This is a genomic window from Paractinoplanes bogorensis (assembly GCF_018829635.1).
GTDB lineage: Bacteria > Actinomycetota > Actinomycetes > Mycobacteriales > Micromonosporaceae > Actinoplanes > Actinoplanes bogorensis.
In genome coordinates this window covers 1-114,127 of sequence record NZ_JAHKKG010000013.1, presented here as the reverse complement: position 1 = coordinate 114,127, position 114,127 = coordinate 1, and the positions used below count along the sequence as shown (strand labels likewise).

Sequence of the window (114,127 nt, the reverse complement as noted above, 5' to 3'; positions counted from 1 at the left end):
TCGGTTCGGAGAATCGCCGCTGGATGTCGTCGGCGACCTGTCCGGCGATGACCGCGCCCGCGCCGGGCAGCAGGATCGCGAACTCGTCACCACCGAGCCGGGCCACAACGTCCGTAACGCGCACCGCCTCGCGCAAACGCGCGGCAACGCTCACCAGAAGCGCATCGCCGGCCGCATGGCCCATGGTGTCGTTGACGGTCTTGAAGTCGTCCAGATCGATCAGCAGGACGGCCACGTCCGTATCCGAGTCGAGCGCGCCCGCGAGCAGGGTGGTGAAACGCGTCCGGTTGGCCAGGCCGGTCAGTCCGTCGGTCGACGCCTGCACGCGCATCTGCGCCTCGTGCCCGCGCACCTCGTCGAGGGCGATGTCGAGCCGGCCGATCAGCTGCATGTTGTCGTGGAAGGCGACCAGCTGCCGCCCGGCGACCAGGCAACTGATCACCACGACGCCGATCGCCGCGCCCCACAGTTGCGACGACACGTCGGCCGGAAGCATGGCGAAGAAGATGATCAGCGTGAGGGCGATCATCCCGTACGGGAGAAGGCTGTAACCCCGTCGGCGGCCGGTGCCGTAGACGTGACCACTGGTCTGCACGATCCGCTGGATCCACGGCCCCATGGCGATGAGGAGGGAAGGCAGCAGGCGCGCGACGAACACGTACGGCTGGGAAGCCTGTTGGAAGTCGCCCGGCAGGAACGTGATGACGCCTTGCAGGCCGGCCGCCGCCACCATCGGCCACGCGGCGATCCGGGCCATCGGCGGCGCCTTGATCAGGGCGACCTTGGTGGCCGAGAACGCGGAGACGACCAGCAGGGCCGACGTCAGGCCGGCCGTGACCCGGTCGGTGCCGGCGCCACCGAGCGGGTTGACCGCGAAGCACCACGCGGCCACCGCGCCGCCGACCAGGACCGTCGTCGCGTCGAGCCAGAACACCGACTTCTCGCGCCGGGTGGTCAGACCCTGCGGGAAGATCAGGCAGGCGATCACGTTGCTGCTCATACCGACCACGAAGAGCACGGTCTGCGCGGTGCCACCGTTGAACGAGGGGGCGCCCGGAGCCACCAGGCTGGTGATCGCCTGGATCGTGTCGCCGGTCGTGAAGCACGCCCCGGCGAAGGTGATCATGGCCCAGAAGCGGCGGAAGTGGCGCGGCGAGATCTGCCGGAGACGCCACGCGCCGAGCGTCAGGGCGGCGTCCAGCGGCACCTGGAACGCCCAGAAGACCTGCACCTGGTGGACCGGATCGCCGTCGAGGACGAAGAAGAGGACACACCCGAGCAGGGTGGCCGCAGCCAGCATGCGTAGTGCCGTGTCACGCCACAGCAGGGTCGTCTTCACCGGTCCACCGTCCTCAGCTGATTGCGAGGACACGATCGGCCGGACGGCGGCGGATCCGAGAGTTATCGGGGCGCGGCCTTCGGCATGAACTTCTTCTCGCCCGTCTCGGCCATCGAGTGCAGCATCCCCGCGGTGACCGGGATGAGCCGGGCCAGGCCGGGCTGACCGTTACGGCGGGCGAGTTCGGGCCCGAGCCGGGTCATCAGCCGGGTGAGCGCGGGCAGCGGCCGGACGAACAGGGTGATCTCGCGGATCAGGCCGTCGTCGGCGAGCCGCAGCCGCTGCGCCTCGAACAGCCGGGTGTCACCGATCCGGGCCTCGTAGAAGAGCGCCACCGTACGGCCTTCGGCGACCTGATCGGTGTAGGTGATGTCCTCGATCACGCCCAGGGCGACGTCGAGGAGTGTCCGGATGCGCTCGCGCCCGTCGAACGTGAACTGCTCGGTGATCGGGGAGATCAGACGAACATCTTCGCTCAACGTGGCGACCGCCGCGGCCGCGTCCCGGGACTCACCCGCGGCGCGCCAGGCGGAAACGCTTCGATAGTCGTCCATCTCGTCAGGATGGCATTCCGCCGCCACCCCCGTACGGACGAAACTTGCGGTATGGTCCGGAACTTACGAGCTTCGGTGGGAAAGCAGGTCTCGGTGCGCAACATCCAGAATCCGGTGCTGCCGGGGTTCCATCCCGATCCGTCGATCCTGCGGGTGGGCGGTGACTACTACATCGCCACCTCGACGTTCGAGTGGTTCCCGGGCGTACGCGTGCACCACTCGACCGACCTGGTCGACTGGACGCCGCTCGGCGGCGCGCTCAACGAGAAGCGGCTGCTCGACCTCACCGGCACCGGCGACTCCAACGGCGTGTGGGCACCCAGCCTCAGCTACGCCCACGGCGAGTTCCACCTGCTCTACTCCGACGTCGCCACCTTCGCCGGCGGCTACTGGGACCCACAGAACTTCCTGGTCACCGGCCCCACGCCGACCGGGCCGTGGTCCGACCCGGTGGTGCTGCACGGCCGCGGCTTCGACGCGTCGCTCTTCCACGACGACGACGGCACCACCTGGATGCTGTCGATGGTGGCCGACTGGCGTCCCGGCCGGAACCGCTTCGCCGGCATCTCGATCCAGCAGTACGACCGGTCGGCCCGCGCCCTGGTCGGCCCGGAACAGATGATCTTCACCGGTACGTCGGCCGCGGTGACCGAGGCACCCAACCTGTACCGCAAGGACGGCTGGTACTACCTGGTCACCGCCGAGGGCGGCACGAGCTGGGCCCACCAGGTCACCGTGGCGCGCTCGTCGCACCTGCTCGGCCCCTACCTGGCCGACCCGGCCGGTCCGCTGCTCACATCGGCCGGTCACCCCAAGCTCACCCTGCAGAAGGCCGGGCACGGCAGCCTGGTCGAGACGCCGGGCGGCCAGTGGTACCTCGCGCACCTGGTCGGCCGGCCGTACTCGCCGCTGGGCCGGTGCGTGCTCGGGCGCGAGTCGGCGATCCAGGAGGTGACCTGGACGGCCGACGGCTGGCCGCGCATCGCCGAGGGCATCCCCGCGGAAACGGTCGCGGCGCCCCGCGACTCCGCGGTCGGCTCGGAAACGCCGGCGCCGTCCTCCGAGCAGGTCGAGGACGACGACTTCGACGGTGACAGGCTCGGGGTGAACTGGTCGACGCTGCGACGCCCGGCCACCCTCGACTGGGTGTCCCTCACCGAGCGGCCGTCCCACCTGCGGATCCACGGCGGGTTCTCGCCGATGGGCCGGCACCGTCCCAGCCTGGTGGCCCGCCGCGTGGTCGCCCAGGACTGCACGTTCGAGGCGACGATGGAGTTCAAGCCCCGCAACTACCGGCAGCTGGCCGGAATCACCGCCTACTACAACACCCGCAACTGGTACTACCTGCACGTCACCGCCGACGACGACGGCACACCCGTGCTCGATCTGCTGGCCTGCGACAACGGCCGGGTCGCGGTGGTCCCCGGCGTCCGCGTGCCGGTCCCCTCCCCCGGCCCGGTCCGGCTCCGCCTGCGGTTCGAGGGTCCATCACTGACTTTCGCGTACGCCTTCCCCGGCGCCCCTTGGCAGCCGGCCGGCCCGGTGCTCGACGCCACCACGCTCTCCGACGAGTACGCCGCGCACGAGATCGACGGGGAGCCGGCCGCCTGGGGCTTCACCGGCGCGTTCACCGGCCTCTGGGTGCAGGACCTGGGCCGCGAGGGCGCCTACGCCGACTTCGACCGGGCCTCTTACCGCGCCGCGCCGGAGCAATAGGCCGGCATCACGACGCGCGCGCTCGGGCGAGGAGCGTCAGCGCCGGGCCGCCGTCAGGTGGGGATGGTGAACGTCTGAAGCTGATGGACGCCCGGCCCCAGCGGCACGACGACGCCGCGCACGTTGCGCTCGTCAAGCCACGCGACCCGGACCAGCACCGGAGGCTTCTTGATGTCGAAGGTCGTCACGTGGCGGTCGGCCAGCACCCGACCGTCCTCGGTGCTGAGCACCGCCGCCCACACGTCGCCGGGTTTCTTCTCGTACGTCACCGCGACCCGCCCGGTCGACGGCGACAACCGCAGCCCGGTCGTCGCCCGGCAGCCCAGCGCGGTCAGCGACAGCGTCCTGAGACCCTGCGGCGGGTCGATGTCGTTCAGTTCCGGCCGGCACGACGCGGACGTGCGGGCCAGCACCAGCGTGTCGCCCACGACGTCGGCCGCGTCGAGGGCGGCCGACGGGTCGTCGCCGGGCAGGTCGAGCATCGCCGACGACATGACCAGCCGTTCCAGACCGTTGGTCAGATCGAACCCGGCCAGGCCCTGCGGACGCCACAGGTAGGCCGTCGTCGCGTTGGCCGCGACCAGGGTGACCCGTTCGCCCGGCCGCTTGATGTCGCGCTGCACCGCCTCGCCGGCCGGATCGTCGACGGTCAAGGTCGTGCGCGGGACGTCGCCGAGGACGACGACCCGCCCGTCCGACAGGCCCGTCACGGAGTCGTAGCCGTTGCCGGGCACCGGGAGCGGGACGAGCCCGCCGTCGGGCCGCATCTCGCCGATCGACAGCGCGCCCAGCTCGATCGGCTCGGCGCCGGGCCGGGTGCCCAGGTACTGCCCGTTCGCGCCGGCGAGCAGCAGCCGCTGGGCCGGGCCGGTCGGCGTGCTCACCACCGCGGGCTCGAGCGGCCGGGTCGCCTGCGCGTGCTGCCGGACCACGATGCCGGCGCCGACCAGTCCGATCGCCGCGAGCGTGGCGCCGATCGCCGTCGCGCCCCGGCGGCGGTTGCGGCGGCGGCGCGCCCGCCGGTAGACCTCGCCGACCTCCCACCCGTACCGGGTGGTGCTCTCGCCGGCGGTGCGCACGGCCCGTTCGACCTCGCGGGGGATCTGGTGGCTCACGACGCGGTCTCCTCGGTGCTCAGCTCGACGCGGAGGGCGGCCAGACCGCGGGCGAGCCGGCTTTTGACCGTCCCCTCGCTCAGTCCCAGGGCCTCGGCCGTCTCGGCGGTGGTCAGATCGAGAAGGATGCGGCAGGTGATCACGGCCCGCTGCGGCAACGGCAGCCCGGCCAGCGCGAGCAGGGTGCCGTCGGGGGTCGCGTCGGACGCCGGATGGTCGTCGCCGCCGACCGGTGCCGTCTCGCGGCGATGCTTGCGCCACCAGGAGGTCGCCCAGTTGAGCCCGACCCGGAAGACCCAGCCGGCCGGATTGTCGAGCTGGCCGACGGTCCGCCATTTCGCGTACGCCCGGGCCATCGCCTCGTCGACCGCCTCGCGGGCGAGCTCATCGCGCCGCAGGGTCACGGCGAGCGCGCGATAGACCCGGTCGGCATTGACCCGGTAGAACGCCTCGAACCCGTCCGCCTCGGCACGTGAGAGACGGACGGGCGGGGAGGACGTCGTCGGAACCACCATGCCCGATACACGCGGCTGCACCCCGGGAGGTTCCCAGAGGCGGCCGGATTTCTAAAGTCGCGGGTAGGCGTCCAGCGGCGGCTTCGAGTCGCCGTCGCGCGGACCGACGGGGGTGAAGTAGGAAACCGGCGGCTCCCCGTCGATGATCTCGGTCATCCGCCGTACGGTGGGATCGCCCTCATCCGCCACGTAGTCGTGCTCGCGGGTCTGGTCACGCCCGTCCCGGATGTCCATCGCGCGCAGGATCGGGGTGGCCGCCGCGGCGACCAGCAGGTTGACGGCCAGCGCGACGATCCCGACATAGATGGCCGCCTGTGTCGCGAAGCCGAGGTGGCTGAGCGGCCAGGCCGACCCGCCGAAATGCTCGCGTATCACCGTGCGGCCGTCGGCGCCGCCCAGCTTCGGCACCTGCCACAGCATGAAGATCCCGAGCACCAGTCCCGCGCCGATGCCGAACCCGAGCGCCCACCGGTGGAACCAGTTGCTGTAGAGCCCGAGCGCGACCGCGGGCAGCGTCTGCATGATCAGCACGCCGCCGATGAGCTGCAGGTCGATGGCGAACTGCGTGTTCAGCAGCAGAAGGATCAGCAGAGCGCCGAATTTCACGGTGAGGGAGACCGATTTGCTGACGTACGTCTCCTCGCGCGCGGAGGCCTGCGGCCGGATGTAGACGCGGTAGATGTCGCGGGTGAACAGGTTGGCCGCGGCGATCGACATGATCGCGGCCGGCACCATCGCGCCCACCCCGATCGCCGCGAACGCCAGCCCCGCGCTCCAGGCCGGCGCGTTCTCGTTGAACCATTGCGGCACCACCGTGTTCGCGTTGCCGCCGACCGGCTGCGTGCCGTCGTAGAGGGCGGCGAACCCGACCAGCATCAGGACGCCGAGGGTGAGCGTGTAGAGCGGCAGGACGGCCAGATTGCGCCGCAGCGTGCCCCGGTTGCGCGAGGCGAGCACCCCGGTGAGCGTGTGCGGATAGAGGAACAGGGCGACCGCCGACCCGAGCGCGAGCGTCACGTAGTTCAGCTGGCTCTGCACGGGCAGGAGAAGACCGTCGTCCGTACGCGGTGTGGCCGTGTAACGGTTCTCGGCGATCCGGAAGATGGTCTCCCACTGCCCGGGGGTCATCGCCACGATCATGAGCACCGCGAGTACGGACCAGAGGATCAGCGCGTCCTTGACGATCGACACCAGCGCCGGCCCGCGCAGCCCGGAGTTGAACGTGTAGAGCGCGAGCACCACGAACGCGACGGTCAGCGGCCAGCCCTTGGGCAGCCCCATGACCTCGAAGACGGCTTCCATACCGATCAACTGCAGGGCGATGTACGGCATGGTGGCGACGATCCCGAGGACGGCGACCGCGGTGCCCAGTCCCCGGGAGCCGAACCGCGCGCGGACGAACTCGGCCGGCGTGACGAACCCGTGCACGTGGCAGACCGACCAGAAACGCGCGAGCACGACGAACAGCATCGGATAGACGATCACCAGGAACGGCACCGGGAAGAACCCGGCCGCGCCCATGCCGTAGACCAGCGTCGGGACGGCGACGAACGTGTACGCCGTGTAGACGTCGCCGCTGAGTAGGAAGAACGTGACCCAGTTGCCGAACGCCCGGCCGCCCAGCCCCCACTCCTCGAGCGTGTGGATGGAGTCGGGCCGGCGCCACCGGGACGCGGCGAAGCCCATCACGGCGACCGCCCCGAACACGACGACGAAGACGGTCAGCTGCGTGCTCATCGGGTCTTCCGGTGCACGAAGGCGATCGTCCCGCTGGCCAGGAACGCGAACGCGAGCTGGCACCAGTAGAAGAACGGCATGCCGAGCAGCGCCGGGTCGACCCGGTTGTAGAGCACCGGCATGAGTGGCAGCACGATCGGGATCAGCAGCAGCCAGTGCCAGCGGCTGCGGTCCTCGCGCTGCTCACCGAACGCGAACCGTCGCGCCCGCCGGTCACGGACGGTGGCCCACTCGCCGCTACGGTGCCGCGCCACCGACCATCCGGCCGCCGGCGGCGGGATCGGCTGATCACGTGGCTCACGGTGCTCACGTGCGGGAACCACCTGGGCCCGGCCCCGGAGAGCCGCCTTCATCCCGCCCTCGGCCGCTGCGGCGCGTATCCGCCGCTCCGGCATGGCCTGCACGTCCGCGCCCGCCCGGGCCGGACCGACCGGGCCCGCCCGATCCGGGATGGCCGAGCCCGCCTCCGCCTCGGCGCGCATGCCCTCGATCCACGCCTCCCGGACGCCGGCCAGGCGGGACGGCCGCGGACCGGCCAGGCGATCCTCGGGTGGATAGGGCGGCTCGCGGTCGGGGCGCCGGGCCCAGGCCGGGAGCGGCGGCGCGTTCACCGGCAGGCTCCCCCACCGGTCGGGCTCGCCCGCACCGGCCTCCGTCCATGATGGAGGAACGGCGTACGGCGGCTCGCCGGAGTCGCGATCGGGGTGGCCGTACGGAGAGTGCGCCATTGCTTGCCTCCGGAGCGTGATCACACGGTCGCTGCGCACCATGACACGTGATCCAGATCACCTACATCGGCCATTCGGCTGAGTAGATCTCTTTCTCTTCAGCCCAGCCGCCGCCACCACAGTGGATCTCCCCCTGTGCTGCTCAAAGCCGATTGACCGCGGCGAGATACGAGCAGATTCGAGCATCCGCCGGCACGGGAGCCGTTTCGCCGGGTCGGCTTGATAATGGGAATCATTTCCAACAAGATGGAGGCATGACCGATACTCGTCCCCGGGTGACCGTCCTCGCGGGCTTCTCGCCGGCCGCCACCGCGGCGGCCGCACGCATCCTGCTGCTCGCCGATCCCGCCCTGGTGCTTCTGAGTCACGACCTTTCCCGCGTACGGGAAGGAATTGTTCGCCGTTCCGTCCGGGATGCCGCACGGATGCTCGAAGACGTGCAGACGCGGCTCGTGCATGGCTGCGTATCGTGCACCTTGCGGGAAGACGTGCTGCCCGCCCTCGTACGGCTGGCCCGGGAGCGACCCGGCCGCGACATCGTGCTGGCCCTCCCGGCCGTCATGGAGCCGGAAGCCCTCGCCGCGGCCTGTGCGGCGTCATCGGCCGTCACCGAGGCGGTCGTCTTCGACTCCTATGTGACCGTGGTCGAGGCGGCCGGCTTCCTCGACGACCTGACCAGCGACGACCGCCTGCGCGATCGCGGGCTGCACTCGTCGGGCCACGACCGGCGCCGAGTGGCCGAGGTGGTCAGCCGGCAGGTCGAATTCGCCGACACGCTGCTCGTCTGGGACCGGCCGGGAAACGACGCGCTCACCACCGGGCGGGTCGACGCGCTGCTGCACCGCCTCGCGCCGTGGGCGGTGCACGTCCGCACCGGTTCCACCCCGTCGGTCGACGTGACCGGGCTCGCCGCCCGCCTGCGCCGCCGCGGCCGCCACGACCCCGGCGTCCCCGGCATCCTGGGACGGGCGCTCGCCGGGTACCCGATCGGCGTGCACGACCCCAACGGCGACTGCGGTGCGAACTCCCTGGTGTTCCGGAGCCGCCGCCCGTTCCACCCGGAACGGCTGTCCGGCGCGCTCGCCCCGCTCGCCGGCGAGACGCTGCGCGGGCGCGGCCAGGCCTGGATCGCCAGCCAGCCCGGCACCGTGATCGGCCTCCAGTCGGCGGGCGGTGGCATCGCGCTCGGCACGCTCGGCCGCTGGCTGGTCTCGACCCCCGAGGAGCGCTGGTACGAGGCGCACGGGCTGCGCCTCCTGGCCGCCGATGTCGACTGGGATCCCTACTACGGCGACCGGCAGACGGTTCTCTCGTTCGTCGGCCTCGACCTGGACGTGCCCGAGCTGACCGGCCTCCTCACCGCCTGCCTGCTCGACGACGAGGAGCTGTCCACCGGCGAGGACGGCTGGCGCGCGATGGCCGATCCGTTCGCGGGCCTGCTCGCGCCGGCCACTCCGGCCATCGATTGATTGCGATGGAGTGCGGCGGGCATTACGGTGTGGTCATCGCGTTCGCCCTCGGGCGGCGCGGTGAACGGCGCGAGTGGGCGCGCTGACATCCTGTCGCGTCCACCTTGAGGTAGGTCATGAAGAGGAAACTCATCGTCCTCGCCACCGCGCTGCTCGCCGCGGCCGCGTCCGTGCTGTTCTTCACCGGTCCGGCGTACGCGGCCACCGGTCTGCACATCGTCGGCCGCAACATCGTCGAGTCCAACGGTTCGACGTTCGTCATGCGCGGCGTCAACCATCCCCACGCCTGGTACGCCAGCCGGACCGGCTCGTTCGCCGACATCAAGGCGGCCGGGGCCAACACCGTACGCGTGGTGCTCAGCGGCGGCCGCTGGGGCACGAACACCGCGGCCGACGTGACGAACGTGATCGCGCTGTGCAAGCAGAACAAGATGATCTGCGTACTGGAGAATCACGACACCACCGGCTACGGCGAGGACGGGGCCGCGTACACGCTCGATCAGGCCGCGAACTACTGGATCGGGCTCAAGAGCGTGCTGGTCGGCCAGGAGGACTACGTCGTCATCAACATCGGCAACGAGCCGATCGGCAACACCAACCCCGGCCAGTGGACGGCGGCGACCGTCGCGGCCATCCAGAAGATGCGGTCGAACGGCTTCGAACACCTGCTGATGGTCGACGCGCCCAACTGGGGCCAGGACTGGACGTACGTGATGCGGGACAACGGCCAGACGATCCTGGACGCCGACTCTCGCCACAACACGGTGCTGTCGATCCACATGTACGCGGTGTTCAACACGGCGAGCTCGATCACCAACTACCTGGACACCTTCCAGACCAAGGGATGGCCGCTGGTCATCGGCGAGTTCGGCTGGCAGTTCGCGTCGGGCGAGGTGGACGACGCGACGATCCTGTCCGAGGCGGCCAGGCGCAACCTGGGCTGGCTCGGCTGGTCGTGGTCGGGCAACACCGACCCGATCCTCGACATGACCACGAACTTCGACGCCACCCAGCTGACCACCTGGGGCCAGCGGATCGTCAACGGCGCGTACGGCCTGAAGGCGACGGCCAAGCAGGCGACGATCTTCGGGACGACCACGACGCCCACCCACCCGACCGACTCGCCGTCGCCTACGCCTTCGACCACCACGCCTCCCCCGCCCAGCGGCGCCTGCACGGCCACGTATGCGGTGACCGGCCAGTGGGGCGGCGGCTTCCAGGCCGACGTCAAGGTGACCGCGGGCAGCAGCGCCATCAAGGGCTGGACGGTCACCTGGACCTACGGCAACGGGCAGACCGTGAGCCAGGCCTGGAACGCCACGGTGACCAGCAGCGGCTCCTCGGTGACGGCCCGCAACGTCAGCTACAACGGCAGCCTGGGCGCCGGCGCCACCACCCAGTTCGGTTTCCTGGGCTCGTGGAACGGGACCAACAGCGTGCCCACGCTCACCTGCGCGGCCGCCTGACCCGTGCGCGGGGCGGGCCGTTCGACACCGAACGGCCCGCCCCGCCGGCCCACCGGTTATGGTCGGCCGGTGACCCGTTCCTGGCCGTGCGACCACTGCGACGCCGCGATGCACGTCACGGTGAGCCAGACCGTGGAGCGCGACCGATTGGCGTGGTCCGTCTCGTCGGCCTGCGCCTCATGCGGCAACGCCGAGGAGCAGTGCGGCCGCGACGACATGCCACCGCAGCTGCGGGAGTTGCTGATCGATCAGGTCGGGCTGGTCATCCTGCAGGCCGACGCGGAGACCAGCCAGCGGTCCAGGACTCGCATGCTGGCCGTGTTCAGAGCGGGCGGTGCGACGATCCACGAGTCGGTCAGCCGGTACCGAGCCCTGACCAACAGCGGCATCGAGGGCACTCCGGCCGAAATGAAGCTGCTGGCCGATCGCCTCACCCGAGCCGGCGCCCTGCTGCGCGGCCCAGAAGCCTCGTGAGCCTCGGCTACGGTCGCGGGGTGCGTTTCTCTCGGGGGCAGGTCGTGGTGCGCAGGTATGTCCGAGGTGGGCGGACCACCTTCGTGAAACCGGCGACCGTCGTAGGCGATGACGACGCGGGACTGCTGTTGTGGATCGCGGAAGGTAGCGAGTGCGCGGGGCTGACCGACGCGGACGGGCGGACGCTCCACGATGTCGCCCTGGACGAGATGCGGGCGCCTGAGCTGGTCCGAAAGCCGTGGCGGGACCGGGACGCGCTCATTCTGATGCCGCCCGGAGCCGGGTACTCGGTCTGGTGGTTCTTCCGGCGGGGAGCGTTCCAGGGTTGGTACGTCAATCTCGAGGCACCCGTGGTGCGGGACGCCGACGGGGTTCACACTACTGATCAGGTGCTCGACGTCGTGGTGGGCCCCGACCGTGGCTGGGCCTGGAAGGACGAGGACGAGTTCGCGGCGCGCATCGGGCACCCGCTTTACTTCGACGCGGCGGCGGCCGCCGCGACCCGGGCCGAGGGCGAACGGGTCATCGCGCTCGCCGAGGTTGGCGCGTTTCCGTTCGACGGCTCCTACACCGGCTTCCGGCCCGATCCGGCTTGGCACCGCCTCACCCTGCCACCCGGAACCGCGACACGGTGAGGCGCTGGGCAACCGCTCCAGACTGAAGCAGGGCCCGGTACTGCAGGCGGCGGGCTGGCGCCACCGTCGTATCGTCGGCCACGATGAGGACCTGCAGCGCCTGCCCGCACATCGGCCGCCGGGCCGCTGTCGGAGCCTGTTCGGAATGCCGCCGGCCCGTCTGTGAGAACCACCTGGTGCTGGCGGTCGAAGTGTCGCGCCTGGACGGTCAGACGCAGTCCGTCACCATGACGTACCACTACACCCGGTTGGCGGAGCTCGACATCAAGCTGGACATCGCGTTGGTCAAGCTGGCCGTGGGTGAGCATGTCGAGGCGTTCGTCGACGGATATGCCCAGGGGCGGAACGTCTGCCGGCCGTGCCGCGACCGTCGCGGCAACGCCGAGGTCGAACGGGCCCGGACCGCCACGGCCGCGGAGACCCGCCGGTGGGCCGACCGCAGCATCGAGCTCGTCACCTGCACCGACGCCGACCGGGTGATGGAGTTGCTCGTGGCCGGAGTCGGTGGCACCCGGGAGCGGTTCGCGAGCGCCTGGGCGGTGTTCGCTCACCGGGCCGGGCCGCCGACGCACGACGTCGTCCAGCTCGGACCGGGCCGGTGGCGCGGTCGCGGACGTCCCCGCGTGGTCGAGCGCACCCCGGTGTGGCTGGTCACCGAGGGCTTCCCGGAGCGGGAAGCCCTCGGCGGCCGAAGCACGGACGAACGCCTCGACGCGCTGCTGGCCGCCGACGGTCGGATCTGGACCGTTCACATGTTCTCCCCCGCCCACTACATCCCGACGTTTGCGCTGGTGCCGCACGGAAAACGGGTCCGATGGAAGAAGCGGGGCGAGCCGCCGTCCTACCGGCCGGTCGACGGCCGGCGGGTGCTGTTCCAGGTCCGCGGGATCGAGTCGGTGGTGACCGCGATGGCGAGGCACGTACTCGACCGGCGTTGAAGTCCACCGGTCAGTAGCCGACGCGGAAGGTGGCGTCCTGCTTGTCGGTGGTGGAGGACGCGCTCGACAGCGGGTCGATGCGCAGGACGTAGTTGGCGTGGCGCAGGTAGCGGTCCGGGAAGTTGTAGGAGCGGAACGACGTCCACGAGGCGTCGGCCAGGCCGGCCGTCTGGGTGAAGGTGGCGTCGGCGCGGAAGGTGGCGGTCCCGTCGTTGGTGGCCAGCACCATCGCGTAGTTCGAGTGGCGCAGGTAGCGGTCGGGATAGTTGACCGAGCGGAACGAGACGCCCGAGGAATCCGCCAGGCCGGGGACCAGGGTCCAGAGCTGGTCCTGGTACGGGTCGAAGGGGTAGACGTCGATCCTCGCCACACTGTTCGCGTGGCGTACGTAGCGATCGGGGAAGTTGTACGACTTGAGCCGGCGCCACGACGGGGTGCCGAACTGGGCCGTCAGGCCGGACAGTTCGGCCGCGGTGATCGGGGTGATCCCGAGGTGCTTGGAGTTGAGCGGCTGGGTGTAGGCGCGGTCGTTCAGCAACGACCAGGATCCGCCGGGTACGTTCGTCGACTGCCAGCAGAAGAAGCGGCCGTTCGGGCTCCACGTGTCGCCCCACATGTGCCAGGTGTTCGCGGTGTTCGACTTGACGATCTGCGGCGCCTCGACGCCCCGGCCCGGACCGATGGCGCTCGTGTAGACACTGAAGCTGCCGGGGTTGAACGACGACGAGCGGGTGCCGAGCAGGGTGCTGTTGGTGTTGTTCTTGTAGTACATGTAGTTGACCCCGCCGACCGTGACGAAGTTGCCGTCGATCGCGTCGTAGCCGGGGTCGAAGAACACCTGGCCGGTCGTCGCCGTGACGAAATCGGTGGTGTAGCTGACCATCAGCACGTTGTGGCCGCCGACGACGGCCGAATAGACCACGGCGTACTGGCTGCGGGCCGGATCCCAGATCGCCTCGGGGGCCCAGGCGTGGGTGGCCAGCGAGTGCACCTTGAGCAGGCGGTAGTTGCGGAACGTACGGAGGTCGGCCGAGTCCCAGACGTGCAGGTACTGGCTCTGGTAGGCCCAGTCGGTGCCGTTCAGGTCGGTCGCCAGTACGACGAACGTGCCGTCCTGCTTGCGGAGGATGAACGGGTCGCGCAGTCCGCCACTCCCCTGCGTCGGGTCGGCCACCGGGTTGTTCTGGTTGAGCGGGGTCCAGTTGAGGCCGTCCGAACTGACCGCCAGATGCAGGTTGTAGCTGGCGGCGGCCATGGTCGGTGACTCGGTGAAGTAGGCCATGGCATAGCCGGTGTACGTGGCGGCCTGCGCGGCGCCGGGACGCAACAGGGCGCCCACGGACGCCGCGCCGGCCGCGGTGAGGAGGGTGCGACGTTTCATGACAGGGGACTCCTAGCGGGGGATGGCGGTGCCGTGGCGGCAACCCGCGCAGGCGACCGCGGACAGGCCGGTCCAGGTGTTCAGGTCGGTGCTCGTCGCGGTGTAGATGCCGCCACCCGTGCTGTAGCGATCGACGTAGATGCGCCAGGTGCCGTCGTCGAGGCGTACGAGGGAAGGCCCTTCATAACCGGACGCCCAGAGCCGGCCGCGGTTGATCCAGCCCGTGGTGAGACTGGCTGTGGTGGTCCAGTGCTCGATGTACTTGCCGGTCTCGTCCTTGGTGAAGGCATGCCAGGTGCTGCCGGACTTCACGACGAAGGTGTCGATGTGATTGGTGCCCAGCCCCCACATCTGCGCCGGACCGCTCCACGAGGTGAGTGCGGTGTTCTGAGCCGTGTAGACGTACGGGCGGAAGCAGTTGGAACACGTTGTCGCGGCGACGCTGGTGATGATGCGGACCGTGCTGCCCTCGACGTAGAACTCGGGGGCCCAGGTGAACCGGGTGTTCGCGATGCCGGACGGGATGCTGGCGATGTTCGTCCAGGTGGTCAGGTTCGTGCTGGTGGCGACGTTGAAGTAGGTGGAGTTGGTGGTCCAGGACTGCACGGTGTACGCGATGTAGTAGCGCCCGTTGTACTTCAGGATGCTCGGATCACGCAGGACACCGGTCGGGCCGTGGAAGTTGGTGTCGGACAGGACGCTGTAACTCGTCCCGCCGTTGGTCGACTGGTACAGCCAGAGCTCTTCGTCGGCCTGGGCGTCGCCCTTGAAGGTGGCGTACACGAGTGTGGTCGCGGCGCTCGCCGGCGCGGGGATCGCCAGCACGGCCACCGCACCCAGGAGCGCGGTCAGCCAGCGGGTCAGCACAGGTTTCATCGCGCTCCTCAGATTGTTATCGTTCACAAGTGCGGTCAGCCCGGTAGGCGAGCGACATACGAACGGGTTGCAGAAAGATTGCGTTAACGTTGCCAGGCTGTCAAGAGGCACGCGAAAGGGGCACGCCGACTCCGGCGTGCCCCAGTGCGAACGGACTCAGACCATCGACGGCTCTTCGTCATCCGGTTCAGGTTCAGGATCCGGTGGCACCTCAGGCGAGGGCTCCGGCGGGAAATCGCTCAGCTGATCACGGACGTACGTGTAAATGACCGAGATCAACGCGGCTACCGGCACCGCCAGGAGGCTGCCGATGATGCCGGCCAGCCCGCCACCCAGCGTCACCGCGAGCAGCACGACCGCCGCGTGCAGCCCCAGCCCGCGGCTCTGGATCATCGGCTGGAAGACGTTCCCCTCGAGCTGCTGCACCACGATGATGATGGCCAGCACGATCAGCGCGTCGACCCAGCCCTGCGTCACCAGCGCGATCAGCACCGCCACGAAGCCGGCGAACAACGCGCCGACGATCGGGATGAACGCGGTGATGAACGTCAGCAGGGCCAGCGGCAGCACCAGCGGCACCCCGACGATCCACAGGCCCAGGCCGATGAAGACCGCGTCGAGCAGGCCGACGAAGGCCTGCGAGCGTACGAACGAACCGAGCGTGTCCCAGCTGCGGGTGGCCACCGCGGGGACGTCGGTCGCGAACCGGCCGGGCAGCTGCCGCGACAGCCAGGGCAGGAAGCGCGGCCCGTCCTTGAGGAAGAAGAACATCAGGAACAGCGCCAGTACGGTCGTCACGACGCCGCTGACCACGGTGTTGAGGCCGGTCAGGGTGTAGTTGACGATGCTGCTGGCCCGGTTCTGGAGCTCGGCCACGGCAGTGTCGAGGTACTTGCTGACGTCGTCGTCGCCGATGTTGAGCGGCGGCCCGGACGCCCATTCGCGCAACTGCTGGATGCCGTTGACCACGCCGTCGGCCAGTTCGCCGGACTGGTTGGCCACGGGAACCACGATCAGCACGACCGCACCCGCCATGAGCACCAGGAACAGCACCGTGACGAGACCGGCGGCCAGGGCCGGCTTCCAGTTCCAGCGGTTGCGCAGGAAACGGGCCACCGGCCAGGTCAGCGTGGTCAGCAGCAGCGCGATGACCAGCGGCCAGATCACCGACCAGGCCTTGCCCATGACCCACAGCGCGACGTACGCCAGCAGCAGCACGACCAGCGTCTGGGCCGAGAACACGGCCGTCGTGCGCAGCGCGGACTTGGTCTTGTCCGCATTCAGGGAGCCAGGCATGTCGATCACCTTAGAGATGACCTGCGATCCGCGCTGCACGACGCTCCGAGCAGCCCGCCTCGGCCTTTTACCGAGGTGAGGCTAACCTAACTCCATGAGCGACTTCGTCCGCCGCCCGACGGCCGCCACGGTGACCGGTGTCCGCGATCTCACCGGCCATCTGCGACGGGTCACCCTGAGCGGCGACCACCTGGACCGGTTCGAATACCTCGCGCCCGACCACCTGGTCCGCATCTTCCTGCCCCGCGACGGCGAACTGCACCTGCCCGAGTCCGAGAAATGGTGGCCCGCGCTGCAGGCCATCCCCGAGCCGCGCCGCCCGCACTGCCGCAACTACACGATCCGCCGCATCGACCACGGCAAACGCGAGCTGGACATCGACTTCGTGCTGCACGGCGACGGCGGACCGGCCTCGGCCTGGGCCAACCGGGTGGCCGTGGGCGACCGAATCGGGGTGCTCAGCGACGGCGCCGACTACGACCCGCCGGCCGACACCACCTGGCAGCTGCTGATCGCCGACGAGACCGGGATGCCCGCCGTCACGTCCGCTTTGGAGGCCCTGCCCGCGGGCATGCCGGCGATCGCGTTCATCGAAGTGGACAACCCAAACGACCATATTCCCGTACGGGTCCCTGACGGCTCGACGCTCACTTGGCTGCACCGTGCCGGTCAACCCGCCGGCACCAGCAAGGTCGTGCTTCACGCGGTGCAGAAACTTCACTTTCCCGAGGGCATCCCGTACGCGTTCATCGCCGGCGAATCGGGCATGGTCACCTCCTTGCGCCGCCACCTGGTACGCACCCGGGGCGTGGACAAGAAGCGCGTGTACTTCTGCGGGTACTGGAAGGCTTCCGGCTCACTGATGTAATAGCCGCATGCCGTACGGGGTCCTGGGGCCGACGCTGGCCGGCCGGTCCCCCGCGACCGGCGGTGTGCGATTGCGCGCTCTGCTTGCGCGTTTACTGCTCGATGCCGGCCGTGCGGTGTCCCTCGACCGCCTGATCGACGACGTCTACGGGGACGACCCGCCGGCCGGTGCGGTCAACGCCGTGCAGTCCAACGTCTCGCGGTTGCGGCGAGAGCTCCCCATCTCGTACGACGGTGCGGGCTACCGCCTCGACGTTCCGCCGGACGAGGTCGACGCTCTCCGTTTCGCCCGTCTCGCCGCGGACGGGCGCGCGGCGTTGCACGCGTCCGACTTCGCCACGGCGTGCGCGAAGTTGAGCGAGGCGCTCAGTCTGTGGCGGGGTGAGGCGCTGGCCGATGTGCGGTCGGCGCCGTTCGCGGCCGCGGCCGCCGACCGCCTCGAACAGGCCCGGCGGCAGGCGGTCGAGGACCGCATCGAGGCCGAGCTGGGACCAGGCGGTCATTCGCCCGCCGGACCAGGCGTCAGCCGGAGCACGGCCGACGCGGTGAGCGAACTGCGCGAGTTGACGGCCGTGGCGCCGCTGCGCGAACGCGCATGGTTGCTCATGATGCGCGCACTTGTGGCGGGTGGCCGGCCGGCCGAAGCGCTCGCCGCCTTCGAGGAGGCGCGGCGTGTGCTGGCCGACCAGATCGGAGCCGACCCGTCCCCTGAGTTGGCCGAGATGCACGCCGCCATCCTGCGCGGCGGCCCGGCGCCCCGGCAGCACACGCCGGATCCGCCGCCGCCCCCGCGCACACCGCGCCTTCCGGCCCAGCTGAGCAGCTTCATCGGGCGCGGCGACGAGCTCGCCCGGATCGCGGCCGCGCTGCGGACCGCACGCCTGGTAACCCTGCTCGGACCGGGCGGTGCGGGCAAGACGCGGTTGTCGTTGGAGGCCGCGGCCCGGTCCACCAGCACCGAGACGTTCCTGGTCGAGCTGGCCGCGACGGGCCCGGCCGACGTGCCGCGGGCGGTCTTCGACGCGCTCGGCTTGCGCGACACAAGTCTGCTCGCCCGAACACCGCCTCCAGCCCCGCCCGGCACGACCCCACCCGGCACAGTCACGCCCGACACGACCCCGCCCGGCACAGTCACGCCCGACACGACCCCGCCCGGCACAGTCACGCCCGACACGACCCCGCCCGGCGCTGTCACGATCAGCGCGGCCACACCAGGCACGATCACGGCCGGCGCGGCCACATCCGGCGAGAGCGCAACCAGCGCGGCCACGACCGGCCCAGCCGCTGGCGGCGCCGCAGCACTCGGCGCGACCGCAGCCGGCCCGGTGGGGCCCGGGGCGTCGGCGGAACGTCGCGGCGACGGGCCGGACACGGTGGAGCGTCTGCTTGCGGCCCTCGACAACCGGGACGTGCTGCTCGTGCTGGACAACTGCGAGCATGTTGTGGAGGCAGCCGCTGTGCTGGCCGGGCGGCTGCTTGCGGGATGCGCGAAGTTGCGCGTTCTGGCCACCAGCCGGGAGCCGCTCGGCGTGACCGGCGAGGTACGGGTGGCGGTGGCCGGGCTGCCGCTCGACGCGGGTGTCCGGCTGTTCGCCGACCGGGCGGCCGAGGTCGGCGCCGGGTTCACGCTCGATGCGCGCACCGAGCCGGACGTGCACGGCATTGTCCGTACGTTGGACGGGTTGCCTCTCGCCCTGGAACTGGCCGCCGCCCGGTTGCCGGTCATGGCCGTCGACGAGCTGGCCCGGCGGATGGTCGACCGGTTCGGGCTGCTGTCGCGGGGCAGCCGCACGGCCGACGAGCGGCATCGCACCTTGCGGGCCGTGGTCGCCTGGAGCTGGGACCTGCTCACCGAACCGGAACGGCGACTGGCCGGGCGGTTCACGGTGTTCCGCGGCTCGGCCGACCTGGACGCGATCGAGCAGATATGCGGCCCCCAAACCAGCAGGCCCCAAACCAGCGGCCCCCAAACCAGCGGCCCACAGACCAGCGGCCCACAGAGCACCGGCATCCTCGATGTGCTCGACGGGCTGGTCGCGAAGTCGCTCATCGAACGGGACGGGTCGCGTTACCGGATGTTGTCGACAATCCGGGCCTTCTGCACCGAGCAGGTCACCGACCGGGACGCCGTCGTGGAGCGCCACGCCGCGTACTTCCTGGCGCTCGCCCGAACCGCTGACGCTCACCTGCGCGGGCCCGGGCAGCTGGTCTGGCTCGACCGGCTGGACGCCGACCGCGACAATCTGCACGCCGCCGTGCGCGACGGATCGGCCGAGCAGGGGCTGCAGCTGGTGTCGGCACTGTCGTTCTACTGGTGGCTGCGCGGCGCCCGCGGTGAGGCGTCGGCGCTGGCGCGCGAGTTGCTCGTCCGGGTCGGGCCGGTGGCGCCGGAGGGGCTGACCGAGGAGTACGTGCTGTGCGCGCTGAACGCCGGGCTGGCCGGGCCGATGGTCGCGGGTGAGCACCCGGCGCACTATCTGGCCGGGCTCGACCGTCCGCCGGCCCAGCCGTTCCTGCTCTATCTGTCGGCGATCGCCGCCGGGCCGCCGGCCGAACTGCAGGATCAGCTGCTCGACATGCAGGATGCGCTCACCGCGCGGCTGCGCGATTCGCCGTGGAGCGAGGCGCTGTCGGGGATCGGCGGCGGGTGGCTGGCGCTGTTCCGCGGGCAGGTCGACCGGGCCACGGCCGAGTTCGAGAAGGCGCTGACCGCGTTCCAGGGCCTGGGCGAGCGGTGGGGCATGATGCTCGCCCAGTCCGGGCGGGCCGAGATGGCGGTGGCGCGGGGCGATCACGCGGCGGCCCGGGGCCCGATGGACGAGGCGCTGCGGCTGGCCGGTGAGCTGGGCTCCCAGGTCGACCTGGCCGACCTGCTGCGCTCGCGCGGCGAGGCCCGCATGCTCAGCGGTGACAACTCCGGCGCGGCGGACGACTTCGCGCGGGCGATGACCTGTGCGGCCACGTGCGGTGCGCCCGAGCTGGTGGCGGCCGCTCGTCTCGGACAGGGCCGGCTGGCCCTGCGCGCCGGTGACCCGGAGACGGCCCGCGAACACTGCCGGGCCGCGCTGGCCGGATGCCCGGCCGACTGGTACGCGGCGGCCGGCATCCGGGTGACCATTCTGCTCGAACTGGGCCGGGTGGCCGAGGCGGCCGGCGACCCGGACGAGGCCGCTCGGTGGTACCGCCAGGTGACCCCCGGCGTGCCCGGCCCCGACGTCGATCGGGCCTTCGACGAGGCCCGGAAGGCGCTGGCCGCCATGGAGATGCGTTAGAACTGAATCATGAAGCTGCCGCCGCTGCCCGACACCCTTCCGCGTGCCATCGAGGCCCGCGGCGTGCGGCACAACACGCTGCGCGATCTCGACGTCGACGTCCCGCTGTGGCGCACGGTGGTCATCGCGGGCGTCTCCGGCTCGGGCAAGACGTCCCTGGCCATGGGCACCCTGTATGCCGAAGGTCTGCACCGTTTCCTCGAGGGGCTGAGCACCTACAGCCGGCGGCGGCTGACCCAGGCCCAGCGCCCCGACGCCGACCGGATCGACCATCTGCCGCCCGCCCTCGCCTTGCGTCAGCGCCCGCCGGTGCCCGGCCCGCGCAGCACCGTGGGCACGATGAGCGAGGTGCTCAACGTGCTGCGGCTGACCATGTCGCGGCTCGGCACCCACCGCTGCCCCAACGGTCACGACGTGCCGCCGTCGATCGCCACCCAGGCCATGGAGATCGGGTGCCCGATCTGCCACGTGCGGTTCGAGGCGCCGGGGGCCGAGTCGTTCGCTTTCAACTCGTACGGGGCCTGCCCGCGCTGCACCGGCATCGGCACCGTGTTCGAGGTCGACCCGGAGACCCTCGTCCCCGATCCCGCGAAGACGATCGAAGAGGGCGCGGTGCTGCCGTGGAACGTGGGCGGCCGGCGGTTGAGCATGTACGCGGCGGGTGAGCTCGGCGTCCGGCTCGACGTCCCGTACGGGAAGCTCTCGAAGAAGGAGAAAGAGCTCGTGATGGCCGGCGAACCGGTCAAGCAGCAGGTGGTGGTGTCGGGCAAGAACGGGCGGCCGGTGCAGCTGAACGTGACCTACGACAACGCCGTGACCGCCGCGACCAAGTCGGAGAACAGCAAGTATCTGACCTCGCACACGTGCCCGGTCTGCCACGGCACCCGGCTGCGTCCCGAGGCTGTCACCTCACGGCTCGGCGGGAGGAACCTGGCCGAGATCAGCGCCCTTGATCTCGAGTCGCTGCAGAGGTGGAGCCAGGAGCTGCCGCCGCTGATGCCGGCCGAGCTGAGCCGCCTGACCACCGGCCTGGTCAAGGAACTGGACGGCGCGATCCGGCCGCTGCTCGATCTCGGCCTCGGCTATCTGGGCCTGGACCGGGCCGGCGCCACCCTGTCGACCGGCGAACGGCAGCGCATCGAGCTCACCTCGACCGTACGGTCGAACACCACCGGCATGCTCTATGTGCTCGACGAGCCGTCGGTCGGCCTGCACCCGAGCAACGTCGAGGGGCTGCGCAAGACGATCGGCGCGCTGGCCGGCAACGGCAATTCGGTGGTCATCGTCGAGCACGATCTCGACGTGATCCGCACCGCCGACTGGATCATCGAGATGGGACCGGGCGCGGGCCGGTCGGGCGGCACGATCATGGCCACCGGCACCCCGGCCACGCTGATGAAGGACCGCAAGTCGATCATCGGACCCTTCCTCGCCGGACAGGTCGCCATCGAGCGGGCGCCCCGGGAAACAGGCGCCACCGCCACGATCACCGTCAAGCAGCTCTACAACCTGCGTGACGTGCACGCGGCCTTCGGGATCAACCGGCTGACCGGGGTGGCCGGCCCGTCCGGTGCGGGCAAGACCGCGCTGGTGCTCGACAGCCTGATCCCGGCCGCCCGCGCGCAACTGGCCGGCGACCCGCTGCCCGCCCACGTGAAGGCGCTCGACCTGGGCCCGCTGCGCTCGGTGGTGGAGATCGACGCGACCCCGATCGGCCTCAACGCGCGCTCGACGCCGGCCACCTATTCCGGAGCGTTCGACGCTATCCGTGCCCATTTCGCGGCCGCGTCCGGGCTCGGGGCCGGCCACTTCTCGTTCAACACCCGGGACGGCCAGTGCCCGACCTGCAAGGGCCTGGGCTCGATCGATCTCGACGTGCAGTACCTGCCCGACATCAACGTGGAATGCCCGCAATGTCACGGGGCGAGATTCAACGACGATTCCCTTTCCGTACGGGTCGACTCGCGCACCATCGCCGACGTGCTCGACCTGACCGTCAGCGAGGCCCTGTCGCTCTACGCCGAGGTGCCGGCCATCGCCCGCCCGCTGCGACCGATGGCCGACGTCGGTCTCGACTACCTGCGCCTGGGCGAGCCGACCCCGTCGCTGTCGGGCGGCGAGTCGCAGCGCCTGCGCATCGCCGCGCGCCTGCGCAGCAGCCAGCGCAACGTGCTCTACGTGCTGGACGAGCCCTCGACCGGACTGCACCCGGTCGACATCCGTACGCTGGCCGGCGTCTTCGACCGTCTGCTGGACGACGGCGCCACGATCGTCGTGATCGACCACGATCTGGACGTCCTGGCCGCGGCCGACCACGTCATCGACATGGGCCCGACCGGCGGCCCCGGCGGCGGCCGCATCGTCGCCCAGGGCACCCCGGCCGAGGTCGCCGCCGACCCGCACAGCGTCACCGGCCCCTACCTGGCCGAGCATCTGGCCCGCCGCCCCTGACCGCGGGCACCACGAGACGACGATGCTGACCGGGTGACGACGTCTCCGGGACTGAGCGCCGACCGGCGCTGGACCGTGCTCGCGGTGTGCGCCCTCAGTCTGGGCCCGCGCTGACCGACGCAGTCTGGGCCCGCGCTGACCGGGGCCGTCAGCGGCTCGTGCGTCAGCGGTCAGCGCCGAGCGGCACCCTCGGCGCATGACTTCTCCTGCCATCGTGGCCGACGGGCTGCGCAAGACCTACCGCGGTAAGGCCGCACTCGACGGGTTCGGGCTGACCGTGGCCACCGGCACCGTCTGCGGGCTGCTCGGCCCCAACGGCGCGGGCAAGACCACCGCCGTCCGCATCCTGGCCACCCTGCTCGACTTCGACGCGGGGCGGGCCGAGGTGGCCGGGGCCGACGTCGCCCGCGAGCCGGGCCTGGTCCGCGAGCGGATCGCCCTCACCGGCCAGTACGCGGCGGTCGACGGCTCGCTCACCGGGCGGCAGAACCTGGTGCTGTTCGGCCGTCTGCACCACCTCGGCCGGCGCGCCGCCCGGGCCCGGGCCGACGAGCTGCTCGACCAGTTCACCCTGACCGAGGCGGCCGACCGCTCGGCGTCCGAATACTCGGGCGGCATGCAGCGCCGGCTCGACCTGGCGGCCAGCCTGATCCGAGCGCCGCGGGTGCTGTTCCTGGACGAGCCGACCACCGGCCTCGATCCGCGCAGCCGCAACCAGGTGTGGGACACCGTCCGCAAGCTGGTCGCCGACGGCACCACCGTGCTGATGACCACGCAGTACCTGGACGAGGCGGACCAGCTCGCCGACCGCATCTCGGTGGTGGACACCGGCCGGGTCGTCGCCGAGGGCACCCCGGACGAGCTCAAGGCCACCATCGGCGCCGACCGGCTCGAGGTCGTGGTGCGCGACGCGGGCCGGCTGGCCGACGCGGCCGCCGTGCTGACCCGGGTCGTCGGGGCCGAGGTCGGCACCGACCCGGACACCCGGCAACTGCGGGCACCGGTGACCGACCGGGTCACCGCGCTGATCGAGGCGGCCCGGGCGCTGCGCGGAGCCGGGATCGCGGTCGACGATCTGGGCGTCCGCCGGCCTACCCTGGACGAGGCGTTCCTGCAGCTCACCGGGCACGGTGCGGCATGACGACGCTCGCCGACGGCTGGGTGATGACCGGCCGCTACCTGCGCCACGTGATCCGCGAACCCGAGCAGATCGTCATCTACTTCTCGCTGCCCGTGATGTTCGTGCTCGTCTTCGGCTACGTGTTCGGCAGCGGCATGGCCGTCGGCGGCGACAGCTACCGCGAGTTCCTGCTGCCCGGTGTCTTCGTGATGACCCAGCTGTACGGGCTGGGCGCCACCGCCACCGCCATCTCGCTGGACATCAGCCGGGGTGTGGTCGACCGGTTCCGATCGATGCCCACGGCCCGGTCGGCGCTCATGGTCGGCCGCAGCACCGCCGACCTGACCCGCGCGCTGCTCGAGATGGCCGTGCTGATCGTGTGCGGCCTGCTGGTCGGCTGGCAGGCGCACCGGGGCTTCGGCCCCGCACTGGCCGCGATCGGCCTGATCCTGCTGCTGCGCCTGGCCCTGACCTGGGTCGGCATGTTCCTGGGCAGCGTCGTGAAGAACCCGGACACGGTCAGCGTGATCGTCTTCCCGCTGGCCTTCCCGCTGACCGCCCTGTCCAACGTGTTCGTGGCTCCCGAGCAGATGCCGGCCTGGCTGGGCGCGATCAGCCAGTGGAACCCGATCTCGGCCACCGTCGCCGCCGCCCGCGAGCTGTTCGGCAACCCCGGCCTCGGCAGCGACGCCTGGCCGGCCGAACACGCGATGCTCCTGGCGGTGGCCTGGCCGCTGCTGCTGATCGCCGTCTTCGCCCCGCTCGCGATCCGCCGCTACCGCCGGATGAGCAGGTGAGCAGGTGCGAACTATTCCGGCGGGCGGCGCATGTCCCAGGCATCGGTTATCAGTTCTCGCAGACGAGAAACGGTCACCTCGGGCAACCGGCACATCACGAAGGGCAACCCGTCGTACGAGGGAATGGTGAAGAAAAGGTCGGGCTCGCCCAGGACGAGGGCCTGTTTCTCGGCCTCGTCGCCGACGTAGAGGACCGCGATGTCGGTGCGGATGACCCGCGGCTTACCCGGCTCACGCTGCGGATACGACCAGACGAAGCCGCGATTGCCGACCCGGAAGTCGAACCCGTCGCTGTCGATCTCGACCGTTCCGGCCAGGGCGAGCGCCAATCGGCGTACGTCGTCGGCGTCGGCCACCGCTATTCCTTCCGCGCGTGTTGAATGCGCGACTGATGCTATGGCACCACGAGGCGGACTCCGGGATCTGTGCGTAGTATGCGTCGGCACAGTTGTAACAGCAGGGGAACCGAGGAGCACGATGCCGCTAACTCCAGCCGACGTCCACAACGTGGCGTTCAAGAAGCCGGCCATCGGCAAGCGCGGGTACGACGAGGAGGATGTCGACGCGTTTCTCGACGAGGTGGAGCAGGAACTGATCCGCCTTCTCGAGGAGAACCGCGCCCTCGCCGACCAGGCCCAGCGCCCCGGCCCGGCCGGACCGGCCGCCTCCGGCCCGGGCAACCGCGCGCTCGAGGCCGAGCTGTCCGACCTGACCGCCCAGCTGGGCCGGCTGCAGGAGGCCCGGGCCCGGGCCGAGCAGAACGCCCGGAGCATGCAGACGCAGCTCGACCGCGCCCGCCGTGAGACCCCGTCGGCCCCGCCGCCGCAGGCCGTCGAGGCCGACTCGCCGGTGCTGATGATGGCCCGCCGCACCGCCGACGACCACATGCGCGACGCGCGGGCCGAGGCCGGCACGCTGATCGAGAACGCCCAGGGCGAGTCCGACAAGATCACCAGCGACGCGCAGCTGACCGCGAGCACGATCGAGAGCGACGCGCGCCGCAAGCACACCGAGTCGATGAACGGCCTGGTCGACAAGCGCAACTCGCTGCTCGACGAGATCGACAAGCTGGGCCGGCTGGCGCAGACCTATCAGCAGGCCCTGGGCGACCACGTCCAGCGTCAGCTGCAGGAACTCGACAGCGCGTCGGGCCGCGAGCTCGACTGACGGACCGCCGCCCCCGGGTATTCTGACCGGCCATGAAGACGGTGAGCCGCCGGCTCGCGCTGTGGCGCTCGGATCTCGAGGGCGGCGTGTGCGCGGCCCCCGAAGAGGGGGCCTCGGAAACCCGGGTACGGGTCGTGATCGAGCACCGCGGCGAGCGCACGGAGTTCGAGAGCGATCTGCAGCAGGACGTGGAGTGGCAGTTCGGCGGGCTGACCTGGCCGGCCGACCTGCCGCCGGGCACGTTCGTCACCGTCAGCTGGCATCCGCCGCACGGCGAGGCCACGATCCGCACCGAGCCGCTCGAGGAGCCGCTGAGGGTCGACGGGGTCGAGTATTTCTGCGCGTACGACCCCAAGGTCGTCACCCGCGACTCCCGGCCCGACAAATCGAACCGTTCGCAGGTGCTGCACGCCGTCCGCAAGCTGGGCCGGGTCTTCGACGACGGCAGTGCCGTGCTGACCGAGGAACTGCTGGCCAAGCGGTCCGGGCTGGGCCGTGGGCAGAAGGGCGCGTTCCTGCTCAAGAACGCGATCGACCAGCTGATCCGCGAGGGGTTCCTGACCCGGGTCACCGGCAGCGTCGACTCGGCCGGCCACCCGTCCTATCCGCCGGCCGACCGGCAGGCCGAGGCCGACATGGTGTTCTACGCGCCGATGGTCGAGCCGATCCCGGTCGAGTCGCACCGCGGCGAGCACTGGGTCACCGGTTTCATGCGCAAGCTGCCGCGTGGCGCCCAGCCGACCCAGAAGCAGCTCGACCTCTATCACCGGGCCCGCCAGTTCTCCGACATCGGCCCGTTGAAGCCCGGCTACACCTTCGTCCAGAAGCACCACCGCAACGGCTAGCCGATGATCACGGTCTGCAGTTCGGTGAACGCCTCCATCGGGTGGGCGCCGCCGACCCGGCCCAGGCCGCTGTCCGAGCCGGAGCGCCCGCCGAACGGCAGGTGACTCTCCCAGTAGTTGGTCGACTCGTTGACGTTGACCCACCCGGTGCGCACCGAGTCGGCGAACTCGAGCCCCGCCCGCAGATCCTCCGTGTAGATCGCGGCCAGCAGCCCGTACGGGGAAAGGTTGGTCATCTCGATCGCCTCGGCCAGTGAGCCGATGCCGACGATGGGCGCGACCGGGCCGAACGTCTCCTCGGTGGCGACCATCGAGTCGGCCGGCACCCCGTCGAGCACGGTCGGCGCCCAGTAGAGATCGGTCGGCCGTGTCGTGTCGCGCGCGCCGCCGGTCAGCAGCGTCGCCCCGCGGGCCAGGGCGTCGGCCACGTGGGCGTCCATCTTGGCCGCGACCCCGGCGTTGTTGAGCGGCCCCATCGTGGTGGTGTCGTCGAGGGGATCACCGAGCCGGATCTTTTCCCGTACGGCCGAAGTGAGCCGGGCCGCGAACTCCGCGCGGACGTCGTGGTGCACGAGCAGCCGCTCCCCGGCCGTGCAACTCTGCCCGGCGCAGAGGAAGCAGGCGGCCAGCGCCCCCTCGACCGCGCGATCCAGGTCGGCGTCGGCCAGCACCACGAGCGGACCGTTGCCGCCCATCTCGAGCAGCGTCGCCTTGCCCGCGGCGGCGCTCGCGACCAGCCGGCCGGTGGCGGTCGAGCCGATGAAGGCGACCGCGTCGATGCCCGGGTTGCGGGCGATCTCGTCGCCGACGACCGGCCCGGGACCGGTGACCAGGTTGAGCACGCCCGGCGGCAGGTCGGCGTCGGCGATGCAGCGGGCCAGCGCGACCGCGGCGACCGAAGTGGACGGAGCCGGAGTCCACACCACTGTGTTGCCCGAGGCCAGCGCGGGGGCGATCAGCTCGGCCGGCATGGTGTAGGGCCAGTTCCACGGGGTGATCACGCCGACCACGCCACGCGGGCGCCGGATCAGCAGCGCCCGCTTTCCCGGTGAGAACGAGTTGGGCAGCCCGCCGCTCAGGCGCTTGCCGTCCTCGGCGGCCATCCGCCAGTACGTGACCAGCTCGTCCACCTCGTCGTAGGCCTCGGCCCGCAGCGGCTTGCCCTGATCGAGGGTGAGCGTGCGGGCCAGCTCGTCACGGCGCGACTCGATCACGTCGGCCACCCGGTGCATCAGTGCGGCCCGCTCGAACGCGGTCCGACGCGCCCAGCCCGGAGCGGCCTGGCGCGCGATCGTGATGGCGGACCGGGCGTCGTCCCGATCCGCTTCCGGTACGCCGCCCAGTTCCTCCCCCGTGGCCGGGCTGGTCGCCATGGTGGTCCGGTGGGAACGCGCGGGCACCCAGGCGCCGCCGACGAACATCAAGTGGTCCACGCGGCCAGGCTATCGGCGGTCATCACACGGTGATAGGTGCGAACTGGGCTGTGTCGCGGGCCACGCGGCGACGTACGGTACTTCGACAGCCTTCGATCCGGAGCCGCAGCCCCGCGTTCCGGGCCGAACGACCCCCCGAAAGGAGTCGGCGTGCGTATCCGCATCGTCGTCGCTTCGCTTGCCGCCGCCCTCACCGGCGCCGTCGCCATCCCCTCGGCCGCGTCCGCCGCGGTCGGCGACCCGACGCCCAACATCATCGGTGGCGGCACGGTCTCGTCCGCGCCGTGGGCCGCCGCCGTCCTCAGCAACGGCAGCTTCACCTGCTCGGGCACGATCATCTCGGCCAACTACGTGCTGACCGCGCGGCACTGCATCTCGGGCACCATGTCGGTGCGGGTGGGCAGCGTCAACCGCACCTCGGGCGGCACGACCCGCGCCGTGAGCAGCACGTCGACCCGCTACGACCTGGCCCTGATGCGGCTCGCGTCGCCGATCACCACGTCCTACATGCCGCTGTCGAGCGCGTACCCGCCGGTCGGCTCGACCAACTCGATCTACGGCTGGGGCATGACCTGCTACAGCGGCTGCAGCGCCTCGACGACGCTGAAGACCGCCACCGTGCAGGTCACCTCGACCAACCAGACCGACGCGTACGGCGGTCGCGCGATCGGCAGCACCCGGATCAACGGCAACGCGTGGCGCGGCGACTCGGGCGGCCCGCAGGTCTACAACGGAGCCCAGGTCGGCGTGGCCTCCACGGCCGACGGCACGGCTCGCCAGTACTACGGCAGCGTCGCCTACAACCGCTCCTGGATCACGTCGGTCGCCGGCATCTGACGGTCGTTCATGCAGAGGGCGGCGTGCCGGTCGGCGCGCCGCCCTTCCGCACGACCAGGTAGCCCTGCGGCGTCCGCTCCTCCCCCTCGGGCGGCCGGTGCCCGTGGAAGACCACGGCGAACCCGGCCGCCGTGAAGCGTTCCTCCATCTCGGCGGCCGACAGCCAATACGCGTCGAACTCGACGCCGACCGTGCGCCCGCCCCGCCAGAGGCTGCCGTCGCCGTTCTTGTAGGCGGTCACCAGATAGCCGCCGGGCCGCACGACCCGCGCCAGCTCGGCGAACGCCGTCTCGCGCGAGGAGGGCGGCAGGAAGATCAGCGAGTACCAGCAGACGACCCCGGCCAGCGACCCGTCGGCGAACGGAAGATCGCGCAGGTCGGCCACCTCGTACGGGAAACCGGGGTTGTCCCGGCGTGCCACCTCGACCATGCCCGGCGAGAGGTCGACCCCGCGCGGCCGCACCCCGCGGCCGGCCAGGTAGGGCTCGAGCCGTCCCGTGCCGCAGCCGACGTCGGCCACCTCGGTGCCGAGGCCCGCGGCCAGAGTCAGTTCGCAGAAGAGGTCGAGGACGGCCCGCTCGATCGGCATGCTCTCCAGCAGCCCGGCCAGGTGCTCGGCGTAGAAGGGGGCGAGCACGTCGTGTGCGTCCCGCAATTCGTCGGTCTGTGCATCCACGCCCGGCACCTTAGCGAGGGGGTTTGTGGACAGCGGGTACTACAGTGCCGACGACGCAAAAGCGACATAAATCACCGACAATGGCCGGAAGCAGCGTTCAGCCATTTCTCAGCGAGGGGTGGGCACCATTCCCGGGAATGGTCGCGCAGGATGAGTGTGGAATGAGAAAGCCCCCGAAAACGGGCACTGGACTGGGCGCGGGTTCGATCTCTGTCGAACAATGAGGGCAGCGCGCGACGCGAGCATCCCACTACCCTGCGTACGGAAATGGGGCCTTTTGAATCCCCAACGTTGTCGGGAGGTTACTGCTCGTTCAGCGGGGTTGACTATTGGATCGTGACCATATATCTGTTCTGACGGCGTTGAGCCCGGCGCGGGCGGTCTCCATACTTTCTTCGGCGGCCTAACGCCCGTGTCACACGAGGGAGCCATTACATATGTCGGCAGGGACCGCCACGCGAGGCGATCGTGACTCACGCCGGGGCAATACCTATGGCGGTGGCGGAAACGGCGTGAAGGGCAAGAAGACGTCGAAGCGCCACAAAGCGCCGATGTGGGCCAAGGTGCTCACTTCCTTCGGCGCGATCCTGGCCCTGGTCGGTGTGGGCGGCATCGTGGCCGTGAAATACTTCCTCAACCAGCTCACCTCGAACATCCAGACCACGTCGAGCGTGCTCGACAACGACGGGCTGGGCAGCAAGACGGTCGCGGCGGGCAAGCTGCCCGCGGGCGCGATGAACATCCTGATGCTGGGGCTGGACACCCGCACCGGCTGGAGCGAGGACGACGCCCGCTCCGACACCATCCTGATCCTGCACATCACCGCCTCGCACGACCAGGCGTACATGATCTCGATCCCGCGCGACACGGTCACGAAGATCCCGGCCGACGACGAGATGGGCTTCCGGGGCACCACCGACAAGATCAACTCGGCCTACTTCTTCGGGGCGCAGGGCGGCCGGGGCTGGCAGGGCGGCGCCAAGCTGTCGACCAAGGCCGTGCACGAGCTGACCGGCATCGAGTTCGACGGCGTCACGGTGATCGACTTCAACGGCTTCAAGGGCATCCTCGAGGCGATGGGCGGCGTACGCCTCTGCGTCGACAAGCGGATGTGGTCGAGCCACTACGTGGTCAACAACGGCAAGGTGGAGTACGCGCACGGCGCCGACCCGAAGTCGCCGCCGCGCAACGCGCTCTGGTTCGAGAAGGGCTGCCGCGACATGCAGCCGTGGGAGGCGCTCGAGTTCTCCCGCCTGCGCCACTCGACCAACGGCGACTACGACCGCCAGCGCCACCAGCAGCAGCTGCTGCGCGCGATGGCCAAGAAGGCCAGCAGCGCCGGCATCATGGGCAACCCGACCAAGGTCTCCAAGATCCTCTCGGCGGCCGGCAAGTCGCTCAAGATGGACACCCACAACGTGCCGGTGGAGAACTTCATCTTCGGCCTCAAGGGCCTGGCCGCGGGTGACCTGATCCCGATCAAGACCAACGGCGGCACCTTCGCCCAGGGCGAGAACGGCGGCGAGGGCATCACCAAGGACACCCGCGACCTGTTCGAGGCGACCAGCGCCGACCGGCTGCCGGAGTTCCTGGGCCGTCACCCCGAGATGCTGATCAGTGACGGAACCGCCACCAGCTAGTCCCCACGGCATTACCGAGCGCCCCGGAAACAGTTCCGGGGCGCTTCGCGTACGAAGGAATCCGTCGTTGCTGTACGCGATGACGGATAATTACGCACCGAGATCATGTCGTAACAATTCGGGGGTACGGTCCCCACCCATGATTCGGCGGAGTTGCCTGGCCACGCTGTGTATAACAACGGTGGTCGCGGTTTCGGGCTGCGGCTCGGACAGTAACAACGAGATGGTTTTCGGTGGCGACCCGGTTACGCTGTGTGTGCGCCTGCCCGAGGAAACCTCCATGGTGGTCAGTGAAGTCGTGCGCGCGCCCGCCGGCGCCGACCTCAAGGTCCAGAAGATCGGGCTGGTCGGCGCCCAGAACGTGTCGGCCAAGGACGCCTTCATCGTGCCGCTCGGCAGTGGCCGCAGCCCGATGGGCAACACCCCCTATCCCCCGGCGGCCAACATGACCTGGGAAGCGCGGGTGCCGGCGGTCAACGCCACGATCAAGGCCGGCGAGGACGCCAACCTGCTGCTGGTGGTCAGCCGCAGCGGCGCCCTCGACGGCTCGGCCACCGGCATGCGGCTCGACTGGGCCGGCGGCTCCAAGACCAACACCACGTCGTACCAGTTCCGCTCGGTCTGCGGCGGCGCATAAAGGCCAGGCGTCGCAGATCAGCGCAGCGCGGGCAGCACCTTGGCGCCGAATGTCTCGATGAACGGCGTCAGGTCCTGCCCCACGTGATGCAGATAGATGCGGTCGAACCCGAGAGCGGCGTATCCGCGCAGCTTCTCGGTGTGCTCCTCGAGGTCGGCCGAGATGTTCACGACCTGACCGACCTGGTCGACCGTGACGTTCTCGCTCACCACGTCGAAGTGCTCGACCGTCTCGAGGTCCCAGCACACCGGCGGCGCGAAGATGTTGCTGCGCCACTGGTCGTGGGCGATCGCCTCGGCCTCGTGCATGGTCGGCGCCCAGCTCAGGTGCACCTGCAGGCAGATCGGGCCGCGCCCGCCGGCGTCCCGGTAGGCCGTGATCATCGAGCGCAGGTGCTCCTCGGGCGCGTTCACCGTCACCAGGCCGTCGGCCCAGCCGGCGCACCAGGCCGCGGTCTTCGTGCTGACCGCGGCGCCGATCAGCAGCGGGGGCGACGACGGCCGGGTCCACAGCCGGGCCCGGTCCACCTTGACCAGTCCGTCGCGGGTGACCTCCTGGCCGGCCAGCAGGTCGCGGATGACGCCGACGCTCTCCAGCAGGCGGGCCTCGCGGACCTCCTTGCGCGGCCACGGCTCGCCGGTGATGTGCTCGTTGCTGTATTCGCCGCTGCCCAGCGCGGCCCAGAACCGGCCCGGATACATCGCGCCGAGCGTGCCGATGGCCTGCGCGACGATCGCCGGGTGATAGCGCTGGCCGGGGGCGTTCACGACACCGAACGAGAGATTCGTGGCCTGCAGCGCGGCGCCGAGCCAGGACCAGGCGAACGCCGACTCACCCTGCCGGCTGCTCCACGGCGAGAAGTGGTCGGAGCACATCGCCGCGTCGAAGCCGGCGCGTTCCGCGGCGACGACGGCGGCGAGCAACTCGGCGGGCGGGATCTGCTCGTGCGAGGCGTGGATTCCGTACTCCGTCATGGACTCCACCTACCCAGTGCGTACGGAGTCCATCCGGGCAGACATTCAAATTTCCCTTTCCGCCTGACCCCGGAGAGCAATTGATCGTGTACGTTTCGCCGAGCGCATTCGCACCGCGTCACTCAAGGAGCACACCATGCGCCGGACCCTGGCCGCCGCCCTCGCCGTGATTCTGCTGGCCGGCACGGCCGCCTGCAACGATGACAAAGACCGGGCGGACGCCGGCGCGAACCTCACGAAGATCAACGTCGGGGTCATCCCGATCATCGACGTCGCGCCGATCTATCTGGGTAAGAACAAGGGATTCTTCGCCAGCCGGGGCATCGACCTCACGCTGTCGCCCGAGCAGGGCGGCGCGCCCATCGTCGAGGGTGTCCTCGGTGGCAAATATCAGTTCGGGTTCAGCAACGTGACCTCGTTGCTGGCCGCGCAGGCCGGTGGGGCGCCGCTCAAGGCGGTGGCGAGCGGAGTCGCCTCGAACGGGCGGACCGGGCGTGACTTCTCGGCGATCGTGGTGCCCGACGGCAGCCCGATCCGGTCGGCGAGCCAGCTGGGCGGCAAGCGGATCGCCGTCAACATCCTGAAGAGCCTGGGCGACACAACCGTCCGGCAGTCGGTGCGCCGGGCCGGCGGCAACCCGAAGAACCTGCAGTTCAAGCCGATGGCGTTCCCCGAGATGCCGGGCGCGCTGCAGAGCGGACAGGTGGACGCGGCCTGGGTGGTCGAGCCGACGCTGAGCGCCGTGCTGACCCAGGGCGGCCAGATCCTCGCGTCGAACTTCGTGGACACCGCGCCCAACCTGACCGTGGCGCTCTACTTCACCAGCCAGGGCACGATCACGGCCAAGTCCGATCTGGTCACCGCGTTCACCGAGGCGATCAAGGAGTCGCTGCGCTATGCGGCCGCGCACCCCGAGGAGGTGCGCGACGTGGTGGGCACCTACACCCAGATCACCGACACCGTGCGGATCGCGATGATCCTGCCGAGCTGGCCCGAAGACATCAACCGCCCGTCCATCGAGCGGGTGGCCCAGCTGGGCCAGCGGGACGGCATCTTCAAGAAGCCACCGGTGCTCGACCAGTTGCTGCCATAAGGCCAGTTATGAAACAGGCCTTACGTCAGGGGCCGGTCCTGGGCGGCTCGCCGAACGCCTCGCGGTAGGCGGTCGCGAACCGTCTCGGCCGGACGAAACCCCAGCGGCGGGCGACCCCGGCGACCGTCGTGCCGTCACCGGGCCGGGCCGCCCGGAGCTGGGCCCGGGCCTGCTGCAACCGGACCCGGCGCAGGTAGCCCGACGGCGTGGTGTCGGCGTAGCGGCGGAAGGCCTCCTGAAGGGTCCGGGAGTCTACTCCCGAGGCGGCGGCGATCTCCGACACGGTCAGGGGCCGGCCCGCCTCGGCCTCGATGAACGCCGTGGCCCGGCGGACCACGGCCGGCCCGGCCGACCCGGCCACGGGCATGCGCGAGGCAGTCATCGTCGTGTTGGGGAAAGCGCGCAGCAGCGCGGCCATGGCCAGGCGCAGCAGTTGCTCGGCCAGCACGGGTGGGATGTCCCGGTCGGGGTCGTTGAGGTGGTCGACCAGGAACGCGACCGTGGCCGCCCAGCTGTCGTTGAGCGCCTGGTTGCGCGGCACCCAGGACAGGAAGCGCAGGTCGACCGGGGCCAGGCCGGTGATCTCCTCGGCCAGCCCGGCCAGCCCGGCGAACGGCAGCCGCACGAGGGACTTCGCCGGCTCGACGTTGTCGAAGACGAGCGTGGTGCCGAGCGGGTAGAGGAACCCGTCGCCGGGGCCCTGGGTGTGTTCCTGGGAGCCGCCCTGGAACATGCCGTGCCCGTGCAGCCACACCCCGGCGATCAGCTGGGGTCGCGGGGTCATGGTGGAGCCGTAGCGGACCCCGTGGGCGGCGACGACGTCGGTACCCCAGTCGGCCAGGTGGGCCGAGCGTACCGAGAAGCCGACGGACGGCCGGTCGGTGATCGTGATGCGGGGCCGGTGGTCGGCGATCCGCATGATCGCGTCGACGGCGACGTCCTGGTCTCGGGTCCGCAGCTCGGTGCGGACGGGCCGGTCGGGCTTCACAGATCCCTCCTCTCCGACACGATGTGTTTCACCGGTCAGAGCACACCTCAAACGATTGCATAAGGCGTTTCACCGTTCGTCAAGGCCCGCCCGGGTGGTTCGTTCATGATGGGATCGTGCGGTTCCGATGGCTGGGCGCGGTCGCGCTGGTCGCCGTCGTGCTGCTGGCGGTGATCGGGTGGCGGGTCTTCCGAGGTGATCCGGCCGACGACGGGCCGCGTCCCGACCAGGCCCGACCGGGCCCGATCCTGCTCGTCCCCGGTTACGGCGGCAGCCGGACGGGCCTGAGCCGGCTGGCTCAGCGCCTCACCGCCGAGGGCCGGACGGCAACCGTTCTCACCCTTCCCGGTGACGGCACCGGCGCCCTCGAAGAACAGGCCGTGACGCTCGACACAGCGGTCACCGACGCTCTGAACGCGGGCGCGCCGAGCGTCGACGTGATCGGATATTCGGCCGGCGGCGTCGTCACCCGGCTCTGGGTCGAGAACCACCACGGCGCCGAGAAGGCCCGCCGGGTCGTCTCGCTCGGCTCGCCCCTGCACGGCACCCGGCTGGCCGGGCTGGGCGCCGCGTTCGCCCGCGGCTCGTGCCCGGTCGCCTGCCAGGAACTCGCCCCGGACAGCGATCTGCTCGACGGCATCGACGGCGCGCTGCCCGCCGGTCTGCCCTGGCTGTCGATCTGGACCACTCTCGACGAGACCGTCCAGCCACCCGACTCGGCCCGGCTCGACGGCGCGGTCAACCTGCCGTTGCAGGACCTCTGCCCGGCCGCGCGTACCGGGCACGGCGAGCTGCCGACCGACCCGTACGTGACCGCGCTGGTCCTCGATGCCCTGAGCGCGGACACCCTGATCCAGCCGTCGGCCTGCCCTAGGGTGTGAACCCGGTCCGCACGTCGGCACCGGCCGACAGGAGCAACTGCAGGAGCAGCCGCGCCTTGTACGGGTGCAGCTCCCCGGCCGGGATCAGCCCCCGCCCGACGAGATCGCGCTCCGAGCCCGGGAACCCGTACGTCTCCACGCCCACCCATCCGGCGCCGGTCCGCGAGGCCAGCACCACCGGCATCCGCCCCGCGAGCGCCCCGAGCGGTTCGACCCACCCGGCCGGCACATGTCCCACGCCGAAGCCCGCCACAACCAGACCATCAAGGCTTTCCCCGTACGCCCGCAGCAGTCCCCCGTCGTCCCCCAGTGTCGCCACACACAGGCCGACCCGTGCGAGCGCCCCGGACGGCACCGGCACCCGGCGACGGCCCGAAGGCCGGTTGACGATCCGCACCCGCCCCTCGGCGACGTACCCGAGCGGCCCGCCGTCCGGCGACACGAACGCCCCGGTGCTCATCGAGTGGGTCTTGGCCACCCGGGCCGCGGCGTGGATCTCGTCGGCCAGCACCACGACGCAGCCCAGCCCACGGCTCGCCGGCGAGGACGCCACCCGGACGGCGGCCAGGAGGTTCGCCGGTCCGTCGGCGCCCGGCAGCATCGGGTTGCGCATCGCGCCGGTCACGACGATCGGCTGGTCGCCGTCGTGGAGCAGGTCGAGCACGTACGCGGTCTCCTCGATCGTGTCCGTGCCCTGGGTGACCACCGCTCCCACCGCCCCTGCGGCGAACTCCGAGGCGAGCCGGGCGCGCAACTTGAGCAGGTCGCCGAGGTCGAGGTGCGCACCCGGCACGTTCCGGATGTTCGCCACCCGCAGGGGCAGCGACCCGAGGGCGGGCACGGCGGCCACGAGATCCTCCGCGCTCAGGGCGGGCGCCACTCCCCCGTCCGGCGTGGTGGTCATCGCGATGGTGCCGCCGAGCCCGGCGACGAGAACGTGGGTCACCACCCGATCATGTACCAGGCGGCGCTCTCGCCGGGCACGGTGTCCGCGGTCGCGTACGGGTCGCTGGCCAGCAGCAGTTCGGCCGGGTCGACCCGGACCGGGGTGTTGTTCAGGTTGACCACGCAGCGGAAGGCCGGTCCGCGGCGGAAGGCGAGCACCCCCTCGGGCGCGGGCAGCCAGGTCAGCGAGGCGGTGGCGAGGGCCGGGATCTGGTGCCGCAGGGACAGGGCGGCCCGGTGCAGGTTCAGGGTCGAGCCGGGGTCGGCGGTCTGGCGTTCGACGGTCAGGGACTTCCAGTCGGACGGCTGGGGCAGCCACGACTCGTGGCCGGGGCCGAAACCCAGCGACGGCGCCGAGCCCGACCAGGGCAGGGGCACCCGGCAGCCGTCGCGGCCCCGTTCGGCCCCGCCGGTGCGGTAGAAGACCGGGTCCCGGCGTACGCGATCGGGAAGGTCCTCGACCTCGGGCAGGCCCAGTTCGTCGCCCTGGTAGAGGTAGGCACCGCCGGGCAGGGCGAGCATCATCAGGGCGGCCGCCCGGGCCCGCCGCACGCCCAGCGGACCGCCGCCGTAGCGGGTCACGTGGCGGACCTCGTCGTGGTTGGACAGCACCCAGGTGGGCGGGGCGCCGACCGTCTCGAGCGCGCCGATACTGTCGTCGATCGCGGTGCGCAGGGCGGTCGCGTCCCACGGCGCCTTGAGCAACGCGAAGTTGAAGGCCGTGTGCAGCTCGTCCGGCCGCAGATAGAGCGCGAGCCGCTGGACGCTCTGCACGACGATCTCGCCGACGAACATCCGGTCGCCCGGATAGTCGTCGAGCACCCGGCGCCAGCCCCGGTAGACGTCGTGCACCTCGTCGACGTCCCAGTGCGGGTGGGCGGCGCCGGGCCGGGTCAGATGCTCGCCCAGGTCGGGCATCTGCGGGTCCTTGGCCAGGCCGTGCGCGACGTCGATGCGGAAGCCGTCGACCCCGCGGTCGAGCCAGAACCGCAGGATCGAGTGGAACTCGGCGCGCACCTCGTCCGAGGTCCAGTCCAGGTCGGGCTGCTCGGGCGCGAACAGGTGCAGATACCACTGGCCGTCCGGCGCCCGGGTCCACGCCCGGCCGCCGAAGTTGCTGGTCCAGTTGTTGGGCGGCTGGTCGCCGGCCGGGCCGCGGCCGTCCCGGAACAGGTAGCGGCGACGGGCCGCGCTGCCCGGCCCGTCGGCCAGCGCGGCCCGGAACCACGGGTGCTCGTCCGAGGTGTGGTTGGGCACCAGGTCGATGACGATCCGCAGCCCGAGCGCGTGGGCGTCACGGATCAGCGCGTCGGCGTCGGCGATGGTGCCGAACCGGGGGTCGACGTCGCGGTGGTCGGCCACGTCGTATCCGTTGTCGGCCTGCGGCGACGGATAGAACGGGTTGAGCCAGACCGCGTCGACCCCCAGATCACGCAGGTAGGGCAGGCGGGACCGGACGCCGGGGAGGTCTCCGATCCCGTCGCCGTCCGCGTCGGCGAAACTCCAGACGTACACCTGGTAGAACACCGCGCGGCGCCACCACTGCGTACGGCTCATGGGGTGACCGGGTCGGACGACGTGTCCATCCGCTCGCGCAGCTCCTCCTCCTCGAGGGTGGCCAGGTCGGCCGCGGCCGCCTCGTCCCGGGTCAGGTTGGTTCCGGTCCGCGGGTCGAACAGGTGCATGCGGGTGGTGTCGGCCCAGAACTCGCCCTCGTGGTTCTCGCGCAGCCGGCTCATGGCGTCGATCGACACGATCAGCTGGGTGCGCAGCGCCTCGCTGTCGAGCTCGGCGGCCAGGTCGGCCAGCTGCTTGGTGACCTCCGCGTTGGCCTCGAACGGGATGTACGCGTACTGGGAGTCGCCCAGCCACTCGGTGACGTCGACCTTGGCCCGGAACTTGGCGCCCCGCTCCCGCTTCGCCGCGTCCAGCATCCGGGCGTCCTCGAAGTGCTCGGGCCGGATGCCGGCGATCAGCAGCTGCCCGTCGGTGACCTTGTCGGCCGCGATGGCGGGCAGGTCGACCTCGAGGAAGGGCAGCTTGAGCCGGTTGCCCGAGACCACGGCGGGCAGGAAGTTCATCGGCGGGGAACCGATGAACCCGGCCACGAACATGTTGACCGGCTGCTCGTACAGCTCGCGCGGCGAGGCCACCTGCTGCAGCAGACCGCGGCGCAGCACGGCCACCCGGTCGCCCAGGGTCATCGCCTCGGTCTGGTCGTGCGTGACGTAGACCGTGGTGGTGCCCATCCGCCGCTGCATGCGCGAGATCTCGGTGCGCATCTGGCCGCGGAGCTTGGCGTCCAGGTTGGACAGCGGCTCGTCGAACAGGAACGCGTTGACCTGACGGACGATGGCCCGGCCCATGGCCACCCGCTGGCGCTGACCGCCGGACAGGTTGGCCGGTTTGCGGTCGAGGTGCTCGTTGAGCTCGAGCATGTCGGCCGCCTCCTTGACCCGGCGGCGGATCTCGTCCTCGGTGACCTTCTTGTTCAGCCGCAACGGGAACGCGATGTTCTCGAACACGGTGAGGTGCGGATAGAGGGCGTAGTTCTGGAACACCATGGACAGGTTCCGGTCGCGCGGCGCCTTCTCGTTGACCCGGTCCCCGCCGATCACCATGTCGCCCGAGGTGATGTCCTCGAGCCCGACGATCATGCGGAGCAGGGTCGACTTGCCGCAGCCGGAGGGCCCGACCAGGATCATGAACTCGCCGTCGGCGATGCTCAGGCTGATGTCGTTGACCGCCTTGAAGCCGTCGCCGTACTCCTTGACGATGTTGCGCATCTCGATGGCTGCCACGGAAACGTCCTTTCAGCCCTTGACGGCGCCGTTGGTGAGACCGGCGACGATCTTGCGTTGGAAGAGCAGCACGAGGACGACCACCGGGATGGTGACGACCACGGCGGCGGCCGCGATCGGCGCGGTCGGCTGCGAGAACTGCGAGGCGCCCTGGAAGAACGCGAGCGCGGCGGGCACCGGACGGGCCGCCTCGCTCGAGGTGAGCGTGATGCCGAAGACGAAGTCGTTCCACACCGCGAAGAAGGTGAGGATGGCCGCGGTGAAGACACCCGGGGTGGCCAGCGGGACGATGACCCGGCGGAACGCCTGCCAGGCGGTCGCCCCGTCGACCTGGGCGGCCTGCTCCATCTCCCACGGGATCTCGCGGAAGAACGCGGCCAGCACGTAGACCGCCAGCGGCAGCGAGTAGGACAGGTACGGGATGATCAGGCCCAGCCAGGTGTCGTAGAGCCCGATGTTGCGCCACAGGTCGAACAGCGGCGTCGCGATCGCGATGACCGGGAAGACCGTGATCGCCAGGGCCACCCCGAGCACCAGCCGCTTGCCCGGGAACTCCAGGCGCGAGATGGCGTACGCGGCCAGGGTGGCCAGGATGACCGAGATGGTGGTGGCGATCAGCGACATGCCCACCGAGTTGCGCAGGGCCGTGGTGAACAGGTCGGAGGCGAACACCGTCTTGTAGTTCTCCCAGCTCCACGTGGTCGGGAAGAACTGGTTGTTGGTGATGTCGTCGCCCTCCTTGAAGGAGAGCGAGATGATCCAGATGACCGGGATGATGGCGTAGGCGATGATCAGGATCGCCCCGGCGATCCAGAACGCCTGCGTACGGCGGCTGACCTTCACTTCTTGACCCCCCTCTGCTGCGACAGGTCGGTCTTGAAGACCTTCACGAACATCACCGCGATCAGGACGACGAGGATGGCCAGGATGACGCTGACCGCCGAGCCCAGGCCGACCATGACCCGGCTGATCGTCTGGCGGTAGGCCAGGAACGACAGGGTCTCGGTGCTCTGCGCGCCGGCCGTCATGATGAAGACGCTGTCGAAGATGCGGAACGCGTCGAGCGTGCGGAACAGCAGGGCCACCATGATGGCGGCCTTCATGTTGGGCAGGATGACCCGCTTGACGCGCTGCCAGGCGGTGGCCCCGTCGACCTTGGCCGCCTCCAGGTAGTCGTCCGGGATCTGGGCCAGACCGGCCAGCAGCAGCAGCGACATGAACGGCGTGGTCTTCCAGATCTCCGCGACGCAGACCGTGAACAGGGCGGACCAGGTGCCGCCGAACCAGTCGAAGTCGCCCAGCCCGAACAGCCCGTTCACGAAGCCGTAGGTGTTGCTGAAGGCATAGGCCCAGGCGTACGAGGAGACGACCGTGATGATCCCGTACGGGACCAGGATCGCCACCCGCAAGGCCGTGCGCAGATAGAGCGCGCGGTGCATGACCATGGCCAGCGCGAAGCCGAGCACCAGCTCGACCGACACGGTGACCACGGTGATGATCACCGTGACGCCGAACTGCTTCCAGAACAGCCCGTCGGTCAGGATCGTGACGTAGTTGCCGAGGAAGACGAAGCTGCGCCCGGACGGATCGGTCAGCCGGAAGTCGAACAGGGACAGCCAGATGGCGTTGAGGATCGGATAGCCGGTGACCGCCACCATGGCGATGAACGCCGGGCCGGCCAGCATCCAGCCGAGGTTGCGTTCCTTACGCGTACGGTCGGTCAGCCGCACCCGGCGCGCCGAGCGGGTCTCCTTGGGCGGACGGGGAGGCGCGGCGGAAGTGGTGGTACTCATGGCCGCTCCCTAGATCAGTTTCTTGTTGGACAGGACGTCCTCGAGAAGCTGGTTGGCCTCCCGGGGGGTGGAGTCGGGCGACAGCGCGTCCGGCGGGTGGAACGCGGTCTGGATCGAACCCGTGACGTCGCCGTAGTAGGGGCTCACCGGGCGGGGCGTCGCCGCGTCCAGGCCGGTGCGGATCTCGTCGGCCATCGGGAACTTCTCGCGGATCTCGGGGTCGTCGAAGACCGACTTGAGGGCGGCCGGGTTACCCGCCTTGATCATGAATTCCTTCTGGCTCTGCTCCGACACGAGACACCGGATCGCCTGCACGGCGAGGTCCTTCTTGCGGCTGTAGGAGCTGATCGACAGGCCGAGACCGCCGGACGGGGCCGCGCTCTCGGTGCCGGCGTCGACTCGCGGATAGGCGGCCCAGCCGACGTCGTCCTTGAAGTTGGCCGGGAGTGAGCCCTCCTCGATGGCCGAGTCCATGGCGGCCCAGACGTACGGCCAGTTGACCATGAACCCGCCGTTGGCGGCCTGGAACGCGGCCCGGGAGTCCTCCTCGCCGGCCGTGCTGAAGCCGGCCGGGGCGGCCGGCGAGACCGCGAGTTCGTGCATGATGCGCGCGGCGTTCTGACCGGCCGGGCTGTTGATCCCGCCCTTGACCTCGTTGGCCGGCAGGTTCTCGGAGCCCGGCTGCAGGATCGAGCCGCCGCCGGACGCGATGAGCGCGTTGACCCAGACCATCAGGCTCTCGTTGCGCCGGCCCTGTGCGGCCAGGGTGACCCCGGCCTGGGTGGCGCCCTTGATCAGCTGGTCCCAGGTGACCGGGCCCTTCGACGGGTCGACGCCCGCCTTGGCCAGCACCGACTTGCGGTACCAGAGCAGCTGGGTGTTGCCGTAGAGCGGGGCCGAGTAGAGGGTGTCGCGGAAGGTGGACTGCTTGAGCGGGCCGTCGAGCACGCCGGTCGAGAACTCGGTCCGCTCGGCCGCGGTGAACGGCCGCAGGAACTTGGCGTTGGCGAACTCGGCCATGAACGGCGGGTCCACGCTCACGATGTCCATCGAGCGATCCTCGGCGGCGAGCCGCCGCAGCAGCTGCTCGCGCCCGCCGGCCGCGGTGTTGGGCAGCCGCTGGATGTTGAAGGCGAAGGCGCCGCCCGACTCGGACGCGCAGCGGGTGGCCACGTCCTCCTGGGCGGCATCGGCGATGTAGTAGGTGAGGGTGGTGGATCCGCCGTCGCCCCCACCGCATCCGGACAGGACGGAGGCGAACAGGACGAGAGCGGAGCCTGCCGCCCACTTCTTCTTGAGCACGGTCGGTCGTCCCTTCTGCAGTGAAGGTCGCTTGGAACCGCTTGCAGATCTCACCCTCATTGTGATGTGCGTCATATGTCAAGAGTCACTATGTGCACGCACTGCGTGATCGGAAACGTTTCCAGTCGGGGTTAAGCTGATCGCTGTGCCGCCTCAGACGAGGATCAACATGGCCGATGTCGCACGCCGCGCCGGTGTGTCGATGGCGACCGCCTCCCGCGCGCTCAGCAACCACCCGCACGTCGCCGCCGAGACCCGGCGGCGCGTGCTGGCCGCCGCCGAGCAACTGTCCTATGTGATCTCACCCGAGGCGTCCCGGCTGGCCGGGGGCACGACCGGCCGGGTCGCGGTGGTCGTTCCGCACCTGTCCCGCTGGTTCTTCGCGACCCTGCTCGACGGGCTCGAGTCGGTGCTGCGCGAGGCCGATCTCGACGTGCTGCTCTACCACGTGGGCGACGCCGACGACCGCCGCGACTTCTTCCACCGGCTGCCGGCCCGGCGCAAGGTCGACGCCGTCGTCGTGCTCGGCATGCCCGTGGCCGACGGCGAACGGGAGCGCCTGGAATCGATGGGCGTGCACATCGTGGCGGCCGGCGGCCAGGTCGAGAATTATCCGTACGTCTCGATCGACGACGGCGAGGCCGGCCGCCAGGCGGTCGACCACCTGCTGCTGCTCAAACACCGGCGGATCGGCATGATCGCCGCGGTCGACCCGACCGAGCCCGGCTGGCCGGCCAACCCCGGCCGCAGCCGGGCCTACCACGAGGCCCTCGCCGCGGCGGGCCTGCCGGCCGACCCGGGCCTGGTCGTCACCGTGCCGTGGGGCGGGCTCAGCGGCGCCGACGCGATGGCCCGGCTGCTGAGCCTGCGCGAGCCGCCGACGGCCGTCTACGCCCACTCCGACGAGGTGGCGTTCGGGGCGATCCACACGCTGCGCCGGGCCGGGCTGCGCATCCCCGGCGACATGTCGGTGGTGGGCATCGACGACCACCCGATGGCCGAGCTGGCCGACCTGACCACGGTGGCCCAGCCCGTACGGGAGCAGGGCACCGCCGCCGGCCGGCTGCTGCTGTCGCTGCTCTCCGGGGCCGAGACGGGCGGCGGGCTGACCGTGCCGACCCGGCTGGTCGTACGCGGCTCGACCGCTCCCCCACGCCGCTGAGACCGGCTCGCGCAGCTGAGAATCATGCGTTACTGCAGCTCCTGGGCATCTGCCGCGTTGTCGCATGCCTACCCTGGCGCCTAGCATCGGGCCATGTCCGACCACCAGCACCACCACCATTGGCCGACCCCGCATTCCCACGACAGCGCCGACAAGGTGGACTCCGCGCTGGAGTCGTCCCGGGAGGGTCTGCGGGCGCTCTGGATCTCGCTCGTCGCGCTCGGCGTCACGGCGGCTCTGCAGGCCGTGGTCGTGGCGCTCTCGGGATCGGTGGCGCTGCTCGGTGACACGTTGCACAACGTGGCCGACGCGCTGACCGCCGTGCCGCTGGGAATCGCGTTCGTGCTCGGACGGCGGGCGGCCACCCGGGCCTACACCTACGGTTTCGGCCGGGCCGAGGATCTGGCCGGCGTGGTCATCGTGCTGGTCATCCTGGGCTCGGCGGTGCTGGCCGGATGGACCGCGGTCGACCGCCTGCTGCACCCGCGCGAGATGACACACCTGCCCTGGGTGCTGGCCGCCGGCGTGATCGGTTTCGCCGGCAACGAACTGGTGGCCCGCTACCGCATCACGGTCGGGCGCCGCATCGGCTCGGCCGCGCTTGTCGCCGACGGATTGCACGCGCGCACCGACGGCTTCACCTCACTCGCCGTGGTACTCGCCGCAGCCGGCGCCTGGGCCGGATGGAGCTGGGCCGATCCCGTGGTCGGCCTGGCCATCACCGCCGCGATCGCCTTCGTGCTCAAGGACGCCGCGCGCGAGGTCTACCACCGCCTGATGGACCGCGTCGACCCAGCGCTGGTCGACCAGGCCGAGTGCGAGCTGCGCACCGTGCCGGGCGTCCGGGACGTCACCGGTGTCCGGCTGCGCTGGGTCGGGCACCGCCTGCAGGCCGAGGCCGGCATCGTGGTCGACGAGAAACTCACCGTCGTCGCCGCGCACGAGATCACGGCCGATGCTGAGCATCGCCTGAAGCACCGCGTGCCCCGCCTGACCACGGTGACCATGCACGTCGATCCGGCCACGCCGGGCCGGCACCTCAACGCGACGCCAGTGTCCTAGCAGACCCGGTCGCCCGGCGCGACCCCGAAACACCGGCTGGACGGACCGTCCGGAAAGACGTTCAGACGGAAGATCGTAGCCACGCCGGGGCATCTCACAAGTCGGGAGAGGCAGGAGTTGAATGTGTTTCTTCATTGAGTAGTCTGCACGCCGTCGTCTTGTGATGAGGAGCGCGCACAACCATGGTTTCCAACCTTCTTGACCTTTCCGCGAACCCGGCCACGAAGGAGGCCATCGTCAAGGACGCCCAGGCGCTGGTCGAGTCGGAGCTCGCCAACAAGTCGGGCCTCTCGGCCGGTGCGGTGAAGCTTGCCTACAAGGCGATCACCTCGTTCGCCCCGGGTTACTACACCGAGACCCTGAACATCCTGGTGCCCTCGATGCTCGAGGCGCTGCAGCCGTTCTGGGGCGACTTCCAGACGGCCGGTGGCGGCTCGTTCGGCGACTACCTGGTCAAGCGCCAGGACGAGGTCACCCCGGCCCTGCTGAAGGTCACCGACGACATGGCCCACTCCTCGGAGAAGGCCGTCGTCGTCAAGGCCTACAACACCGTCCGCGGTGGCGCGTCGAAGCACATCGAGGCCGCCCTGCCGGCCCTCGGCACCCTGGTGGAGAAGTACGCCGCCTGATCGTCGCGAGTGCGGGGGCCGTTTCCGGCCCCCGCATCGTCACATGTGGACGGTCCGGTCGATCCCGATCGCGTCGAGGAACCTCTCGTCGTGGCTGACCACCACGAACGCTCCCCGATAGGCCGTCAGGGCCGCCTCCAGCTGGCCCACGCTGTCCAGGTCGAGGTTGTTGGTCGGCTCGTCCAGCAACAGCAACTGCGGGGCCGGCTCGGCGAACAGCACGCACGCGAGCGTCGCCCGCAGCCGCTCGCCGCCCGAGAGCACCCGCACCGGCAGATGCGCGCCGGCCTTGCGGAAGAGGAACCGGGCCAGCAGATTCATCCGCTCCGCGTCGGCCAGACCCGGCGCCGCCCGGGCCAGGTTCTCGGCCACGCTGCGGTCCTCGTCGAGCAGATCGAGGCGCTGCGACAGGTAGGCCACCTGCTTCCGGGCCCCGGACTCGATCATGCGCAGCAGCGTCGACTTGCCGGATCCGTTGCGTCCGAGCAGCGCGATCCGCTCCGGCCCCCGGATGATCAGGTCCCGGCCTTCGAAGACCACCTTTTCCCCGTACGCCGCACGAAGGTTCTCGCCCTCGAAGAGCGTGCGCCCGGCCGGCACCGCCGTCTGCGGCAGATCGATGACGATCCGGTCGTCCTGCCGGGCCGCCCAGCTCGCCTCGTCGTATTTCGCCTGCGCCTCGGCCACCCGCGACGCGTGCACCTCGCCGCCCCGCGCGGCCGACACCTGGGCGCTGTTCTTGAGGTTGCCGGCGTGGATGCGGGACAGTCCCGCGTCGCCGACGTTGCGGGCGGCCGTCGACATCCGGCGGGCCGAGCGCTCGCGGGCCTGCTGCATCTCCCGCTTCTGCCGCTTGAGGTCCTGCTCGGCGTTGCGCACCTGCCGATCGGCCACGTCCCTCTCATTCACGAGCGTTTCCTCGTACGCGGTGAAGTTGCCCCCGAACCACCGCAGCTCACCGTGGTCGAGCGCGGCGATCCGGTCCATCTCGTCGAGCAGTGCCCGGTCGTGGCTGACCACGACGAGGCACCCGGTGTAGTCCCGTAGCGCGCGGGTGAGCAGAGCACGGGCCACGGTGTCGAGGTTGTTGGTCGGCTCGTCGAGCAGCAGCACGTCGGGCCGCCGGAGCAGCTGGGCGGCCAGCCCGAGGGAGACGACCTGCCCGCCGCTGAGCGTGCCGAGCCGCCGGTCGAGCGACACGTCGCCCAGGCCGAGCCGGTCGAGCTCGGCCCGCGATCGTTCCTCGACGTCCCAGTCCGTGCCGACCACGGCGAAGTGCTCCTCGGCCGGATCACCCGACTCGATGGCGCGCAGCGCGGCCAGCGTGCGGTCGACGCCGAGCACCTCGGCCACGGTCTGGTCGCTCGCGAACGGCAGATGCTGCGGCAGATAGCCGAGCACGCCGTCCACGGTGACCGAGCCGCCGGTCGGGGTCAGCTCGCCGGTGATCAGGCGCAGCAGCGTGGTCTTGCCGGTGCCGTTGGCGGCCACGAGACCCGTACGCCCGGCCGGGAAGGACGCGGTGAGGCCGGCGAAGACCTGGTCTTCCGCGTAGGAAAAAGACAGATTTGTGCACACAAGCACGAGAAACTCCGCAAGGGCTGGAGGTGGCAGGACACGACAAGGTCGGCCGCGGCGTCACACGCCTGCGGCCGGTCCGGGGCATTCACCCGGAGATGTCGTCGTCACATGCCACGTAGCTCCCTCGCTCGGTTCGCTAGGCAGATTAGCTCGCGGCCCGCCGGAGCGCATGGAAATTAATGTCGCGCCGGTGCCGGAACCCCATCGCCAGGTAGAGCCGGATGGCGTTCTCGTTGAAACCGGCCGCGTGCAGGAACGGGATCTCGCCCCGCTCCCGGATGCCGGCCGCGACCGCCCGCACGAGCCGGTTGGCCAGCCCCTGCCCGCGATAGGCGGGGTCGGTGCAGACGGCGCTGATCTCGGACCAGCCCGGCGGCCGCACCCGCTCACCGGCCATCGCCACCAGCGCGCCGCCGCGCCGGATCCCGAGGTAGCCACCCAGCTCGTAGGTGCGCGGCCCGAACGGCCCGGGTTTGGTGCGCTCGACCAGATCCAGCATCTCCGGCACATCGGCCGCGCCGAGGCGCACCGCCTCGTCATCGTGGGCGCCGGCGAGATCCTCGCCCGTGAGCTGCACACCCTTACCGCCGCCGAGCAACTCCCAGCCCGCCGGCGTGGTGTCGGGCGCGGCCGGCATCAGCACGGTCTCGTCCGGCTCGACCAGCTCCGCGAGATCGGCCCAGGCCGCCGGGTCGCTGACGTCGTCGACGGCCACGAACGGGGACACGTCCGGCTGGTAGCGGGCGGCCTGACCGCGTACGAGGGAAAACGGTTTCTGATCGTGCCGGAGAGCCGACCACACGGGATTGTCGAGCACGCCTCTTTCCTACCGCTTCTCAGGGGCGCAACCCGGGTGGAGACCGGCGGGTGTGACCGGACGCACGATCCGGTCGACCCGGCAGCGCGCGGTCAGCGAAGCAGCAGGTGGACGTCGCCGAACTCGTGCCACAGATAGCGCTCGCGCAGCGCCTCGGCGTACGCGACCCGCAGCGTGGCCTCCCCCGCGACGGCCGTGAGCATCTTCAGGTGCGAGGCGCGCGGCTCGTGCAACCCGGTGAGCAGCCCGTCGACGGCCCGCAGGTGGTGATCCGGCTCGATGACCAGGTCGGTCCAGCCCTCGGCTGCTTGGATTGAGGACTCGAGCGCCCGCACCACAGTCGTCCCCACGGCGATGACCCGGTGGCCACTGGCACGGACGTATGGGATAAGCGAAGCGGTCGACGCGGGCACCTGGAACCACTCGGGATAGGGCGGCTCGTCCACCTCGGCCGAGGCCACGCCGGTGTGCAGGGTGATCGGCGCGACCAGCACGCCCCGGCCGGCCAGCGCGGCCAGCACCGCCCCGGTCAGCGGACGGCCCGCGCTGGGCATCTCGGCACTGCCGGGCTCGGTGGCGTACGAGTTCTGGTACGTCTCGATCGGCCAGTCGCGGTCGGTGTAGCTGTAGCGGATCGGCCGGCCGTGCTTCTGCAGATAGCTGACCCGGTCGCCGGGCACGTCGGCCAGCGCCACCCACAGTCGTGACGTGTAGGGGCGCAGGAGCGTGATCTCGCCGTCCGGCACGCGCAGTCGCAGCCCCGTGCGGGCGTCCGCGTTGCGGAGCTCCACCAGCCACGAGCCGTCGACCTGTTCGGTCGACACATGCACCCGCACGCCGCCCTGACTGAGAAGCGCCGCGGGCAGCGTGGCCGAGTTGTTCACCACGAGCAGGTCGCCGGGGTCGAGCAGGTGCGGCAGCTCGGGGAAACGGTGATGGCTGACCGAGGTCCCCCGGCTCACCATCAGCCGTACGCCGTCGCGGGCCGCCGCCGGTTCTCTCGCCTCGAGGGCGGGTGGCAGTTCGAAGGTCACCGTCATCGCGTCGCCACGTACCTTCCCGAGTCCGGGCGCTCGTCGAGCAGGTTCAGGAAGAACGGCACCACGGTCTCCGGGAGCGGGCGGTCCGAGATGTCCTCGCCCGGGAACGCCTCCTGCTGCAGACGGGTCCGCAGGTCACCGGGGTCGACGGCCCACACCCGCAGCCCGGGTTCCTCCTTGGCCAGCACCGCGCTCGCGTGGTCGAGGGCGGCCTTGGCGGCGCCGTAACCACCCCAGCCCGCGTACGCCTCCACCGCCGCGTCCGAGCTCAGGTTGAGCACCGCACCCCGCTCCGAGCGGCGCAACTGCGGCAGCACGAGCTGGGTCAGCGCGATCGGGGCGAGCACGTTGACCTCGAACGTCTCCAGCAACGCGGGCAGCGGGAAGTCGCCCAGTGCGGGCGGCGGGCTGCCGCCCAGGGTGGACGCGTTGTTGACGAGCAGGTCGGCCCCGCCCAGCTTGTCGGCGGCCGCGGCCAGTTCGGCCCGATGGTCGTCGTCCACCACGTCACCCGCGATCGCGATCACGTCCGTTCTCAGTTCCTTCGCGACGGCGTCGAGGTCTTTTCCCGTACGGGCGTTGATGACGAGCTTCCATCCGCGCTCGGCGAGTCCACGGGCGAGGGCGGCGCCAAGCCCCTGGGAGGCTCCGGTGATCACTGCTGTCTGTGTCATGCCTCGACCCTGCTCGGCTTTGTCCTCGCGAGCCTCGGGCCGCGGTCGCGATCGTGGTCGGACCTTGGTCCTAGGACCGTTCTCTCACCGGTGGCCGCTGGCTATGGTGGGCCCGTGGATGACCTGCGCACGGCCCGTCGCTTGTCGGCCGCGGTGCTGGCGGTGAGCAACCAGCTCACCGTCCCCGAGGTGCTGCAGACCATCGTCGACACCGCCCGCGAACTGGCCGCGGCCGAGTACGCCGCGCTCGGCGTCCCCGACGACAACGGCTCGTTCGCGCAGTTCCTCGTCTCCGGCGTCTCGGCCGACCAGCAGGCGGCGATCGGCCCGCTCCCCCGCCAGCACGGCTTCCTGGCCGTGATGCTGCGCGAACCCGAGGCCCAGCGCCTCGACGACATCCGGGCCGACCCGCGGTTCGCCTGGTGGCCGGCCGCCCACCCGCAGCTCAAGGCGTTCCTCGGCGTGCCCGTGACCAGCGGCGACGAGATCCTCGGGGCGCTCTACCTGGCCAACAAGCCGGGCGGCTTCACCGACGAGGACGAGGAGCTCGTACGCGTCCTGGCCGCACACGCCGCGATCGCCCTGACCCACGCCCGCCTGTACGCCCGCAACCGCGAGCTGACCATCGCCGAGGAGCGGGCCCGGATCGCCCACGACCTGCACGACGCCGTGGCCCAGCGGCTGTTCGGACTGCGGCTCACCGCGCAGGCGGCCGACCTGCTGATCGACCGCGACCCGGCCGCGGCCCGGGCCCGGCTGGGCGAGGTGTCGACGCTGGCCCGCGAGGCCGCCGAGGAGCTGCACGCGGCCGTGCTCGAGTTGCGCCCGGCCCGCCTGGAGGAGGACGGCCTGGCCGACACCCTGTGCAAGCAGGTGCGGATCCTCGACCGGGCGTCCGGCCCCGACGGCCCGCGGCTGGTCTGCCTCGGCGGCGACATCCCGGATCTGCCGCCGGCCCAGCAGACCGTGGTTCTCCGGGTGGCGCAGGAGGCGCTGCACAACGCCATCCGTCATTCCGGCGCGGCGACCATCACCGTCCTGTTGCAGGGGACCACGCTGGAGATCACCGACGACGGCGACGGTTTCGACGTGGGCGCCACCATCAAGGCCGGCCGTAGCCTGGGACTGCGCTCGATGCGCGACCGGGCCTGCTCGGTGCGCGGCCACGTCACCATCACGTCGTCGCCCGGCGGCACCCGGGTGCGGCTGGAGGTGCCCGGTGCCGGCTGAGATTCGCGTGCTGATCGTCGACGACCATCCCGCCGTACGCCGTGGCCTGCGCACCTTCCTCGAACTGGCCGGCGACCTGGTGGTGACCGGCGAGGCGGCCGACGGCCCGTCCGCGCTCGACCTGATCGAGCAGACCGCGCCCGACGTGGTGCTGCTCGACATGGTGCTGCCCGGCATGGACGGCGTCGAGGTGCTGCAGGAGATGCGCCGCCGGTCGCTGCCCGCGCGCGTCCTGGTCGTCACCAGCTTCACCGACCGGGCGCGGCTCGTCCCGGCCGTGCGGGCGGGCGCCCGCGGCTACCTGTCCAAAGACGTCGACCCCAACGCCCTGGTCGCCGCGGTCCGCTCGGTACACGCAGGCCACCTGCTGCTCGAACCGGAGGTGGCCGCCACTCTGCTCGGCACCCCGGCCTGCGGCCCGGCGCTGACCGCCCGCGAACGCGACGTCCTGGCCCTGATCGCCGACGGCCGCTCCAACCGCGAGATCGCGCGGGCCCTGGTGGTGGCCGAGAAGACGGTCAAGACGCACGTGTCGAGCATCCTGATGAAGCTCGGGCTGGCCGACCGTACGCAAGCCGCCCTGCACGCCGTCCGCACCGGGTTGGTCCCCGGCAATCACCAGTGATGCGGGGCCGATGGACTAGTCTGCTGCGTTTATGGCGGAGTTCATCGACGCGGACCTCAGCGGCTCCCGGTTCGTCCGGAGCGATCTGTCCGGGGTCGTCATGCGCGCGGTCGAGATCCAGGGTGCCGACATCGACGCGCCGTGGCTGTTCGACGGCGACAGCTTCCTGCGGATCAACGGCGTCGACGTCATCCCGCTGGTCGAGGCCGAACTCAACCGCCGCTTCCCCGGGCGCGCCGAGCGGCGGGCGACCGACCCGGACGGATTGCGTACGGCGTGGGCCGCACTCGAACGCACCTGGGCGGCCACGCTGTCCCGGGTCGAGGCGATGCCGCCCGGCACGACCGACATCTCGGTGGACGGCGAGTGGTCGTTCGCCGAGACGCTGCGACACCTGGTCATGGCCACCGACACGTGGCTGCGCCGGGCGATCCAGGAGGTCGATCAGCCCTACCACCCGCTCGGCGTCCCCAACGCCGAGTACGAGACCGACGGCCACGACATGACGGTCTGGGCGACCGGCCAGCCGTCCTTCGCCGAGGTGCTCGAGGTCCGCGCCGGGCGGGTCGCCATGGTGCGCGACTTCCTGGCCACGGTGACCGCCGGCGAGCTGACCGCGACCCGGCGCAACCCGTGGGCACCCGACTATCCGGAGACCGTTCTCAGCTGCCTGCACACGATCCTGCAGGAGGAGTGGGAACACCTTCGTTACGCCGTACGGGATCTGGACCGCATCCGCTGACGGATCGAGGTCAGACACGAGCGCCGGGGCCGGAACGCCTCCTACGTTGCTGGTTTTCCACACCACGGGGAGACGCACCATGGATCGAGAAGTGATCGAGCGCCCGGAGGCGGCACGGCTCACCAGCATTCCCAAGGACTTCCACAGCGGAGCGGTCGCCGTGTTCGACCGGCAGTTCTGGAGCTACGCCGAGTCGGTCAACGTGCGAAAGAAGTTCCGGTCGGCGTCGGTCATCAAGCTGCTGATCGCGATCGAGTATCTGCGGCACGCGAAGTACGAGAAGTCGCCGGCGACGCTGGGCCGGCTGCGTGACATGCTCGCCCTGAGTCACGACGGTCACGCCAGTGATTTCTGGCGGAGGATCGGCCGGCAGGCGGCTCTGCCCGGGCTCAAGTCCCTGATGGGCCTCAAGGACATCAGTCTCGACCCGACGCATGACACGCCGTGGTGGGGCTACACCATCGTCAGCGCCTACGACATCGTGCAGATCTACCGGTACCTCGAGGATCAGATGCACATCGGCTGGCGGGTCTGGATCCGCGCGGCGATGGCGAGCGCCCCGACGATCGCCGCCGACGGCTTCGACCAGAGCTTCGGGATCCCGGACGCGTTCCAGGGGAAGTGGCCGATCAAACAGGGTTGGATGGGCAAGTCGAAACTCAGTGACCTGCCGAAGCCCCCGCCCCGGGACGTCGACTTCGTCCACCGCACCCTGCACACGACCGGCCTGGTCGGACCGGCCAACCGCAACATCGTCGTCGTCCTGACCGTGCACAAGGACACCACCGGGTCCGTCACCGCGGCCGGACTGGTGACGAAGCTGACCCGGTCGCTCACCGTGCCGGGAGCGATCCGCCGCTGAGGTGGACCGTTGATCCGGCGCCCGCCCGTGCGGGCGGGCGCCGGGTCACGGCTCTACCACCGCAGGAAGTTGTCCTGGGTCTGGGCGTTGAACGTGTCCGCCCGGAAGTGCTTGGCGATCGCCGTGCGGATGTCCTTCAGCTCCAGCACGTCGACACCCTTGGTGATGTCGTTCGAGTAGATGTAGCCGTTGTACCAGTAGGCCGACCAGGAACCGCCGCCCGTCAGCTGGTCGAGCGACAGCGGGCCGCGCTCCCAGAAGGCGATCTCCTTGGGCTTGCGGGAGTCGGTGAAGTCCCACACCGAGATGCCGCCGAGGTACCAGGCCTGCACCATGATGTCGCGGCCGGGCACCGGGATCAGCGACCCGTTGTGGGCCACGCACACCTCGGTGTCGGCGTTGTAGCGCGGGATCTTGTAGTAGCTGCGGAACGCCAGCTTGGCCTTCTTGCCCTTGCCGACGATGTCGTAGATGGCGTCGGCGCCGCGGTTCGGGCCGATGTCGGCGTTGCAGGTGGCCGCGCCGCCGCCGCCGAGCTCGTCGGTGAAGACGATCTTGTTGCCGCTGTTGTTGAACGTGGCCGAGTGCCAGAACGCGAAGTTGACCTCGTCGCGGACCGTGGTGATGACCTTCGGCTTGGCCCGGTTCGAGATGTCGAACAGCACGCCGTCACCCATGCAGGCACCGGCCGCGATGTCCTTCTCGGCGTAGACCGTGATGTCGTGGCAGCCCGTCGTCGGGGTCTTGCCGGGCGCGCCCGGGAAACCGCCGTCGGGGAAGACCACCGGCGCCGAGTCGACCGTGGCGGCCGCCGGGTTGCGCACCGGCACCTTGACGATCGAGATCTTGTCGTGCGGCAGGGCGCAGTTGGGCTGGTCGGCGCCGGCCAGGTTGTACGACGACACGTACAGGTAGACGTTCTTGTCGCCGCGCTTGCCCGGCACCAGCGTCTGGGTGTGCGAGCCGCAGTCGGTCTTGACCGACTTGAGGTACTTGGGCGTCAGCGGGTCGCTGATGTCGAAGATCTTGATGCCTTCCCAGCGGTCGCCGGGCACGTCGGCCGTCGACGCCGCGTTGTCGCAGGTGTCGTTGGTCCGCTGCGAGTCGGTGCCGAGGAAGAGCAGGTGGCCGGTGACCGAGATGTCGTTCTGCGAGCCCGGGCACAGCACCTGGGCCGCGACCTTGGGCTCCTTCGGCTTGCTGATGTCGTAGACGTAGAAGCCGTTGTAATTTCCGCCGTACGCGTATTTGCCCTGGAACGCCCAGTCCGTATTGGTCGCCGTGAGAGCGCCGGACTTGTCCAGATGAGCGACCTGCTTGAGGTTCGGGCTGCTGACGATCTCGTCGACACCCGGTATGGTGCCCGGGTCGGCCGGCGCTTTCGCCGCGCTGCTGGTCGGGGCCGTCATCAACGTGACGACCAGGGCGAGCGACCCGGCGGCGGCCAGGCGCTTCAGCATCCGCCCTCGTGGGGCAAGGTGCTTCATAAGGCTCCCTCCGTTGACGCACCGGCGGCGAGGTGGCGCGCACGATGCGTATTCACCTTTGTCGCTACAGTAGTGGCCGGGAACGGATCCGGGAACATCACGGATGATCTATACGGGAGGCGTGTTGGGCCGGGTTAGGACATCGACGCTGGTCGCCGCCGCGGTCGTCCTGGCCGGAGCCGTGACCGTGGCGATAGCGGCCCGCATGGGCGGCGGCGATTCGGCGGCCGCGCCGCGCCCGAGTGCGAGCGCCGGCCCACCCGTCCGCGTCGTACTGCCCGGCGCCCCCGGAGACGATGCCGTCGTGACGGACTCCGATCAGGTCAAGGCGCCCGACGGCTCGACCTACAACGGCGTCGACACCGCGTTCGTCCAGATGATGATCGTGCACCACGAGCAGGCCATCACGATGGCGAAACTGGCACCGGGGCGCGCGGAGAACGACAAGCTGGCCGCGCTGGCCGACCGGATCGCGGCCGCCCAGCCGTACGAGATCAACTTCTTCCGGGCCTGGCTCAAGGAGCGCGGGCTGCCCGAGACCGACCCGGGCCACGACCATGCCGGCATGGCGGGCATGCAGTCCGAGGCGGACATGAGCGCCCTGGCCGCGGCCACCGGCAGCACGTTCGACGCCCGGTTCGCCGCCATGATGACCGCGCACCACCAGGGCGCTCTGCAGATGGCGGGCGACGTGCTCAAGGGCGGCAACGACGAGAAACTGCGCGAGGTGGCCAACGAGATGGCCGTCGAACAGGGCAGTGAGATCCGGCGCCTGCAACAAGTGACTGCCGGGTAACATCTCGGCATGCGTACGGCATTGACCGATCTGCTCGGCGTCGAGCACCCCATCGTCGGCTTCAACCGATCGCCGGCCGTGGTCGCCGCGGTCACCAACGCGGGCGGATTCGGGGTGCTCGCGGCCTCCGTCTACGGCGCCGACGAACTCGACGCCCAGCTCACCTGGATCGAGGAGCAGACCGGCGGGAAGCCGTACGGCGTCGATCTGCTGGTGCCCGAGAAGTTCGTGCCCGGTGACCCGGCCGACCTGGTGGCCAGCATGCGGGCGCAGATCCCCGAGGAGCATCTGGCCTTCGTGCGCGGCCTGCTCGAGAAGTACGACATCCCGCCCGCCCCGACCGTCGACCACCAGCACATCGCGGCCTCGCTGACCACGCCGGGCGCGGTGGCCCTGCTCGACGTCGCGTTCAAGCACCGCATCTCGCTGATCGCCAGCGCGCTCGGTGCCCCGCCGCGCGAGCTGGTCGAGCGGGCGAAGGCCCAGGGCGTGGTCACGGCGGCGCTGGTCGGGCAGGCCAAGCACGCCGAGCGGCAGATCGCGGCCGGGGTCGACGTGCTGGTCGCGCAGGGCACCGAGGCGGGCGGGCACACCGGCACGATCGCCACCATGGTGCTCACCCCCGAGATCGTCGACATCGCGGGCGACCGGCCGGTGCTGGCCGCCGGGGGCATCGCCGACGGGCGGCAGATGGCGGCGGCGCTCGCGCTCGGAGCGGCCGGAGTCTGGTGCGGCTCGGTGTGGCTGTCGAGCTCCGAAGACGTGGCGGTCGCGGCCATCAAAACCAAATTCCTCACCGCGAGCAGTGCCGATACGTTGCGCTCGCCGACGCGTACCGGAAAACCGGCCCGGCAGCTGCGGACGGCGTGGCACGACGAGTGGGACGCCGAGGGCAGCCCGAAGCCGTTGCCGCTGCCCCTGCAGCCGATGCTGGTCGACGACGCCTGGCAGCGCATCGACGCTGCCGCCGAGGCCGGGCACGAGGGCGCGCTCAAGCTGGAGTCGTTCTTCGTCGGGCAGGTCGTCGGCTCGTTCCGCGACATCCGCCCGGCCGGCGAGATCACCCGGCAGATGGCCGCCGCCTGCGAGCAGCGCATCCGTGAGCTGTCGGGGCGTCTCTGAGATGCCTTCTTCCCGTACGCCCGTGGTCGTGGGCGTCGGTGAGGTGTCGGAACGGATCGGCGAGCCGGGCTACTCTCGCCGCTCCCCCGTCGACCTCGCCGCCGACGCCGCCCGCCTGGCCCTCGCCGACGCCGGCGTGACCGCGTCCGACGTCGACACAGTGGCGTGTGTGCCTCAGTTCGAGATCTCGCTGCCGTGGGCCACCCCGCTGCTCGGCGCCTCGGACAACCTGCCCCGCTCGGTCGCCACGAGGATCGGGGCCGACCCGCGCCGGGCCGTGCTCGAGACCGGCGGCGGGCAGGCCCCACAGCATCTGGTCAACGAGTTCGCCGCCACGATCGCGGCCGGTGGCGCCGACGTGGTGCTGCTGGCCGGTTCCGAGGCCATCTCGACGATCGGGTTCTACGCCGGCCGCGACGACCGGCCGGACTTCGCCGAGAGCCCCGGCGGCTCCCTCGAGAGGCGTCCGAGCGGCCTCGACGGGATCGTGTCGATGCAGCACGTCGCGCACGGGCTCTCCGACACCCCGTCGCAGTACGCGCTCATCGACAATGCGCGGCGGGCCCGGCGGAAGATGTCGCGGGACGAATATGCGTCGGCAATCGGGTACCTTTTCGAACCGTTCACCGCCGTGGCCGCCGCGAATCCGCACGCGGCCGCGCCGGTTTTCCGCGACGCCGCCGATCTGATGACACCGACCGCGGCGAACCGCCCGATCGCCGACCCGTACACGCGCTATGTGGTGGCCCGGGACAAGGTGAATCAGGGCGCCGCGGTGCTGCTGATGTCGGTGGAATCGGCGCGGCGTCTCGGCGTACCGGAAGAGAAATGGGTCTATCTGGCCGGGCACGCCGATCTGCGCGAGCGGATGATGGCCGAGCGCGCGGATTACGACCGTTCGCCCGCCGCGGAACGGGCCGCGCAGCACGCGCTCGAGCTCGCCGGAATCGCATCGGAGCAGGTGTCCGCGTTTGATCTGTACAGCTGTTTCGCGGCGCCGGTCTTCATCGTGGCCGACGCCCTGGAGATCGCTCCGGACGACCCCCGCGGACTGACCGTGACCGGTGGGCTGCCGTTCTTCGGCGGGCCGGGCAACAACTACACGATGCACGCGATCGCCTCGACGGTCGTCCGGATGCGCGCGGCCCCGGGGACTTTCGGTTTTGTCGGGGCCAACGGCGGCATCATGAGCAAACATTCGACGGGCGTTTACACCACGATTCCGTACGAGTTCCAGCCGTCGGACAGTGCGCGGATCCAAACTGAGCTGGACGCGATTCCCGCGCCGGACGAGGCGGTCACCGCGGACGGCCGGGCGGTCGTCGAGACGTACACGGTCAAGCATCTGCGGGGCGGAGAGCGGGAAGGCATCGTGCTCGGCCGGCTCGACGACAGCGGCCGCCGTTTCGTGGCCCGGGCCGACGCGATTCTCGACCTGCTCACCGACGGCGATCCGGTCGGCGAATCGGTGACCGTCCGCTCCACAGCCGACGGAAACGTCATCGCCTGAGCTGATCCACAGAACTCAGCGGACGCTCAGACGGAACATCGCAGACTCATCGGCATCGATAGGCACGCCGAACGGGGGACGCGATGGGAACGCTGAGCAGAAGAGCCGTACTGGCCGGAGCCATGGGAGTGGCGGCGACCGTCACCCTCCCGGTTCCCATCGCGTCGGCGGCGGTGCCCAAGTTGCGGTTACGCCTGCCCGCACCACGCGGGCGCTACCCGGTCGGCAGCACCGATCTGCACCTGGTCGACCGCTCGCGCCCCGACCCGTACGTGACCACGCAGCCCTACCGCGAACTGATGGTCAACCTGACCTACCCGGCCCGGTCCTCCGACGGCGCCCGCGCGTCGTGGCTGACGCCGGGCTGGGCGACCCAGGCCGACGAGACGTTCGCCTTCGTCACCGCGCCCCAGGCGGCCAACCTGGTCGACTGGGCCGGCACCCGCTCGTACGCCCGGCGGGACGTCGCGGCCCGGCCCGGTCGCTGGCCGGTGCTGGTCTATCAGCTCGGGCACTGGGGCTCGCACAGCACGAACCGTGCCGAGATCGAAGACCTGGCCAGTCGCGGCTACGTGGTCGCGAGCTTCGAGCCCACGTACGAGACCCCGGTGGTGTTCCCGGGCGGCCGGCTGGTCCCCGCAAACGCGGCCGCGTTCCCGCCCAACCAGGACCAGTACAGCGACGAGTTCCTCGCCTATCTGCGGCACATCTACGCGGCGCGTACGGCGGACTCGGTCTTCATGCTCGACGAGCTGGCCCGCCGTCGCCTGCCCGGTGGGCTGCGAGTCGACCTGGGACGGGTGGGCGCGTTCAGCGGCATCTCCGGCGCCGGCCTGATGACGCTGACCCTGATGGAGGCGGACCGGCGGGTGCGGGCCGGCATCGTCGGTGACACCGCGGTGGGCTTCAAGACCCGCGACGGCGGGGCGATCCCGCTGCATCAGGTTTCGCTGACCCGGCCGGTGCTCGCGATCCGGCCGACCAGCGAGTTCGCCACCCCGAACCCGATGTGGGACGAGCAGTGGAGGGCCCTGCGCGGCTGGCGGCGCGAGCTCGAGCTGGTCGGCGCCGGGATCGGCTGGTGCAGCGACCTGCAGACGGTGATGCCGCAGGTGCGCCGGGGCCTGGACCTGCCCGCCGACGCCCACGTCTCCTACCTGGGCACGATCGACCCGGACGCCGCGGTGACGGCCACCCGGGCCTACCAGGCGGCGTTCTTCGACCACCACCTGCGGGGGCGTCCCGCCACGCCGTCGTCGCCGATGGTCCGCCGGCGCCGGGGGCTTTAGGCGGATCGCAAGCCGATTGCAAGCGGGTCCGGTGATGGTTCCTCCCGAGAAACTTCACGGAGGAGAAATCGCATGTCCCGCTTGCTCGGCCGGCTCGGAGGAGCGGCCGCCGCCCACCCGTGGCGCGTCATCGGCGCCTGGATCGTCGCGCTGGTCGCCCTCACCGGCCTGTCCCTGACGTTCGGCGGCACCCCGCAGGACGACTACGACATTCCCGGCACCTCGTCTCAGGCCGGCACCGAGTTCCTGCGCGAGCACCTGCCCGCCATGTCCGGCACCGAGGCCCGCGTCGTCGTGCATTCGGACCGGCCGATCGACCCGGCCGCGCTGGACTCCTTGCAGGACCGGCTGTCCCGGCTCGACGGTGACGCCGCGGTGACGCCGCCACGCATGTCGGCCGACCGGGACACCGCGCTCGTCGGCGTGCAGTACGACGTCCCGGTCACCGACTTCCACGGCACCGAGGGGGTCGACGCGCTCAAGACCGCCGTCGCGCCGCTGGAACAGGCCGGCTTCCAGGTCGAACTGGGTGGTCAGGTGCCCGAGAACGTGCAGGCGCCCAGCGGCACGGCCGAGGCGGTCGGCATCCTGGCCGCACTGCTGATCCTGGGGTTCGCGCTGCGCTCGGTGGTCGCGGCCGGGCTGCCGATCGGCGTCGCCGTGGCCGGGCTGGCGGCCGCCGGGGCCTGCATCACCCTGCTGGCACGGGTCACCGACGTCAGCGGCATCGCGCCGACCATCGCCACGATGGTGGGTCTGGGCGTCGGCATCGACTACGCATTGCTGCTGGTCGCCCGGCACGTCGAGGGGCTGCGGGCGGGTCTGTCCCCGATCGAGGCGGCGGCCCACGCCAACGCCACGGCGGGTGCGTCGGTCGTGGTGGCCGGGCTGACCGTGCTGGTGTCGCTGTTCGGGCTCAGGTTGTCCACGCTGCCGATGTACTCGTCGTTCGGCTATGCGACCTTCTTCGCCGTCATCGCGGTGATGGCGGCCGCGCTCACGCTCGTTCCCGCTCTGTGTGGACTGGCCGGGCACCGGGTGCTCCCCGGCCGACAGCGCCGGCCCGCCGAGATCGACGGGAAGCCTGCCCCCGCAACGCCGGTCCACCTGCAGCCCGCTCTCACCGCACGCTGGGCGGCCCGGGTCGGCCGCCGACCGGTGCTCGCGACGGTCGGGGCGCTGATCGTCCTCGCTGTGCTGACCGCGCCGATGCTCGGCATGCGCACCTGGCCGCAGGACGCGGGCAGCCAGCCCGAATCGAACACCACCCGCCAGGCGTACGACCTGGTGGCCGAGGAGTTCGGGCCCGGCGCCAACGGGCCACTCATCCTGGCCGTCGACCGCACCAAGGTGGCGGACCTCGGGGCGGTGACTTCCTCCGTACGGGAAATGCCTGGGGTTGCCTTGGTGGCCCAGCCGATCGTCGAAGGGGACGCGGCGGTCATCGTCGTCGAACCGACCACCGGACCACAGGACGAGGCGACCACCGAACTGCTGCAGCGGGTGCGGGCCGGCGTGCCCGACGGTGTGCTGGTGACCGGTCTGGTGGCCGTGTTCGCCGACATCTCCGACCGGCTGGCCGAGCGACTGTGGATCGTCGTCGTGTTCGTGGTGGCGGTGTCGCTCGTGCTGCTGACCGTGCTGTTCCGGGCGCCCGTGGTCGCCGTGAAGGCAGCACTCATGAATCTGCTCTCGGTCGGAGCGGCGTACGGCGTCCTGACCCTGATCTTCCAGAACGACGTGACCGCCCGGCTGGTCGGGCTGCCGCATGCGGTGGCGGTGTCCAGCTGGGTGCCGGTGCTGCTGTTCACGGTGCTGTTCGGGCTGTCCATGGACTACGAGGTGTTCCTGCTGTCCCGGGTCCGCGAGGACTGGCTGCGCACCGGCGACGCGCACGGCAGCGTGATCCGCGGGCTGTCGGCCAGCGGCCGGGTGATCAGCAGCGCCGCCGCCATCATGGTGGCCGTGTTCACCGGGTTCGCCCTGGACCCGGACGTGACGGTCAAGATGATCGGCCTCGGCATGGCGACCGCGGTGCTGATCGACGCCACGGTCATCCGGATGGTGCTGGTGCCGGCCACGATGCTGCTGCTGGGCCGGTACAACTGGTGGACGCCGTTCACCTTCACCGGAACCAGGGCTGCGACCGGGAACGCCACCAGTACAGAACAGTCCTGTCCTCCGGCCACGGTCGCAACGGCACACCCCGAGGCTCGAAGCGCGTAAGTATCGCGGGTCTCGCGGACACTTCCTGGTGTGAGCGACGACGACGAGCACCGGTTCGTGCGGCTGTGGCGCGAGTGTGCGCCCCGGGTGCTGGCCTACGCCCGCCGCCACGTCGACCCGGAGACGGCTCAGGACGTGGTGGCCGAGACGTTCCTGGTGGCGTGGCGGCGGGCCGGCCGCGTGCCCGCCGACCCGCTGCCGTGGCTGCTGGTCGTGGCCCGCAACACGATCGCCAACATGCGGCGGTCGGGGCTGCGGCAGGAGCGGCTCGCCGGGCAGCTGGAACTGGTGGCCGCTCCGGCCGAGCCGGCCGACGTTCTGGCCACCGAACGCGCCGATGTGCTCGACCGGCTGGCCGCTCTCACCGCGCGGGAACGGGAGGCGCTGCTGCTCGTGGCCTGGGACGGGCTGACCGCCGCGCAGGCCGCCAAGGTCGCGGGGTGCAGTCTTCCCGCTTTCCACGTACGCCTGTTCCGCGCCCGCAAACGCCTGACCGAACCCGTGGAGGTGCTCGATGAAGCGGCGAACCGAAGCATGGACCGTGCTCGAGAAGATCAGGCCCGTGCCGTCCGAGCCGTCCGAGGACGCGCTGCACCGGATCCTGAGTAGTCCGCGGGCGGCTCGACGGCGTACGGGAAAACGGTTTGTCGTCTCGATCGCCCTCGCCGCCGGGATCCTGGCGTCGGGCGCGGCGGCCACCGGACTGCTGCCGCGAGAGCTCACGAACGCGCTCTCGTTCTGGGGGGACGACGCCCGGACGGCGCAACGGGTGGCGCAGGAACCGGGACCGGACGGACGGGTGCTGTCGGTGTGGCGCAGCCGGGACGACGGCGGCGACGTGTGCATCGCGCCGATGTTCGAGGGGCCGGGACCGCTCGACCGGCCCGCGCCCCGGGACTTCTCGCTCGCCGGCGGCCAGTGCACTCAGCCGGGCGCACCGGTCGAGCCGTTCGGCAACGTCGGCGGGTCGAGCGACGGGAACGGCGTGCACACCATGTGGATCACGGCCGGGGACGCCGTACGGGCGGAACTCCGGTCGTCCGACGGCAGCACGCGGGCGGCTCTGAAAGCGGTCGACCTGTTCTTCGTCTGGTACCGCGGCGGCCCGGCGACCGTCGTCGGCTTCGACGCTTCCGGGGCCGAGATCGGCCGCACGACCCTGCCCGACCTCGGCCGTTAGCGCCGACCCGTGCTGAGATCGAGGATGCAGACGGCGTTCCCGTACGGGTCCTCGAGCACCGCGCCCCGCCCGACCGGCACCTCGAACGGCGGGGTGCGGACCGTGCAGCCCTCCCGTTCGAACTCGGCCACGGCGGCCGGCACGTCGTCGACCAGGTAGTGGACGGTGGCGTCGTCGGGCAGGTCCATGGTGTGCAGCACGATCTCGGCGTCGGTCTCGGGCAGGCCCATACCGACCGCCGTCTCGTCCGACCACAGGCGGCTCAGTCCGAAGGCCCGGGCATAGAAGGCCGCCGCCTCGTCCAGGGCGTCGACCCGCACCATCACGCAGTCGATTTTCCGCAGCATCCGCCGACGATAGCGGTACCGTCGCGGGATGGTGGATCTTGAGATGCTGCAGGACAAACCGCACCGCAACGTGGTCCGCATCGGCGACACGGTGCGCCGGCCGTTGCAGCCGTGGTCCGCTTCCGTGCACGAGCTGCTGCTTCATCTGGAGAAGATCGGTTTCCCGTACGCACCCAGAGTGCTCGGCGTCGACGAAGAAGGACGCGAAGTACTCACCTACGTCGAAGGCGAGTCGGGGGCCGACGGGTGGGCCAAAGTGGTCGACGAGCGGGGGCTGGCCGCGATGGCCCGGCTGCTCCGGGACTATCACGATGCCGTGCGGGACTTCCGGCCGGTCGCCGCGGCCGGCTGGGCCGGGGGCGCGGCTTCGGATTCGGCTTCGGACGGGCTCGTTTGTCACGGGGACTTCGGGCCGTGGAATCTCGTCTGGCACGGCCTCGAGCCGGTCAGCATCATCGATTGGGACTATGCATGGCCGGCCCGGCCGATGCACGACGTGGCCTATGCGCTGGAGTACGTGGCCCCGTTCCGCGACGACGCCACCTGTCTCCAATGGCTGGCCTATCCCTCCCCGCCGGACCGTCGGCGCCGCGCGGAAGTGTTCGCCGAGGCATACGGGCTCTCCGGGCTGGACGGTCCGGGTGGCTCCGGCCTTGACGGCTCGGCATTGGTGGACGAGGTGATCGGTCAGCAGGAGGCGGTGTGGGAGCGGGCCCGGCGGCTGGCCGCGCAGGGCATGCAACCACAGGCCGAGTGGCAGGAGAGCGGCTTCCTCGACCGGACGGCCGAGCGGATCCGATGGAGTCGCGACAACCGGGATCTGTTCGCGCCGGTGTGAGTGGGGGCCGCCGCTCCCCAGGGCGGCCCCCACGTTCTCATCGCTCCCGGCTCTCAGAGGCGGAAACCGGCGCGGCGGCCGCCGACCTCTACGGTGTAGGCGCCCCTGGCCGTCTTCCAGGTGCCCGACCAGTACTGCAGCAGGTGCAGGTCGGCCAGGTCGGTTCGGCTGAGCGAGAGGTCGACCGTCCGGCTCTGACCCGGAGCGAGCGTGACCCGCTGGAAGGCGGCCAGCCGCTTCGAGGGCTCGCCGGTCGAGCCGGGCAGCGTCACGTAGGCCTGCGCCACCTCGGTGCCGGTCCGGCGGCCGGTGTTGGTCAGGCGCACCTTGATCGTGACCTCGCCCCGCGACGCCGCGACGCGCAGGTCCGAATACCTGAACGTGGTGTACGACAACCCGTGGCCGAAGGCGAAGAGCGGCTCGATGCCCTGATTCTCGTACCAGCGGTAACCGACCTTGAGGCCCTCGTTGTAGTCGACCTGCCGGATGCCGTCGCGCACCACGCCCGGATACTGCGCGGCGCTGCCCGCGGTGGGCGTGTCGGCCAGCGACTTCGGGAACGTCATCGGCAGCTTGCCCGACGGGTTGGCGTCACCGAACAGCAGCGACGCGATCGCCGGGCCCATCTGCTCGCCGCCGTACCAGGTCTCGAGCACGGCCGGCACCTGCGACAGCCAGGGCATCTCGACCGCGCTGCCGGTCTGCAGCACCACCACCGTACGGGGATTGGCCGCGGCCACGGCGGCGACCAGCGCGTCGCCGTTGCCCTGCAGCTTGAGGTCGGTCAGGTCGGCGAACTCGCCCATCCGTACGTAGGCGAACACCACTGCCACGTCGGCGGACCTCGCGGCCGCCGCGGCCGCGGTCACATCGCTGCCGTTGTCGAACGTGACGGTTGCGCGGTTCTTGGCCGCTCTTGCGCGAATGCTCGTCTCCGGTGACACCAGGTCTTCGCACTGCAGCGTGGTCGGATTCCCGAACCGCCACGGCAGACTGCACACCGATTGCGCGCTGACGCCGTTGGTCGGGGTGCTCGACGCGGTCGCCCCGATGACCGCGATCTGATCGCCGGTGCGCGGATCGAGCGGCAGCAGCCCGTTGTTCTTGAGCAGCACCGCACCCTGCTCGGCGGTCGTCCGGGCGATCGCTTTGTGCGCGCTGGTGGACGCATCGGCGACCGGCGTGGCCGGCAGTGCGCGATCGAACAATCCGCCGCGGATGTACGAGCGGACCACCCGGAACGCCGCCGCGTCGATCTGCCGCTGCGTGATCTGACCGGCCGCCAGGGCCGCGTCGAGCCGGGCCGGCGTGAACCAGATCGGCCGGTTGAGCTCCTGGTCGAGCCCGTTGACCAGGCTGGGCGCGGTCGAGTGGACCGACCCGAAATCGCTCATCACATAGCCGTCGAAGCCGATGTCGTCCTTGAGCACGTTGGTCAGACGCGCATTCTCACAGGCATACACGTGATTGATCTGGTTGTACGAGCACATGACGCTCTCCGGCTGACCGCGCTTGACGGCGATCTCGAACGGCAGGTCGTACCATTCGCGCAACGTCCGCTCATCCGCGTTGGACGAACTCGTCTGCCGGTCGAGTTCCTGCTCGTTGGCGACATAGTGTTTGAGCGTCGCGAGCACCGGCCGGCTCTGGATCCCGCGCGCACCGGCCGCGGCCAGCATGCCGGTCAGCAGCGGGTCCTCACCCAGATACTCCGGGGTGCGGCCCGACAGCGGCGTCCGGCCACCGGCCAGTCCCGGGGCGAGCAGCACATTCTTGCCCTTGTCGAACGCCTCGGATGCCTGCGCCGCCCCCTTGGCGTAAGCGAGCGACTCGTTGAACGTCGCCGCCGTCGCGATCGTGGCCGGGAACGCGGTGACCCCCGGGGTGAACCGCACCCCGTCCGGACCGTCCGAATAGACCACGGTCGGGGTGCACGGCAGTTGCGCGGGATAGACGACGCCGTCGGCCCAGGTCGTCTGCTGCGGACTGTTGGCCGGCTGCTCGACCAGCCACCGGTACTTCTGGTGCGCCGAACTGGCGGCCAGCAGCGCCCGGGCCCGCTGCTCGGGCGACTTGCGGGTGTCCATCCACGGGTAGCCGCGGCATTCGGCCGCGGTCGGAGTTGGCTGGTCGAGGGCCGCGGCGGCCGGGGACGGTGCGGCGGCGATGGCTATCGGGGCGAGCAGGGCGAGAACGAGGGCCCGTTTCATCGTGCTCCTCTCGGCGTGATTGATACGTTTCAGGCGGTGGCGACGGGCCGGTGCGGGCGTGCGGCATCGAGGCCGTCGCGAAACGACCGGGATCCGGGCTGTTTCCATCGAGTGGCGGAGATGTTTCCGCCCTTGGTCCACATCCTGCGATCGCAGTGACGGTCATCGCTAGGACGAGATGGACGCGGACTAGCACAGAACACACTCGGTCGGCGGCCGGCCTCCGCGCGCTGCCCTCCTCGCCGCGCCGCCCTTCCTCGCCGCGCTGCCCTTGCACGCCGCGCTGCCCCTCCTCGCCGCGCTGCCCTTGCACGCCGCGCCGCCCTTGCACGCCGCGCTGCCCCTCCTCGCCGCGCCGCCCTTCCACGCCGCGCCGCCCTTCCACGCCGCGCCGCCCTTCCACGCCGCGCCGCCCTACCTCGCCGCGCTGCCCTTCCTCGCCGCGCGCTGCCGGGGGCAGATCGGCGATCACCATGACCGCCTGACGCGCCGCCTAGCGCAGCGGGAACTCCTGGCCTCGCTCCGACTCGGGGCGCGGGCCCAGGATGCGGCGGTCGGACTCGGTGATGGCCAGGTCGTTGATGCTGGCCTCGCGACGGCGCATCAGGCCGCTCTCGTCGAACTCCCACAGCTCGTTGCCGTAGCTGCGCCACCACTGGCCGGTGGCGTCGCGGGACTCGTACTGGAAACGGACCGCGATGTGGTCGCCGGTGAACGACCACAGGTTCTTGCGCAGCGCGTAGTCGAGCTCGCGCTCCCACTTGGCGGTCAGGAAGCGGACGATCTCGGCGCGGCCGGTGACGAACGTGTCGCGGTTACGCCAGACCGAATCCTCCGTGTAGGCCAGCGACACCCGCTCGGGGTCGCGGGTGTTCCAGGCGTCCTCGGCGGCCTGCACCTTCTGGCGAGCGGTCTCGAGGCTGAACGGCGGGAACGGCGGTCGTCCGGTCATGAGCGCACGCTACCGGCCGCGCGCCCCACCCGGCCACGAACGCACGCCACCAGCCGCGCACCCACCCGGCCACGAACGCACGCTGGCGGCCGGGCGGGCGGATCCGGCGGGCGGGCGGATGGCCGGTGCACTAGCGTGGACGCCGAGGTGAGGGCGTGAGTCTGGAAAAGGTGATCTTCGGCTTCTTCGTCCTGCTGGCCGCGACCCTCAACTTCGGGTTCTTCATCGGAGATCTCTCCGACCCGGCCCTGCACAACGAATACGAGCTGTTCGCCGCCGTGGTGGTCAATCTGATCGCGACGGTGCTGAAGTTCGGGGACCGCACGCAGATCGGCGCGGTGCATCTGGCGACCAGCCTGGTGGCCGACCTGCAGCTGATCGCGGCCACGCTGACCTGGGTCTACGCGACCCAGATCTCGACCGCGGGCATGACGCCGGAGGCCACCGCGAGCGTCGTCTCGCTGTCCGGCGGGGCGCTGCTGGCCAACCTGGTCTCGGTCGCGCTGCTGGTGATCGAGACGACGACGTTCCACCGGCGATGAGACGCCGGACGCGTATCGCCCGCCCCTCCGAGGGCTCCCCCACCGTGTTCCTGGTGCTGCGGCGGATGCGCGCGCCGCTCATCGTGCTGATCCTGATCTTCGGGATCAGCGTGTTCGGGCTGACCCTGATCCCGGGGCAGGACGCGGAGGGTCATCCCGTACGGATGGGGTTCTTCGACGCGTTCTATTTCATGAGCTACACCGCCACGACCATCGGGTACGGCGAGATCCCGCACCCGTTCACCGGCGCTCAGCGGCTCTGGGTCACGGCGACCATCTACCTCACGGTGATCGGGTGGGCCTACGCCATCGGCTCGCTGCTGGCCACCCTGCGCGACCGCGCGTTCCGCGACGCGATCGCGCTGCGCCGGTTCACCGGGACGGTCCGGCGCCTGCGCGAGCCGTTCCTGCTGGTCGTCGGCTATGGGCAGACGGGTCAGCTGCTCGGCCACGCCCTCGACGACCTGGGCCGGCGCATGGTGGTCGTCGACAACACGCCCGAGCACGTCGACACCCTCGACATCGATCCCTACCACTCCGACATCCCGGGCCTGGTCGCCGACGGCCGCAACCCGCACCACCTGGGCGTGGCCGGGCTCGAGCACCCGAGCTGCGAGGGTGTGGTCGCGCTGACCGACGACGACGAGGTCAACCTGATCGTGGCGATGACCGTCGCGCTCATCCGGCCCGGGCTGCCGGTGATCGCGCGGACCGTATCGCCCGCGATCGAGCACCGCATGCACGCGTTCGGCTCGCCGACCGTGGTCAACCCGTTCGACCGGTACGGCGACTACCTGCGCATCGCCCTCCACGCCCCCTCGTCGTACCTGCTCAGCTCGTGGCTCGTGCGCGGCGAGGGCGCCGAGATGCCGGCGCCGGGGCGACCACCGGCCGCGGGACGCTGGGTGGTCTGCGGTTTCGGGCGGTTCGGCACCAAGCTGGTCGAAGATCTGTCCGAGGACGGGCTGGACGTCACCGTGATCGACCCGTCCCCGCCGCCCGTCGACGAGCGGCCGGCCGGGGTGACGGTGATCGAGGGCGACGCCTCCGAGCCGTCCGTGCTGGCCGGGGCCGACCTGGCCGGCGCGGCCGGGTTCGTGGCCGGCACCGGCAACGACGCCACCAATCTGTCGCTGGTCGCGGCGGCCCGGACGGCCAACCCGTCGCTGTTCATCGGCGCCCGGCAGAACCGGCCGGCCAACGCGCCCCTGTTCGGCGCCATGGAGATCGACTGGCTGCTGGTGCCGAGCGAGATGGCCGCCCGTGAGATCTACGCCCGGCTCAGTACGCCCCTGCTGTGGCGCTTCCTGCAGGAGATGCCGCAGCTCGGCGACGAGTGGGCCGTGCACACGCTGGCCAAGATGCGCGCCTACTGCGGCATGCGGCTGGGTCCGACCTGGAAGGTCACACTGACCGACCGCGAGGCCCCCGGGATGCGGCCCTGGCTGCACCGGGGCGTACGGATCGGCGACCTGTTACGCACCCCGCACGACCGGACCAAGCGGCTGGACGCCGTGCCGCTGATGCTGCTGCGCGGCGACGAGACGGTGCTCGGCCCGGACGACGACGTGACCCTGTCGGCCGGCGATCAGCTGCTGCTGGTCGGCCGGGGCAAGTCACGGCGCGCGCTGATCGAGACGCTCACCAACCGGGTCGTGGCCGAATACGTCCTCACCGGACGCGAGGTGCCAGTGGGCTGGATAGCACAGCGGGTGACCGGACGGATACCCACTTCCGCGGAATCGGCCGGGCGTTCGTCGGACGACGCCTAGCCAAACGGACAAAAACCCTCGTGCAAGCGCACGTGCACGTGCAGATGCGCTTGTGCAGATGCAATGGACAGCGCAGGATGGACGCCAGCGTTCCAGATTGACCGGTCCGCTTCAAGACCTGCCCCTCCCGCGGCCACAGGCCGCCCAGCCCCGCGAGGTGAGATGACCATCGAAAGCAGACCCGCGGGCACCATCTGGACCTTCGCCGAGGAGGACTACCGCTTCGGCGCGGGCCCGTTGCGGATCCGCATCGAGCGCGTGCTGGCGAGCGCCCCGCTGCAGCACGACGGCGACCTCTGGTACGAGGTGGAGGGCGTCGAGATGAGCGACCAGGGCCAGGTGGTCGGCCCGAGGCGGGTCACCGTACGGGCGTCGCGCCTGCCTACGGCCCGCCGCCACTGACGGTTGATCAACCGGTGACGAAGATGGCTACCTCGTCGTGGGTGACGCGCTCGTCCCAGCGGGAAAGAACCTTGCGCGCGTCCTCGGCGACGACCGCGAACTCGTAGTCGTCACCGGCGAAGAGCCGGATCGCGTCCACATCGGTGAAGAACGTGATCGACGTGAACCGCACCTCGTCGCCGCTCTGATGCCGGAGCAGGCGGGCGCCCCGGAACCCGTCGATGCCGCGCAGTTCGGTCGCGACCACGGTGGCGTAGTGGCGCTGGTAGTCGTCCGCGTGCGATGCCGTGGTCCAGCCCCGCCAGGTCCGCGCGATCATGACTCGCCCCCCTTGGTCCGGCCTCCAACACTGCCGTCCGGGCGCTCAGTTGTCGAGCACGATGTCGGGGAAGTGTTTGCGGATCACCTCGGCCGCCGCGCGCATCTCCTCGGCGGCAGCGCGCTGGTGCTTGCGGTCGACACCGCCGGGGCCGCGCTGGTGCCGGGCGGACAGGTCGTCGTAGACGCGGGCCTGCTCCTCGAGGATGCTCAGGGCCGTCCACAGCCCTTCCTCGATCTTGTCCTGCTGAGCGGCCAGCAGCGTGAGCGGCGACCAGATGTGCCCGATGTGGCAGGTGTAGTGAACAGCCCGGCCGGTGACGACGGCGTTCATGCCGCCGGTGCAGTCGGGACAGCTCAGCGCGGCCGGGTGCCCGGGCTGCCGACCGGCCGGGATGAGCGTGTTGTTCTCGGCCATCTCGGTCTCGGCGATCAGATCGCGGTCCGGTGTGGATCCGGCCGGCTCCGGGCGTTCGGACACCAGCTTCTCGATTCGGTGGGCCAGGTCGGCCGCGGGCAGCCGCTCGGCGTGCGGGACGACGGCCAGGGCCGCCGACGGCATCCCGGGATGCGGGGCCTCCCCGGGATCCTGCACGAGGCACGCCCCACCGGCGGCGTCGACCGCCGCCAGGCCGACGGCACCGTCGTCCAGGTTGCCGGACAGGAGCACGGCGACGGTGTGCGGGCCGCGCCACCGGGCCGCGCTGCGGAACAACGCGTCGATCGAGGGGCGGGCCCGGTTCTGGCGCGGAGCGCCGCTGAGCAGCATCTGCCCGTCGCGGACGAGCAGGTGACGGCCGGGCACGGCGACGTGGATGCGGCTGGGGTGCAGCTCCGCCCCGTGCTCGGCGGGGGCGGCGGGAAGCGGGCCGCTGCGGTCGAGAATCGAGGCCAGGCTGCTCGCGCCGCGCTCGGGAACGTGCAGGACGACCAGGACCGCGGCCGCCAGGTCGGCGGGCAGACCGGCGACCACGCTCCGCATCGCCTCGACCGAGCCGGCCGAGCCACCCAGCACCACGAGCTCGCGAGTCATATCTACCGATTCCCCCGCGAACAGCACGACAAACCGGGTCGCACGGCCTGGGTGACCACCGGGAACATCCCGGTCTGGCGCTACGGCCTCAGCCACTCACGCAGCGTGCGTGAGCCTCGGGTTCGGTGCCGGTGCGGTTGCCGGGGCCGACGTGGCGTACGGGAAAAGGGTCTTGATCTTGCGGGCCAGAAGCGGAACGACACCGAGGCAGGTGGCACCGATGGCGGTGAGGACGAGGCCGAGACCGCCGGTGGCGTCGGCGCCCGCGGTGAGCAGGCCGACGCTCGCGAACGCGCCGATCCACAGTGCGGTGCCGAGGCCGGACCAGAGGACGAAGCGGCCGAACGGCATGCGGACGACGCCGGCCATGATCGGAACGACGGCGTGGATGACGGCGACGAAGCGGACGGCGACCAGCGCGGGCGCGCCCCGATCGCGCAGGTAGGTCTCGGCCCGGTGGAAGCGCTCAGGGCCGATCCGGCGGCCGAGGCGGGTGCCGCGCAACCGGGGGCCGAACGCGCGCCCGATCGCATAGCCGCAGATCTGCCCGGTCAGCGCGCCGGCCGTGCCCACCACCAGCACGGCCGCGAAACCGGCGGGGCCGTCGGGCAGCGAGCCGGCCAGCATGACGACCGACTCGCCGGGCACGAGCAGGCCGGCCAGGAACGTCATCTCGACGGCGGCGCTGAGGAACGTGAAGATCAGGACCGCCCCCCGGTCGAGAGTGGACAGCCAGTCGACGAAGGCGGTGGCGGCGTTCATCAGGTCGGCGAGCACAGGTTCAGCCTTCCCTTCCGGTGCTCGCCGAACCATCCGGCACCACCCCGAGTTCACCCTGAGAACGCTCAGGGCTGCACGATCGGGGTCGTGAGGACGCCGCGTCCGGTCAGATCCGTTGGAGAAGGACGCTGCCAGGCCGCGCGGTCGAACACGATCAGGGCCAGCGCGACCACAGTCCAGGCGACGAGGCCGAGGGCCAGCACGTCGGAGGTGTCGCCGCCGTCGTAGCCGAGGGTGCCGGGCACGATCGCGCCCTGCACGATGTGGAACAGCATGACCAGCAGCACGCTGCCGCCGGAACGACGGAACAGCCAGCAGTAGACAAAGGTGATCACGAAGGTGGTGGGCAGGCCGGCCCAGCCGATCGGGTTGCCCTCGTCCAGGAACAGCAGTGGCAGGTGCCAGAGGGTGACGACGGCGCCCAGGATCGCCGCCGAGATCAGGGGCGACCAGCGGGAGTCGAGGCGCGGGAGGGCGAAGCCGCGCCAGCCGGGTTCCTCGCCGAGCGGGCCGTCGAGCGGGTTCACCCAGCGCAGCAGGAACAGCAGGGTGACGTCACCCCAGGCGAGCGACCAGTCGGCACCACCGTGGACGACGGCCGTGGTCACGATGACCAGCAGCGGGAGGCCGATCGCGGCCAGGTAGCAGTACCAGGGGACGCGCCAGCGGATCATCCGCCGGCCCAGGTCGCGCAGCGTGCCGGTGGCGGCGGCGACGATCAGGGCGGCGACCAGCGGGCCGCAGGGCAGGAAGATCCCGAACGGCCACGGCGCCCAGGAGATGGCGAACGTGAGAAGGAAGAACGCGACAAGTGAGGTCATGCCCATCACGCTCGTCCGGGCCGTCGGCCCGCACAGGGCGGTTTTCTGGCATGTTCGCCGGGGGCGGGCCCGCCTATTCTGCTGGCATTGACCGCCAAACCCTTTCCCGCCGTACGCGGCTGGTGGCGCTGGCCTCGGCCGGAGTCGCCGCCGCGACGATGTCGATCGCCCTCGCGCTGCCGGGCGGACGGGTCGGGCAGGCCGTCCTGTTCGTCTGGATCTCGCTGTCCTACGTGTCGTGCGGACTTCTGGCCTGGCGCCGCCACCCCGCATTCGGCCGGCTGATGGTGGTGGTCGGCCTCGGCGCCGCCCTGTCCACCCTGGCCTGGTCGCCGGTGCCGCTGCTGTTCACCGTCGGGCAGGCGCTCGACCTGGTCGTCGTCGTGCTGTTCCTGCACGTGTTCCTGGCCTTCCCGGCCGGGCGGCTGAGCGGACCGGCGCGGCTGCTCGTCGGGATCGGGTACGCGGTCTCGATCGGTCTGCAACTGGTCACGATGGGGCTGGGCGGGTTCGGGCCGGGAAACCTGCTGCGGGTGGTGGACGCGCCGCGGGCGGCCGACGCGGTCCACACGGCCGAGCTGGTCGCTCTGAGCGTTCTGCTGCTGGCCGGGGTCGCTGTGCTGGGGGTTCGTCGTGCGGGTTCAAGGCCGGCGCGCTGGCTCGTCGACGCGTTCACGCTCGGGCTGGTCGCCCTGGCCGTCCTCCTGGTGATGGGCGTGTTGTCCGCACCCGGGTTCGCCGTCGTGCAGGCGGTGACGCTGGGCGTGCTGGGCCTGGCCCCGGTGGCGTTCCTGGCCGGGCTGCTCGAAGCGCGGCTGGCCCGGGCATCGCTGGGCGAGCTGATGGTGGCGCTGCGGGCCGAACCCGACGACCTCTCCCCCGCGCTGGCCCGGGCCCTGCGCGACCCGACCGCGCGCCTGCTCTACTGGCTGCCGCAATATCTGTGCTGGGTCGGATCGGACGGCGTCCCGGCCTCCCTCGGCGAATCGGCGACCCTGATCCGGCGCGACGGCGAGCCGGTGGCGGCGATCGTGCACCACCCTTCTGACGATGCTCTCCTCGACGCAGTCGTCGCGGCCGTCGAGATGGTGCTCGACAATGGACGGTTACGAGCCGAACTGCGGGCCGGGCTGGCCGAGGTGCGCGGGTCGCGGGCCCGGGTGGCCGAGGCGGGCCGCCGCGAGCGCCGCCGGCTCGAACGCGACCTGCACGACGGCGCCCAGCAGCGGCTCGTCGGGCTGTCGCTGCGGCTGGGACTGCTCGAGACGCGCCTCGACGGCGATCCGGACGCCCGGCAGGCCGTGGTCGAAGCCCGGGCCGAGGTGGCGACGTCGCTGGCCGAGCTGCGCGACCTCTCACGGGGACTGTATCCGGCCGTGCTGAGCGCGCACGGGCTCGCGGTCGCGGTGGAGTCGGTGCCGGCGCCGGTCCCGATCCGGCTCATCTGCGAGGTGCCGGGCCGGCTGCCCGAGGCGATCGAGGTGGCGGCCTACTACGTGGTGTGCGAGAGCCTGACCAACGTCGGACGGCACGCCGGTGCGTCCTCGGCCGCGGTGTCGTTGCGGCTGGCCGGCGACCGCCTGCTGGTGGAGATCTCGGACGACGGCACGGGCGGCGCCGACCCGGATCGGGGCAGCGGACTGCGCGGGCTGGCCGACCGGGTCGAGACGCTCGGCGGGACGTTGCGGGTGCGCAGCCCGGCCGGGGGCGGCACGCGGGTGCGGGCGGAGCTGCCGTGCGGGTAGCGATCGCGGAGGACAGCGTGCTGCTCCGCGAGGGGCTGGCCAGCCTGCTGACCGGGGCCGGCTTCGAGGTGGTGGCCCGCTGCGGCGACGCCTCCGCGCTGCTGCAGGCGGTGGCCGCGCTGGCGCCCGACGTCGCGGTGGTCGACATCCGGATGCCGCCGACCCACACCGACGAGGGTCTGCGGGCCGCCATGAAGATCAGAAGAGACTTTTCCCGTACGGCTGTGCTGGTGCTCTCGCAGCACGTCGAACCGGCGCTCGCGATGACCCTGTTCGCCGATTCCGCGGCCGGCGCGGGTTACCTGCTCAAGGACCGGGTCTCCGACGTCGCCGAGTTCGTGTCCTGCCTGCGCCGGGTGGCGGCCGGCGGCACCGCGGTCGACCCGGTCATCGTGTCGTCGCTGGTGTCCCGGGCCCGCGCCGACGACCCCCTGGCCGCGCTGACGCCGCGCGAGCGGGAGGTGCTGGCGCTGATGGCGAGCGGCCACTCCAACCAGGGCATCGCCGACCGGCTCGTGCTGACCCTGCGGGCGGTCGAGAAGTACGTGTCGAGCATCTTCGGCAAGCTCGACCTGCCCGCAACCGGCGGCGAGTCCCGGCGGGTGCTGGCCGTACTCCTCTTCCTCCGGCGGTAGCGTCGCGCCCATGTGGTCCTCGGTCATCGCCCGCCGCGCGGCCCGTAACTTCCTGGACGAGCCGGGCTCGGACGTCGGCGAGGTCGTCGCGGCCATGGGCGGGGCGCACGCGCAGGTGATGTCGGCCGGGCTGCAGTCGGTGGCCCTGCGGCTGAAGGGCGGGACGGTCGCGGGTGTGACGTCGGCGCTGTGGGACGACCGCACGCTGGTCAAGACGTGGGGGCCACGCGGGACGGTGCATCTGCTGCCCACACGTGACCTGGGGCTGTGGACGGCGGCGTTGTCCGCGCTGCCGCACAAGTCACCGATGACGCCGGGGAAAACCGATCAGATCGTGGCCGCGTTGTCCTCCGCGGTTCGTGATGCCGCGGACGGCCTGACCGTCGACGAACTGGGGGCCGAGGTGGTGAAGCGGGCCGGTTCCTGGGCGGGGGATCTGGTCATGCCCGCGTTCCAGACGATGTGGCCACGGTGGCGTCAGATCGTGGGGACGCCGGCCACCCAGGGTGTGCTGTGTTTCGGGCCGCCACGGGGGCGCAAGGTCACCTATACGAGCCCGCCGGCTTTCACGCCCTGGGAGCCTTCGGCAGCGTTGCAGGAGGTCGTGCGGCGGTACCTGTGGTCGTACGGGCCCGCCACTCCCGCCGAGATCACGCGGTGGCTGGCCGTGCCGCCGGCGTTCCTCCGTTCGGTTCTGCCGCTGGAGATCGTCGACGACCCGCTACCTGACTCGCGTGCCTCCGGAGTGCGGTTGCTGCCCTATTTCGACGCGTACGTCGTGGCCTCGCACCCGCGGGAGGTCGTGTTCCCGGGGCGGGCGTTCACCCGGGCGCTGAACCGCGGTCAGGCCGGCAACTTCCCCGTGCTGCTGGTCGACGGCCTCGCGGCGGGTGTCTGGCACCAGCGCCGCGCGGGCCGTCGCGTTCACCTCACGGTCGAGCCGGTCGAGCCGCTATCCCGCCACCGGCTGGCCGCCCTCGACGACGAGGTCGCGCGGCTCGGTCAGGCTCTGGACCTCCGGCCCACTCTCGAGATCGGCGTGGTGTCCGTCGGGCCGCACGCCTGAATCCGGCTTCTCCTCCCCCGGGATCGAGGCGATGCCGCCCAGGATGAGCAGGCCGCCGAGCATCTGCAGCACGGTCAGCGACTCGCCCAGCACCAGCCAGGCGAAGATCGACGCGAAGACCACCTCGAGCAGGCCCAGGAACGACGCCAGGCGCGAGCCCAGCCGGGACGAGCCGGCGATCCCGGTGGAGTAGGCGATGGCCGTACCGGCGATCGCGACCACGCCGAGCGGCACCCACCAGGGCGCGGTGGTGCCGAGCATCGGGACCGAGCCGCCCGCCGTCTCGAACGGGATCGCCCCGGTCAGCCCGATGAGGCCCAGCGCGAGGCCGCCGAGCAGCAGGCCCGAACCGGCCAGCGCCACCGGGGGCAGGCCGTCGGCGGGCCGGGCCGCGACGACGAAGTAGACCGCGCAGCCGATGGCGGCGGCGAACGCCAGGACGAGGCCGATCGGGTCGACCGCCTGCAGGGCGCCGGGGCCGATCACCAGGACCAGGCCACCGATGGCGAGCACCGAGCCGAGCAACACCGTGAACCTGGGCAGGCGGCGTGTGGTGGCCCAGGCCCACAGCACCAGCAGCAGCGGCGCCAGGTATTCGATGAGCAGGGCGGTCGAGACCGGGATGCGGGAGATCGCCGCGAAGTAGGCGAGCTGGGTGAAGGCGACCGCGATCAGGCCCATGCCGGCGATCCGCCAGCGGGCCCGCCACACCGCCGACCAGCGGCCACGCAGCGCGAGCAGCACGACCGGGAGGAGGACGACGCTGCCGGTCAGGGCGCGTACGGTGACGGCGGCGGCCGGGGACCAGCCGGCCTCGAGCAGCGGCTTGATGAAGGCGCCGGACGTGCCGAACGAGATCGCCGACAGGATCATCGCGACCAGGCCGACGTGCTTCGGTGCGAGCCTCACGGCACCCTCCCCCTGTCATGAGTAAACTTGCTTACACCCCTGACGCTAGGCCCCGACTCAGTGAGGAGTCAAATTGCTTTTTGCCCCTGACACGGTGGAGTCGCTGAACTTCGTGGTGGCGCTCGGCAACACCACGCCGGGCAGCTCGCGCAGCGGGGAGGACGAGCTCGCGACGGTCGATCAGCTGGCCGGTTTGCTGAGCCGGTTCTCGTACACCGGACGCATCGACCACGACAAGGCCGAGTTGCTCTCGGTGCGTGACGTGCGTACGCAACTCCGGTCGCTCTGGGTCCTCGACCGTGACGAGGCGGTCGGCGTCGTCAACCAGATGCTGCGCGACGCCCGCGCGTTGCCGTTCCTGACCCGGCACGACCAGCTCGACTGGCACCTGCACGCCACCTCGCCGGACGTGCCGCTGGTGGTGCGCATGCGGGCCGAGATGGGGCTGGCCTTCACCGACGTGATCCGGATGAACGAGATGGGCCGCCTGCGGGTCTGCGAGGCCGACGACTGCGACGGGCTGGTGCTCGACCTGTCGCGCAACGGGTCCAAGCGCTTCTGCACCGTACGCTGCGGGAACCGGATGAACATGATCGCCTTCCGGGAGCGGAACTCTTAGCCTCGAGGTCTCTTGAGGCCGGCGTCGTAGGCAGCGATCACGAGCTGAGCGCGGTCGCGGGCGCGCAGCTTGGCCAGCAGGTGGGTCAGGTGGGTCTTCACGGTCTTCACCGAGATGACCAGAGCCTCGGCGATCTCGTCGTTGGACAGTCCGCCGGCGACCAGCGTCAGCACCTCGACCTCACGCGCGGTAAGGCCCCGCAGCGACGGACGGTCACGGGTGGCGCCGGGAGCGGACACGAAGTGGTCGATCAGCCGGGTCAGGATGGACGGCGCGAACAGCGACTCCCCGCGGTGCGTGCGGCGTACGGCCTCGATCAGTTCCTCGGGGTGGGCGTCCTTGAGCAGGAACCCGCTCGCGCCGGCGCGCAGGGCCTCGTGCACGTATTCGTCCAGTTCGAACATGCTCAGGACGAGCACCCGGCACGCTCTCAGCTCGGGATCGCGGCAGATCCGGCGGGTGGCCTCGAGGCCGTCGACCCGGGGCATGCGGATGTCCATCAGGATCACGTCGGGCTGGTGGGCGCGGGCCTGGGACTCGGCCTCGGCGCCGTCGCCCGCCTGCGCGACGACCTCGAGGTCGGTCTCCTTGCCGAGGATCATCGCGAGGCTGTGCCGGAGCAGCGGCTGGTCGTCCACGAGCAGGACGCGGATCACGCCGCGACCTCGTCCGGGATCCGTACGGTCAACTGGAAGCCGCCGTCCTTGGGGCGTGCGGCCAGCGTGCCGCCCAGGGCGGTGACACGCTCCCGCAGGCCGATCAGGCCGTGCCCGGCGCCGGGATTCGCCGCTTTGCCTCCCGCGTCGGCCACACTCACGACGAGGTCGCCCCGGTCGCGGCGGATCACCACCCGGACGTCGGTCGGGCCGGCGTGACGGGCCGTGTTGCTCAACGCCTCGCGTACGGTCTGGCAGATCGTCATCTGCACTCCGGGTGACACCTCGCCCAGGTTCATCACGGTCAGTTCCGCCCGTAGTCCCGCCTTCTCGGCCGTGCGCACGATCTCTTCGAGGTCTTTGAGGCCCACCGTCGGCGTTCTCGGCGCGTGTTCGTTCCGGTCGCGCAGGATCTCCAGCATTCGCCGCAATTCCGCCGTGGCGGTGCGGCTCGTGTGCTCGATGTCGGTCAGCGCCTGCTCCACTTCGGCCGGCTTGGCCAGGTGCCGGGTCGAGGCCGCCCGTACGGTGATCAGCCCGAGCCCGTGCGACACGATGTCGTGCAGATCCCGCGCGATCTTGAGCCGCTCCTCGACCACGGCCCACTCGGTCAGCCGCTGCTCGTAGGCCCACCGATCGGCCCGCCACCGCCGCACCGCCCAGACCGCCGCCGCCACCGCAGCCCCGGCGATCGCCAGCGGCACGATCGTCGCCGCCGGGCCCTCGGCGCCGCCGGTCACCATCGCCAGCAGCCCGATCACGCCCACCGCGACCAGCACCGGGACGGCCCTGGTACGCCACTTGGGACGGCCGTTCGCGCTCATGCCGCCGACTGTAGTTCTCCGACCAGGGTCCGAGACGGCCCGGGAAAGATGGACCCCTGGTTCGACGCCGCGCGCGGCCCGTTCCGGTTGACTCCTCACATGATTGCGATCGACGGGGTGTCACGGCCCGGAATCCTGCACGACGTCTCCTTCGAGGCTCATCCCGGCCGGGTCACCGGTTTCCTCGGCCCGAACGGCGCCGGCAAGACCTCCACCGTGCGCATCCTGCTGGGATTGGATCGTCCGGCCCAGGGCAAAGCGACGATCTTCGGCTTCCCGTACGCGTCCTGGCCGCGCCCGCTGACCGTCGTCGGTGCTCTGCTCGACGGCAGCGGTGCGCACCGGGCGCGGTCGGCGCGATCACATCTGCGCTGGATGGCCGCCAGCAACGGCCTGCCCCGGTCCCGGGTCGACGAGGTGCTCGAGATCGTCGGCCTCACCGGCGACGCGCGCAAGCGGGCGGGCCGGTTCTCGCTGGGCATGGGCCGTCGCCTGGGCCTGGCCGCCGCCCTGCTCGGTGACCCACCGGCGCTGGTGCTGGACGAGCCGCTCAACGGCCTCGACCCGGCCGGCATCCGCTGGATGCGCACGTTCCTGCGCCAGTGCGCGGCCGAGGGCCGCACCGTTCTGCTCTCCAGCCACCTGATGACCGAACTCTCCTCGACCGCCGACGACGTGGTCGTCATCAGCAACGGCCGAGTGGTAGCCCGCGGCACGGTGGCCGAGGTGACCGCGGGGCACGACACGCTCGAAGACGCCTTCCTGGCCCTCACCGGAGCGGCACCCCGATGATCCCCGTTTCCGTTCCTGGGCCGCGTCCTCTCCAGTCGATGGTGGGGGCCGAGGTGCGCAAGCTGCTCGGCCTGCCGACCGCCTGGGTGGGACTGACGCTGGGCCTGATCGCCGCGCCGCTGCTGGTCTTCGTCAACGCTCCGGCCCTGCGCCGGGCCATCGAGTCCGGCCAGATCCCCGACGTGTCCGACGTGGGCTACGAAAACCTGGGCATCGGCCTGCTGGGCGCCCTGATCCTCGGCGTCGTCGCGGTGAGCAGCGAATACACCTCCGCCGGCGACGACTCGCCCGGCGCCCACCAGCTGACCGCCACGCTGCTGGCCATGCCCCGCCGCGGCCAGATGCTGACTGCCAAGGCCGCCGCCCTGGTGCTGGTGGCCGCCGTCCAGGGCGCGCTGACGGCGACCGCCACCGTCCTGCTCACGCGAACGGTCCTGCCCGTGCCACCCATCTCCCCGTCCCGCGTGGCCGCCGCCACCCTCTACTGGTGCCTGCTCGCACTCCTGGCCTACGCGGTGACCCTGATCTTCCGCAACGGCATCATCACGCTGACCGTCTTCATCGTGAACAGCTCGGTCGTCTCAGTCTCCTACCTGCTGACCAAGCTGACCCCGTGGGCCGCCTACCTGCCCGACATCGTCGGAGCCCACATGTTCCTGCGTTCCCATCCCAGCGACGTAGCGATCCCACCCGTGACCGCGGGCGTCGTCATGGCAGCCTGGGTCGCGGCCCTGCTGACCGTGGCCGCCTACTTGTTCCGCCGGCGTCCGGCATGACCAACCCACCGATCGGCGGTTCGCTGCCCACCCACGGATCGCACAGCCGGCTCGGCTCGCACGGTTGGTTGCGCTCGCGCGGATCGCTGGGCTCGCTCGGATCGATGCGCTTGCGCGGACGGCTGGACTCCCGCAGATGGCCGCGCTCGCGCGGATGGTTGCCCTCGCGCGGATGGCTGCGCTCGAGGGGATGGCTGGACTCCCGCAGTTGGCTGGACTCACGCGGATGGCTGCACTCACGCGGACGGCTGGACTCCCGCAGATGGTTGCCCTCGCGCGGCTCGCTCGGCTCCCATGGGTCGCTCGGATCGGCGCGCTCGCACGGATGGCTGGACTCCCGCGGATCGCTCGGCTCGCGCCGACGGTTGCCCTCGCGCGGCTCGCTCGACTCCCGTAGATCGCTCGACTCACGCAGATCGCACGGATGGCTGGACGCCCGCGGATGGCTGGACGCCCGCGGATGGCTGGGCTCGGGCGGATGGCTGGGCTCGGGCGGATGGCTGGGCTCGGGCGGATGGTTGTCCTCGGGCGGATCGCTCGGTTCACGTGGATCGCTCGGATCGGCGGGCTCGCGCGGATGGCTGAACTCCCGCGGATCGCTCGGTCCGCACCGATGGTTGCCCTCGCGCGGCTCGCTCGACTCACGTCGATCGCTCGACTCACGCGGATCGCTCGAATCGGCGCACTCGCGCGGATGGCTGGACTTCCGCGGATGGCTGGGCTCGCGCGGATGGCTGGGCTCGCGCGGACGGCTGGGCTCGGGCGGATGGTTGTCCTCGGGCGGATCGCTCGGCTCACGTGGATCGCTCGGATCGGCGGGCTCGCGCGGATGGCTGAACTCCCGCGGATCGCTCGGCTCGCGCCGACGGTTGCCCTCGCCCGGCTCGCTCGACTCACGCAGATCGCTCGAATCGGCGCACTCGCGCGGATGGCTGGACTTCCGCGGATGGCTGGGCTCGCGCGGATGGCTGGGCTCGGGCGGCTGGCTGCGCTCGCGCGGCCCGCTCGGATCGCGCGGATGGTTGCGCTCGCGCGGATCGTTCGGCTCACGCGGTTCGCTCGGCTCACGTGGATCGATTGGATCGGTGCGCTCGCGCGGATGGCTGGGCGCGGCGGCTGGGGCTGAGGTTCGCAAGCTGGTGACGCTGCCGGCTTTGTGGTGGACCGTTGTGCTCACGTGGGTAGCCACGGTGCTGATCGCCTATGCGGCCCACCGCGCGGCGGCGGGCGACGATCCGATCCGGACGGCGCTGCGCTGGACCCAGGCCGGGTTCCTGGTCCTAGGCGCACTGGCCGTCACCCACGAATACGAGGCGGGCGGACAGATCCGCGCCACGTTGCTGGCGGTACCCCGGCGCGGGCGCGTGCTGAGTGGCAAGGGCGTCGCTGTGTTCGCGGCCGCCCTGATCGCCGCTGCCCCGATAGTGGTCGCAGCTGCGATGGCCGGTGGCGACCTCGGTACGACGGCCGGGACCAGTGTTCCCGGCACGTCTCTTGACCCGGGGCGACTCGCGTCACTGACCGCCTACCTCGTCGGCGTGACTCTGATCGCGGCCGCGACCGGGACTCTGGTGCGGAATTCGCTATCCGCCGTGGCAGTGCTGTTGACGGCCTTTCTTGTCGTCGCCCCTCTGGTCCGAGCCGGGCGGCCACAGACCGGACCATGGCTGCCCGACACGCTCCTGCTCGCCCCTTCGACCGGCGGGGTCGCACTGGCCGTCTGGACATCGGCGGCTGCGGCCCTCGCAAGCATCGCCTTTAGCCGCCGCAACCCCTGACGTCGACGCAGATAACCGGTCGCCGACCACCGCGCGCCACCGGCCACGGACCGCGAGCCACGGACCGCGAGCCACGGACCGCGAGCCACGAGCCACGAGCTCGGCCGGACATACGCTAGGCCGCCACCTCGGTCAGCGGCTTGCCCAGCGCACCCCGCAAGCGGAGCACCGCACCCCCGGCGGAGAAGCCGGCCACCGCCGAGACGATGCCGGCCCGGCTGAACACGGCCTTCAGCCGGTCGCCGTCGTCCAGGGGTGTCACCCGCACGTCGTCGCCGTCGGCCGGGTCGCCCAGGCAGGTGATCTTCAGGTGGTACTGGTCGCTCCACATCCACGGGACCGACTCGTACGGGGTGGGGCGGCCCGAGACTATCGCGGCCGCCACCGCCTCGGCCTGGTTGCCGGCGTTCGTCCAGTGTTCCGAGCGCCGGCTCACCCCGTCGGTCCCGGTCCAGCGGCACACGTCGCCCACGGCCCACACGTTCGGCGCTGCTCGGAGGGACTCGTCGCAGACGACGCCGTCCGCGAGGGTCAGGCCGCTGTCGCGCAGCCAGTCGGTTCGTGGCACCGCGCCGATCGCGACCACCACGTTGTCGGCGGGCACCACCGTCCCGTCGGCCAGTTCGACCCCCGTTACCGCGGAGTCGCCGCGGATCGCCGTCACGCCCGAACCGCAGCGTACGTCCACACCCTGCGCCCGGTGCACCGCCGCCAACCGCTCCCCCAGGCCCGCCCCCAGCAGCCGGCGCATCGGGGCGGTGTCGGCCTCGACCAGCGTCACCTCCACGCCGAGCGACCGGGCCGTCGCCGCCACCTCACAGCCCAGCACTCCGGCGCCGACCACCACGAGACGGCTTCCGGCCGCGAGCACCTGCCGCAGCCGGGTGGCGTCGGCCAGCGTCCGCAGCACGTGCACTCCGTGCGGTGGCTGGGGTACGGGCAGCCGCCGTGGTTCGGCCCCGGTCGCGATGACGAGCTGGTCATAGGAGAAGGAGCCGGAGGAGGTGGTAACGGTCGTGGGCGAAAGGGAAAGGACAGTCACGCCGGTGTGCAGCACGATCCCGGCGGCCGACAGCTCGGGGGAAGTGGCCAGCCAGACGGGCGGACGTTCACCCGCCAGGCCGGCCTTGGAGAGGGGCGGACGGTCGTACGGGAGGGAAGGTTCGGCCCCGAGCAGGGTCACCGGGCCCCGGTGGCCCAGGCGGCGCAACGTCTGCGCCGTCCGGACACCACCGAGGCCCGCGCCCACCACGAGCACCGAGCTCACAGCTTCATCACCACGGACTTCGTCTCGGTGTAGAGCTCCAGGCCTTCCTCGCCGAGTTCGCGACCCCAGCCGCTCTGCTTGAAGCCGCCGAACGGGAGGGCCGCGTCGCCCGAGTGGTACGTGTTGACGTACACCGTCCCGGCCTTGACCTCGGCCGCGATGCGGTGGGCGGCGGACAGGTCGCGCGTCCAGATGCCGGCGGCCAGGCCGTAGACCGTGTTGTTGACCGCGCGGCCGATCTGCTCGGGCGCGTCGAACGGGGACGCGACCACGACCGGTCCGAAGATCTCCTGCTGGACGACGACCGAGTCCTCGGTGACGTCGGTCAGCACGGTCGGGCGGTAGAAGTAGCCCTCGTCGCCGTGCCGGCCGCCGCCCGTGACGACCCGGGCGCCGCCGTCCACGCCCTGCTGGACGAGGCTGGACACACGGTCGAGGTGCTCGGCAGAGACCAGCGGGCCCATCTGGGTGCCCTCGGCCGTGCCGGCGCCGAGGCGGATGTCGCCGGCCAGCCCGGCCAGGCCTTCGACGACCCGGTCGAACACCGAGCGCTCGACGTAGAGGCGGCTCGCGGCCGTGCACACCTCGCCCTGGTTGCTGAAGATGGCCATGGCGGCGCCGCTGGTGGCGGCCTCGATGTCGGCGTCGGCGAGCACGATGTTGGGCGACTTGCCGCCCAGTTCGAGGCTGACCTTCTTGAAGTTGCCCAGCGCGGCCTGGACGATCAGCCGCCCGGTCTCGGTCGAACCGGTGAACGCCACCTTGTCGACGTCGGGGTGGGCGGCGATCGCGGCGCCGGCGGTCGGGCCGTCGCCGGTGACCACGTTCAGGGCGCCGGGCGGGAACCCGGCCTCGAGGGCCAGCTCGCCGAGGCGCAGCGCGGTGAGCGGGGTCTGCTCGGCCGGCTTGAGCACGACCGCGTTGCCGGCGGCCAGGGCCGGGCCGATCTTCCACGACGTCATGATGAGCGGGAAGTTCCACGGCACGATCTGGCCGACGACGCCGAGCGGCTGGCGCAGCGTGTAGGCGTGCCAGGGGCCGGGGCGGGACATCTCGACCGTACGGCCGCTGATCTTGGTGGCCCAGCCCGCGTAGTAACGCAGGCAGGCGACGGCCTCGGCCACGTCGCCGCGCGCGTCGCCGAGCGGCTTGCCGTTGTCGAGGCTCTCGATGAGGGCCATCTCCTCGGCGTTCTGTTCGAGCAGGTCGGCGAGCTTCCACAACATCGCCTGCCGGTCGGCGGGGACGGCCCGCGACCACGCGCCCTCCTCGAACGCCTTGCGGGCCGACGCGACCGCACGGTCGACGTCCTCGGTCTGTCCCTCGGCGACGGTGGCGAGCACCGAGCCGTCGGCCGGGTTGTGCGTGTCGAAGGTCTTGCCGGACAAGGCGTCGACGAACTCGCCGTCGATCAGAAGGCGATTACGAAAATCCACGGGAAACCTCTCAGCGCAGGGAGATGGTGAGGTGTTCGAAGGTCCGGATGTTGCTCTTGAGCACCCGCTCCGGCTCGCCGACCACGGCGTACTGGGGCGCGTACTTGAGCAGGGTCTGCACGGCGACGGTGGACTGCAGGCGGGCCAGCGGCGCGCCGATGCAGAAGTGCACGCCCTCGCCGAAGCCGAGCTGGCGCTTGGGCGGGCGGGTGATGTCCCACTCCTCGGCGTGGTCCCACTCGGCGTGGTCCCGATTCGCGGCACCCCAGATGATCACCGTACGACCGCCCGCCGGGATCTTCTCGCCGTAGTACTCGACGTCGCGAGTGGCCGTCCGGGCCATCATCTGCAGCGGCGGGTCCCAGCGCATGGTCTCCTCGACCGCGGCCGGCACCAGGGTCGGGTCATCGACGGCGAGCCGCCGCTGGTCGGGGTGCTCGAGGAACGCGCTGATGGTGTTGGTGATCAGCCCGGACAGGTTGTCGACGCCGGCCATGAACAGGAAGAAGCAGAGGCCGGTGACCTCGTCCTCCTCGAGCTCGCGGCTGGGCAGCCGGGTGTTGGCGAGGTGGCTCATCAGGTCGTCGCGCGGGTTCTTGCGGCGGTCCTCGGCCATCGCCGTGAAGTAGGCCCGGATGTCCTTGCCCGCCTGCACCGCCCGCGGTGGCAGCGTCATGTTGTCCTCGGGATCGCGGGAGACCACGGTCTTGAGGTAGTACGCCATCTGCGGCAGGTCTTCCTCGGGCATGCCGATGACGTGCGAGATGATGTGCAGCGGCAGCCCGCTGCTGTACTCCCAGGCGATGTCACATTCGCCGCGCTCGACGAACTCGCGCATCAGCTTGTCGGCGTGACTGCGCAAGAGCGGTTCGAGCTTCCGTACGTGTTTGGGCGCGAACGCATCCCGTACGAGCCCACGGATCTCGGTGTGCTGCGGCGGCGAGAAGTCGACGAAGTTGGCCGGCCGGAACTGCAGCGTGCTGCCGTCCAGGTCGACGCTCTCCTCGGAGGTGAACGTCTCCCAGTCGGAGGCGGCCGCCTTCACATCGGCGTAGCGGGACAACGCGTAGATGTCGCGCTCTTCGTTGTGGTAGAGCGGGTAGTGCTCGCGCATCTCCGCGTACGTCGGGTAGGGGTTCTGCAGACAGTCGTTGAGAAAAGGGTCATATACGACGGAAACCGGCATGATCAAACCTCCCGCGAATCAGTGGGTGGAGATGGCGTTGAAGGGACAGCCGACGACGGCCCGCTCGACGGCTCCGTCGCCGTCCGGCACCTCGTCGGCGATGACGATCGCCTTGTCGTTGTCGTCGAGGTCGAACGCCTCGGGCGCGTTCATGACGCAGTTGCCGTATCCGTCGCAGAGCTCTTGATCAACAGCGACCTTCATCGGGATGTCTCCTTCCAGGGTGAAATCAGGTGCTTCAAGCCGGTGCCGGCGCGCATCATGGCCAGCGCCCCGGGGTAGTCGCCGAGCGAATGTCGGTGGCTGACGAGCGAGTCGAGGCCGATCGGGTCGGCCGCGGCGAGGCGTACGGCCCGGTCGAAGGACCACAGCAGCGAGCGCGACCCGACGATGGTGATCTCGTTGTCGTAGACCTCGAAGGGCGAGAACGACGCCGTACGGTCGGTGCCCGCGACCCCCATCAGCAGGTAGCGCCCGCCCCGGGCGACTCGCCGCAGCCCGTCCTCGATGGCCGCCGGGCTCCCGGTGCAGTCGATGACGGCCCCGTACGCCCGCGGCGGATCGGGCAGATCACCCACCGAGGAAGCCCCGGCCCCGCGACGACGCTCCTCGTTCGCCTCGACCACGGTCACCGAGGCCGCGCCGCTGTGCCGGGCGTAGGCGGCCGCGAGCAGCCCCATCGGCCCCGCGCCGTAGACCAGCACATCGTCGCCGGCCACCGGCCCGAGCCGGTCGAACCCGTGCAGTACGCAGGCCACGGGTTCGACAATGGCCGCCCGCTCCGGGGTCAGCCCGGTCGCATCGAAGCAGGCCACGGCGGGCAGCGCGAGAAACTCGGCGGCACCCCCATGGCGGTTCACCCCGACCGCTGAGCGGTCCCGGCACAAGTTGGTGCGCCCGGCCGTGCAGCGCACACACCGTCCACAAGGGATCAGCGGGTTGACCGCGACGAGCGTGCCGACCGGCAGCCCCGGCACGCCGTGCACGACTTCGCCGGACAGCTCGTGCCCGGGGATCATGCCGGGCACGGCCGCCTCGCCGACCACGTGCAGATCGGTGCCGCACAGGCCGGCCGCGCGGACGGCCAGCACCACCTCGCCCGGCCCCGGCGTGGGGTCCGGGACGTCGGTCAGTGCGACGTCGCCGGGCCCGTTGATCACGACGGCTTTCACGGCCGGGCCGCCCAGGCGGGGGTGGCCGAGTAGACGCTCTTGGTCCAGGTGAAGAAGTCGAGCGCGCCCTGCCCCTGCTCGCGATAGGTGTTGGTGCCCGAGTCGCCGACCCCGCCGAACGGCGTGTTGAGCTCGACGCCGCTGGTCGGACGGTTGACCTTGACCACGCCGGCGTGCACCCGGTCGGCGAAGCGATGCACGGCGGCCAGGTCGTTGGTGACGATGCCGGCCGACAGCCCGAATCGCGAGTCGTTGACCAGGTCGATCGCCGCGTCCAGGCCGCCCGCGTCGAGCACCGCCACGACCGGGCCGAAGACCTCCTCGCGGGCGATGATGTCGGCCGGCCCGACGCCGGTGAGGATCGACGGGGCCATCATCAGCCCGTCGACGCGGCGCCCGTCGGTGACCGGCCTGGCCCCGGCCTGCACGGCCGCCTGCAGGTGGTCGAGGTTGGACGAGAGCTGGTCGTGCGAGACGACCGGGCCCATCAGCACGCCGTCGCCGAGGCCGTTGCCGGGCCGGTAGCGCTCGGCCTGCGCGGCCAGGGCCTCGACGAACCGATCGCGGATGCCTGGCGTGACGATGACCCGACTGGTCGCCGTGCAGGCCTGCCCGGTGAGCCCGAACGCGCCCGCCGCCACCACCTCAGCCGCGGTCTGCGGGTCGGCGTCGTCGAGCACGATCACCGCGTTCTTGCCGCCCATCTCGAGCTGCACCCGGATACGGCGCGGCGCGGCGCGCCGGTAGATGCCGTCGCCGACCGAGTTGGAGCCGGTGAACGTCACCGCGGCCACCTCGTCGGCGTCGATCAGTGTGTTGCCGACGGCCGAGCCGGAGCCGTTGAGCAGGGACAGCACACCGGCCGGCAGGCCCGCGTCGTGCAGGGCCCGGGCCAGGTGCCAGGCGCCGACCGGGGCGACCTGAGCCGGCTTGAGCAGCACGGCGTTGCCGGCGATGAGCGCGGGCGCTGTCTTCCAGGTGGGGATGGCGATCGGGAAGTTCCACGGGGTGATGACCGAGACCACGCCGAGCGGCTCGCGGCGGCTGTAGATGAGGTCGGTGCCGGCCGCCGACGGGTACGTTTCGCCACCGAGCCGCCAGCCCTCGTTGCCGTAGAAGCGCAGCAGCTGCGCCGCCCGCAGGGCCTCGCCGCGGGCCTCGGCCCGGGTCTTGCCCTCCTCGCGGGTGATGTCGTCGCCGATCTCGTCGGCACGCTGCTCGATCAGGTCGCCGGCGCGCTCGAGGATGCGGCCGCGGGCCGGGGCCGGGGTGCGGGCCCACTCCTGCGCGGCCTTGGCGGCGGACGCGGCGGCCGCGCGGACCTCGTCGGCCGTGGCCGCGGCGGTCCGGGTGACGATCTCGTCCAGGTCGGCCGGGTTGCGCCGGACGGTGGCGGGCTTGCCGGTCCAGACGCCGTCGATCAGGTTCTGGATCTCGATGGTGGACACGTGGAACTCCTTGCTATTTCAGGGCCAGGGCGTTGGCCGTCGACCCGGCGGCCCCGCGCACGTTCAGCGGAGCGGCGGTGAACAGGCCTTCGTAGACGCCGTCGGCGGCGCAGTGCGCGGCCAGCGGGCCCAGGTGGAACATCTCGCCGACGGCGAGCGCCTGGAGCGGGATCAGGGTGTCGTGCAGGAACGTGTCGGAGCTGGACATGTCGAACGGCATGCTCTCGACGGCCGGGCAGTCGGCGGCGATCGCGGACAGCCGCAGCCCGGTCAGCCACTCCGCCATCTCGGGGCCGGCGGCCAGGCCGGGCGCCGGGAAGAAGCCGGTGAGCGCGGCCCGGGCGTCCGCGTCGAGCGTCTCGTACCAGGTGGTCCAGCCGAAGTGCAGCAGCAGGATGTCACCTTCCTCGACGCTCACCCCCTGCCGGTCGAGCGCGGCCTGCACCTGATCCGCCGTGAACGCCGTCTGCACCGAGCAGTCGGTCGCGAGGTCGGCCAGCACCCAGCGACCGGCCAGGCCACGCCGGGCCCAGTGGTCGATGCCCAGCTTCGGATCGGCCGCGTCGCGCACCTGCTCGTCCGTGTGGCCCTGATAGAAACCGAACTTCGGATGCCGTACGTGCGACAGGCCGTCCCACTGCGACCCGGACTGCGGGTGGAAGTTGTCGTACTTGTCGTCCCACCCGTTGCCGAGGTCGATCGGGTGGTGCCGCAGCGACCCGCGTCCCAGGATCGGCGGGTCGGGCAGGGCCAGATCCCAATTCAACGAGAAGACGCTTCCCGTACGGACGAGAGCGGCTGCCCTCCGTACGCGGGAAGGGGTTTGCCGGTTGACCGCACCGACCTGGTCGCCGGGCCCGAACTCGGCCCACACGCTGCCGTCCGGGATCACGACGCGTCCACCTCGATCATCGCCTTGAGCGCGACCCGTCGCTCGGCCGCGTCGAGCAGCGCCGTCGGGGTCTCGCTCAGCGAGTAGCGCGCGGTGACCAGGTCGCTCAGTCCGACTTTGCCGGTCGCGAGCAGCTCGATCGCGCGGGGCCAGGTGCCGGCGTAGCGGTGCACGGCGGTCAGCGACAGTTCGCCGTACCGGATGATCGTCGACGAGATGGCGATCTGCGGCTTGCCGGGCACCCCGACCAGCACCGCCCGTCCGCGCGGCCGCAGCCGGCCCATGCCGTCGTCGAGCGCGGTCGGTGCCCCCGAGCACTCCAGGAACACATCGAGGTCGTCGGGCACGCCGTCCCAGCCGCCGCTCACGTCGACCGCCTTCACGCCCGGTTCGGCGCCGATCCGGTCGAGCCGCTCGCGGTCGATGTCGGTGACGATCACCTCGGCGGCGCCCTCGGCCACGGCGACCCGGGCCACGAGCAGCCCGATCGGTCCGGCGCCGGCGATCAGCACCCGCTCCCCCGCGGCCAGCTGGGCCCGCTGCACCGACCACACCGCGACCGACAGGGGCTCGAGCAGGGCGGCTTCGTCCAGGTTCACTTCTTCCGGTACGCGGTGCACGTTGCGCGCGGGCAGCACGACGCGCTCACGCAGCAGGCCGTGGTTCGGCGGCATGCCCAGGAACGTCATCCGCACACACAGGTTGTAGGTGCCGTTACGACACTCGCGGCACTCCCCGCACGCGATGCCCGGTTCGATCGACACCCGGTCGCCGACGGCCAGTCCGTCGACGCCGTCGCCAACCTCGAGCACCTCGCCGCTGCCCTCGTGGCCGATGACGACCGGGCCGTCGTCGAGCCGGAACCGGCCGATCTGCCCGTGGTCGTAGAAGTGGGCGTCGGAGCCGCACAGCCCGACTCGGCGCATGCGTACCCGCACCTGCCCGGCGGCCAGGGGCTCGTCGGCGAAGTCGGTGAGCGCGGCGTCGCGGGCGCCACTCAGCTGGATGCTCTTCATCGGGCCACCGCCATGTCACCGACGGCCTCGCGAGCGGGAGCGAGGTCCAGCCACTCGGCCGTGACGTCGAGCTGGCCGACCAGCATCTGCAGGCCGGGGTGGATCGCGCAGCCCCGCTCGCGGGCGGCCTCCAGAAGCGGCGTGACCTCGGGCTTCATGATGATGTCGGCCACGGTCACCTGCGGGGTGAGCCCGGACAGGTCGACCGGCAGCGGGTCGTCCGGTTTCATGCCGACCGAGGTGGTGTTCACGATGAGGGTGGCGTCCTGCACGGTGGAGGCATCGGCCACCGAGACGGCAAGCTCAGGAAATTCGCGTCGCACGTCGGCAGCGAGGGCCTCGGCCCGGTCGCGCGAGCGGTTGGCGATGCGCAGCGCGGCGATGCCGTTGAGGGCGAGCTCCATGGCCACGGCCCGGGCGCTCCCGCCCGCCCCGAGCAGCAGCGCACGGGAGCCGGCCGGGTCGAACCCGTTGGTCTTCAGCCCGTGCACGAAGCCGTAGCCGTCGAGCTGTCCGCCGAGCAGCCGGCCGTCGGGCAGCCGCTTGATCACGTTGCTGGCCCCGGCCCGCCGTACGCCCTCGGTCCGCTCGTCGAGCAGCCCGGCGATGGTCTCCTTGTGCGGCATGGTGACCCCGATGCCGGCCAGGTTCTCCCAGCTCCGGCACATGGCGACGGCCGCGGCCAGCCCGGCCGGCGCCACCTTGACCGGGATGCAGACTGCATCGATACCTCGACGGCGGAAGTACGCGTTGAACACGCCCGGGGTGCGTACGTGTTCGCTCGGGTAGGCGAAGTGCGCGTAGACGCGCGTGTATCCGCTGATGGGGTGGGACGTCATGAGTGGTCTCTCCAGTCGTCGGGCCAGTCGCCGAGGTCCGTGATCATGCCCGCGGCGAGCGCCGCCAACCGGGCCGCGCCGCGCGCCCCGGCCTCCGTGCTCGCCGGAATGAGGTGGTCGCCGAGCACGCGGGCGCGGACGGCCCGGATGTAGGCCGACCCGTACCAGCCGCCCGCGGTGATCAGCCGCTTCTGATCGGGCGCGTACGGCCCGAGCAGGCGCAACGCGTCGGCACAGCGCCGCGCGGTGAGGTCGACGACGGTGGCCCAGGCCCGGCCGTCGTCGAACGCGGTGAGCCGAGCGGTCAGCGCGGCCGGGTCGATCGGCGTAGCCGCGTCGGCCGGTTCACTGCCGGCCGCCGGGGCGGTCCGGGCCGCGGCTTCGCCGAGCGCGGTCACCGCGGCCGGGGTGCGGTCGCGGCCGAGCCGGTCGTCGAGGATCGCGCTCTGCAGCCGGCCCGAGCCGAGCGCGGCCATCAGGTAGTCGGCGCCCGCGATCACGTGCGGCCCGCGGGTGGCGCCCGCCGCCACGACCGCCGCCAGGTCACCCGGATCGCGGGCCGGTTCGGTGGTACGCAGCACGGCCTCCCCGGTGCCGTAGCTGCTGAAGGCGTCGCCCGGACCGAGCGCGCCCGCGCCGACCATCGCGGTGACGTGGTCGTGCCCGGCCACCGTGATCGTGGCGCCGGCGGCGAACGGCAGGGCGGCGTGGGCCCGGCCGGTGGGCGTCCCCGCGGTGACCAGTTCGGGCAGGCCGGCCGCGGGCAGACCGGCCCAGGCGACGGCCCGGTCCCACCAGCGGCGGCCGGCCACGTCGAGCATGCCGGTGCGGGTAGCCAGCGAGAGCTCGGCGACCGGACGGCCACCGGCCCACACCGCGGCCCACTCGGGCAGGCTCAGCCAGGTCACCGGGCGCAGGCCCCGCTCTCCGGTGAGCCAGGCCAGTTTCGGCAACGACCAGCGGTCCGACACCGGGAGGCCGGTGACTCCGGGATATTCGGGGCCGGCCTCCGCCCGTACGCGGGAAGCCTGATCTTTGCCGTTGGGGTCGAACCACGCGAACGCCGGGGCCAGCGGTGCGCCCGTGGCATCGAGGGGATAGCCCGCCTCGGCCAGACCGGTGAACCCGATCGCCTCGGCCCGCACGCCCGGGAGCGCCGCGGCCAGTTCGGTCAGCAGGTCGTGCAGCACCACGCCGAGGTCGTCGGCCCGCAACACTCGCGAGCCCGCCTCGTCCCGCCAGGGCGTGGCCCGCCGGGCGACGGCCAGCTGCCCGCCGTCCGACGCGGCGGCCAGCGCCTTGATGGTCGTGGTCCCGATGTCGATGCCGACCGAGACCCCGGCGTGAGTGCTCATTTCGCGGCCGCTCCGGTGTACGCGCCGACGACCCGCTCGATGTTGGCGCGGATCCCGGCCACCGTCTCCTCGTCGGTGGCCCGGCCGGCGAACAGCTCACGGAACTCGTTCTGCCACAGGCTGCGCCCGATCGCGAAGCCGATGAAGCCGGGCACCCCGTTGATCTCGCGCAGCCAGGTCTCCACCTGGTCGAGGTCCGCGCCGCCGCCGAGCAGGATCAGCGACGTCTCGTGCGGGGCGCCGCCCAGGCACTGCGCGGACACCCGGCGGTAGTCGTCGTCCGAGGCCAGCGGCTCGAGCTTCCACACCGACGGCCACACCCCGCCCGCCTGGTACTCGTCGATCGAGCGGCAGACCAGGTCGGCGTGCGCCGTACGCCGGTAGGTGTCGAGGTCGCCGGCCTCCTCCAGCTGCTCGGCGGTGGGCGGGCAGAGCAGCTCGAGCATGAACGGGACGCCGTTGTCGATGGCCCACTTGGAGACCGTCGCGGCCCGCTCGACCTGGCGCCGGCGGCGGTCCTCCTCCAGCGCCGGGTTGTGCACGATCAGCGCCTTGACCATGTCGACCGTGCCGAGCGGCAGGTGGTCTCCGAAGTCGTCGCCGTGCTCCAGGATGAACTCGCCGGTGCGGATGTCGAACTTGGGGCTGCGGCTCGCCTCGACCGGCAGAATCAGCGTGTAGCCGGCGTCCTTGACCTTCGGAATGACCGCCGACCCGTACTGGTCGTCGATCAGCACGCCGGTGTTGGCCGGCTGCACCAGGCCGGCGTCGGCCACCTCGAGCAGCGCCCGGAACGCCAGGTCCTTGGCATGGCCGAACCGTTCGGTCTGCTGCTCGGGCGTCAGTCCGTCGCCGAACAAGCCGCGCATCACCGCTCGATGATCCATCGCGAGGATGAGCAGCGGGTTGGGAACGTTGAGCATGAGGGATGTCCTCTTCCTTATTTCGCGGCACCGAGCCGGCGAGAGGCGAGCCGTGCGAAGAGCACGGCGATGAGCAGCGCGAGACCGTTGAACATCGGCTGCACCCAGAACGGGACGCCGAGCAGACTCAAGCCGTTGAAGCCGACGGCGAGCAACAGGATCGCGACGATGACACCCGGCACGTTGTAGAAGCCGGGGCGGAACGTGGTGACGCCCAGGAACGCGGCGGCGTACGCGGGCAGCAGCAGGTCGGGGCCCATGCTGGGGGTGGCCGAGCCGGCCTGCCCGAGCTGGAACATGGCCGCCCCGGCGACGATCGCTCCGGCCAGGCCGAACGCGAGCACCTTGTACCAGCTGGTCCGCACGCCGGCCAGGAAGGCCACCCGCTCGGAACCGCCGATGGCGTAGAGACGGGCACCGACCGGGGTGTGCTGGAGCAGGTAGTAGCAGACCACGGCGATCAGCAGGACGGCCCAGACCGCCCAGGCGATCCCGCCCACGTAACCACGGCCCAGCGTCTCGAGCACGCCCGGCACGGTGGTCAGGATGGCGCCGTTGCTCAGCGCCAGGGTCAGCGCGGACAGGATGATGCCCATGCCGAGGGTGGCGATGAACGAGTTGATTTTGAAGTACACGTTGAGTACGCCGTTGACCACGCCGATGAACACCCCGAAGACCAGCATCGCCAGCAGGATCATCGGCACCGGCCAGTTCTGGCCGGTCAGGTAGGCGCCGAGCATCGCGCTGAAGCCCAGCGAGTAGCCGACCGAGAGGTCGAACTCGCCGACGATCAGCGGGAACAGCACGGCCAGCGTCATCATCGCCACCACGGCCTGACTGACCAGCAGCGACGTCCAGTTCTGCTGGGTGGCGAAGCGCGGCGTCGCCAGGCTGAACCCGATGACGAGCACCACCAGCAGGATGACCTGCGCGTATTTGTGGATCGCGATTCCCGCGAAGTGCCCGAGCTGGGACCCGGAGGGCGCGGTCGCCTCTTTCGCGACCGCCTCGGGGCGCTCGACGTTCGTGATCTGTGCCATGGCTCGCACGCTCTCGATCTACTGCTGCGCCATCAGGCGCGCCAGGTGAGTGGGGTTGTCGGGGGCGGTCAGTTCCTCGGCCGGCCGGCCGGGGCGAAGGACCAGGACCCGATCGCAGTACGTGGTGAGCTGCTCGACCTCGGAGGAGAGCAGGATCGCCGCCGCGCCGTCGTCGACGCGGGCCCGCACGGCGGCGAACATCCGCAGCCGGGCCGCCGGATCGACGCCGTTGGTGGGGTCGTCCAGGACCAGCACGTCCGGCCGGGTGGCCAGCCACTTGCCGAGGATGACCTTCTGCTGGTTGCCGCCGCTGAGGTTGCCGACGGACAGGCCCGGGTCGGCCGGCCGCACGTCCAGCTCGGTGATCACGTCGCGGACGGTGGCGCGGCGGGCCCGGGTCCGGTGCCAGTAGCGGCGCTGGTCGGGCAGCGCCACGTTGTCGGTGATGGTCATCAGCGCGACCGCGCCGTTGGTGAGCCGGTCGCGGGGCACCAGGGCCAGCCCGGCCCGGCGCGCCGCGGACGGGGTCCACGGGCCGTTCGCGGTGCGGCCCCGGCCGGTCAGGGTGCCGGTGCCGGGCACGCCGCCGCAGAGCAGCATGGCCAGGTCGTCGATGCCGGCGTCGGGCAGGCCCGCGAAGCCGAGGATCTCGCCCGCCCGCACCTCGAAACTCAAGGGCGCGAGCCGCTGACCGGCGAGGTCGCGGACCGTGATCAGCACCTGTCCGCCTGCGGTCTTCTCTCCCGAGGAGACGATTTCCTGCGCACCCTCCTCGGGGAGCATGTGCTCGATGATCTGCTCGGCGCTGATCTCGCCGGTCGCACCGGAGTAGACCAGCCGGCCCGCGGTCAGCACCGAGGTGCGGTCCGCGTACCGCTCGATCTCGTCGAGCCGGTGGGTGATCATCAGGACCGCGCAGCCGCGGTCGGCCAGCCGCCGCACCAGGGCGAGCACCTGATCGGCCTCGTCCTGGGGCAGCGCCGCGGTGACCTCGTCCAGGATCAGCACCCGGCTGCCCTGGTCCATCGCCACCGCGAGGGAGACCATCGCCCGCTCGGCCGGGCTGAGCGAGGAGCAGAGCTCCCGGGCGTCGACCGGGACCTCGTGCTCGTCGAGCAGCTTCTGGGTGCGTACCCGGGCCGCTTTGTTGCTGAGGAAGAACTGCTTGGCGCTCGGGTAGCCGCCGAGCAGGTCGACGCACTCGGCCACGGTGAGCTTCTCGACCAGCGGAGCTTCCTGGTGCACCACGCCGACCCCGGCGCGCCGGGAGTCGGCCGGCGAGGACCAGTTCTGCACCTCGCCGTCGAGCAGCAGGTCACCCTCGTCCTGGCCGTGCACACCGGTCAGGATCTTGATGAGGGTGGACTTGCCGCTTCCGTTGGCGCCGGCCACCGCGTGGACCTCCCCGGCGCGGACGCCGAGGGTGATCCCGGCGACCGCGACGGTGGGGCCGAAGGCCTTGGTGACCCCACGGGCCACCAGGACCTCCGCGGCTGGGGAGCCGGTCACTGCACGCCCCAGAGCTTGTGGTACGCCGCCTTGACGTCGAACGCGAGCGGCCAGGGCTCCTCGTTACCGATCATGTTGTTCTTGGTCAGCAGCACCACACCGGCGCCCTGGTTCTGCGGCTCGAACACCTTTTCCCCGCCGAGGACCCGGATGACCTGGTCGATCGCGGCGTAGCCGAGCATCGACGGGATCTCCACCACGGTCGCGCCCTGCACCTGGCCCTTGCGGATGAACTCCCGGTTGATCGGGTCACCGACCGCGCTCACCAGCTGGACCCGGTTGGCCAGGCCGGCCTGCATGATCGAGGTGACCTCGGCCGCGGCGGCCGAGTCGAACCCGGTGTAGATGAAGTTGACGTCCGGCTTGCTCTGCAGCGCGGCGACCGTGCGCGTACCGAGCGCGCCGGAGGCGATCTCGGCGGTGGTGAAGTCCACCGGGTCGAGCACCTTGCAGGTGGAGCAGCGGGCCATCTCCTTCTTGAACGCCTCGAAGGTGACCGTGTTGGAGGTGTACTCCTGGGTGACGACCGGCATCACCACCGCGTTGCCCTTGGACTGCGCGATGACCCATTCGGCCTGCATCTTGCCGTTGCCGCCGTAGTCCGGCGAGACGTCGGCCGTGAAGGTGAACTTGTCGCTGCTGGCGACCTGCGGGTTCGGCGTACCGGTGCCGTTGTTCATCGAGATGACCGGCACACCGGCCTTCTTGGCCGCCTCCAGGCCCTGCTGGATCAGCTTCTGGTCGACGGCCACGGTGATGATCGCGTCGGCGCCGCCGGAGATGGCGTTGAGCACCATCTGGTTCTGGGTCCGCGGGTTGGCCTGACCGTCGTAGACGGTGACCTTCCAGCCGATGCCCTCGGCCGCCGCCTTGGCCGCCTCGCCCGGGGTGTTGCAGCCACCGACGGCCACACCGCACGGGATGACCGCGAGGTTCTTTCCGGTCGGGGCGGGCTTGCCGCTGGTCGGGCCGGCGAACGTGGTCGGGCCTTTCTCGTGCTCGCTCACCGCGGTGACGAACTCCGAGACGTCCTGGCCTTCGGCACCACCGGCGGTGCCGGTGCCCTCGCCCTCGGCCGGGGCGCAGGCGGCGACCGCGGCCAGCGTCAGCGCCATGCCGGCGACAGTGGCGGCCTTGGATATTCTTGTAAATCGATCGGTGAAGTCGAATTTGAGGTTCACGGGTGTCTCCCCTTTAGTGGCTCGGAGAAAAAGAGGCGCTAGCTCTGGGGCGCTTCGGCCAGGACCACTTCGAGGCCGGCGGCCTCGATGCCCCGCACGAGCGATCCCGGCGCCCCGCTGTCGGTGATCAGGACGGCCGGGGTGGTGATCTCCGCGAACCGCGCGAAGTGCTCCCGGCCGATCTTGGTGTGGTCACAGAGGATCACCGTGGTCTGCGCCGCGGCGATCATGGCTTCCTTGACGGCGGCCTCCGCGGGATCCGGCGTGGAGAAGCCGTGCCGGACGGAGACGCCGTAGGTGCCGACGAAGGCGACGTCGGCGTGCACCCGGCTCAGCGAGCGCAGCGCGGCGGCGTCGACCTCGGCCAGCGTGTTGCCCCGGACCCGGCCGCCCAGCGTGTGGACGGTCAGGCCGGGCTTGGCCGCGAGCGAGGTCGCCACCTGCAGGCCATTGGTCAGAACGGTGAGTGGCAGGCCGCCCGCGAACACCTCGGCGAGGCGTCCGGTGGTGCTGCCGGCGTCGATCAGGACGGCACCCTCGGGCGGCATGTACTGCAACGCGACGTGCGCGATGGCGTCTTTCTCGTCCGACATGAGGCGGTCGCGGACCGGAAGGCCCGGAACGAAGTGGCCCCGCTCGGTGAGGATCGCACCCCCGTGAACCCGGTGCACCAGGCCCTCGCGCTCGAGATTGATGAGGTCGCGACGGATCGTCTCGGACGTGACCGCGAACTCCTCGGCCAGCGACGAGACTTCCAGCCGCCCGTTCTCCCGCAGCACCTCGATGAGCCGGCGACGGCGCTCGAGACCGAACTGCGGGGCGTTGGACGGGCCGGCGACCATCGCAGCCTCCTTGTGTGACGTGGACAACGTTGGGAACGTGTGGCTTTTCTACCTGCCCCCACCTGCATTCGGCAAGACCAAGTTCCGAATTTGTTTCGAGAGCGTGTCCTGATCCCTGGTTTTCCCACGTCCCCCGTTGTGGCGGCCCGATTTGACCGATCAGCCGATCCTGTGGGTTTGTGTTGACGAGCCACAGAGTCGGGCGTAGAAATGCCACATCGATGCGTGGCCCGTCGGCCCGCACTCCTCCGCCTTCTCACGCGGCGTCCACCGCCGCGTCGCTCTGAGGCACCGAAAGGCAGGCCCCTCGTGACCGCCACCGTCCTCCGCACCCTCGATCGGGTCGTCATCCGCTTCGCCGGCGACTCGGGCGACGGCATGCAGCTGACCGGCGACCGGTTCGCCGCCGGCACCGCCGTGTCCGGCAACGACCTGTCGACGCTGCCCAACTTCCCGGCCGAGATCCGGGCCCCCGCGGGCACGCTGTCCGGGGTGTCGAGCTTCCAGCTGCACTTCGCCGACCACGACGTGCTCACTCCCGGTGACGCTCCCGACGTGCTGGTCGCCATGAACCCGGCCGCCCTGCGGGCCAACCTGCGCGACCTGGCGGCCGGCGGCACGGTCATCGTCGACACCCACGACTTCACCAAGCGCAACCTCGTGAAGGCGGGCTACCCGGCCGATCCCCTGGCGGACGGGAGCCTCGACGGGTTCACCGTGCACCGGGCCGATCTGACCGCGCTGACAGTCGCCGCGGTCGATGAGTTCGGACTGTCGCGTAAGGACGCCTCCCGCGCGAAGAACATGTTCACACTGGGATTGCTGTCCTGGATGTACGGGCGGCCGGCCGAACCGACGCTCGACTACCTGAGCAAGCGGTTCGCGGCCAAGCCCGCCCTGCGCGACGCCAACCGGGCCGCCTTCACGGCCGGCTGGAACTACGGCGAGACGACCGAGGCGTTCGCTGTGCGTTACGAGATCCCGCCCGCGCCCGCCCCGGCCGGCCGCTACCGGACGATCACCGGGAACCTGGCCCTCGCGTACGGGATCGTCGCGGCCGGTGACCGCTCCGGGCTGCCGGTGTTCCTCGGCTCCTACCCGATCACCCCGGCCAGCGACGTGCTGCACGAGCTGGCCAAGCTCAAGCACTTCGATGTCACCACGTTCCAGGCCGAGGACGAGATCGCCGGCATCGGCGCCGCGCTCGGGGCGGCCTGGGGCGGCGCGCTCGGCGTCACCACCACCTCCGGCCCCGGGCTCGCGCTCAAGGGCGAGGCGATCGGGCTGGCCACCATGCTCGAGCTCCCGTTGCTGATCTGCGACATCCAGCGCGGCGGGCCGTCGACCGGGCTGCCCACCAAGACCGAGCAGGCCGACCTGCTGCAGGCCATGTTCGGCCGCAACGGGGAGGCGCCGGTGCCGGTGCTGGCCGCGCGCTCACCCGGCGACTGCTTCGACACCGCGGTCGAGGCCGTGCGCATCGCCGTCACCTATCGCACGCCGGTGCTGCTGCTGTCCGACGGGTACATCGCGAACGGGGCCGAGCCGTGGGCCGTGCCGTCGGCCGCCTCGTTGCCGGTGATCTCGCCGGACTTCGCGACCGGTCCCAACGAGGGCGACACCTTTCTTCCTTATCTACGCGAGCCTGACACTCTGGCGCGGCCGTGGGCGGTACCCGGCACGCCAGGACTCGAGCACCGGATCGGGGGCATCGAGAAGGCCGACCGTACGGGGGACATCTCCTACGATCCCGCCAACCACGACAAGATGGTGCGGTTGCGGCAGGCCAAGATCGACGGCATTGCCGTACCTCCTACTTTTGTGGATGACCCGGGTTCGTCGGACCTCCTGGTCATCGGCTGGGGCTCTACCTACGGGCCGATCGGTGCCGCCATCCGTCAGGCCCGCGCCGAGGGGTTGAAAGTGGCCCAGGCCCACTTGCGTTATCTCAATCCGCTGCCGGCCGACCTCGGCGAGCTGCTGCGCCGCTATCCGCGGGTGCTGCTGCCGGAGATGAACCTCGGGTACGGGTACGGGGGTCAGCTCGCCCTGCTGCTGCGGTCGAAGTTCCTCGTCGACGTGCAGAGCCACACGCAGGTGAACGGGCAGCCGTTCGCCGTCCACGACCTCGTCGAGGTCATCCGCACCCAGGTGAAGGGCGACCGATGAGCTCCGGACTCTCCCTCGTGCCGCTGGCCGGGAAGCCGCAGAACCGCAAGGAATACACGTCCGACCAGGAGGTGCGGTGGTGCCCCGGCTGCGGCGACTACGCCGTGCTGGCCGCCGTGCAGGGAATGCTGCCCACGCTGGGGTTGCGGCGCGAGAACATCGCCTTCATCTCGGGGATCGGGTGCTCGTCGCGCTTTCCTTACTACCTGGACACGTACGGGATGCACTCGATCCACGGCCGGGCCCCGTCCATCGCCACCGGCCTGGCGGTCTCGCGGCCCGACCTGTCGGTCTGGGTGGTGACCGGCGACGGTGACGCGCTGTCGATCGGCGGCAACCACCTGATGCACGCGCTGCGCCGCAACGTGAACATGACGATCCTGCTGTTCAACAACCGGATCTACGGGCTGACCAAGGGGCAGTACTCCCCCACGTCGACGCCCGGCAAGGTCACCAAGTCGACGCCGGCCGGGTCGATCGACCACGCCTTCAACCCGGTGTCACTGGCCCTGGGCGCCGAGGCGTCGTTCGTGGCCCGGACGGTCGACTCGGATCGGGCGCATCTGACTTCCGTGCTGCTGGCGGCGGCGCAGCACCGGGGGACGTCACTGGTGGAGATCTATCAGAACTGCCCGATCTTCAACGACGACGCCTTCGCGGCCGAGAAGACACCGCAGGGGGTGCTGCGCCTGGAGCACGGCCAACCGGTGACAGCCGGGGACTGGGCGGTGGTGGAGGAGGGCGGCCGGTTGTCGCTCTCGCCGCTGGCCGGAGCCGCGCCGATCATCCACGACGCCCAGGCGCCCGACCCGTCGCGGGCGTTCGCGTTGAGCCGGCTGGCGGGTGGGATGACGCCGGTCGGGATCTTCCGGCAGGTGGAGCGGCCCGCCTACGACGACGAGGCCCGGGCCCAGGTGGCGACCGCCATCTCGTCGCGGGGGCGCGGCGACCTGGACTCGTTGCTGCGCGGTCCGGACTCGTGGAGTCGCGACTGAGTTTGTTGTGGCCCTTCGGTCGTTCCGGTCGCGTCGCCCTCCGTCGCATCGCAGATTGCTTTGGGAGCGCTCCCATGTGACGATGGCGGTCTATCTCCGGCTGCGCTCCTAAGGACGTCCCATGCGTGGTTCTCTGCGGCTCGCTCTGGTCTCACTGGTGGCTGCCCTGCCCGTCGCGACCGCGGTCGTGGTGGCCGGGAGCGCGGATGCGGCCGATGACCCCGCGCCGATCACCGTGTTCACCAGCGACTTCGAAGACGGGACGACGCAGGGCTGGGCCGGGCGTGCGGCCGAGACGGTCACGGCCAGCACGACCGTCGCGCACGGTGGCAGTGGCAGCCTGGCCGTCACCGGGCGGACGGCCACGTGGCAGGGGCCGTCGCTCGACGTGCTCGACACGTTCGAGAAGGGGACGGCGTACACGATCTCGGCCTGGGTGCGCATGGCCGAGGGCTCCGACAACGCGCGGCTCAGCGTGGAACGGCGTACGGGCGGGGTGGCCGCCTACGACCAGGTCGTGGGCAACACCGCGGTGACCAGCGGCGGCTGGGTCAACCTGACCGGGCGCTACACGGTGGCCGCCGATGTCGAGTTCCTGCGCCTCTATGTCGAGACGGCCTCGACCACCGGGTCGTTCTTCCTCGACGACGTGAGCGCGAGCTACGTGCCGGCACTGCCGATCCAGACCGACATTCCCTCCGTACGCGATGTGGTGCGCGAATTCCCGGTCGGCGCCGCGATCACCGGGGCCGAGACCGTTACACAGCACGGCGAGCTGCTCGCCAAGCACTTCGGCAGCGTGACGCCCGGCAACGCGCTCAAGTGGGACGCGACCGAACCGTCCGAGGGCAATTTCTCGTACGCGCAAGCCGATCCTCTGATGTCGTTCGCCAAGGCGCACGGGCTGGCCGTCCGCGGGCACACGCTGGTCTGGCACAACCAGACGCCGGCGTGGGTGTTCACGGGGGCGGACGGACAGCCGATGACCGCGACCGCCGAGGACAAGGCGCTGCTGCTCGAACGGCTCGAAACGCACATCCGCAATGTGGCCGCGCACTACGGAACGGACATCGGAGTCTGGGATGTGGTCAACGAAGTGATCGATGAGAACCAGACGGACGGTTTACGGCGCAGCAGCTGGTACACGGTGGCGGGCCTCGACTACATCCGTACGGCGTTCCGGGTCGCCCGCGAGGTCGCCCCGCACGCCAAGCTGTTCATCAACGACTACAACACCAATGTCCCGGCCAAGCGCGACAAGTTGTACGCGCTGGTTGCGCAGTTGTTGAGCGAAGGTGTCCCGATCGACGGCGTCGGCCATCAAATGCACATCAACGTGCAGTGGCCGACCGTCACGGAGACCAAGGCGATGCTCGACAAGTTCGCTTCGCTCAACATCGAGCAGCAGATCACCGAGATGGACGTGAGCATCTACACGGGCAACGGCGAGTCGTTCCCGGCGCCACCGGCCGATCGGCTGTTGCAGCAGGCGTACGTGTATCGGGACATGTTCGCGCTGTTCCGCCAGTATCCGGGCGAGATCACCTCGGTGACGCTGTGGGGCCTGGCCGACGACAACACGTGGCTGGACACGTTCCCGGTGACCCGCAAGGACGCGCCGCTGCTGTTCGACACGCGGTTGCAGGCGAAGCCGGCTTATTGGGGCGTGGTCGACCCCACCAAGATCGGGACCTCTACGGGCACACCCACACCCACCTCGCCTACTCCGACGCCCACGTCGCCCACCCCCACGCCCACGTCGCCCACTCCGACGCCCTCGCCGTCCAGCCCCGGCTCGACAACCCCCACGCCGGGCGCGACGTCATGCTCCGTGAGCTATCGCGTCACAGGCTCGTGGCCGGGCGGCTTCCAGGCCGACGTACGCCTGACCAACACCGGCACGACGTCATGGGCGAGCTGGACGCTCGGCTGGCAGTTCGGCGCGGGCCAGAAGATAACCCAACTCTGGAACGGCTCCAGCACCCAGTCCGGCGATCTCGTATCAGTCACCGGCGCGGCCTGGAACGCCACGCTCGCACCCGGAGCATCTGCGTCGTTCGGCTTCCTGGGCTCGTGGACCGGCACCAACCCCGCGCCGACGACCTTCACCACGAAGGGAACCGTTTGCACGCTTGGTTGAGCGGTCGCGCTCAGGTGGTGCACGACTCCGCGCATCGGCGTCGTTCGGTTTCCTGGGCTCGTGGACAGGCGCCAACCCGGCGCCCACGGTCTTCACCACCAAGGGCACGATCTGCGCGCTCGTCTGACCGCCCACCCAAGACTGCGCGCCTCGCTCACTCCTCGATTGCCATCCGCAACCAAATGAAACGCGCGCATGACCGCAGCGCGCAGTTGAGCGACACGCGCGGTTAAGCGACACGCGCTCGGCGGCAACGAGCAACTTAGCGACACGCGCGGTTGAGCGAAGCGCGCAGTTGAGCGACACGCGCAGCGGCGCGCTGTCCGGACGAGCGGCGCGGGCGAGGGGCTAGGCCGGCGCGCAGGTGGGGTCTTCGGGGCCGCAGGCGTTGTCGGGGTCGCCGTCGTAGAGGCGTTCCAGCAAGGGCGCCAACGTCCGGCGCTCGTCGTCGGTCAGGCGGCGCAGGATGATGTTCTGCTCGGCGACGGCCTCGGACACCCGGTCGCGCAGAGACTCGCCGGCCTCGGTCAGCGTGAGCAGCTTGACCCGGCGGTCCTGGCCAGGGATGCGGGTGATCAGCCCCCGCTCTTCGAGCTGATCGGCCAGGCCGGTGATGTAGGAGCGGTCGCAGTGCAACTGCTCGGCCAGGTCACGCATGGGTGCGGGCGTCGACAGCAGGACCAGCACGCGAGCCAGCGGCACCGGCAGCCCGAACTCGGCCACCGTGGCCATGAAGTCGGCCCGGGCCTGCTCGGCGATCCCGATCAGCAGCTGCGACAGCCGGCCCGCTTCGGCGAAGCGAGCGGCCTGAAGTGACGACGGCATGCGACCAAGATTACTACACCCGCTAAACAGTTGACTCACTCACGCATTGAGCTATCGTCAAATACGTGACTAGCTCAACCATTGAGCGCGTCAACCGATGCGAAGGAGTTCCCGATGAAGCGTGACCCGTCTGCACCCCACCCCCTGCGCGCCGGCGACCCGGCCGGCTTGAACGTCGCGGTCATCGGCGGCACCGGCGGCATCGGCCGGGCGATCAGCCGCTCGCTGGCCGCGCGTGGTGCGAACGTTCTGGTCGCCGGCCGCACGTTCCGGGACGCGGATGTGCCCGGCATCGAGTTCCGCCCCGCCGACCTCAGCCTCATGCGCGAAGCTGAGCGCATCGCGCACGAACTGCCGGCCGAAACGCTCGACCTGCTCATTTTCACCACCGGCATCCTGGCCGCACCGAAACGCCGGGTGACCGCCGAGGGCATCGAGGAAGACACCGCCGTCAGCTATCTCAGCCGGCTCGTCATCCTCCGCGCGATCGCCGACCGGCTCGGCACCGGCCGCGACCAGCGGCCGCGGGCTTTCGTGATGGGCTTCCCGGGCAACGGCCAGGTCGGCACACTCGGCGACCTCAACGCCGAGCGAACGTACAGGAACATGGCCGTGCACATGAACACTGTGGCCGGCAACGAAAGCCTGGCGCTCGACGCCGCCAAGCGCTATCCACGCCTCGACGTCTTCGGACTCAACCCCGGCTTCGTCAAGTCGGAGATCCGCGGCAACCTTTTCGGCCCCGGCACCCTGCGCCACCGGCTCTTCGAGGGCGCACTCGGCCTGGTCACGACCAGCACCGACCGCTACGCGCAGCGCATCACGCCCATCCTGACCTCGCCCGACCTCGCCACCCGCAGCGGCGCGATGATCGACCGCAAGGGCGCCGTCATCCACCCCACGCCCGGCCTGACCGACGCCCGTGTCGCCGAGTTCCTGAACGAGTCGACCGCCCTGATCGCCCGCGCCGGAGTAACCGTCCCGCCAAAATGAGCGGCACGCTCAACCGCGCACGAGCAGCACGCCACCGGGGCCACCGCCAAGTGAGCGTCTCGCTCAAACGCGCAACACCGCGCAGCCACGCGCTCACCAACGCCCCCGCCCCGCGACCATCCCGCTCAAACGCGCAACATCGCCCAACGGCGGCACGCCAACGCGACCACCCCGCCAAAGCGAGCGAACCGCTCAAACGCGCAACACTGCTCACCGCGCGTATGAGCGACACACTCAACCGGGCGACACTGCCGGACTGCGCGTTTGCCGATCGAACGTGGCCACTATGCGCGGTGCCACTCTGCGGCGAGCAGTTCGAACGAGCGGACACGGTCGCTGTGGTCGTGCGTGATGGTGGTGACCAGCAGCTCGTCGGCGCCCGTCACGCGCCGCAACGTCTCGAGCTGGCCGGCCACCCGCCGCGCCGAGCCGACGAAATGGGTGTCGAGCCGATCGGCCACGAGCGCGCGATCCTCGTCGGTCCACTCGTGCGCCGCGGCCTCCCCGATCGACGGGTACGGGATGGCGCCGGTGCCGTTGCGGATGCTGCGCACCCACAACCCGTACGGGATGGCCAGCTGCTGAGCCGTTTCGTCGTCCTCGGCCACCACGATGTCAGCGCTCACCATCACGTGCGGTGCCGACAGCACCTTCGACGGCCGGAAAGCCGCCCGATACGCCTCCACCGCCTCGAGCACCTTGGCCGGCGCCACGTGATAGTTCGCGGCGAACGGCAAACCGCGCGCACCGGCCACCCGTGCGCTTTCCCCACCGCTGCTACCGAGCACCCACAGCTCGAGATCCGCGTTCTCCCCCGGCACCGCGTGCGCCTCGTTCCCGAGACCATCGGCGTACGGCCCCGCGATCAGCGTCTGCACCTGATCGACCACCTCGTCCAGGTCGAGCGCCTCCGCGTTCGGCTGCTTGAGCAGCTTGCCGAACAGGGCCGCCCGCGCCGACTTCATCAGGGGCGTGAAGTCGAAGTGCTTCGGGATGAGCAGCCCGTCGACGACCCGCGCCTCAGCCGGCGCCGGAGCGGGCGGCGGCCCGGCCAGATCGGTGGAGCGACGTTGCGCGGAACGCCCGAGCCCCAGGTCGAAACGCCCGGGATAGAGCGCATCCAGCAGCCCGAACTGCTCGAGAACGGCCAGCGGCGTGAGATAACCGGTCTGGACGGCCCCTGACCCGAGCCGGATCCGCGAGGTCACGGCCGCGATCTGCCCCAGCAGCACGGCCGGCTGCGAGCTGGCCACACCCGCCGTCAGGTGATGCTCGGCGACCCAGTACCGGTGATAGCCGAATTCCTCGGCCCGGGTGGCCAGGTCGAGGGTGCGCCGCAGAGCATCAGCGACGGTGCCCCCGGAGACAAGCGGAGCGAGATCCAGAATGGACAAGGGAACAGTCATGAAATTTCTCCAGAGGCCGGAAGTGAAGCCGGGACAGGGGCCGGATCGGAAGCCGGAACAGGGGCCGGATCGGAAGCCGGAACAGGGGCCGGATCGGAAGCCGGAACAAGGGCGAGCACAGGGGCGGAGAGAAGGGCGGGAAACGGGCGGCTAGGGACCGAACGGCGCAGGACCGGCGCGATCTCGGACTGGAAGAGCTCGAGCGTCGCCCGATGTTGCTTGCCGGTCAGGCCGCCGGCGTCGGCGTGCTCATGCATGACCTCGTGCCCGAACGACTCGTGGTAGCGCAGCACCTTGTCGACGATCTGCTGCGGGCTGCCGACCAGGATGGAGCTGCGCTCGATCGCGTCCTCCAGGGTGGGGAAGACCGGCTCCACGCCCACTTTGCGGAACAACGCGATCCGCTCGTCGTAGATCGGACGGTAGGTCTCGATCGCCTCCTGCGATGTCGGCGCGGCGTAGAAACCAGCACTTCCCGCCCCGACGAGGGCGTCCGACGGGCGGTGCCCGTAGTGGGCCCACCGTTCGCGGTAGTAGCGGATCAGTTCCGCGTACGGCTCGATGGGGTTGGTGACGTTGGCCGAGAACAGGGGGTCGCCGAACTTCGCGGCCAGGTCGACCGACTCCCGGCTGGTGGCGCTGCCGTGCCAGACCCGGATCGGCTGCTGCAGCGGCCGCGGCCAGGTCTCGGCGTCGGTCAGGGACGGACGGAACCGGCCCTCCCACGTGACGCGGGGCTCGCGCCAGAGACGGCGGAAAAGCTCGTAGCCCTCCCGGTTGCGATCCCACTGGTCGTCGGCGGTGACGTGGAACAGTTGGGCCTGGGCGGCGCCGTTGCCCTTGCCGATGATGAGCTCGAGGCGGCCGTCGGAGAGGTTGTCGAGGGTCGAGTAGTCCTCGAACGCGCGCACCGGGTCGAGCAGCGAGAGCGTGGTGACCGCCGTGAACAAGCGGATCCGCGAGGTGACGGCGGCGATGTGGCTGAGCACCACGGGCGGTGACGACGAGAAGAACGGCCGCTCGTGCCGCTCCCCCACCCCGAAACCGTCGAAGCCGAGCTCCTCGGCCAGCACGGCGTTGTCGACGACCTCGCGAAGGCGTTCGCGGGCCGGCCGGTGCGGGTCCTTCTCCGCGATCAGCGTGATGAGCAGGAATTTCATCGCGACACCTCCGGGGTCGGGACCGCCTCGATGAGGGCGCGGGTGTATTCGTGCTGCGGGCGGTGGAAGACGTGAGTGAGCAGGGAACAGGAACCAGACTCCCTTTTTCCTATAGCTTCAGTAGGAGATGAGCAAGGGGTCATGACGTAAATCCCAGATGGCGAAGGCACTTCACAAGTCCGTAAAACATATCTACCCGATAGGACTTGAGGGTTTTAGGTCCGCCGCCTTAGCCTCATCGGCAGCAGCCCTCCTCGGAAGGACCCCCGTGAGTCTTCTGTCCTCGGCTCGCGCGGCGGTCGGCCGCCCGAGCAGCAGCGAGCATCCGCCACCGGACGACCTGGTCGTGGTCCCGGCCCGGCACCCCTGGCGCTGGATCGCGGCCGCCGCGGTGCTGATCGTCGTCGTCCAGTTCCTGCACGGCCTGATCACCAACCCGGGCTGGGAGTGGAGCACGTTCATCGGCTACTTCTTCGAGAGGTCGGTGATGGACGCGCTGCTCATCACGCTGCAGCTGACCTTCGCCGGCGCGGTTCTCGGCTTCGCCGGCGGCATCGTCCTGGCCCCCATGCGCCTGTCGAAAAACCCCGTTCTCCGTACGACGTCCTGGACGTTCATCTGGGTCTTCCGCTCGGTGCCCCTGATCGTGCAGTTGCTGTTCTGGGCCAACCTCGGCTACCTCTACGACCGGCTGCAGATCGGCGTCCCGTTCGGCCCCGGCTTCTTCAGTTTCGAGACGTCGACCCTGGTCAGCGCGTTCGGCGCGGCGCTGCTGGGCCTGGCCCTGCACGAGGCCGCGTACGCCGCCGAGATCGTCCGGGCCGGCATCCTGTCGGTCGACTCGCGCCAGCTGGAGGCGGCCGCCGCGCTCGGCATCCCGCGGCTGCGCCAGTTCCGCCGGATCCTGCTCCCCCAGGCGATGCGGGCGATCCTGCCCAACGCGGCCAACGAACTGGTCAACCTGCTCAAGAGCACGTCGGTCGTCTACGTGCTGGCCATCGGCGAGCTGTTCTACCAGGTGCAGGTCATCTACGGCCGCAACGGGCGGGTTGTGCCGCTGCTGCTGGTCGCGACGGTCTGGTACGTGATCCTGACCGCCGCCCTCTCGATCCTGCAGCACTACGTCGAGCGCCGTTATTCGAGGGGATTCGTCCGATGATCGAGCTCGACGGTGTGCACAAGTCGTTCGGCACGCTCGAAGTGCTGCACGACGTGACCCTGAACGTGCCCGCGGGCAGCGTCACCGTGATCCTGGGCCCGTCCGGTTCCGGCAAGTCGACCCTGCTGCGGTGCATCAACCACCTCGAGAAGGTGGACCGCGGCCGGGTCCGGGTCGACGGTGAACTGATCGGTTACCGCCGGGTGGGCAACAAACTGCACGAGTTGAGCGAACGGCACATCCTCAAGCAGCGGGCCCGGATCGGGTTCGTCTTCCAGACGTTCAACCTGTTCCCGCACATGACGGCGCTGGAGAACGTGCGGGAGGCCGGCGGCGGCATCGAGTTGCTCGACCGGGTCGGCCTGGCCGGCAAGGCCCACGCCTACCCCCGTCAGCTCTCCGGCGGACAGCAGCAGCGGGTCGCGATCGCCCGGGCCCTCGGGCGCGAACCCAAGCTGATCCTGTTCGACGAGCCCACCTCGGCCCTCGACCCGGAACTCGTCGGCGAGGTGCTCGACGTCATGCGCGACCTGGCCCGGGCCGGCACCACCATGATCGTCGTCACCCACGAGATCGGCTTCGCCCGCGAGGTGGCCGACACCATCGTCTTCCTCGACGAAGGCCGCATCGTCGAGCAGGGACCGCCGTCCGAGGTCCTCGACCGTCCCCGGCATGAGCGCACTCGCGCCTTCCTCTCCAAAGTTCTTGTCTGAACCACCGTTCTCGTCTGAAGGAGCAAACCCCTCCATGCGTACGAAATCCCGTACGAAATCCGCCGTGCTCTTGATCGCCGCACTCGCCGGACTCGCCGCGTGCGCCGCACCGGACGAGAAGGCCGCGGACCCCGCCGACGTGCAGCAGGCCGCCGCCGTGACCATCAACGACGGGCCCGACCAGCAGCGCATCGTCCCGGCCAAGGTGGACGCGGCCGCCGCCCTCCTGCCCGAAGCGATCAAGCAGAAGGGCAGCCTGACCATCGGGGTCGGCGCGGCCGGCGCCGGGTTCGCCCCGCTCGCCTTCACCGCCACCGACAACAAGACGCTGATCGGCAGCGAGCCGGACATCGCGGTGGCCGTGGCCGGCATCCTCGGCCTCGAGCCGGACCTGCAGAACACCAGCTGGGAGAACCTCTTCATCGGTCTCGACAGCGGCAAGTACGACGTCGGCGCCTCCAACATCACGGTCACCGAGGAACGTAAGCAGAAGTACGACTTCGCGACCTACCGCAAGGACGAGCTCGCGTTCGAGGCCAAGAAGGGCAGCGGGCTGAAGGTGACCGGCCCGGCCGACGTGGCCGGCAAGAAGGTCGCCGTCGGCTCCGGCACCAACCAGGAGAAGATCCTCGTCGAGTGGAGCGAGGAGGCCGTGAAGCAGGGCCTGCCCAAGGTCGACATCAAGTACTACCAGACCAACCAGGCCACCTACCTGGCCCTCGGCTCCGGCCAGATCGACCTCTATCTAGGCCCGAACCCGACGTCGGCCTACCACGTGGCCAAGGCGGGCGAGACCGAGATCGTCGGCACGTACTCGGGCGCCGGATCCACCCTGCAGGGCAAGATCGCGCTCACCACGAAGAAGGGCAGCGGCCTGGTCGAGGCGTACAAGGCCGCCCTCGACGAGCTCGTGAAGTCGGGCGACTACCAGAAGATCCTGGACCGCTGGAACCTCGCGAACGAGTCGGTCGGCACGCCCGAGATCAACCCGCCCGGCCTGCCCATCGAGGGGAAGTAGCTATGACGAACCTGCATCTGGCGGTAGCGCTGGACGGCGCCGGCTGGGATCCCGCGGCCTGGCGCGCACCGGAAGCCCGGCCGGCGGAACTCTTCACCGCCCGCTACTGGACCCAGCTGGTCGCCGAGGCCGAGGCGGGCAAGCTCGACTTCGTCACCATCGAGGACGGACTGGGCGTGCAGACCGACGATCCCGGGCAGGTGCAGGGCCGCCTCGACGCGGTGCTGATCGCGTCGCGGGTCGCGCCCCTCACCCACCACATCGGACTGGTGCCGACCGCTACCGTCACGCACACCGAGCCGTTCCACATCTCCAAGGCGATCGCGACGCTCGACTACGTGAGCCGGGGCCGCGCCGGTTGGCGGGTCCAGCTGTCGGCGCGGGCGCACGAGGCGCAGCACTTCGGCCGCCGCGAGATTCCCGAGATCAACCCCGCGTTTCCCGTACGCGAGCACGTGCGCGAACTCTACGACGAGGCGGCCGACTACGTGGAGGTGGTGCGCCGCCTCTGGGACAGCTGGGAGGACGACGCCGAGATCCGCGACGCCGCCACCGGCCGGTTCATCGACCGCGACAAGGTGCACTACATCAACTTCGAGGGCCGGTTCTTCACCGTGAAGGGCCCGTCCATCACGCCCCGGCCACCGCAGGGCCAGCCGGTGGTGACCGCCCTCGCCCACAACGAGATCCCGTACCGCTTCGCCGAGAAGGCGGCCGACGTCGTCTACGTAACCCCGGTCGACGCCGCGGACGCCCACGAGATCGCGTCGCAAGTCAGGGTGCGCCACGTCTTCGCCGACCTCGTGGTGTTCCTGGAGCCCACTTCGACCGCCGCTCGGCAGCTGCCGAGTGATGCCCACGTTTTCGCCGGCACGCCCGCTCAGCTGGCCGACCTGTTGCTGGAATGGCAGGCGGCCGGGATCAGCGGCTTCCGCCTGCGGCCCGGTCGCCTGCCCGACGACCTGCGCGGAATCACCCGTGGTCTGGTGCCCGAGCTGCAGTCGCGCGGCGTCTTCCGGCACGAGTACCAGGAGGACACGCTGCGCGCCCGTCTCGGCCTGGAACGACCGGCCAACCGGTACGCCGCCGTCGAAGGAGCCCGCGTTGCCTAAGCAGATCCATCTCGCCGCCCACTTCCCCGGCGTCAACAACACCACCGTGTGGAGCGACCCCGAGGCGGGCAGCCACATCGAGTTCGACTCGTTCGTCAAGCTCGCGCAGACCGCCGAACGGGCCAAGTTCGACTTCTTCTTCCTGGCCGAGGGCCTGCGGCTGCGCGAGCAGGGCGGCCGGATCTACGACCTGGACGTGGTCGGCCGGCCCGACACGTTCACCGTGCTGGCCGCGCTGGCCGCCGTGACCGAGCGCCTCGGTCTGGCCGGCACCATCAACTCCACGTTCAACGAGCCGTACGAGGTGGCGCGGCAGTTCGCCTCGCTCGACCACCTGTCCGACGGGCGCGCGGCCTGGAACGTCGTCACCTCGTGGGACGCGTTCACCGGTGAGAACTTCCGGCGTGGCGGTTTCCTGGCCGAAGGTGACCGGTACAGCCGCGCGACCCGGTTCCTCGAAACGGCCAAGGAACTGTTCGACTCGTGGCCGGCCGACGCGATCGCCGCGGACAAGAACTCCGGTACGTTTCTGCGCGATCCGAGCGCGGGCACGTTCGCTCACCAGGATGAGCATTTCGACATCGCCGGACGGTTCAACGTTCCGCGCAGCCCGCAGGGCCGCCCGGTCATCCTGCAGGCCGGCGACTCGGATGCGGGCCGCGAGTTCGCCGCCGCCACGGCCGACGCCATCTTCAGCCGGCACGGCACGCTCACCGACGGACAGAAGTTCTACGCCGACGTGAAGGGACGGCTGGCCCGCTACGGCCGCGAACACGATTCGCTCAACGTGCTGCCCGCGGCGACGTTCGTTCTCGGCGACACGGACAACGACGCGCAGGAACGCGCCCGCATCGTGCGGCGGCAACAGGTCAGCGGCGCCACCGCGATCAAGTTCCTCGAACAGCTGTGGAACCGCGACCTGTCCGCCTACGACCCCGACGGTCCCCTGCCCGAGATCGATCCGGACGTCTCCGAGCAGCACATCGCGCGCGGCCGGGCCAGCGTCCGGATGCACCGCGACCCGATCGCCGTCGCCCGCGAGTGGCGGGAGCGGGCCGCCGCCGAGAAGCTGTCGATCCGCGAGCTCATCATCGAGGTGACCGGCCGGCAGAACTTCATCGGCTCGGCCGCCACGATCGCCGCCGCCCTCGACGACCTCGTACAGCAGGACGCCGCCGACGGTTTCATCCTGGTGCCGCACGTGACGCCGGGCGGCCTGGACGAGTTCGCCGACAAGGTCGTGCCGCTGCTGCAGGAGAGAGGCGTCTTCCGCACGGAGTATTCGGGCCCGACGCTCCGCGACCACCTTGGGCTGGCCACACCATGACCACAGTCGACGCCGATCAGTCAGTGCTGGACGACCCGGTTGTCCGTTCGCTGCACGGTTCGCATGCGCGTTTCGCGCAGTCGTACGGCCGGGCGCTGCGGTACGAGACGGACGTCGCGCCGTTCCACGCCCTGGAAGACGCCAACGACCCGCGGGCGTGGACCGACCTCGCCGAGCTGACCCGTCCGAGCAAAAAGGCGAGCGGCCCGAACGCCCAACTGAGCGGCCCGAACGCCCAACTGAGCGGTGCGAACGCCCAACTGAGCGGTGCGAACACCAGATTGAGCGGCCCGGACACCCAACTGAGCGGTCCGAACACCAGATTGAGCGGCCCGGACACCCAACTGAGCGGTCCGAACACCAGATTGAGCGGCCCGGACACCCAACTGAGCGGTCC

General features: G+C 70.7%; 106 protein-coding genes and 1 pseudogene (1 of these 107 cut by a window edge). 53 read left to right on the top strand and 54 right to left on the bottom strand.

Annotation, left to right across the window (positions count from 1 at the left end; translation table 11 throughout):
- Positions 1-1,339 carry the 5' portion of a putative bifunctional diguanylate cyclase/phosphodiesterase gene (locus KOI35_RS49140; protein ID WP_215793221.1) on the bottom strand. It extends 962 nt beyond the left edge of the window, so the window shows 1,339 of its 2,301 coding nt (coding positions 1-1,339); the start codon lies at positions 1,337-1,339; its stop codon lies beyond the left edge, outside the window.
- Positions 1,340-1,401: 62 nt separating this feature from the next.
- Positions 1,402-1,893, bottom strand: a complete 492-nt coding sequence (locus KOI35_RS36250) for a nuclear transport factor 2 family protein (protein ID WP_215793220.1) — start codon at positions 1,891-1,893, stop codon at positions 1,402-1,404.
- 75 nt (positions 1,894-1,968) lie between these two features.
- Here KOI35_RS36250 and KOI35_RS36245 point away from each other — a divergent pair, with 75 nt between their 5' ends.
- Positions 1,969-3,609 (top strand): glycoside hydrolase family 43 protein, encoded by a 1,641-nt coding sequence (locus KOI35_RS36245; RefSeq protein WP_308121305.1) that lies wholly within the window; start codon positions 1,969-1,971, stop codon positions 3,607-3,609.
- A gap of 53 nt (positions 3,610-3,662) precedes the next feature.
- Here KOI35_RS36245 and KOI35_RS36240 read toward each other — a convergent pair whose 3' ends face one another.
- From KOI35_RS36240 to KOI35_RS47930, 4 genes are read right to left on the bottom strand one after another with little or no spacing between them, the layout of a single operon-like run.
- Positions 3,663-4,724, bottom strand: coding sequence for a hypothetical protein (locus KOI35_RS36240; protein ID WP_215793218.1), 1,062 nt, complete (start codon positions 4,722-4,724; stop codon positions 3,663-3,665).
- Complete coding sequence (locus tag KOI35_RS36235; protein WP_308121304.1) at positions 4,721-5,260, bottom strand: RNA polymerase sigma factor; 540 nt, start codon at positions 5,258-5,260, stop codon at positions 4,721-4,723. Before KOI35_RS36235 ends, KOI35_RS36240 begins: the two co-directional genes overlap by 4 nt.
- Before the next feature lie 30 nt (positions 5,261-5,290).
- Entirely contained in the window at positions 5,291-6,976 is a 1,686-nt protein-coding gene (locus tag KOI35_RS36230; protein ID WP_215793217.1) for a sodium:solute symporter family protein, read from the bottom strand.
- Positions 6,973-7,704 (bottom strand): DUF3311 domain-containing protein, encoded by a 732-nt coding sequence (locus tag KOI35_RS47930; RefSeq protein ID WP_246614336.1) that lies wholly within the window; start codon positions 7,702-7,704, stop codon positions 6,973-6,975. Before KOI35_RS47930 ends, KOI35_RS36230 begins: the two co-directional genes overlap by 4 nt.
- Before the next feature lie 254 nt (positions 7,705-7,958).
- Here KOI35_RS47930 and KOI35_RS36220 point away from each other — a divergent pair, with 254 nt between their 5' ends.
- The 5 genes from KOI35_RS36220 (at position 7,959) to KOI35_RS36200 (ending at position 12,686) form a co-directional block, all read left to right on the top strand.
- The gene (locus KOI35_RS36220) at positions 7,959-9,173 is read left to right on the top strand and encodes a CobW family GTP-binding protein (RefSeq protein ID WP_215793216.1); all 1,215 of its coding nucleotides are present in this window, start codon (positions 7,959-7,961) and stop codon (positions 9,171-9,173) included.
- Between the two features lie 116 nt (positions 9,174-9,289).
- The gene (locus tag KOI35_RS36215; RefSeq protein ID WP_215793215.1) at positions 9,290-10,639 is read left to right on the top strand and encodes a cellulase family glycosylhydrolase; all 1,350 of its coding nucleotides are present in this window, start codon (positions 9,290-9,292) and stop codon (positions 10,637-10,639) included.
- A gap of 69 nt (positions 10,640-10,708) precedes the next feature.
- Positions 10,709-11,113: a hypothetical protein gene (locus tag KOI35_RS36210; protein ID WP_215793214.1), complete on the top strand. Its 405-nt coding sequence runs from the start codon at positions 10,709-10,711 to the stop codon at positions 11,111-11,113.
- A 20-nt stretch (positions 11,114-11,133) separates the two neighbouring features.
- Positions 11,134-11,748 carry a ribonuclease FAU-1 family protein gene (locus tag KOI35_RS49135; protein ID WP_215793213.1) on the top strand — a complete coding sequence of 205 codons (615 nt, stop codon included), beginning with the start codon at positions 11,134-11,136 and terminating at the stop codon, positions 11,746-11,748.
- A gap of 83 nt (positions 11,749-11,831) precedes the next feature.
- On the top strand, positions 11,832-12,686 hold the full coding sequence (locus KOI35_RS36200) for a hypothetical protein (RefSeq protein WP_215793212.1): 855 nt from the start codon (positions 11,832-11,834) through the stop codon (positions 12,684-12,686).
- Between the two features lie 10 nt (positions 12,687-12,696).
- On the opposite strand, the gene KOI35_RS36195 is transcribed toward KOI35_RS36200, so the two are convergent.
- The 3 genes from KOI35_RS36195 to KOI35_RS36185 form a co-directional block, all read right to left on the bottom strand.
- Positions 12,697-14,067, bottom strand: a complete 1,371-nt coding sequence (locus tag KOI35_RS36195; protein WP_215793211.1) for a glycoside hydrolase family 43 protein — start codon at positions 14,065-14,067, stop codon at positions 12,697-12,699.
- Between the two features lie 12 nt (positions 14,068-14,079).
- Entirely contained in the window at positions 14,080-14,943 is an 864-nt protein-coding gene (locus KOI35_RS36190; protein WP_215793210.1) for a family 43 glycosylhydrolase, read from the bottom strand.
- Between the two features lie 156 nt (positions 14,944-15,099).
- A complete protein-coding gene (locus KOI35_RS36185) occupies positions 15,100-16,239 on the bottom strand; it encodes an AI-2E family transporter (RefSeq protein WP_215793209.1) in 1,140 nt (379 codons plus the stop codon).
- Positions 16,240-16,333: 94 nt separating this feature from the next.
- Between KOI35_RS36185 and KOI35_RS36180 the strand changes: the two genes are divergently transcribed.
- The 5 genes from KOI35_RS36180 to KOI35_RS36160 all read left to right on the top strand — a co-directional run bounded on the left by KOI35_RS36180 (position 16,334) and on the right by KOI35_RS36160 (position 24,746).
- Positions 16,334-17,107, top strand: coding sequence for a siderophore-interacting protein (locus KOI35_RS36180; RefSeq protein WP_215793208.1), 774 nt, complete (start codon positions 16,334-16,336; stop codon positions 17,105-17,107).
- 7 nt (positions 17,108-17,114) lie between these two features.
- Positions 17,115-20,378 (top strand): AfsR/SARP family transcriptional regulator, encoded by a 3,264-nt coding sequence (locus tag KOI35_RS36175; RefSeq protein WP_215793207.1) that lies wholly within the window; start codon positions 17,115-17,117, stop codon positions 20,376-20,378.
- Positions 20,379-20,387: 9 nt separating this feature from the next.
- Complete coding sequence (locus tag KOI35_RS36170; protein ID WP_215793206.1) at positions 20,388-22,829, top strand: excinuclease ABC subunit UvrA; 2,442 nt, start codon at positions 20,388-20,390, stop codon at positions 22,827-22,829.
- 196 nt (positions 22,830-23,025) lie between these two features.
- The gene (locus KOI35_RS36165) at positions 23,026-23,970 is read left to right on the top strand and encodes an ATP-binding cassette domain-containing protein (RefSeq protein ID WP_215793205.1); all 945 of its coding nucleotides are present in this window, start codon (positions 23,026-23,028) and stop codon (positions 23,968-23,970) included.
- Positions 23,967-24,746 carry an ABC transporter permease gene (locus tag KOI35_RS36160; RefSeq protein ID WP_215793204.1) on the top strand — a complete coding sequence of 260 codons (780 nt, stop codon included), beginning with the start codon at positions 23,967-23,969 and terminating at the stop codon, positions 24,744-24,746. Before KOI35_RS36165 ends, KOI35_RS36160 begins: the two co-directional genes overlap by 4 nt.
- 11 nt (positions 24,747-24,757) lie before the next feature.
- On the opposite strand, the gene KOI35_RS36155 is transcribed toward KOI35_RS36160, so the two are convergent.
- Positions 24,758-25,102, bottom strand: a complete 345-nt coding sequence (locus tag KOI35_RS36155) for an MmcQ/YjbR family DNA-binding protein (protein ID WP_215793203.1) — start codon at positions 25,100-25,102, stop codon at positions 24,758-24,760.
- A 121-nt stretch (positions 25,103-25,223) separates the two neighbouring features.
- Between KOI35_RS36155 and KOI35_RS48590 the strand changes: the two genes are divergently transcribed.
- Together KOI35_RS48590 and KOI35_RS36145 are read left to right on the top strand one after the other, a co-directional pair.
- Positions 25,224-25,913 carry a DivIVA domain-containing protein gene (locus KOI35_RS48590; RefSeq protein WP_215793202.1) on the top strand — a complete coding sequence of 230 codons (690 nt, stop codon included), beginning with the start codon at positions 25,224-25,226 and terminating at the stop codon, positions 25,911-25,913.
- 32 nt (positions 25,914-25,945) lie between these two features.
- Positions 25,946-26,758, top strand: coding sequence for a hypothetical protein (locus KOI35_RS36145; protein ID WP_215793201.1), 813 nt, complete (start codon positions 25,946-25,948; stop codon positions 26,756-26,758).
- Here KOI35_RS36145 and KOI35_RS36140 read toward each other — a convergent pair.
- Positions 26,755-28,191, bottom strand: coding sequence for an aldehyde dehydrogenase family protein (locus KOI35_RS36140; protein ID WP_215793200.1), 1,437 nt, complete (start codon positions 28,189-28,191; stop codon positions 26,755-26,757). The two genes, KOI35_RS36145 and KOI35_RS36140, sit on opposite strands and share 4 nt — an antisense overlap.
- A gap of 150 nt (positions 28,192-28,341) precedes the next feature.
- Between KOI35_RS36140 and KOI35_RS36135 the strand changes: the two genes are divergently transcribed.
- Positions 28,342-29,028: a S1 family peptidase gene (locus KOI35_RS36135; RefSeq protein WP_215793199.1), complete on the top strand. Its 687-nt coding sequence runs from the start codon at positions 28,342-28,344 to the stop codon at positions 29,026-29,028.
- A gap of 7 nt (positions 29,029-29,035) precedes the next feature.
- Here the strand turns inward: KOI35_RS36135 and KOI35_RS36130 are convergent, their stop codons facing one another.
- Positions 29,036-29,704: a class I SAM-dependent methyltransferase gene (locus KOI35_RS36130; RefSeq protein ID WP_215793198.1), complete on the bottom strand. Its 669-nt coding sequence runs from the start codon at positions 29,702-29,704 to the stop codon at positions 29,036-29,038.
- A 512-nt stretch (positions 29,705-30,216) separates the two neighbouring features.
- On the opposite strand from KOI35_RS36130, the gene KOI35_RS36125 reads away from it, so the two are divergent.
- Both KOI35_RS36125 and KOI35_RS36120 read left to right on the top strand, forming a co-directional pair.
- A complete protein-coding gene (locus tag KOI35_RS36125; RefSeq protein ID WP_215793197.1) occupies positions 30,217-31,344 on the top strand; it encodes an LCP family protein in 1,128 nt (375 codons plus the stop codon).
- 280 nt (positions 31,345-31,624) lie between these two features.
- A complete protein-coding gene (locus tag KOI35_RS36120; RefSeq protein ID WP_215793196.1) occupies positions 31,625-31,981 on the top strand; it encodes a hypothetical protein in 357 nt (118 codons plus the stop codon).
- A 17-nt stretch (positions 31,982-31,998) separates the two neighbouring features.
- Here the strand turns inward: KOI35_RS36120 and KOI35_RS36115 are convergent, their stop codons facing one another.
- Entirely contained in the window at positions 31,999-32,955 is a 957-nt protein-coding gene (locus KOI35_RS36115) for a TIGR03885 family FMN-dependent LLM class oxidoreductase (protein WP_215793195.1), read from the bottom strand.
- 136 nt (positions 32,956-33,091) lie between these two features.
- Here KOI35_RS36115 and KOI35_RS36110 point away from each other — a divergent pair, with 136 nt between their 5' ends.
- The gene (locus KOI35_RS36110) at positions 33,092-34,048 is read left to right on the top strand and encodes an ABC transporter substrate-binding protein (protein ID WP_215793194.1); all 957 of its coding nucleotides are present in this window, start codon (positions 33,092-33,094) and stop codon (positions 34,046-34,048) included.
- A gap of 25 nt (positions 34,049-34,073) precedes the next feature.
- Here the strand turns inward: KOI35_RS36110 and KOI35_RS49130 are convergent, their stop codons facing one another.
- Positions 34,074-35,036 (bottom strand): helix-turn-helix transcriptional regulator, encoded by a 963-nt coding sequence (locus KOI35_RS49130; RefSeq protein WP_215793193.1) that lies wholly within the window; start codon positions 35,034-35,036, stop codon positions 34,074-34,076.
- Between the two features lie 116 nt (positions 35,037-35,152).
- Here KOI35_RS49130 and KOI35_RS36100 point away from each other — a divergent pair, with 116 nt between their 5' ends.
- A complete protein-coding gene (locus KOI35_RS36100; protein ID WP_308121303.1) occupies positions 35,153-35,917 on the top strand; it encodes an esterase/lipase family protein in 765 nt (254 codons plus the stop codon).
- On the opposite strand, the gene KOI35_RS36095 is transcribed toward KOI35_RS36100, so the two are convergent.
- The 6 genes from KOI35_RS36095 to KOI35_RS36070 are packed head-to-tail and all read right to left on the bottom strand — an operon-like array spanning position 35,907 to position 42,758.
- Entirely contained in the window at positions 35,907-36,863 is a 957-nt protein-coding gene (locus tag KOI35_RS36095; protein ID WP_308121302.1) for an asparaginase, read from the bottom strand. The two genes, KOI35_RS36100 and KOI35_RS36095, sit on opposite strands and share 11 nt — an antisense overlap.
- Positions 36,860-38,419: a glycoside hydrolase family 13 protein gene (locus KOI35_RS36090; RefSeq protein ID WP_215793192.1), complete on the bottom strand. Its 1,560-nt coding sequence runs from the start codon at positions 38,417-38,419 to the stop codon at positions 36,860-36,862. Before KOI35_RS36090 ends, KOI35_RS36095 begins: the two co-directional genes overlap by 4 nt.
- On the bottom strand, positions 38,416-39,663 hold the full coding sequence (locus KOI35_RS36085) for an ABC transporter ATP-binding protein (protein WP_369076861.1): 1,248 nt from the start codon (positions 39,661-39,663) through the stop codon (positions 38,416-38,418). Before KOI35_RS36085 ends, KOI35_RS36090 begins: the two co-directional genes overlap by 4 nt.
- Before the next feature lie 12 nt (positions 39,664-39,675).
- Positions 39,676-40,506 (bottom strand): carbohydrate ABC transporter permease, encoded by an 831-nt coding sequence (locus KOI35_RS36080; protein ID WP_308121301.1) that lies wholly within the window; start codon positions 40,504-40,506, stop codon positions 39,676-39,678.
- Positions 40,503-41,456, bottom strand: a complete 954-nt coding sequence (locus KOI35_RS36075) for a carbohydrate ABC transporter permease (protein ID WP_215793191.1) — start codon at positions 41,454-41,456, stop codon at positions 40,503-40,505. Before KOI35_RS36075 ends, KOI35_RS36080 begins: the two co-directional genes overlap by 4 nt.
- A gap of 9 nt (positions 41,457-41,465) precedes the next feature.
- Positions 41,466-42,758, bottom strand: a complete 1,293-nt coding sequence (locus KOI35_RS36070; RefSeq protein WP_215793190.1) for an extracellular solute-binding protein — start codon at positions 42,756-42,758, stop codon at positions 41,466-41,468.
- A gap of 169 nt (positions 42,759-42,927) precedes the next feature.
- On the opposite strand from KOI35_RS36070, the gene KOI35_RS36065 reads away from it, so the two are divergent.
- The 3 genes from KOI35_RS36065 to KOI35_RS36055 all read left to right on the top strand — a co-directional run bounded on the left by KOI35_RS36065 (position 42,928) and on the right by KOI35_RS36055 (position 45,611).
- The gene (locus tag KOI35_RS36065) at positions 42,928-43,920 is read left to right on the top strand and encodes a LacI family DNA-binding transcriptional regulator (RefSeq protein WP_215793189.1); all 993 of its coding nucleotides are present in this window, start codon (positions 42,928-42,930) and stop codon (positions 43,918-43,920) included.
- A 93-nt stretch (positions 43,921-44,013) separates the two neighbouring features.
- Positions 44,014-44,982 carry a cation diffusion facilitator family transporter gene (locus KOI35_RS36060; RefSeq protein ID WP_215793188.1) on the top strand — a complete coding sequence of 323 codons (969 nt, stop codon included), beginning with the start codon at positions 44,014-44,016 and terminating at the stop codon, positions 44,980-44,982.
- Between the two features lie 182 nt (positions 44,983-45,164).
- Positions 45,165-45,611, top strand: a complete 447-nt coding sequence (locus tag KOI35_RS36055) for a DUF6918 family protein (RefSeq protein ID WP_215793187.1) — start codon at positions 45,165-45,167, stop codon at positions 45,609-45,611.
- A 39-nt stretch (positions 45,612-45,650) separates the two neighbouring features.
- Here the strand turns inward: KOI35_RS36055 and KOI35_RS36050 are convergent, their stop codons facing one another.
- From KOI35_RS36050 to KOI35_RS36035, 4 genes are all read right to left on the bottom strand, one after another.
- Positions 45,651-47,195, bottom strand: a complete 1,545-nt coding sequence (locus tag KOI35_RS36050; protein WP_215793186.1) for an ABC-F family ATP-binding cassette domain-containing protein — start codon at positions 47,193-47,195, stop codon at positions 45,651-45,653.
- 142 nt (positions 47,196-47,337) lie between these two features.
- Positions 47,338-48,009, bottom strand: coding sequence for a GNAT family N-acetyltransferase (locus KOI35_RS36045; protein ID WP_215793185.1), 672 nt, complete (start codon positions 48,007-48,009; stop codon positions 47,338-47,340).
- 92 nt (positions 48,010-48,101) lie between these two features.
- The gene (locus KOI35_RS36040; protein ID WP_215793184.1) at positions 48,102-49,049 is read right to left on the bottom strand and encodes an S-adenosylmethionine:tRNA ribosyltransferase-isomerase; all 948 of its coding nucleotides are present in this window, start codon (positions 49,047-49,049) and stop codon (positions 48,102-48,104) included.
- Positions 49,046-49,723: an SDR family NAD(P)-dependent oxidoreductase gene (locus KOI35_RS36035; RefSeq protein ID WP_246614335.1), complete on the bottom strand. Its 678-nt coding sequence runs from the start codon at positions 49,721-49,723 to the stop codon at positions 49,046-49,048. The genes KOI35_RS36040 and KOI35_RS36035 overlap by 4 nt, the downstream gene beginning before the upstream one ends.
- Before the next feature lie 114 nt (positions 49,724-49,837).
- On the opposite strand from KOI35_RS36035, the gene KOI35_RS36030 reads away from it, so the two are divergent.
- The 4 genes from KOI35_RS36030 to KOI35_RS36015 all read left to right on the top strand — a co-directional run bounded on the left by KOI35_RS36030 (position 49,838) and on the right by KOI35_RS36015 (position 53,182).
- Positions 49,838-50,953, top strand: coding sequence for a GAF domain-containing sensor histidine kinase (locus tag KOI35_RS36030; protein ID WP_215793183.1), 1,116 nt, complete (start codon positions 49,838-49,840; stop codon positions 50,951-50,953).
- A complete protein-coding gene (locus KOI35_RS36025) occupies positions 50,943-51,578 on the top strand; it encodes a response regulator (protein ID WP_308121300.1) in 636 nt (211 codons plus the stop codon). Before KOI35_RS36030 ends, KOI35_RS36025 begins: the two co-directional genes overlap by 11 nt.
- A 31-nt stretch (positions 51,579-51,609) precedes the next feature.
- Complete coding sequence (locus KOI35_RS36020) at positions 51,610-52,320, top strand: DinB family protein (RefSeq protein WP_215793442.1); 711 nt, start codon at positions 51,610-51,612, stop codon at positions 52,318-52,320.
- 79 nt (positions 52,321-52,399) lie between these two features.
- Positions 52,400-53,182 (top strand): hypothetical protein, encoded by a 783-nt coding sequence (locus tag KOI35_RS36015; protein WP_215793182.1) that lies wholly within the window; start codon positions 52,400-52,402, stop codon positions 53,180-53,182.
- 53 nt (positions 53,183-53,235) lie between these two features.
- On the opposite strand, the gene KOI35_RS36010 is transcribed toward KOI35_RS36015, so the two are convergent.
- Positions 53,236-54,642 (bottom strand): LVIVD repeat-containing protein, encoded by a 1,407-nt coding sequence (locus KOI35_RS36010; protein WP_215793181.1) that lies wholly within the window; start codon positions 54,640-54,642, stop codon positions 53,236-53,238.
- 130 nt (positions 54,643-54,772) lie between these two features.
- Between KOI35_RS36010 and KOI35_RS36005 the strand changes: the two genes are divergently transcribed.
- The 7 genes from KOI35_RS36005 to KOI35_RS35975 all read left to right on the top strand — a co-directional run bounded on the left by KOI35_RS36005 (position 54,773) and on the right by KOI35_RS35975 (position 62,792).
- Positions 54,773-55,465 (top strand): DUF305 domain-containing protein, encoded by a 693-nt coding sequence (locus KOI35_RS36005; protein ID WP_215793180.1) that lies wholly within the window; start codon positions 54,773-54,775, stop codon positions 55,463-55,465.
- Positions 55,466-55,474: 9 nt separating this feature from the next.
- Positions 55,475-56,587 carry an NAD(P)H-dependent flavin oxidoreductase gene (locus tag KOI35_RS36000; RefSeq protein WP_215793179.1) on the top strand — a complete coding sequence of 371 codons (1,113 nt, stop codon included), beginning with the start codon at positions 55,475-55,477 and terminating at the stop codon, positions 56,585-56,587.
- Position 56,588: 1 nt separating this feature from the next.
- Positions 56,589-58,097 (top strand): TLP1 C-terminal extension domain-containing protein, encoded by a 1,509-nt coding sequence (locus tag KOI35_RS35995; protein WP_215793178.1) that lies wholly within the window; start codon positions 56,589-56,591, stop codon positions 58,095-58,097.
- An 83-nt stretch (positions 58,098-58,180) separates the two neighbouring features.
- Positions 58,181-59,386 carry an alpha/beta hydrolase gene (locus KOI35_RS35990; RefSeq protein ID WP_215793177.1) on the top strand — a complete coding sequence of 402 codons (1,206 nt, stop codon included), beginning with the start codon at positions 58,181-58,183 and terminating at the stop codon, positions 59,384-59,386.
- A 72-nt stretch (positions 59,387-59,458) separates the two neighbouring features.
- Positions 59,459-61,612, top strand: coding sequence for an MMPL family transporter (locus tag KOI35_RS35985; RefSeq protein WP_215793176.1), 2,154 nt, complete (start codon positions 59,459-59,461; stop codon positions 61,610-61,612).
- 30 nt (positions 61,613-61,642) lie between these two features.
- Complete coding sequence (locus tag KOI35_RS35980) at positions 61,643-62,221, top strand: RNA polymerase sigma factor (RefSeq protein WP_215793175.1); 579 nt, start codon at positions 61,643-61,645, stop codon at positions 62,219-62,221.
- Complete coding sequence (locus KOI35_RS35975) at positions 62,154-62,792, top strand: hypothetical protein (protein WP_215793174.1); 639 nt, start codon at positions 62,154-62,156, stop codon at positions 62,790-62,792. Before KOI35_RS35980 ends, KOI35_RS35975 begins: the two co-directional genes overlap by 68 nt.
- Here the strand turns inward: KOI35_RS35975 and KOI35_RS35970 are convergent.
- The gene (locus KOI35_RS35970) at positions 62,789-63,139 is read right to left on the bottom strand and encodes a VOC family protein (RefSeq protein ID WP_215793173.1); all 351 of its coding nucleotides are present in this window, start codon (positions 63,137-63,139) and stop codon (positions 62,789-62,791) included. The two genes, KOI35_RS35975 and KOI35_RS35970, sit on opposite strands and share 4 nt — an antisense overlap.
- A gap of 28 nt (positions 63,140-63,167) precedes the next feature.
- Between KOI35_RS35970 and KOI35_RS35965 the strand changes: the two genes are divergently transcribed.
- Positions 63,168-63,977 (top strand): aminoglycoside phosphotransferase family protein, encoded by an 810-nt coding sequence (locus KOI35_RS35965; RefSeq protein ID WP_215793172.1) that lies wholly within the window; start codon positions 63,168-63,170, stop codon positions 63,975-63,977.
- 53 nt (positions 63,978-64,030) lie between these two features.
- Here KOI35_RS35965 and KOI35_RS35960 read toward each other — a convergent pair whose 3' ends face one another.
- Together KOI35_RS35960 and KOI35_RS35955 are read right to left on the bottom strand one after the other, a co-directional pair.
- Positions 64,031-66,187: a beta-glucosidase gene (locus tag KOI35_RS35960; protein ID WP_215793171.1), complete on the bottom strand. Its 2,157-nt coding sequence runs from the start codon at positions 66,185-66,187 to the stop codon at positions 64,031-64,033.
- Between the two features lie 493 nt (positions 66,188-66,680).
- Positions 66,681-67,139: a nuclear transport factor 2 family protein gene (locus KOI35_RS35955; RefSeq protein ID WP_215793170.1), complete on the bottom strand. Its 459-nt coding sequence runs from the start codon at positions 67,137-67,139 to the stop codon at positions 66,681-66,683.
- A 155-nt stretch (positions 67,140-67,294) separates the two neighbouring features.
- On the opposite strand from KOI35_RS35955, the gene KOI35_RS35950 reads away from it, so the two are divergent.
- The 3 genes from KOI35_RS35950 (at position 67,295) to KOI35_RS35940 (ending at position 69,855) form a co-directional block, all read left to right on the top strand.
- Positions 67,295-67,681, top strand: coding sequence for a DUF6394 family protein (locus KOI35_RS35950; protein WP_215793169.1), 387 nt, complete (start codon positions 67,295-67,297; stop codon positions 67,679-67,681).
- Positions 67,678-69,453, top strand: a complete 1,776-nt coding sequence (locus KOI35_RS35945; protein ID WP_215793168.1) for a potassium channel family protein — start codon at positions 67,678-67,680, stop codon at positions 69,451-69,453. The genes KOI35_RS35950 and KOI35_RS35945 overlap by 4 nt, the downstream gene beginning before the upstream one ends.
- Before the next feature lie 162 nt (positions 69,454-69,615).
- On the top strand, positions 69,616-69,855 hold the full coding sequence (locus KOI35_RS35940) for a hypothetical protein (protein ID WP_215793167.1): 240 nt from the start codon (positions 69,616-69,618) through the stop codon (positions 69,853-69,855).
- 7 nt (positions 69,856-69,862) lie between these two features.
- On the opposite strand, the gene KOI35_RS35935 is transcribed toward KOI35_RS35940, so the two are convergent.
- The 4 genes from KOI35_RS35935 to KOI35_RS35920 all read right to left on the bottom strand — a co-directional run bounded on the left by KOI35_RS35935 (position 69,863) and on the right by KOI35_RS35920 (position 72,807).
- The gene (locus KOI35_RS35935; protein ID WP_215793166.1) at positions 69,863-70,174 is read right to left on the bottom strand and encodes an antibiotic biosynthesis monooxygenase; all 312 of its coding nucleotides are present in this window, start codon (positions 70,172-70,174) and stop codon (positions 69,863-69,865) included.
- A 45-nt stretch (positions 70,175-70,219) separates the two neighbouring features.
- A complete protein-coding gene (locus tag KOI35_RS35930; protein WP_215793165.1) occupies positions 70,220-71,206 on the bottom strand; it encodes a chemotaxis protein CheB in 987 nt (328 codons plus the stop codon).
- A gap of 96 nt (positions 71,207-71,302) precedes the next feature.
- Positions 71,303-71,983, bottom strand: a complete 681-nt coding sequence (locus KOI35_RS35925) for a DedA family protein (protein WP_215793164.1) — start codon at positions 71,981-71,983, stop codon at positions 71,303-71,305.
- Positions 71,984-72,051: 68 nt separating this feature from the next.
- A complete protein-coding gene (locus KOI35_RS35920) occupies positions 72,052-72,807 on the bottom strand; it encodes a CPBP family intramembrane glutamic endopeptidase (protein ID WP_215793163.1) in 756 nt (251 codons plus the stop codon).
- A gap of 122 nt (positions 72,808-72,929) precedes the next feature.
- Here KOI35_RS35920 and KOI35_RS35915 point away from each other — a divergent pair, with 122 nt between their 5' ends.
- The 3 genes from KOI35_RS35915 to KOI35_RS35905 are packed head-to-tail and all read left to right on the top strand — an operon-like array spanning position 72,930 to position 76,253.
- The gene (locus tag KOI35_RS35915) at positions 72,930-74,552 is read left to right on the top strand and encodes a sensor histidine kinase (RefSeq protein ID WP_215793162.1); all 1,623 of its coding nucleotides are present in this window, start codon (positions 72,930-72,932) and stop codon (positions 74,550-74,552) included.
- Entirely contained in the window at positions 74,543-75,187 is a 645-nt protein-coding gene (locus KOI35_RS35910) for a response regulator transcription factor (RefSeq protein ID WP_215793161.1), read from the top strand. Before KOI35_RS35915 ends, KOI35_RS35910 begins: the two co-directional genes overlap by 10 nt.
- Before the next feature lie 10 nt (positions 75,188-75,197).
- On the top strand, positions 75,198-76,253 hold the full coding sequence (locus KOI35_RS35905; RefSeq protein WP_215793160.1) for a winged helix DNA-binding domain-containing protein: 1,056 nt from the start codon (positions 75,198-75,200) through the stop codon (positions 76,251-76,253).
- On the opposite strand, the gene KOI35_RS35900 is transcribed toward KOI35_RS35905, so the two are convergent.
- A complete protein-coding gene (locus KOI35_RS35900) occupies positions 76,140-77,162 on the bottom strand; it encodes an EamA family transporter (RefSeq protein ID WP_215793159.1) in 1,023 nt (340 codons plus the stop codon). The two genes, KOI35_RS35905 and KOI35_RS35900, sit on opposite strands and share 114 nt — an antisense overlap.
- Before the next feature lie 73 nt (positions 77,163-77,235).
- On the opposite strand from KOI35_RS35900, the gene KOI35_RS35895 reads away from it, so the two are divergent.
- A complete protein-coding gene (locus tag KOI35_RS35895) occupies positions 77,236-77,781 on the top strand; it encodes a CGNR zinc finger domain-containing protein (RefSeq protein WP_215793158.1) in 546 nt (181 codons plus the stop codon).
- Here KOI35_RS35895 and KOI35_RS35890 read toward each other — a convergent pair.
- Together KOI35_RS35890 and KOI35_RS35885 are read right to left on the bottom strand one after the other, a co-directional pair.
- A complete protein-coding gene (locus KOI35_RS35890) occupies positions 77,778-78,437 on the bottom strand; it encodes a response regulator (RefSeq protein ID WP_215793157.1) in 660 nt (219 codons plus the stop codon). The genes KOI35_RS35895 and KOI35_RS35890 overlap by 4 nt on opposite strands.
- On the bottom strand, positions 78,434-79,261 hold the full coding sequence (locus KOI35_RS35885) for a sensor histidine kinase (protein ID WP_215793156.1): 828 nt from the start codon (positions 79,259-79,261) through the stop codon (positions 78,434-78,436). The genes KOI35_RS35890 and KOI35_RS35885 overlap by 4 nt, the downstream gene beginning before the upstream one ends.
- 99 nt (positions 79,262-79,360) lie before the next feature.
- On the opposite strand from KOI35_RS35885, the gene KOI35_RS35880 reads away from it, so the two are divergent.
- Together KOI35_RS35880 and KOI35_RS35875 are read left to right on the top strand one after the other, a co-directional pair.
- The gene (locus tag KOI35_RS35880) at positions 79,361-80,053 is read left to right on the top strand and encodes an ABC transporter ATP-binding protein (protein WP_215793155.1); all 693 of its coding nucleotides are present in this window, start codon (positions 79,361-79,363) and stop codon (positions 80,051-80,053) included.
- A gap of 38 nt (positions 80,054-80,091) precedes the next feature.
- The gene (locus KOI35_RS35875; protein ID WP_215793154.1) at positions 80,092-80,829 is read left to right on the top strand and encodes a hypothetical protein; all 738 of its coding nucleotides are present in this window, start codon (positions 80,092-80,094) and stop codon (positions 80,827-80,829) included.
- On the opposite strand, the gene KOI35_RS35870 is transcribed toward KOI35_RS35875, so the two are convergent.
- On the bottom strand, positions 80,762-82,006 hold the full coding sequence (locus KOI35_RS35870; RefSeq protein ID WP_215793153.1) for a hypothetical protein: 1,245 nt from the start codon (positions 82,004-82,006) through the stop codon (positions 80,762-80,764). The two genes, KOI35_RS35875 and KOI35_RS35870, sit on opposite strands and share 68 nt — an antisense overlap.
- A 13-nt stretch (positions 82,007-82,019) precedes the next feature.
- On the opposite strand from KOI35_RS35870, the gene KOI35_RS35865 reads away from it, so the two are divergent.
- Positions 82,020-82,607, top strand: a complete 588-nt coding sequence (locus KOI35_RS35865) for a hypothetical protein (protein WP_215793152.1) — start codon at positions 82,020-82,022, stop codon at positions 82,605-82,607.
- 115 nt (positions 82,608-82,722) lie between these two features.
- Here the strand turns inward: KOI35_RS35865 and KOI35_RS35860 are convergent, their stop codons facing one another.
- Genes KOI35_RS35860 through KOI35_RS35790 form a run of 15 tightly spaced genes read right to left on the bottom strand, consistent with a single transcriptional unit; the run spans position 82,723 to position 98,713 of the window.
- Entirely contained in the window at positions 82,723-83,874 is a 1,152-nt protein-coding gene (locus tag KOI35_RS35860; protein ID WP_215793151.1) for an NAD(P)/FAD-dependent oxidoreductase, read from the bottom strand.
- Positions 83,871-85,310 carry an aldehyde dehydrogenase family protein gene (locus KOI35_RS35855; protein WP_215793150.1) on the bottom strand — a complete coding sequence of 480 codons (1,440 nt, stop codon included), beginning with the start codon at positions 85,308-85,310 and terminating at the stop codon, positions 83,871-83,873. Before KOI35_RS35855 ends, KOI35_RS35860 begins: the two co-directional genes overlap by 4 nt.
- Positions 85,311-85,320: 10 nt before the next feature.
- The gene (locus KOI35_RS35850) at positions 85,321-86,496 is read right to left on the bottom strand and encodes a cytochrome P450 (protein WP_215793149.1); all 1,176 of its coding nucleotides are present in this window, start codon (positions 86,494-86,496) and stop codon (positions 85,321-85,323) included.
- An 18-nt stretch (positions 86,497-86,514) separates the two neighbouring features.
- Complete coding sequence (locus KOI35_RS35845; RefSeq protein ID WP_215793148.1) at positions 86,515-86,700, bottom strand: ferredoxin; 186 nt, start codon at positions 86,698-86,700, stop codon at positions 86,515-86,517.
- Positions 86,697-87,668 carry an alcohol dehydrogenase catalytic domain-containing protein gene (locus KOI35_RS35840; protein WP_215793147.1) on the bottom strand — a complete coding sequence of 324 codons (972 nt, stop codon included), beginning with the start codon at positions 87,666-87,668 and terminating at the stop codon, positions 86,697-86,699. The genes KOI35_RS35845 and KOI35_RS35840 overlap by 4 nt, the downstream gene beginning before the upstream one ends.
- Positions 87,665-89,116: an aldehyde dehydrogenase family protein gene (locus KOI35_RS35835; protein WP_215793146.1), complete on the bottom strand. Its 1,452-nt coding sequence runs from the start codon at positions 89,114-89,116 to the stop codon at positions 87,665-87,667. The genes KOI35_RS35840 and KOI35_RS35835 overlap by 4 nt, the downstream gene beginning before the upstream one ends.
- A 13-nt stretch (positions 89,117-89,129) precedes the next feature.
- Entirely contained in the window at positions 89,130-90,008 is an 879-nt protein-coding gene (locus KOI35_RS35830) for a cyclase family protein (protein ID WP_215793145.1), read from the bottom strand.
- Positions 90,005-91,024, bottom strand: a complete 1,020-nt coding sequence (locus KOI35_RS35825) for an alcohol dehydrogenase catalytic domain-containing protein (protein ID WP_215793144.1) — start codon at positions 91,022-91,024, stop codon at positions 90,005-90,007. The genes KOI35_RS35830 and KOI35_RS35825 overlap by 4 nt, the downstream gene beginning before the upstream one ends.
- A complete protein-coding gene (locus KOI35_RS35820) occupies positions 91,021-91,863 on the bottom strand; it encodes a shikimate dehydrogenase family protein (RefSeq protein WP_215793143.1) in 843 nt (280 codons plus the stop codon). Before KOI35_RS35820 ends, KOI35_RS35825 begins: the two co-directional genes overlap by 4 nt.
- On the bottom strand, positions 91,860-93,218 hold the full coding sequence (locus tag KOI35_RS35815) for an FGGY family carbohydrate kinase (RefSeq protein WP_215793142.1): 1,359 nt from the start codon (positions 93,216-93,218) through the stop codon (positions 91,860-91,862). The genes KOI35_RS35820 and KOI35_RS35815 overlap by 4 nt, the downstream gene beginning before the upstream one ends.
- On the bottom strand, positions 93,215-94,141 hold the full coding sequence (locus KOI35_RS35810; RefSeq protein ID WP_215793141.1) for a 2-deoxy-5-keto-D-gluconate 6-phosphate aldolase domain-containing protein: 927 nt from the start codon (positions 94,139-94,141) through the stop codon (positions 93,215-93,217). The genes KOI35_RS35815 and KOI35_RS35810 overlap by 4 nt, the downstream gene beginning before the upstream one ends.
- Before the next feature lie 17 nt (positions 94,142-94,158).
- Positions 94,159-95,181: an ABC transporter permease gene (locus KOI35_RS35805; protein WP_215793140.1), complete on the bottom strand. Its 1,023-nt coding sequence runs from the start codon at positions 95,179-95,181 to the stop codon at positions 94,159-94,161.
- An 18-nt stretch (positions 95,182-95,199) separates the two neighbouring features.
- A complete protein-coding gene (locus KOI35_RS35800; protein ID WP_215793139.1) occupies positions 95,200-96,660 on the bottom strand; it encodes a sugar ABC transporter ATP-binding protein in 1,461 nt (486 codons plus the stop codon).
- A gap of 26 nt (positions 96,661-96,686) precedes the next feature.
- Entirely contained in the window at positions 96,687-97,871 is a 1,185-nt protein-coding gene (locus KOI35_RS35795; protein ID WP_215793138.1) for a sugar ABC transporter substrate-binding protein, read from the bottom strand.
- A gap of 38 nt (positions 97,872-97,909) precedes the next feature.
- Positions 97,910-98,713: a DeoR/GlpR family DNA-binding transcription regulator gene (locus KOI35_RS35790; protein WP_215793137.1), complete on the bottom strand. Its 804-nt coding sequence runs from the start codon at positions 98,711-98,713 to the stop codon at positions 97,910-97,912.
- Between the two features lie 378 nt (positions 98,714-99,091).
- On the opposite strand from KOI35_RS35790, the gene KOI35_RS35785 reads away from it, so the two are divergent.
- The 3 genes from KOI35_RS35785 (at position 99,092) to KOI35_RS35775 (ending at position 104,017) form a co-directional block, all read left to right on the top strand.
- Positions 99,092-100,882, top strand: a complete 1,791-nt coding sequence (locus tag KOI35_RS35785) for a 2-oxoacid:acceptor oxidoreductase subunit alpha (RefSeq protein WP_246614347.1) — start codon at positions 99,092-99,094, stop codon at positions 100,880-100,882.
- Complete coding sequence (locus KOI35_RS35780; RefSeq protein WP_215793135.1) at positions 100,879-101,877, top strand: 2-oxoacid:ferredoxin oxidoreductase subunit beta; 999 nt, start codon at positions 100,879-100,881, stop codon at positions 101,875-101,877. Before KOI35_RS35785 ends, KOI35_RS35780 begins: the two co-directional genes overlap by 4 nt.
- A gap of 121 nt (positions 101,878-101,998) precedes the next feature.
- Positions 101,999-104,017, top strand: a complete 2,019-nt coding sequence (locus KOI35_RS35775) for an endo-1,4-beta-xylanase (protein WP_215793134.1) — start codon at positions 101,999-102,001, stop codon at positions 104,015-104,017.
- A 348-nt stretch (positions 104,018-104,365) separates the two neighbouring features.
- On the opposite strand, the gene KOI35_RS35770 is transcribed toward KOI35_RS35775, so the two are convergent.
- The gene (locus tag KOI35_RS35770) at positions 104,366-104,842 is read right to left on the bottom strand and encodes a MarR family winged helix-turn-helix transcriptional regulator (RefSeq protein ID WP_215793133.1); all 477 of its coding nucleotides are present in this window, start codon (positions 104,840-104,842) and stop codon (positions 104,366-104,368) included.
- A 114-nt stretch (positions 104,843-104,956) separates the two neighbouring features.
- Between KOI35_RS35770 and KOI35_RS35765 the strand changes: the two genes are divergently transcribed.
- Positions 104,957-105,835 (top strand): SDR family NAD(P)-dependent oxidoreductase, encoded by an 879-nt coding sequence (locus KOI35_RS35765; RefSeq protein WP_215793132.1) that lies wholly within the window; start codon positions 104,957-104,959, stop codon positions 105,833-105,835.
- 284 nt (positions 105,836-106,119) lie between these two features.
- On the opposite strand, the gene KOI35_RS35760 is transcribed toward KOI35_RS35765, so the two are convergent.
- Complete coding sequence (locus KOI35_RS35760; protein ID WP_215793131.1) at positions 106,120-107,241, bottom strand: LLM class flavin-dependent oxidoreductase; 1,122 nt, start codon at positions 107,239-107,241, stop codon at positions 106,120-106,122.
- Positions 107,238-108,401 carry an LLM class flavin-dependent oxidoreductase gene (locus KOI35_RS35755; protein WP_215793130.1) on the bottom strand — a complete coding sequence of 388 codons (1,164 nt, stop codon included), beginning with the start codon at positions 108,399-108,401 and terminating at the stop codon, positions 107,238-107,240. The genes KOI35_RS35760 and KOI35_RS35755 overlap by 4 nt, the downstream gene beginning before the upstream one ends.
- Before the next feature lie 268 nt (positions 108,402-108,669).
- Here KOI35_RS35755 and KOI35_RS35750 point away from each other — a divergent pair, with 268 nt between their 5' ends.
- From KOI35_RS35750 to KOI35_RS35725, 6 genes and pseudogenes are all read left to right on the top strand, one after another.
- Positions 108,670-109,560 (top strand): amino acid ABC transporter permease, encoded by an 891-nt coding sequence (locus KOI35_RS35750; RefSeq protein ID WP_308121299.1) that lies wholly within the window; start codon positions 108,670-108,672, stop codon positions 109,558-109,560.
- Positions 109,557-110,273 carry an amino acid ABC transporter ATP-binding protein gene (locus KOI35_RS35745; protein ID WP_215793128.1) on the top strand — a complete coding sequence of 239 codons (717 nt, stop codon included), beginning with the start codon at positions 109,557-109,559 and terminating at the stop codon, positions 110,271-110,273. The genes KOI35_RS35750 and KOI35_RS35745 overlap by 4 nt, the downstream gene beginning before the upstream one ends.
- A gap of 34 nt (positions 110,274-110,307) precedes the next feature.
- Positions 110,308-111,291 (top strand): ABC transporter substrate-binding protein, encoded by a 984-nt coding sequence (locus tag KOI35_RS35740; protein WP_215793127.1) that lies wholly within the window; start codon positions 110,308-110,310, stop codon positions 111,289-111,291.
- Positions 111,292-111,293: 2 nt separating this feature from the next.
- Positions 111,294-112,403 carry an LLM class flavin-dependent oxidoreductase gene (locus KOI35_RS35735; RefSeq protein ID WP_215793126.1) on the top strand — a complete coding sequence of 370 codons (1,110 nt, stop codon included), beginning with the start codon at positions 111,294-111,296 and terminating at the stop codon, positions 112,401-112,403.
- Positions 112,396-113,730, top strand: a complete 1,335-nt coding sequence (locus tag KOI35_RS35730; protein ID WP_215793125.1) for an NtaA/DmoA family FMN-dependent monooxygenase — start codon at positions 112,396-112,398, stop codon at positions 113,728-113,730. Before KOI35_RS35735 ends, KOI35_RS35730 begins: the two co-directional genes overlap by 8 nt.
- Before the next feature lie 23 nt (positions 113,731-113,753).
- Positions 113,754-114,127, top strand: a pseudogene (locus KOI35_RS35725) (hypothetical protein); the annotation flags it as partial.

Excerpts from the sequence above, each read along its gene's own strand:
- KOI35_RS35760 (WP_215793131.1), bottom strand. The coding sequence starts at position 107,241 with ATGACTGTTCCCTTGTCCATTCTGGATCTCGCTCCGCTTGTCTCCGGG.
- KOI35_RS36160 (WP_215793204.1), top strand. The coding sequence starts at position 23,967 with ATGACGACGCTCGCCGACGGCTGGGTGATGACCGGCCGCTACCTGCGC.
- KOI35_RS35930 (WP_215793165.1), bottom strand. The coding sequence starts at position 71,206 with ATGACTCGCGAGCTCGTGGTGCTGGGTGGCTCGGCCGGCTCGGTCGAG.
- KOI35_RS36065 (WP_215793189.1), top strand. The coding sequence starts at position 42,928 with ATGGCCGATGTCGCACGCCGCGCCGGTGTGTCGATGGCGACCGCCTCC.
- KOI35_RS35780 (WP_215793135.1), top strand. The coding sequence starts at position 100,879 with ATGAGCTCCGGACTCTCCCTCGTGCCGCTGGCCGGGAAGCCGCAGAAC.
- KOI35_RS35825 (WP_215793144.1), bottom strand. The coding sequence starts at position 91,024 with ATGAAGAGCATCCAGCTGAGTGGCGCCCGCGACGCCGCGCTCACCGAC.
- KOI35_RS36010 (WP_215793181.1), bottom strand. The coding sequence starts at position 54,642 with ATGCTGAAGCGCCTGGCCGCCGCCGGGTCGCTCGCCCTGGTCGTCACG.
- KOI35_RS48590 (WP_215793202.1), top strand. The coding sequence starts at position 25,224 with ATGCCGCTAACTCCAGCCGACGTCCACAACGTGGCGTTCAAGAAGCCG.
- KOI35_RS35920 (WP_215793163.1), bottom strand. The coding sequence starts at position 72,807 with ATGACCTCACTTGTCGCGTTCTTCCTTCTCACGTTCGCCATCTCCTGG.
- KOI35_RS35990 (WP_215793177.1), top strand. The coding sequence starts at position 58,181 with ATGGGAACGCTGAGCAGAAGAGCCGTACTGGCCGGAGCCATGGGAGTG.
- KOI35_RS35965 (WP_215793172.1), top strand. The coding sequence starts at position 63,168 with ATGGTGGATCTTGAGATGCTGCAGGACAAACCGCACCGCAACGTGGTC.
- KOI35_RS35940 (WP_215793167.1), top strand. The coding sequence starts at position 69,616 with ATGACCATCGAAAGCAGACCCGCGGGCACCATCTGGACCTTCGCCGAG.
- KOI35_RS35845 (WP_215793148.1), bottom strand. The coding sequence starts at position 86,700 with ATGAAGGTCGCTGTTGATCAAGAGCTCTGCGACGGATACGGCAACTGC.
- KOI35_RS36005 (WP_215793180.1), top strand. The coding sequence starts at position 54,773 with ATGATCTATACGGGAGGCGTGTTGGGCCGGGTTAGGACATCGACGCTG.
- KOI35_RS35935 (WP_215793166.1), bottom strand. The coding sequence starts at position 70,174 with ATGATCGCGCGGACCTGGCGGGGCTGGACCACGGCATCGCACGCGGAC.
- KOI35_RS36170 (WP_215793206.1), top strand. The coding sequence starts at position 20,388 with ATGAAGCTGCCGCCGCTGCCCGACACCCTTCCGCGTGCCATCGAGGCC.
- KOI35_RS35875 (WP_215793154.1), top strand. The coding sequence starts at position 80,092 with ATGGTGGGGGCCGAGGTGCGCAAGCTGCTCGGCCTGCCGACCGCCTGG.
- KOI35_RS36055 (WP_215793187.1), top strand. The coding sequence starts at position 45,165 with ATGGTTTCCAACCTTCTTGACCTTTCCGCGAACCCGGCCACGAAGGAG.
- KOI35_RS36175 (WP_215793207.1), top strand. The coding sequence starts at position 17,115 with ATGCCGTACGGGGTCCTGGGGCCGACGCTGGCCGGCCGGTCCCCCGCG.
- KOI35_RS36190 (WP_215793210.1), bottom strand. The coding sequence starts at position 14,943 with ATGAAACCTGTGCTGACCCGCTGGCTGACCGCGCTCCTGGGTGCGGTG.
- KOI35_RS36115 (WP_215793195.1), bottom strand. The coding sequence starts at position 32,955 with ATGACGGAGTACGGAATCCACGCCTCGCACGAGCAGATCCCGCCCGCC.
- KOI35_RS36230 (WP_215793217.1), bottom strand. The coding sequence starts at position 6,976 with ATGAGCACGCAGCTGACCGTCTTCGTCGTCGTGTTCGGGGCGGTCGCC.
- KOI35_RS36195 (WP_215793211.1), bottom strand. The coding sequence starts at position 14,067 with ATGAAACGTCGCACCCTCCTCACCGCGGCCGGCGCGGCGTCCGTGGGC.
- KOI35_RS35970 (WP_215793173.1), bottom strand. The coding sequence starts at position 63,139 with ATGCTGCGGAAAATCGACTGCGTGATGGTGCGGGTCGACGCCCTGGAC.
- KOI35_RS36165 (WP_215793205.1), top strand. The coding sequence starts at position 23,026 with ATGACTTCTCCTGCCATCGTGGCCGACGGGCTGCGCAAGACCTACCGC.
- KOI35_RS35945 (WP_215793168.1), top strand. The coding sequence starts at position 67,678 with ATGAGACGCCGGACGCGTATCGCCCGCCCCTCCGAGGGCTCCCCCACC.
- KOI35_RS36120 (WP_215793196.1), top strand. The coding sequence starts at position 31,625 with ATGGTGGTCAGTGAAGTCGTGCGCGCGCCCGCCGGCGCCGACCTCAAG.
- KOI35_RS35765 (WP_215793132.1), top strand. The coding sequence starts at position 104,957 with ATGAAGCGTGACCCGTCTGCACCCCACCCCCTGCGCGCCGGCGACCCG.
- KOI35_RS35885 (WP_215793156.1), bottom strand. The coding sequence starts at position 79,261 with ATGAGCGCGAACGGCCGTCCCAAGTGGCGTACCAGGGCCGTCCCGGTG.
- KOI35_RS36250 (WP_215793220.1), bottom strand. The coding sequence starts at position 1,893 with ATGGACGACTATCGAAGCGTTTCCGCCTGGCGCGCCGCGGGTGAGTCC.
- KOI35_RS35770 (WP_215793133.1), bottom strand. The coding sequence starts at position 104,842 with ATGCCGTCGTCACTTCAGGCCGCTCGCTTCGCCGAAGCGGGCCGGCTG.
- KOI35_RS35805 (WP_215793140.1), bottom strand. The coding sequence starts at position 95,181 with ATGGCACAGATCACGAACGTCGAGCGCCCCGAGGCGGTCGCGAAAGAG.
- KOI35_RS36090 (WP_215793192.1), bottom strand. The coding sequence starts at position 38,419 with ATGAGCCGTACGCAGTGGTGGCGCCGCGCGGTGTTCTACCAGGTGTAC.
- KOI35_RS35755 (WP_215793130.1), bottom strand. The coding sequence starts at position 108,401 with ATGAAATTCCTGCTCATCACGCTGATCGCGGAGAAGGACCCGCACCGG.
- KOI35_RS36000 (WP_215793179.1), top strand. The coding sequence starts at position 55,475 with ATGCGTACGGCATTGACCGATCTGCTCGGCGTCGAGCACCCCATCGTC.
- KOI35_RS35735 (WP_215793126.1), top strand. The coding sequence starts at position 111,294 with ATGACGAACCTGCATCTGGCGGTAGCGCTGGACGGCGCCGGCTGGGAT.
- KOI35_RS47930 (WP_246614336.1), bottom strand. The coding sequence starts at position 7,704 with ATGGCGCACTCTCCGTACGGCCACCCCGATCGCGACTCCGGCGAGCCG.
- KOI35_RS35985 (WP_215793176.1), top strand. The coding sequence starts at position 59,459 with ATGTCCCGCTTGCTCGGCCGGCTCGGAGGAGCGGCCGCCGCCCACCCG.
- KOI35_RS35775 (WP_215793134.1), top strand. The coding sequence starts at position 101,999 with ATGCGTGGTTCTCTGCGGCTCGCTCTGGTCTCACTGGTGGCTGCCCTG.
- KOI35_RS35810 (WP_215793141.1), bottom strand. The coding sequence starts at position 94,141 with ATGCTCAACGTTCCCAACCCGCTGCTCATCCTCGCGATGGATCATCGA.
- KOI35_RS36180 (WP_215793208.1), top strand. The coding sequence starts at position 16,334 with ATGAGCGACTTCGTCCGCCGCCCGACGGCCGCCACGGTGACCGGTGTC.
- KOI35_RS35905 (WP_215793160.1), top strand. The coding sequence starts at position 75,198 with ATGTGGTCCTCGGTCATCGCCCGCCGCGCGGCCCGTAACTTCCTGGAC.
- KOI35_RS35820 (WP_215793143.1), bottom strand. The coding sequence starts at position 91,863 with ATGACGTCCCACCCCATCAGCGGATACACGCGCGTCTACGCGCACTTC.
- KOI35_RS35745 (WP_215793128.1), top strand. The coding sequence starts at position 109,557 with ATGATCGAGCTCGACGGTGTGCACAAGTCGTTCGGCACGCTCGAAGTG.
- KOI35_RS35880 (WP_215793155.1), top strand. The coding sequence starts at position 79,361 with ATGATTGCGATCGACGGGGTGTCACGGCCCGGAATCCTGCACGACGTC.
- KOI35_RS36145 (WP_215793201.1), top strand. The coding sequence starts at position 25,946 with ATGAAGACGGTGAGCCGCCGGCTCGCGCTGTGGCGCTCGGATCTCGAG.
- KOI35_RS35995 (WP_215793178.1), top strand. The coding sequence starts at position 56,589 with ATGCCTTCTTCCCGTACGCCCGTGGTCGTGGGCGTCGGTGAGGTGTCG.
- KOI35_RS36200 (WP_215793212.1), top strand. The coding sequence starts at position 11,832 with ATGAGGACCTGCAGCGCCTGCCCGCACATCGGCCGCCGGGCCGCTGTC.
- KOI35_RS35785 (WP_246614347.1), top strand. The coding sequence starts at position 99,092 with ATGCAGCTGACCGGCGACCGGTTCGCCGCCGGCACCGCCGTGTCCGGC.
- KOI35_RS35960 (WP_215793171.1), bottom strand. The coding sequence starts at position 66,187 with ATGAAACGGGCCCTCGTTCTCGCCCTGCTCGCCCCGATAGCCATCGCC.
- KOI35_RS36220 (WP_215793216.1), top strand. The coding sequence starts at position 7,959 with ATGACCGATACTCGTCCCCGGGTGACCGTCCTCGCGGGCTTCTCGCCG.
- KOI35_RS35955 (WP_215793170.1), bottom strand. The coding sequence starts at position 67,139 with ATGACCGGACGACCGCCGTTCCCGCCGTTCAGCCTCGAGACCGCTCGC.
- KOI35_RS36040 (WP_215793184.1), bottom strand. The coding sequence starts at position 49,049 with ATGACGGTGACCTTCGAACTGCCACCCGCCCTCGAGGCGAGAGAACCG.
- KOI35_RS36060 (WP_215793188.1), top strand. The coding sequence starts at position 44,014 with ATGTCCGACCACCAGCACCACCACCATTGGCCGACCCCGCATTCCCAC.
- KOI35_RS36020 (WP_215793442.1), top strand. The coding sequence starts at position 51,610 with ATGGCGGAGTTCATCGACGCGGACCTCAGCGGCTCCCGGTTCGTCCGG.
- KOI35_RS35850 (WP_215793149.1), bottom strand. The coding sequence starts at position 86,496 with ATGCCGGTTTCCGTCGTATATGACCCTTTTCTCAACGACTGTCTGCAG.
- KOI35_RS36075 (WP_215793191.1), bottom strand. The coding sequence starts at position 41,456 with ATGAGTACCACCACTTCCGCCGCGCCTCCCCGTCCGCCCAAGGAGACC.
- KOI35_RS35740 (WP_215793127.1), top strand. The coding sequence starts at position 110,308 with ATGCGTACGAAATCCCGTACGAAATCCGCCGTGCTCTTGATCGCCGCA.
- KOI35_RS35790 (WP_215793137.1), bottom strand. The coding sequence starts at position 98,713 with ATGGTCGCCGGCCCGTCCAACGCCCCGCAGTTCGGTCTCGAGCGCCGT.
- KOI35_RS36015 (WP_215793182.1), top strand. The coding sequence starts at position 52,400 with ATGGATCGAGAAGTGATCGAGCGCCCGGAGGCGGCACGGCTCACCAGC.
- KOI35_RS36035 (WP_246614335.1), bottom strand. The coding sequence starts at position 49,723 with ATGACACAGACAGCAGTGATCACCGGAGCCTCCCAGGGGCTTGGCGCC.
- KOI35_RS35815 (WP_215793142.1), bottom strand. The coding sequence starts at position 93,218 with ATGAGCACTCACGCCGGGGTCTCGGTCGGCATCGACATCGGGACCACG.
- KOI35_RS36185 (WP_215793209.1), bottom strand. The coding sequence starts at position 16,239 with ATGCCTGGCTCCCTGAATGCGGACAAGACCAAGTCCGCGCTGCGCACG.
- KOI35_RS36215 (WP_215793215.1), top strand. The coding sequence starts at position 9,290 with ATGAAGAGGAAACTCATCGTCCTCGCCACCGCGCTGCTCGCCGCGGCC.
- KOI35_RS36110 (WP_215793194.1), top strand. The coding sequence starts at position 33,092 with ATGCGCCGGACCCTGGCCGCCGCCCTCGCCGTGATTCTGCTGGCCGGC.